72 protein-coding genes, 2 pseudogenes and 1 CRISPR repeat array are annotated in these 83,212 nt (G+C 46.3%); of the genes and pseudogenes, 32 read left to right on the plus strand and 42 right to left on the minus strand.

Annotated elements, in window-relative coordinates; all coding sequences use genetic code 11:
* Positions 1–240 precede the first annotated feature (240 nt).
* Complete coding sequence (locus AC5JR3_RS04155; RefSeq protein WP_495843327.1) at positions 241–1,827, plus strand: ArnT family glycosyltransferase; 1,587 nt, start codon at positions 241–243, stop codon at positions 1,825–1,827.
* A 175-nt stretch (positions 1,828–2,002) separates the two neighbouring features.
* Here the strand turns inward: AC5JR3_RS04155 and AC5JR3_RS04160 are convergent, their stop codons facing one another.
* Complete coding sequence (locus tag AC5JR3_RS04160; RefSeq protein ID WP_495843329.1) at positions 2,003–3,715, minus strand: putative glycosyltransferase family protein; 1,713 nt, start codon at positions 3,713–3,715, stop codon at positions 2,003–2,005.
* Positions 3,716–4,078: 363 nt separating this feature from the next.
* Between AC5JR3_RS04160 and AC5JR3_RS04165 the strand changes: the two genes are divergently transcribed.
* Complete coding sequence (locus tag AC5JR3_RS04165; protein WP_495843331.1) at positions 4,079–5,713, plus strand: sensor histidine kinase; 1,635 nt, start codon at positions 4,079–4,081, stop codon at positions 5,711–5,713.
* 86 nt (positions 5,714–5,799) lie between these two features.
* Positions 5,800–8,614: a CRISPR direct-repeat array (repeat unit 37 nt; unit sequence GTTTCAATCCCTAATAGGGATTAGTGAAAGTTGAAAC).
* A gap of 234 nt (positions 8,615–8,848) precedes the next feature.
* Here the strand turns inward: AC5JR3_RS04165 and AC5JR3_RS04170 are convergent.
* From AC5JR3_RS04170 to AC5JR3_RS04205, 8 genes are all read right to left on the minus strand, one after another.
* Positions 8,849–10,336, minus strand: a complete 1,488-nt coding sequence (locus tag AC5JR3_RS04170) for a DICT sensory domain-containing protein (RefSeq protein ID WP_495843332.1) — start codon at positions 10,334–10,336, stop codon at positions 8,849–8,851.
* Between the two features lie 283 nt (positions 10,337–10,619).
* On the minus strand, positions 10,620–11,774 hold the full coding sequence (locus AC5JR3_RS04175) for a RuBisCO large subunit C-terminal-like domain-containing protein (RefSeq protein WP_495843334.1): 1,155 nt from the start codon (positions 11,772–11,774) through the stop codon (positions 10,620–10,622).
* Positions 11,775–12,028: 254 nt separating this feature from the next.
* On the minus strand, positions 12,029–12,886 hold the full coding sequence (locus AC5JR3_RS04180) for a DUF4037 domain-containing protein (protein ID WP_495843336.1): 858 nt from the start codon (positions 12,884–12,886) through the stop codon (positions 12,029–12,031).
* 27 nt (positions 12,887–12,913) lie between these two features.
* Complete coding sequence (locus AC5JR3_RS04185; protein WP_495843338.1) at positions 12,914–13,468, minus strand: 1,2-dihydroxy-3-keto-5-methylthiopentene dioxygenase; 555 nt, start codon at positions 13,466–13,468, stop codon at positions 12,914–12,916.
* Positions 13,469–13,726: 258 nt separating this feature from the next.
* Positions 13,727–13,930: an NblD family protein gene (gene nblD, locus AC5JR3_RS04190; protein ID WP_495843339.1), complete on the minus strand. Its 204-nt coding sequence runs from the start codon at positions 13,928–13,930 to the stop codon at positions 13,727–13,729.
* 341 nt (positions 13,931–14,271) lie between these two features.
* The gene (locus tag AC5JR3_RS04195) at positions 14,272–16,770 is read right to left on the minus strand and encodes an ATP-binding protein (protein ID WP_495843342.1); all 2,499 of its coding nucleotides are present in this window, start codon (positions 16,768–16,770) and stop codon (positions 14,272–14,274) included.
* 1,017 nt (positions 16,771–17,787) lie between these two features.
* The gene (locus AC5JR3_RS04200) at positions 17,788–18,423 is read right to left on the minus strand and encodes a cytochrome b N-terminal domain-containing protein (RefSeq protein WP_495843343.1); all 636 of its coding nucleotides are present in this window, start codon (positions 18,421–18,423) and stop codon (positions 17,788–17,790) included.
* Positions 18,424–18,566: 143 nt separating this feature from the next.
* On the minus strand, positions 18,567–20,582 hold the full coding sequence (locus tag AC5JR3_RS04205) for an amylo-alpha-1,6-glucosidase (RefSeq protein ID WP_495843344.1): 2,016 nt from the start codon (positions 20,580–20,582) through the stop codon (positions 18,567–18,569).
* A 259-nt stretch (positions 20,583–20,841) separates the two neighbouring features.
* Between AC5JR3_RS04205 and AC5JR3_RS04210 the strand changes: the two genes are divergently transcribed.
* The 3 genes from AC5JR3_RS04210 to AC5JR3_RS04220 all read left to right on the plus strand — a co-directional run bounded on the left by AC5JR3_RS04210 (position 20,842) and on the right by AC5JR3_RS04220 (position 22,411).
* Positions 20,842–21,447, plus strand: a complete 606-nt coding sequence (locus AC5JR3_RS04210) for a peroxiredoxin (RefSeq protein ID WP_495843346.1) — start codon at positions 20,842–20,844, stop codon at positions 21,445–21,447.
* A gap of 118 nt (positions 21,448–21,565) precedes the next feature.
* Positions 21,566–22,108 (plus strand): peroxiredoxin family protein, encoded by a 543-nt coding sequence (locus tag AC5JR3_RS04215; protein ID WP_495843347.1) that lies wholly within the window; start codon positions 21,566–21,568, stop codon positions 22,106–22,108.
* Positions 22,109–22,177: 69 nt separating this feature from the next.
* On the plus strand, positions 22,178–22,411 hold the full coding sequence (locus AC5JR3_RS04220) for a hypothetical protein (protein ID WP_495843349.1): 234 nt from the start codon (positions 22,178–22,180) through the stop codon (positions 22,409–22,411).
* Between the two features lie 116 nt (positions 22,412–22,527).
* On the opposite strand, the gene AC5JR3_RS04225 is transcribed toward AC5JR3_RS04220, so the two are convergent.
* Entirely contained in the window at positions 22,528–23,556 is a 1,029-nt protein-coding gene (locus AC5JR3_RS04225) for a DnaJ C-terminal domain-containing protein (RefSeq protein ID WP_495843351.1), read from the minus strand.
* Between the two features lie 303 nt (positions 23,557–23,859).
* The gene (locus AC5JR3_RS04230; protein WP_495843352.1) at positions 23,860–24,342 is read right to left on the minus strand and encodes an AAA family ATPase; all 483 of its coding nucleotides are present in this window, start codon (positions 24,340–24,342) and stop codon (positions 23,860–23,862) included.
* Positions 24,343–24,507: 165 nt separating this feature from the next.
* Here AC5JR3_RS04230 and AC5JR3_RS04235 point away from each other — a divergent pair, with 165 nt between their 5' ends.
* On the plus strand, positions 24,508–25,083 hold the full coding sequence (locus AC5JR3_RS04235; RefSeq protein ID WP_495843354.1) for an Alr1449 family protein: 576 nt from the start codon (positions 24,508–24,510) through the stop codon (positions 25,081–25,083).
* Between the two features lie 201 nt (positions 25,084–25,284).
* Here the strand turns inward: AC5JR3_RS04235 and AC5JR3_RS04240 are convergent, their stop codons facing one another.
* Together AC5JR3_RS04240 and AC5JR3_RS04245 are read right to left on the minus strand one after the other, a co-directional pair.
* A complete protein-coding gene (locus tag AC5JR3_RS04240; protein ID WP_495843356.1) occupies positions 25,285–25,734 on the minus strand; it encodes a hypothetical protein in 450 nt (149 codons plus the stop codon).
* Positions 25,735–26,019: 285 nt separating this feature from the next.
* The gene (locus tag AC5JR3_RS04245; RefSeq protein ID WP_495843358.1) at positions 26,020–28,533 is read right to left on the minus strand and encodes a PAS domain S-box protein; all 2,514 of its coding nucleotides are present in this window, start codon (positions 28,531–28,533) and stop codon (positions 26,020–26,022) included.
* 534 nt (positions 28,534–29,067) lie between these two features.
* Between AC5JR3_RS04245 and AC5JR3_RS04250 the strand changes: the two genes are divergently transcribed.
* Positions 29,068–29,166, plus strand: coding sequence for a PIN domain-containing protein (locus AC5JR3_RS04250; protein ID WP_495843360.1), 99 nt, complete (start codon positions 29,068–29,070; stop codon positions 29,164–29,166).
* 586 nt (positions 29,167–29,752) lie between these two features.
* On the opposite strand, the gene AC5JR3_RS04255 is transcribed toward AC5JR3_RS04250, so the two are convergent.
* Together AC5JR3_RS04255 and AC5JR3_RS04260 are read right to left on the minus strand one after the other, a co-directional pair.
* Positions 29,753–31,459, minus strand: coding sequence for a tetratricopeptide repeat protein (locus AC5JR3_RS04255; RefSeq protein ID WP_495843362.1), 1,707 nt, complete (start codon positions 31,457–31,459; stop codon positions 29,753–29,755).
* A 332-nt stretch (positions 31,460–31,791) separates the two neighbouring features.
* Positions 31,792–32,363 (minus strand): annotated as a pseudogene (locus tag AC5JR3_RS04260) (transposase).
* Positions 32,364–32,494: 131 nt separating this feature from the next.
* Between AC5JR3_RS04260 and ilvA the strand changes: the two are divergent.
* The 3 genes from ilvA to AC5JR3_RS04275 all read left to right on the plus strand — a co-directional run bounded on the left by ilvA (position 32,495) and on the right by AC5JR3_RS04275 (position 35,820).
* A complete protein-coding gene (gene ilvA / locus AC5JR3_RS04265; RefSeq protein WP_495843364.1) occupies positions 32,495–34,006 on the plus strand; it encodes a threonine ammonia-lyase, biosynthetic in 1,512 nt (503 codons plus the stop codon).
* 210 nt (positions 34,007–34,216) lie between these two features.
* On the plus strand, positions 34,217–35,020 hold the full coding sequence (locus AC5JR3_RS04270; RefSeq protein WP_495843366.1) for an SDR family NAD(P)-dependent oxidoreductase: 804 nt from the start codon (positions 34,217–34,219) through the stop codon (positions 35,018–35,020).
* A gap of 32 nt (positions 35,021–35,052) precedes the next feature.
* Positions 35,053–35,820, plus strand: a complete 768-nt coding sequence (locus AC5JR3_RS04275; protein ID WP_495843368.1) for an alpha/beta fold hydrolase — start codon at positions 35,053–35,055, stop codon at positions 35,818–35,820.
* A 435-nt stretch (positions 35,821–36,255) separates the two neighbouring features.
* Here the strand turns inward: AC5JR3_RS04275 and AC5JR3_RS04280 are convergent, their stop codons facing one another.
* The 4 genes from AC5JR3_RS04280 to AC5JR3_RS04295 form a co-directional block, all read right to left on the minus strand.
* The gene (locus AC5JR3_RS04280) at positions 36,256–37,986 is read right to left on the minus strand and encodes a diflavin flavoprotein (RefSeq protein WP_495843370.1); all 1,731 of its coding nucleotides are present in this window, start codon (positions 37,984–37,986) and stop codon (positions 36,256–36,258) included.
* An 80-nt stretch (positions 37,987–38,066) separates the two neighbouring features.
* Complete coding sequence (locus AC5JR3_RS04285) at positions 38,067–38,654, minus strand: phosphate-starvation-inducible PsiE family protein (RefSeq protein WP_495843372.1); 588 nt, start codon at positions 38,652–38,654, stop codon at positions 38,067–38,069.
* A gap of 291 nt (positions 38,655–38,945) precedes the next feature.
* On the minus strand, positions 38,946–40,175 hold the full coding sequence (locus AC5JR3_RS04290) for an NACHT domain-containing protein (protein ID WP_495843374.1): 1,230 nt from the start codon (positions 40,173–40,175) through the stop codon (positions 38,946–38,948).
* A gap of 183 nt (positions 40,176–40,358) precedes the next feature.
* Entirely contained in the window at positions 40,359–41,294 is a 936-nt protein-coding gene (locus AC5JR3_RS04295) for an NACHT domain-containing protein (RefSeq protein WP_495843376.1), read from the minus strand.
* 236 nt (positions 41,295–41,530) lie between these two features.
* Here AC5JR3_RS04295 and AC5JR3_RS04300 point away from each other — a divergent pair, with 236 nt between their 5' ends.
* Complete coding sequence (locus AC5JR3_RS04300) at positions 41,531–41,767, plus strand: hypothetical protein (protein ID WP_495843378.1); 237 nt, start codon at positions 41,531–41,533, stop codon at positions 41,765–41,767.
* A gap of 129 nt (positions 41,768–41,896) precedes the next feature.
* On the opposite strand, the gene AC5JR3_RS04305 is transcribed toward AC5JR3_RS04300, so the two are convergent.
* Positions 41,897–43,624, minus strand: a complete 1,728-nt coding sequence (locus tag AC5JR3_RS04305; protein WP_495843380.1) for a diflavin flavoprotein — start codon at positions 43,622–43,624, stop codon at positions 41,897–41,899.
* A gap of 154 nt (positions 43,625–43,778) precedes the next feature.
* On the opposite strand from AC5JR3_RS04305, the gene AC5JR3_RS04310 reads away from it, so the two are divergent.
* A complete protein-coding gene (locus AC5JR3_RS04310) occupies positions 43,779–44,255 on the plus strand; it encodes a hypothetical protein (RefSeq protein WP_495843382.1) in 477 nt (158 codons plus the stop codon).
* A gap of 153 nt (positions 44,256–44,408) precedes the next feature.
* Here AC5JR3_RS04310 and AC5JR3_RS04315 read toward each other — a convergent pair whose 3' ends face one another.
* Together AC5JR3_RS04315 and AC5JR3_RS04320 are read right to left on the minus strand one after the other, a co-directional pair.
* Positions 44,409–45,065 (minus strand): DUF938 domain-containing protein, encoded by a 657-nt coding sequence (locus tag AC5JR3_RS04315; protein WP_495843384.1) that lies wholly within the window; start codon positions 45,063–45,065, stop codon positions 44,409–44,411.
* A 68-nt stretch (positions 45,066–45,133) separates the two neighbouring features.
* The gene (locus AC5JR3_RS04320; protein ID WP_495843386.1) at positions 45,134–46,009 is read right to left on the minus strand and encodes an SDR family oxidoreductase; all 876 of its coding nucleotides are present in this window, start codon (positions 46,007–46,009) and stop codon (positions 45,134–45,136) included.
* A gap of 209 nt (positions 46,010–46,218) precedes the next feature.
* Here AC5JR3_RS04320 and AC5JR3_RS04325 point away from each other — a divergent pair, with 209 nt between their 5' ends.
* The 3 genes from AC5JR3_RS04325 to AC5JR3_RS04335 all read left to right on the plus strand — a co-directional run bounded on the left by AC5JR3_RS04325 (position 46,219) and on the right by AC5JR3_RS04335 (position 48,714).
* The gene (locus AC5JR3_RS04325) at positions 46,219–47,826 is read left to right on the plus strand and encodes a cyclic peptide export ABC transporter (RefSeq protein WP_495843387.1); all 1,608 of its coding nucleotides are present in this window, start codon (positions 46,219–46,221) and stop codon (positions 47,824–47,826) included.
* A gap of 121 nt (positions 47,827–47,947) precedes the next feature.
* Positions 47,948–48,229 (plus strand): UPF0175 family protein, encoded by a 282-nt coding sequence (locus AC5JR3_RS04330; RefSeq protein WP_495843389.1) that lies wholly within the window; start codon positions 47,948–47,950, stop codon positions 48,227–48,229.
* On the plus strand, positions 48,229–48,714 hold the full coding sequence (locus AC5JR3_RS04335; protein WP_495843391.1) for a PIN domain-containing protein: 486 nt from the start codon (positions 48,229–48,231) through the stop codon (positions 48,712–48,714). Before AC5JR3_RS04330 ends, AC5JR3_RS04335 begins: the two co-directional genes overlap by 1 nt.
* A 93-nt stretch (positions 48,715–48,807) precedes the next feature.
* Here the strand turns inward: AC5JR3_RS04335 and xth are convergent, their stop codons facing one another.
* From xth to AC5JR3_RS04350, 3 genes are all read right to left on the minus strand, one after another.
* Entirely contained in the window at positions 48,808–49,599 is a 792-nt protein-coding gene (xth, locus tag AC5JR3_RS04340) for an exodeoxyribonuclease III (RefSeq protein WP_495843392.1), read from the minus strand.
* 61 nt (positions 49,600–49,660) lie between these two features.
* Positions 49,661–51,307, minus strand: a complete 1,647-nt coding sequence (locus AC5JR3_RS04345) for an acetolactate synthase large subunit (RefSeq protein WP_495843394.1) — start codon at positions 51,305–51,307, stop codon at positions 49,661–49,663.
* 70 nt (positions 51,308–51,377) lie between these two features.
* Positions 51,378–52,745 carry an NAD-dependent succinate-semialdehyde dehydrogenase gene (locus AC5JR3_RS04350; protein WP_495843395.1) on the minus strand — a complete coding sequence of 456 codons (1,368 nt, stop codon included), beginning with the start codon at positions 52,743–52,745 and terminating at the stop codon, positions 51,378–51,380.
* A 413-nt stretch (positions 52,746–53,158) separates the two neighbouring features.
* On the opposite strand from AC5JR3_RS04350, the gene AC5JR3_RS04355 reads away from it, so the two are divergent.
* Positions 53,159–53,617, plus strand: a complete 459-nt coding sequence (locus tag AC5JR3_RS04355; RefSeq protein ID WP_495843397.1) for a response regulator — start codon at positions 53,159–53,161, stop codon at positions 53,615–53,617.
* Here the strand turns inward: AC5JR3_RS04355 and AC5JR3_RS04360 are convergent.
* The gene (locus tag AC5JR3_RS04360) at positions 53,607–54,008 is read right to left on the minus strand and encodes a Na-translocating system protein MpsC family protein (protein WP_495843399.1); all 402 of its coding nucleotides are present in this window, start codon (positions 54,006–54,008) and stop codon (positions 53,607–53,609) included. The genes AC5JR3_RS04355 and AC5JR3_RS04360 overlap by 11 nt on opposite strands.
* Before the next feature lie 460 nt (positions 54,009–54,468).
* On the opposite strand from AC5JR3_RS04360, the gene AC5JR3_RS04365 reads away from it, so the two are divergent.
* On the plus strand, positions 54,469–54,879 hold the full coding sequence (locus AC5JR3_RS04365; protein ID WP_495843401.1) for a response regulator: 411 nt from the start codon (positions 54,469–54,471) through the stop codon (positions 54,877–54,879).
* 206 nt (positions 54,880–55,085) lie between these two features.
* On the opposite strand, the gene AC5JR3_RS04370 is transcribed toward AC5JR3_RS04365, so the two are convergent.
* From AC5JR3_RS04370 to AC5JR3_RS04390, 5 genes are all read right to left on the minus strand, one after another.
* Positions 55,086–56,156, minus strand: coding sequence for a zinc-dependent dehydrogenase (locus tag AC5JR3_RS04370; RefSeq protein ID WP_495843402.1), 1,071 nt, complete (start codon positions 56,154–56,156; stop codon positions 55,086–55,088).
* Positions 56,157–56,381: 225 nt separating this feature from the next.
* Positions 56,382–57,467 carry a C39 family peptidase gene (locus tag AC5JR3_RS04375; protein WP_495843404.1) on the minus strand — a complete coding sequence of 362 codons (1,086 nt, stop codon included), beginning with the start codon at positions 57,465–57,467 and terminating at the stop codon, positions 56,382–56,384.
* A gap of 58 nt (positions 57,468–57,525) precedes the next feature.
* A complete protein-coding gene (locus tag AC5JR3_RS04380) occupies positions 57,526–58,950 on the minus strand; it encodes an SPASM domain-containing protein (RefSeq protein ID WP_495843406.1) in 1,425 nt (474 codons plus the stop codon).
* A gap of 158 nt (positions 58,951–59,108) precedes the next feature.
* On the minus strand, positions 59,109–59,315 hold the full coding sequence (locus AC5JR3_RS04385; RefSeq protein WP_495843408.1) for a hypothetical protein: 207 nt from the start codon (positions 59,313–59,315) through the stop codon (positions 59,109–59,111).
* Between the two features lie 171 nt (positions 59,316–59,486).
* Positions 59,487–59,942: a helix-turn-helix domain-containing protein gene (locus AC5JR3_RS04390; RefSeq protein ID WP_495843409.1), complete on the minus strand. Its 456-nt coding sequence runs from the start codon at positions 59,940–59,942 to the stop codon at positions 59,487–59,489.
* Between the two features lie 267 nt (positions 59,943–60,209).
* On the opposite strand from AC5JR3_RS04390, the gene AC5JR3_RS04395 reads away from it, so the two are divergent.
* From AC5JR3_RS04395 to hetR, 3 genes are all read left to right on the plus strand, one after another.
* Positions 60,210–62,021 carry an FAD-dependent oxidoreductase gene (locus tag AC5JR3_RS04395; protein WP_495843412.1) on the plus strand — a complete coding sequence of 604 codons (1,812 nt, stop codon included), beginning with the start codon at positions 60,210–60,212 and terminating at the stop codon, positions 62,019–62,021.
* A gap of 114 nt (positions 62,022–62,135) precedes the next feature.
* Complete coding sequence (gene patX / locus AC5JR3_RS04400; RefSeq protein WP_495843413.1) at positions 62,136–62,402, plus strand: heterocyst-inhibiting protein PatX; 267 nt, start codon at positions 62,136–62,138, stop codon at positions 62,400–62,402.
* A 256-nt stretch (positions 62,403–62,658) separates the two neighbouring features.
* Entirely contained in the window at positions 62,659–63,558 is a 900-nt protein-coding gene (gene hetR / locus AC5JR3_RS04405) for a heterocyst differentiation master regulator HetR (RefSeq protein WP_495843415.1), read from the plus strand.
* A gap of 39 nt (positions 63,559–63,597) precedes the next feature.
* Here the strand turns inward: hetR and hisB are convergent, their stop codons facing one another.
* Together hisB and fabI are read right to left on the minus strand one after the other, a co-directional pair.
* On the minus strand, positions 63,598–64,257 hold the full coding sequence (gene hisB, locus AC5JR3_RS04410; protein WP_495843418.1) for an imidazoleglycerol-phosphate dehydratase HisB: 660 nt from the start codon (positions 64,255–64,257) through the stop codon (positions 63,598–63,600).
* 120 nt (positions 64,258–64,377) lie between these two features.
* Positions 64,378–65,154 (minus strand): enoyl-ACP reductase FabI, encoded by a 777-nt coding sequence (fabI, locus tag AC5JR3_RS04415; protein ID WP_495843421.1) that lies wholly within the window; start codon positions 65,152–65,154, stop codon positions 64,378–64,380.
* 285 nt (positions 65,155–65,439) lie between these two features.
* On the opposite strand from fabI, the gene ntcA reads away from it, so the two are divergent.
* From ntcA to AC5JR3_RS04430, 3 genes are all read left to right on the plus strand, one after another.
* The gene (gene ntcA, locus AC5JR3_RS04420; RefSeq protein WP_495843423.1) at positions 65,440–66,111 is read left to right on the plus strand and encodes a global nitrogen regulator NtcA; all 672 of its coding nucleotides are present in this window, start codon (positions 65,440–65,442) and stop codon (positions 66,109–66,111) included.
* Between the two features lie 156 nt (positions 66,112–66,267).
* Positions 66,268–67,809: a DUF3084 domain-containing protein gene (locus tag AC5JR3_RS04425; RefSeq protein ID WP_495843424.1), complete on the plus strand. Its 1,542-nt coding sequence runs from the start codon at positions 66,268–66,270 to the stop codon at positions 67,807–67,809.
* Between the two features lie 14 nt (positions 67,810–67,823).
* Positions 67,824–68,231, plus strand: coding sequence for a pre-16S rRNA-processing nuclease YqgF (locus AC5JR3_RS04430; protein WP_495843426.1), 408 nt, complete (start codon positions 67,824–67,826; stop codon positions 68,229–68,231).
* 273 nt (positions 68,232–68,504) lie between these two features.
* Here AC5JR3_RS04430 and AC5JR3_RS04435 read toward each other — a convergent pair whose 3' ends face one another.
* Positions 68,505–68,768, minus strand: coding sequence for a DUF3146 family protein (locus AC5JR3_RS04435; RefSeq protein WP_495843428.1), 264 nt, complete (start codon positions 68,766–68,768; stop codon positions 68,505–68,507).
* Positions 68,769–69,016: 248 nt separating this feature from the next.
* On the opposite strand from AC5JR3_RS04435, the gene AC5JR3_RS04440 reads away from it, so the two are divergent.
* Entirely contained in the window at positions 69,017–70,540 is a 1,524-nt protein-coding gene (locus AC5JR3_RS04440) for a GTP-binding protein (RefSeq protein WP_495843430.1), read from the plus strand.
* A 277-nt stretch (positions 70,541–70,817) separates the two neighbouring features.
* On the opposite strand, the gene AC5JR3_RS04445 is transcribed toward AC5JR3_RS04440, so the two are convergent.
* Positions 70,818–72,647 carry a mechanosensitive ion channel gene (locus AC5JR3_RS04445; RefSeq protein ID WP_495843432.1) on the minus strand — a complete coding sequence of 610 codons (1,830 nt, stop codon included), beginning with the start codon at positions 72,645–72,647 and terminating at the stop codon, positions 70,818–70,820.
* A gap of 322 nt (positions 72,648–72,969) precedes the next feature.
* Between AC5JR3_RS04445 and AC5JR3_RS04450 the strand changes: the two genes are divergently transcribed.
* The gene (locus AC5JR3_RS04450; protein WP_495843434.1) at positions 72,970–73,431 is read left to right on the plus strand and encodes an SRPBCC family protein; all 462 of its coding nucleotides are present in this window, start codon (positions 72,970–72,972) and stop codon (positions 73,429–73,431) included.
* A gap of 105 nt (positions 73,432–73,536) precedes the next feature.
* On the opposite strand, the gene AC5JR3_RS04455 is transcribed toward AC5JR3_RS04450, so the two are convergent.
* Together AC5JR3_RS04455 and AC5JR3_RS04460 are read right to left on the minus strand one after the other, a co-directional pair.
* Positions 73,537–74,364: a SirB1 family protein gene (locus tag AC5JR3_RS04455; RefSeq protein WP_495843436.1), complete on the minus strand. Its 828-nt coding sequence runs from the start codon at positions 74,362–74,364 to the stop codon at positions 73,537–73,539.
* A 100-nt stretch (positions 74,365–74,464) separates the two neighbouring features.
* Entirely contained in the window at positions 74,465–75,565 is a 1,101-nt protein-coding gene (locus AC5JR3_RS04460) for a PIN domain-containing protein (RefSeq protein ID WP_495843438.1), read from the minus strand.
* Positions 75,566–75,733: 168 nt separating this feature from the next.
* On the opposite strand from AC5JR3_RS04460, the gene AC5JR3_RS04465 reads away from it, so the two are divergent.
* From AC5JR3_RS04465 to AC5JR3_RS04490, 6 genes are all read left to right on the plus strand, one after another.
* Positions 75,734–76,195 (plus strand): C6orf136 family protein, encoded by a 462-nt coding sequence (locus tag AC5JR3_RS04465; protein WP_495843440.1) that lies wholly within the window; start codon positions 75,734–75,736, stop codon positions 76,193–76,195.
* A 130-nt stretch (positions 76,196–76,325) separates the two neighbouring features.
* Positions 76,326–76,901, plus strand: coding sequence for a sigma-70 family RNA polymerase sigma factor (locus tag AC5JR3_RS04470; RefSeq protein ID WP_495843456.1), 576 nt, complete (start codon positions 76,326–76,328; stop codon positions 76,899–76,901).
* The gene (locus AC5JR3_RS04475) at positions 76,898–77,251 is read left to right on the plus strand and encodes a hypothetical protein (RefSeq protein WP_495843442.1); all 354 of its coding nucleotides are present in this window, start codon (positions 76,898–76,900) and stop codon (positions 77,249–77,251) included. Before AC5JR3_RS04470 ends, AC5JR3_RS04475 begins: the two co-directional genes overlap by 4 nt.
* Positions 77,252–77,295: 44 nt before the next feature.
* Positions 77,296–77,781: a Spy/CpxP family protein refolding chaperone gene (locus AC5JR3_RS04480; protein WP_495843443.1), complete on the plus strand. Its 486-nt coding sequence runs from the start codon at positions 77,296–77,298 to the stop codon at positions 77,779–77,781.
* Positions 77,778–78,422, plus strand: coding sequence for a YqiA/YcfP family alpha/beta fold hydrolase (locus AC5JR3_RS04485; RefSeq protein WP_495843445.1), 645 nt, complete (start codon positions 77,778–77,780; stop codon positions 78,420–78,422). The genes AC5JR3_RS04480 and AC5JR3_RS04485 overlap by 4 nt, the downstream gene beginning before the upstream one ends.
* Before the next feature lie 144 nt (positions 78,423–78,566).
* Entirely contained in the window at positions 78,567–79,433 is an 867-nt protein-coding gene (locus tag AC5JR3_RS04490) for a branched-chain amino acid ABC transporter permease (protein WP_495843447.1), read from the plus strand.
* A 101-nt stretch (positions 79,434–79,534) separates the two neighbouring features.
* Here AC5JR3_RS04490 and AC5JR3_RS04495 read toward each other — a convergent pair whose 3' ends face one another.
* The 3 genes from AC5JR3_RS04495 to lipA all read right to left on the minus strand — a co-directional run bounded on the left by AC5JR3_RS04495 (position 79,535) and on the right by lipA (position 81,185).
* The gene (locus tag AC5JR3_RS04495) at positions 79,535–79,678 is read right to left on the minus strand and encodes a photosystem I protein PsaX (protein ID WP_495843449.1); all 144 of its coding nucleotides are present in this window, start codon (positions 79,676–79,678) and stop codon (positions 79,535–79,537) included.
* Between the two features lie 248 nt (positions 79,679–79,926).
* Entirely contained in the window at positions 79,927–80,118 is a 192-nt protein-coding gene (gene psaX, locus AC5JR3_RS04500) for a photosystem I protein PsaX (RefSeq protein ID WP_495843450.1), read from the minus strand.
* A 119-nt stretch (positions 80,119–80,237) separates the two neighbouring features.
* The gene (gene lipA / locus AC5JR3_RS04505) at positions 80,238–81,185 is read right to left on the minus strand and encodes a lipoyl synthase (protein WP_495843452.1); all 948 of its coding nucleotides are present in this window, start codon (positions 81,183–81,185) and stop codon (positions 80,238–80,240) included.
* A gap of 442 nt (positions 81,186–81,627) precedes the next feature.
* On the opposite strand from lipA, the gene AC5JR3_RS04510 reads away from it, so the two are divergent.
* Positions 81,628–82,182 carry a response regulator gene (locus AC5JR3_RS04510; protein WP_495843454.1) on the plus strand — a complete coding sequence of 185 codons (555 nt, stop codon included), beginning with the start codon at positions 81,628–81,630 and terminating at the stop codon, positions 82,180–82,182.
* A gap of 172 nt (positions 82,183–82,354) precedes the next feature.
* On the opposite strand, the gene recR is transcribed toward AC5JR3_RS04510, so the two are convergent.
* Together recR and AC5JR3_RS04520 are read right to left on the minus strand one after the other, a co-directional pair.
* On the minus strand, positions 82,355–82,948 hold the full coding sequence (recR, locus tag AC5JR3_RS04515) for a recombination mediator RecR (RefSeq protein ID WP_495843459.1): 594 nt from the start codon (positions 82,946–82,948) through the stop codon (positions 82,355–82,357).
* A 148-nt stretch (positions 82,949–83,096) separates the two neighbouring features.
* Positions 83,097–83,212: pseudogene (locus AC5JR3_RS04520) on the minus strand (photosystem II q(b) protein); the annotation flags it as partial.

The raw sequence follows: 83,212 nt of genomic DNA on the forward strand, positions 1-83,212 counted from the left end.
ACTACAACTGTGACTTTCTTCAACTCCGCTTGATTGTAAAAAACCTACACCTGTGGGGGATGAGTGCCTCCCCCAGACCCCCTGCACAAGGGTTGATTTGTTGTGTGTGATGAATTTTCTTAAATCAGTGCCATTCTACTTAAGTAAGGGCATGGCATGGCAATGCCCCTACGAGAGAATCAACAATTTACACCTAGTCTGCGTCAATCTTGAAATAATTGGTAGAACAATCCTGAGTAGATGCATAAACTCATTGCAACGGCAAGCCGAATCACAGAGACAAAGTGGCTACTGCTGTTACTGCTAGCCGCCGTTATTCTCTGGAGTGTGGGGTTAGGGCAATTGCCGTTGCGTGACTGGGATGAGGGGTATTACGCGATCCTTTCCAGGGACATGTATCGCACAGGTAACTGGCTTTATCTTACTTATTTGGGAAGACCTTTTCTAGAAAAACCACCATTGATGCAGTGGCTGGTTGCCTTCAGTTACCAAATCGGGGGCGTGAACGAATGGACAACTCGTTTACCTGTCGCCTTACTGAGCGCTTGTGGCGTACCTTTGCTTTATCTAGTCGGGCGAGAAGTTTTTTCCCAACGTTTACCTGCTCTATTTGCCGCGTTGGTTTATCTAACGCTATTGCCAGTCGTGCGTCACGGGCGTCTGGCGATGATGGATGGGATATCGATTACGTTTTTCTTGGTGGTGTTGTTGTGTCTCTTGAAGGCACGTCACAATCGACTGTGGGCGTTTGGGGCTGGCATTTTCCTGGGGCTGATTGCCCTGACGAAGGGTGTGCTGGTGCTGTTGCTGGGAGCGATCGCGGCGGTGTTTTTGCTCTGCAATCGGCAATTGGCGTTACTAAAAAGTCTGGCGTTTTGGGGAGGAATGCTACTAGGAGCGGGGATGGCGATCGCTTGGTATGCCGCCCAGTGGCATCATTACGGCGCAAACTTCTTGCAGGTGCATTTTCAGGTACATGGCTTTGAGCGGATTTCACAATCAGTACACGGTAATACAGGCCCTCCCTGGTACTATCTTTTGGAATTGCTGAAGTATAGTTTGCCCTGGCTGTTGTTTTTGCCGGGAGGGTTATATCTGGCGTGGCAAAAACGTCACACGGCTTGGGGGGCGTTGATACTGGTTGGCGCGATCGGTTACTTGGGTGCAGTCTCTCTGATGGGAACCAAGCTTCCCTGGTACATCATGCCCCTATATCCTTTTTTTGCCTTAGCGGTGGGGGCGAATCTTGCCCAAATTTGGCAGCATCGCCTGCGTTATCCCTTGTTTTTTGCGACGGTGTTAGGGCTTTTGGCGATCGCCTCTTTAGGTGGTGCAGTCTACTTTATCCTGGCAGAGCCGGAGATTGTTTTAATTGTCATGAGTATAGTTCTGGCACTCACCTTTGGTTTTGCCGCGTGGCAAATTAAACAGCGCGATCGCCAATTTATTCCCATTCTCTTTGTCGGGTTATACTGCGCCTTTGGATTACTGATGGTGTCAAACTCCTGGATTTGGGAGTTAAACGAAGCCTTCCCCGTCAAGCCTGTAGCTGCGTTAATCCAAACTCACACCGCACCGGGAGATGTCGTCTATACATCCTTTGGCTATGGGCGTCCAAGTTTAGATTTTTATAGCGATCGCCGAGTCATTCCTGCTGATACAGCACAAATGCAACAACTCTGGGCTAGCCAACCTTACCTACTTTTAGATCAATCCACATTGACGGCTTTGCAGTTACCCAATCCTGTCTCTCTGGGTACAGCAGGAGATTTTACACTGGTTACCCCTCAATCCAAAGCAAATTTGTCACCGTTATATCCCCCCTAGGGATTTTTTTCTTGCCCCGGAGATCCCCCCAGCCAGGGTTAAAAAGTAGGGAGAATTCAGTTAAAGCCCCGTCTTGATGCTTCCTGACGCGGAGGAACTGGAGTCAAAGTCCCCCTTTTTAAGGGGGATTTAGGGGGATCTAAACCTAACTACTTTCAAGAGAACTTCCAAACTTCTACTCGCGGCTGAAACGATCGGATTTATTCAATTGAAAATACAATAAAAACGTAATCAAGGCACAAATTCCACTAATAACTTGCCCCGCTCGTTCTACTCCCCCTGCTGCTAATTTTACGTTAACCTCCTGTTCGCCTTTAGGCACTGTAATATTTAACAATCCTGTAATTTCCGAAGGATTTGTTGGCAGAGTAACAGATTGCCCCTTTAGTTTAGCCGTCCATCCTGGATAGTAAAATTGACGCAAAGTTAAGACAGCATCAGTGTTAGTACTTGTTTGCACAATAATGGATCTAGGCGACCACTGCTTAACAGCTACGCTACCTTCTCCAGTGCTGATTTGTGCTGGCGGTAAATTTCTTCCTAATTGCCGAATTATGCTGGCATTATCGAACAGTCCGGCTGTCACCCATTTTGGCTTATATTCTGAGGCATCTCGACTCATCATTATCAATGTTTCAGAGTCGAATACTAGTGGTTTTGTGTAGGTATAAGTGACAACAAAACCGCTAGCTAGCAAGATTATTAACAGTGCAAATCCTACGGCTGACGACCTTTGAGAAAGTAGCTTTAAAGGATGTTTGACTGAATCAATTCCTAAAGCCAAGAGTGCTGTTATTGCTAGAGTCGTCGCTACGTTAAACCGCCAAGGAAACTGAATTTTTTGGATAATTAAGAGTTGCTGCCAGATCAGGTGGCTCAAAGGAGTGGTCATCAGAAAAGATACTCCTGCCACGGTTAGCCAAAATACAACCTCTCGTTTTACAGATAATTTAGGATTATTTTGAGAAGTGAGCAAAGCACAGACAGCTAAACCAATTTGCAATATTAAGGTAAAGGATAAGTAATTCCGTAAAGATACTGCACCAGTTTTATTGATTGTGAATAAGAAACTATTGGCAAAATAGAAGTAAGGTCTGCTAGCAATATCTTTGATGGCAACATAGTCTTGCATCAGTAGGGCGGGCAATAGATAAATGGCTGCCAAACCAATCCCTAACACCATTGCCAATCCCCCATAAATTACAGCGTCTTTAAGTCGCCGTCGCTTGGTGATTACTAAGATATAACAAGGAAAAATTGGAGAAAAAATCAGAGTTGTGGGCAGGTGGGTCATAATTAGCAAGGCGTAGCTAATCGCCAATCCGGGAATGGCTAATTTTTGACCTTTGCTGATTTTTTGACTGAAGTACAAAATCAAGGGCATCCAGACAAAAGCCCAGTATTCTGTGAAGGCAAAGCGGATGTACAAATCTATAACTAAATGGTATGGCAATGCCATATAAACCAAAGCAGCGAGCAATGCAGCTCTGTTGGTGGTGGTAATTGTTCCTAGCCAGAAATACGCGGCAATTCCAGAGGCGATGAGGGAGAGGGAGGCAGAGAAACAGAGGGGAAACCACACTTCTGGGGTGTTAAAAGCTAGGGGATGAAAAAAACTGGTGATGTAGTAAGGAATGGGGGCATAAAAGAAAAATGTGGGGCTTCCTAAGCCGGAATTCATGTCTTGCAGCCAGCGGGGGTAGAAGTCTCCTTGCCAAAATTGTTCGGCAAAATATTGTGCCCAGTTTAAGTGAAAGAGAATGTCATGGGCATCGAAGACATTATAAAAAAAGGTAGGGAGAGTTAAAATTAGACCGACAACAGCGATCGCTAAAATATGCAGCTGATTGATACCGCTTTCGGTTCGGATGAGTCTACTTATTTTCACGAGATATTACCCTGATTAACAGTGCAGAGAGTGTCAAGACTTTGCAGGCAATGTTTCTACAGGTTCTGAATCCTGAGAATTGAAGTAAAATACCCCAGGGCTGCGTACCCCTATAGGGGATGCTTTTTCTAATCCTGGGGAGTTTCGCCTACTATAAACTCGGTGGACAGTTTATGCACAAATTGTGTGCTCTGGGCTACCAGAAAGCTGTATCTATAGCAGCAATTAGTAATAGCAACGGGAATCGCGACTGATGAGTTCGGTTCTACGACCCCGAAAAGTGCAGCAGGAACGATAGGCTCATAATCAGACAAGGCAGATTGGAAAAGGACTGCATTTGCTGTTGAAGGGGTAGATTCAGTTGTGCAAGTAAAGTGGTTATTACCGACTCTGAGTGAAGTGTTAGCCCATCAGGAACAGGCGGCGGCGAACATTGGTGTGTCTTCAGAAAACGCGGTAATTGAAAAAAATGAGGCTGTAAGTTCCCAAAAACGGGAGTTAAAGGCGCGTGTCAAGGCGCAGAGAGAATGGTCGGGCGCGATCGCGGCGTTGGAACAGTTACTATTACAAGAATTAGCTATTGCGCCTCAGGGCAATCACGGATTAATTTTATCAGGGCCGGTGCCTGTATTTAGCCATCAGGCGGTGCTTTCTGGCTTCCAGACGGGAATTTTTACTAAGGAAACGTTTGAGACGCTGGCTTTGATGCCGTTTCAGCTTTCCCCTGCACCTGCTGGAAAAATGGAGCAAGTGAGGGAAGTTGCGGATGAATTGCCGTTATTGAAGGGAGATCCCCTAGCAGATGAGCAATTTTGTCTAGTTTTCACCCACAGCTTTAGTTTTGTGATGGCGGTGGGAGAAGATAGCCAGGGCGTGAGCGCGTTTCGGTTCTCTTTTGATCCGCAAGTGGTGGAACAGGCTTGGGTAGCTTTGCGCCTGCGGCTGGTGGTGACTCGCCCTCAACAGTTGTGTCAACTAGAAGCGATGGTGGCAAAGTCCGCACCGAGAATGCCGGATTACCGAACTGTGATGGAATTTAGCCGCCAGTTGCTGAAGCATTTGCCGGAACTACCGGAGGCTGAGGAGATTCCGGAGTCTTTTGATGGGGCGGTGGAATTGTCTAGTGGGGAGAATAAGCGATCGCCATCTGCTAATCCTTTCAATCATAGCGATCGCCAGTGGCAACCTTTAGCTAAAACTGATGAGTTGAGACTTAGCAAAGTTTCCGCATCTGGTAACTCTACTAGCTCGGATGTGGAGCTGCTGCAAGCCCTGACGCACGAAGTCCGCACGCCGTTGACGACGATTCAGACGTTGACGAAACTGCTGCTGAAGCGTCGTGATCTTGCTCCAGAGGTGATCCGGCGTCTGGAAATCATTGATCGCGAGTGTACTGAACAAATCAACCGCATGGAGTTGATTTTCCGGGCGGCGGAACTAGAAATGGCGGCGGCGAAGCCAGCTTCGATGAGCCTGACTTCTATGTCACTTTCCCAAATCCTCCACCACAGCATCCCCCACTGGCAAAAGCAAGCAGAACGCCGCAACCTGACGATTGATTTTGCTTTACCCCAAAAGATGCCGACGGTGGTGAGTAATCCTAGGATGTTGGAGCAGGTGCTGACGGGTTTGATGGAAAACTTTACCCGCAGTCTACCCGCCGGAAGTCATATCAAGATCGAAGTCTCTCCCGCCGGAGAACAGTTAAAGCTGCAACTCCAGTCTCAGCCTTGTGCTGAAAAGGCGGGTCATACTTCCTACACGGAAGGCGATCGCTCTCCTCTAAAATCTATTGGTCAGTTGTTGATGTTCCAGCCGGAAACTGGCTGTCTGAGCCTCAATCTGAATGTGACTAAAAATCTCTTTCAAGCATTGGGTGGCAAGTTAATCGTCAGACAGCGTCCGCAGCAAGGGGAGGTGATGACGATCTTCTTACCGTTGGAGGTGAGTCAGGATGATGTTTACGGTCAACAAGAAATATTTTTGCAGGAATGCTAATTCTTGATTTGGCTCTCTTGACGCTGGCAGATTTGTGGGGCTTTTAGTTGGGGCTAATTTTTACAGTGGCGGGTTGAGAGATCGCTGTTTCTATCCCTAATAGGGATTAGTGAAAGTTGAAACTTGGGAATTAGAACTCTGTTTCTACTTTCTCTTACACACGGTTTCAATCCCTAATAGGGATTAGTGAAAGTTGAAACTAGTAGCGCTCGGTTTGTCTCTGCCAACTCATCGTTTCAATCCCTAATAGGGATTAGTGAAAGTTGAAACTTTAAGATGTTTAAATTAGTTCGAGGTTGAAATGAGTTTCAATCCCTAATAGGGATTAGTGAAAGTTGAAACTAGGGTGGACTATCTACTTCGGTTCGCCTTCCTCAGTTTCAATCCCTAATAGGGATTAGTGAAAGTTGAAACTTGAGAGCGATTATTAAATCCGGTTGGTCAGCTAAGTTTCAATCCCTAATAGGGATTAGTGAAAGTTGAAACCGGTACAAGTACAAAGAGGCTGGAGGAGCAGATTTCGTTTCAATCCCTAATAGGGATTAGTGAAAGTTGAAACCGCACCACATCTGAGAAGATATCTAAGGGGTTCTTGTTTCAATCCCTAATAGGGATTAGTGAAAGTTGAAACCCTTGGGAATGGTGATCATGGTGTCATCCTGGGTGTTTCAATCCCTAATAGGGATTAGTGAAAGTTGAAACCCAACCCCTAGAGCCTATATGAATGATATCTGGAAGTTTCAATCCCTAATAGGGATTAGTGAAAGTTGAAACTTTGCTTAGTTTTTTTAGTACTAGGATATCGCTCTGTTTCAATCCCTAATAGGGATTAGTGAAAGTTGAAACGGAAAATCCATACGGCTAAGTCAATAGGCAAAGAGTTTCAATCCCTAATAGGGATTAGTGAAAGTTGAAACTCATCGCCGCCGCCCGTGACAGTTTCGATCCACGAGGCAGGTTTCAATCCCTAATAGGGATTAGTGAAAGTTGAAACTTGAAACTGGCACAGCCACCAAGGCTGAGGTGAAGTTGTTTCAATCCCTAATAGGGATTAGTGAAAGTTGAAACGGTAAATTCCGTTTTGTACTGAAATCTAGGGTACTGTTTCAATCCCTAATAGGGATTAGTGAAAGTTGAAACCCCAGACCCTTGGAAGATTCGACATCCTCCTTGACGGGTTTCAATCCCTAATAGGGATTAGTGAAAGTTGAAACGAGGGGCACAGTACCCGCTACGCTGGAACGCCGTAAGGTTTCAATCCCTAATAGGGATTAGTGAAAGTTGAAACAGAGACAAACACGCGCTTCTGACTAATGTGCAAGTTTCAATCCCTAATAGGGATTAGTGAAAGTTGAAACTCTTCCACAACGCGCCGCGCCGACTGCATCTAAAAGTTTCAATCCCTAATAGGGATTAGTGAAAGTTGAAACTCAAAAGGCGTCGGCGGCTCAAGCTGGAATTAGCGGGCTGTTTCAATCCCTAATAGGGATTAGTGAAAGTTGAAACTCGTTCTTCTAAGCGATCGCCTACGATGCCTTTTGTTTCAATCCCTAATAGGGATTAGTGAAAGTTGAAACTTTCAGGCTCAAACCAATACACTTAGATTAATTAAGTTTCAATCCCTAATAGGGATTAGTGAAAGTTGAAACAAGCCGCCATCTTGGAGGTGAGGTAATGGGAATTAGTTTCAATCCCTAATAGGGATTAGTGAAAGTTGAAACCCAATAGAGACGATAGAAGTAGGAGATCTACTTTTGTTTCAATCCCTAATAGGGATTAGTGAAAGTTGAAACTTGATACAAGGAGCATTCACCGAGCCGAAACAGATTGCAGTTTCAATCCCTAATAGGGATTAGTGAAAGTTGAAACGCTTCGGCGGCAAGTTTGCTAAACGCCGCTTAGTGTTTCAATCCCTATTAGGGATTAGTGAAAGTTGAAACAAATAATGCTCGGCAGCTGGGGCAACCAGGTAGCGATGTTTCAATCCCTAATAGGGATTAGTGAAAGTTGAAACCCACTCCAGGCTTACAAACAGAGGGCGTTCCGGGAGTCTTTTGTTTCAATCCCTAATAGGGATTAGTGAAAGTTGAAACGGCGATCAATGGGGGGTAGGTCTTCTTCCTGGCAGTTTCAATCCCTAATAGGGATTAGTGAAAGTTGAAACGGGAAAGCCAATCAGTTCACCTGCGGGCTGATCGGGTTTCAATCCCTAATAGGGATTAGTGAAAGTTGAAACATAGTTCCTTTGGGTGATCGCGTTCGATTTAAGGGATCGCGTTTCAATCCCTAATAGGGATTAGTGAAAGTTGAAACAAGCTAAGTATCAGATTTGGAAGAGCAAGCAATAAGGTTTCAATCCCTAATAGGGATTAGTGAAAGTTGAAACGTTATCTTGAGCAGGTTTATGAATCTGCCCGTGGCTTTCGTTTCAATCCCTAATAGGGATTAGTGAAAGTTGAAACTCTTTTTGAGGATTCTAATGTCTTCTTAGAATCGGTTTCAATCCCTAATAGGGATTAGTGAAAGTTGAAACGTTATCGGGCAACTCGTTCCCGGATTGAATCTATTGGGCGTGTTTCAATCCCTAATAGGGATTAGTGAAAGTTGAAACTTGAGCAGGGAAAGATTCCCTCTCCAAAAAGCCTGTTTCAATCCCTAATAGGGATTAGTGAAAGTTGAAACTTCCCTGCGGAGGGCTGGCGCGCCTTTGGTTGCCGTTTCAATCCCTAATAGGGATTAGTGAAAGTTGAAACATGACCGCACAACAACTCTTAGACGCTTACAACAAAGGAGGTTTCAATCCCTAATAGGGATTAGTGAAAGTTGAAACATACTTCTAGTACTTCCTCTGTTGAGGCTGTCATGTTTCAATCCCTAATAGGGATTAGTGAAAGTTGAAACTGCGGCAGCCTGAAAAGCTTACTGTATTCAATTTTCGAGGTGCGGTTGCGCGGAATAAAGGAATTATAGCATTAGAAATAAAGAACAGAGCAAAAATTGCAAATCGCTTTTGGCAAAAGTGCTTGCAGAATAATCTTTTCAGCCTTTGCGCGGATCGACTGCCCCGCTTCGTGCTGCCAAATCCTTGTAACAAAAGGGATGAAGCCATTTTAAAACGCGATCGCTCCCCAACACCTACCCATCCGCGCCCAGAGAAGACACAGCAACAGGCAACAGCACCTTAAAATTAGACCCCTCACCCAGACGACTCGTAACAGAAATCGAGCCGCCACAACGCAGCAGCAATTGCTGCACAATCGTCAAACCCAACCCCGCCCCAGCCTCTTCCCCAGTTACAGAACGTCCGCGATAAAAGCTGCTAAAAATTTTCGGCAAATCATTAGGCGCAATCCCAATCCCCGTATCAGTAAAAGCTAGCTGCACATAATCCCCCTGAACACTCGCTTTTACCCGCACCTGACCGCCAGGGGGAGTAAACTTCAGAGTATTGTTGAGCAGATTAATCACAATTTGCCGCAACCAAGTCTCCCGACAAGACACCATTGGCAACCCCGCCGGAATCGTGTAACCGAACTGGATGCCTTGTTCTTCCGCCAAGGGTTGATAAGTACTGACAATGCCAGGAACAATATCTGCTAGCTGCACAGGGGAAGACGCGGCTTCCTGGGATAATCGTTCTAAATAGACCAATTCCAAAAACCCGGCAATCAAAGAATTTTGGCGATCGCATTCGCTATGCAGCAACTGCATATAACGCTGACGCTGGGCGGGTTTCAAATTTGGCGAATCCAGCAGCCGCAGCGCCGTCTTCATGTGGGTTAGCGGCGTCCGCAATTCCTGAGCAACACTCTTCAAAAACTCATCCTTCAGCAAAGACTCATTCCCCTTCTCTGTGGCTGATGCCCTAAGCAGCATTCCCTCCTCAGAGGGGGAAGGGTCGCTACCCGATAGAGATCTGCCCTTGGGCCTACCGCCTGCGGCTCCATTCCCGATCTCCTCGCGGTGCTGCAACTGCTTCACTAGAAGCTGCGTCAGTAAAGTCGGGTCAGGAGACGGGGGCCAAGAAAATTGTAAGTCCCCATCTGCCAGCAACTCATCTGGGGTCGTATCCGTCACCACAATCGTCTCTTTTATCCCCTCCAACACCCGTTGAATGACAGGGCGGTTAAAGGCAAACACAGTCGGCTGAAGACTGGCTTCCTGGTGCGAACTCGTCTCAGCAGCAGGGAGTTTAGGAAGCTGCCGTTGAGTCAAAACCACACTGCACAACTGGTCTGACAACATCAAGATAAAATTTTCCCGCCGCAGTTGACTACCTGCTGCCAACTGCACCAGCGCCACCTCGCAGTTGTCACCATCAGCCCCCCCCTGACTCGTTGCAGCCAGTACCGCCTCTGGGTCATCCCCAAAGCAGTAACACAGGTAAATGGTTTGAGGAATACCAACTTGCTGTCGGTATCGATGGATTTCTTCCCACCAGGCATCCCCCGGCGGCAACTTCACCCACAGCTTCGCCGGGACTTGTTGCTCGATCAAGACATCAACCAATGAGCCTACTAAAGACTTAAGAGTAGCAGGACTGGCAGCAAGCGCCTGCGGCGGTGCGGGGGCGTCTAACGCCAATTGATAAAGAGATAGATCCGGAGTTGGTGGCGGATTCATGGCGATTAGCGAGTAGCAAGCACGCTATTAATAGGTTTTTCCTGTATTCTTTATGCCCACGCTCGGATCTAGATAGTTAGAGAAACGGGGCAACTAGTCCTGAGCCTCACTAAATTGTAAAGGGGAAACCCACTTTTTCTGCCCTAAGCCCATTAGACCTCTTGCAAAAATGTACCAGACCCCTCCCCAACCCTCCCCTTAGTAAGGGGAGGGGGCAAGATTTCAAGTCTCCCCCCTTACTAAGGGGGGATTAAGGGGGGTCTATTCGACTTATGCAAGAGGTCTATTTTTGCAGGGCTTGCCGCAATGGGCCATCAGGTAAAAATTCGGGGTTCAAAGGCTCGCCTTGTTTAACTCGTTCTAAGGCTTCAAAGAAGGCTCTCACACCCGCCGAGGGGCTATCAGGATGATCCATGATGCCCGTACCCGCATTTAGGATGACATCTTGCCCGTAGTCTGCGAGGGCTTGGGGAACCACGCCGGGGTGAATACCAGCCGAAGGAACGGGGAAAACGTTGCGCGATCGCAAACTATCCCGAATCCGCATCTCTTCAGTAGCATCAAAGGGCAAGCTGCCGTAATGAGCCGGATACAACACCGCATCTGCCCCGGCATGGGCCATCAAGCTTCCCAATACCACGGAGTACGCCAGCCCATGTTCCGGAGCCGCACACATCGCTCCAGCTAAAGCAGGATGGGCAAAAATCGGCACGTCAATTTCTGAGTCTGCCGCCAAGGCTTCCAGCACAGAGAAGCCGTAGGTCAGGACATTCAGCAGCAGCGCATTTGCCCCTTCCCGTACCAAAAGACGGGCTTTTTCAACTAATTGAGTTGCCGAACCTGTGACATTGACGGCATAAAGTACCGTGCGCCCAGTTTGTTGCTTTACCTCCTCCATTACCCGCCGACAAGCTTCTAGGCGTTTTAAGGTGGGGGCAACTTCTAAGTCACCCAGAATCTCATCGTCTTTAATGATGTCCAACCCTGCATGAGCCACCTGCTCAAAAATGTCAGCATGATCGGCAGCAGACAGTCCCAAAGCGGGTTTGAAAATTGCCATAATCAGGGGGCGATCGCTTACTCCCAGGCGTTGCCGAATCCCCGTCATTCCCACTTTTGCACGGGTGCCGTAGTTTTCCGGAAGGCGTAGGGCGATTACCTTTGCTGCCCCTGCCATTGAGTATTTACCGAAAATCATCGTCAGCAGACTAGGAATGTCATTTTCTACGTTGATTTCCGGGAAGCGCACCGTGGCGATGCTAGAGCCGTTTGATGTCGTGACTACCCCGACAACTTCAGCTAAATGCGATCGCAACACCTCCTCACGATCCGCAAAACGCGCATCCCAAGTCCCTGCTGTTTGCCCAATCGCAATTACTTTCGCTTGTTTTTCCCCATCAACACCCGGCGGGAAACGGTAGTCAACTTCAATCATCACGCTCAAGAATTAAAATCACTGAATAAAATTTAAGGCACTTTTAAAAACTGTTTTCACTAGACCTCTTGCAAAAATGTACCAGACCCCTCCCCAACCCTCCCCTTAGTAAGGGGAGGGGGCAAGATTTCAAGTCTCCCCCCTTACTAAGGGGGGATTAAGGGGGGTCTATTCGACTTATGCAAGAGGTCTACTGCTATCATTCAGAGGCGATCGCCTCTGAATTTCGACTTCATAAATCATTGAAGACCACTATACTATTCCACCAACTGCCCTGAGCTTGTAATTAAGCCTTCTGCAATTAATAACTCATTTAATTGCTCGATTAATGTATCGACGTGGTGGAGAATATCTTGATACCCCAAGGACATAGAATTAATTAATCCATGAATGTGTTGTTCCATGTCTTTAGGCAATTTCGGACAAAGCTGCTTGGTTTTTTTGAGTAAGCGTTTTTCTCCCGGATGAGGCACAGCATTGACAGCAAAAATGATATCAAAATAACTGGCTAATAATGCAGCCGTGCGATGATTGATACTCACTAAATCTTCTCGTCTGAGCGCCGATTCAATTTGATGAGTATAGGAAAAAATGTTGCCACGCAAAATAGGATAATTTTTGGCAATGATGGCTTTTTTTAATGGTTCTGGATAGGGATGATTGACCTTTCTTTGTAACTTTTGAAACCAGCCATCAGCATCATACAATGTTACGGAGGTGAGGACGTTCCACCAAAAGCAAGTGGAGTAGCCGACTGACGCTTGGTAGTCTACTAGTACCCGTTCTAGTTGTACTTCAATCCATTGGGGAGAGCGGTACATAATATCAACGCCGCACCCAGTATTAGTGTCAATCCACTCATCACTAGGTTCCCAGAATTGATTGTTGATTTCTACCTGTTGGGCAAAGTGTTTAGCGATCGCCCGACGTTCTTCTAGCAGTACCGCTTCGGTAGCATAAACATAAATATCGTAATCCGAGATATCATCGGCAGCTTGAGTAGTCTGGGAACCTGCTAACACCACGGCAACTACTTGGGGTAGAGCACTGTAGTGGGCGGCGATGGCTTGAGCCACGGGGGGAATCTCTGGAAGAGAACCGAAAGAAAAAGTCATGCGATCGCTTACTTGTTTACTCCGTACCTAAATAACCGCTGGGGAACGAAAGCGTTTTTCTGTCGCTGTGTATTCCGGTACCCAACCTTCCATAGTCGTAAAGTAGCGCACGGTTTTGATGCGTTTGGAGGCTGTCAGGTAAAACCAGTGTTCGGTGTTGGGGGGAACGTTGATGTATTCTTCCGGTTGAACGGTTAATTCCATCTGCTTGCCATCGGGACGCACAAAACCAAAAGTGCCCTCACCCGCAATGATATAGCGGACTTCGGCATCTGTGTGGTAGTGACAGGGGTCAAACTTTGACAGCAACGCATCCAAGTTAGGAAGTTCTGGATGCAGGACGATTAAGTCACGAGACTGATAACCTGCCGTTTGCTTCAACTCCTGGAAATACTCATCTAGGGCTTGCAATACCTGCTCTTTTTCATCGTCGCTCAAGCTATCTTTTGTCAGCAAGTGGCGGACTTCCGGGTTGTCGCCCACGGGCCAGTGCTTGAGGTGAATATTTAGCGGCGCAAGTTCCCGTGCAATCTCTTTTAATTCGGTGTAAGTAGTACCGTCTTCCAGTTGCAAAATTGCCATGATACCCTCTTTGCTCTCGAATTTAAACATTCGCCAGCCCTAAGTCCGGCGTTTCTCCAATGTCTGCAACCTACTAAGCGTCTATTATCTGCCCAGACAATTTGGTCAAACAGCTATTCTAGCGAATGAACTTGCCTAGGGTGGTGGTTTTATTTTGAAGACACAGAAGCGATCGCTCAACTAAATCTGATATTCTCCACCGTTGGTTGTGGAAGATTCTACAAAAGCGAGCCTATAGAAATTGGCGATCGCCTACAACTATATTTCCGTAATATAGTAATCATCTTGCTGAATCTCGCCCGATTGGTCTTGATTGATACAACCTGGTTTCTTGGCATACTGACAAACCCGCGCCCATAGTCTGGCTTTTGTACCTGGAGATCCGGAAGAAAATATCACCGTATCTTCTCCAACTATCTTGACTCCGCAGGCAGGACAAACTCTTGTTCCGGTTTCAGGCATGATTATTTAACAACTTCGCTTGTGGTGGTCAACGTCAGTTAAACGGTTTACCTCCTCTCGCCCCCGTGCCAACTCTGTCTTATACCAATTCTCTCAATGCTTGCTACAGATACTTTTCTGGCTCCCCTCTTTTAACTCTGTTGGGGGGAATCTAGGTGTAGCCTCTTAAAAAGGAAATGGTATCTAAGCGATCAGACGCAACCAATTGAGGCGAGTTTTACGGAATGTATCCGTGGTAACTGTTTGTTGATATTGTCTCTGATCGAGTACCTGAAGTTGAACTGAAAAGAACAATTATTAAACAATCCCATCAATCATCACACGACCTACCGTCACCCTACTTATCGCTGGCTCAACGGAATCTCGACCACAAACTCCGTTCCCTGACCTGGCGTTGAAGTGCAGGTAAGCTGACCCCGATGTTTTTCCACAATAATTTGATAACTGATAGTTAACCCAATACCCGTACCTTTCCCCACTGTTTTCGTTGTAAAAAAGGGATCGAATATGCGGTTTTGTAAATGTTTTGAGATGCCTAACCCATTGTCTGCAATGCTAATTACCGCCTTCGTTCCCTCAAGGAGGCTAGTCCGAATCCAAATCGTAGGAGTATAAGATTGCGGTCTATCTGCCGCCTGCTTTCCTTCCGTAGCCTGTTCGAGAGCGTCAATAGCATTCGCTAACAAATTCATCAACACCTGATTAAGCTGACCAGCGTAGCACTCAGCTAGGGGTAAGTTGCCGTACTCTTTGACAATTTGAATTCCCGCGTCATCTAATTTATTTTTCAGTCGATATTGCAAAATCATCAGGGTACTATTAATGCCCTCATGAATATCAACTAACTTCATTTCCGCTTCATCTAGCCGTGAAAAATTCCGCAAGGACTGGACAATTTCTCGGATGCGGTCAGCTCCCAGCTTCATAGAAGATAGTAATTTAGGCAAGTCTTCAACCAGAAAATCTAGATCCATTGCCTCCCTTTCTTCTACAATTTCTGCTCCGGGGGAAGGATAATGCTTCTGATAGAGATAAAGCAGATTAATTAAATCAGTAATATAGTCGTTGGCATGATTGATGTTGCCATAAATGAAGTTAATCGGGTTATTAATTTCGTGAGCAACTCCAGCTACCATTTGTCCCAGACTCGACATCTTCTCACTTTGAATAAGCTGAGTCTGAGTGCGCTTCAATTCATACACAATCTTTTCTAACTGACTAGTTTGCTGTCTAGAGTGCGATTCAGATTCCTGCAAAGCTATGTTTAATTTAGCCAGTTCTTCGGCTTTCCGCAGAACAATATTGATCAGGGCATTTCTTAGTTCTAGTGCCGCCTCAACTTCACACTTTTTCCAGGGTAACGATTTACAGCGAACTGTTTCTTGCCAAAGGTCAAAGGAGCCGCGAGGCGATAGGCGCACTCCTCCATCACCTGCTATTTCAGCAGATTTGTTAGGGTTTCCCGCCCAATTCAATGTTTGAATAACTTCCGGACGGAACCACAGAACGTAACTATTTTGAGTTTTAGAGATAGAAATGGCGAGGAGACCGCTAGCAATATCTTTGATGTTTGCGGCGTCGGGATAAACACTGGCTAAAGAATTTGTATAAAATACATCCTCCTGCCATTGAGCATTGAGCCATATCATCAAATTTTCTAAATCTTCGCCCTGAGGCACTGCACCAACAACCTGGTAATCCCCCTCAAAACAAAAAACAGCACCCCTAGCACCTACCAAATCTATGAGGTTTGGTTTGTGTTTCACTAATCCGTCAACAAATGATTTTTCTACAGACATGTATTCAAGAATTTTCGCTTGAATAACTTTTAACTCTAGTCTGTAGTCGTAGTCTTCATTTTGTTCTTTAGAAGCCAGTTCTAAAGACATCACTTGCCCAAGAAATTCACAAGCCTTTCGTACTTCATAGGAAACATACTTCGGCGAATGATGATGACAGGCAATTAATCCCCAAAGCTTCTCATCTTTGATTAAAGAAATCGACATTGATGCTCTCACCCCCATGTTTTGCAAGTACTCAACATGAATGGGAGAAACACTTCTTAAAACCGAGAAGCTTAAGTCAATTGGAGCGTTAGTTAGGGGATTATTAGCAGGAGTGATTTCTGCGGGTTGATAGTTGACATCTACAATTAATCTCAGCCAATTTAAACAGTAGAGCCTTCTAGCTTGTTTGGGAACATCGGAGGCAGGATAGTTTAATCCTAAAAAGGGAGTTAAACTTTCTTGCTTATCTTCTGCAATAACCGTGCCATGACCTTCTTCGTTAAAGCGATAGATCATGGTTCGATCGAAACCAGTAATTTTTCTGATTTCCTGAACCATGCTTTGACACAGGTCGTAGAGATTGCAACTACTTTGTAGTTTAGCGACTGACGCCCTCACTAAATCGTAGAAGTTTAAAAATGAAATACTTCCAGGAAAGCGCTCAGGTTCTAGTTCAAGAACTAAAGCACCATTAGAACGGTGGATAATACCATCAAATAGGTAATTTCTCTGGTCTGGAGATTTTAAAACCAGCTTAATTGGGTTCTTCGCTTGCAGATTTTCATCGAATAAACTCTCTTTGATAGAATTTATATGATAATCGTCAAGCAAAGTGTCTAAGTTTTTATTAATTAAATCACTAGTATTTATACCTAAAAAGTCGAAAGTATTGTTGCTGGCTTGGAGAATAGTCAGCTCTGGCTCTTTCAGCACAAGAAGTAACCCATGGGGCTGAATGGAGCCAGGGATATGAATCGGCTCCCGATCGCAATTAGTAAGATCGACTTCTTGGGCTTCCAAAATCCTGCTTTCAATCATTTTTAGGTTCCGCATCAAACCGACTTGACCTTAAATGAAATTATACTAAATTTGGCTAACACTACTTTATTAAGCTTTACAGAAAGAAGAAGTCAAGCTTCCCCTGACTTCCTGTAACTTCCTCTAGCTAATGGTTTTATTATTTTTTTTGACTAAATATTGTTTACGCTTTAGGAGTTAAGCCGAAATAATACTGAAACGTCGTTGAGAGCGCTTGCTTTAGATAATTTATGGATTAACTATGAGAGGAGTATTGCCTAGTATAGAGGTTATTTTTCTTCACTACCTCTGTATTTGTACGATGATTACCTGCTTCTGGGGCGGAGGAAGGTTTGATGAGGGTAATTGCACGGTTACGCTTGGCAGCAAAAAATAGTATTTCCTTTAGAAGACTGATTATTATTCCTTAGCAAATAAACAATTAGTTAAAGGGATAGCTGCGTAGAAAATTTTAAGTTTGTGGAGAAATGTCTCTAGGTTTAAAAAGTAAGTTAGCGGGCTGTATTCTGAGCCTTTTCTCTGGGGATGTCACAATTAGTAGTAATACACTGGTTTGAGCGATCGCCATCGGAACAGAACTTTAGCTATCCCTAGCAGAAAAAGTTACTAAAGGGCGATCGCGCCTGCTAATTTAGGTTTTATAAAAATCAAAAAGTTGTTTTTGATACAGCCCTGTTATAGTTTATAGCCAATCTGACGCAGCGATTCCTTAGGAATCGCTGACCTTACTATATTTATTCATGTCTACCTACTTAGTTTCAGGACTAAACAGCACTAAAATGTAGGCAGAGTTAGTTCTTGGCTCAGACACTATTAGCCTGATTGACTGACAAATCTTTTCGGGTAGGTTGGGTTGAGCAGTGGGGAACCCATGCAGATAACTATTGCTCAACGTCAACAAATCGGTAAATCAAGAGGTGTAGGATTTTTGTCAGTCAATCAGGCACCCTTACCATTCGCAGAAAGTTGAGTTCCTCTGCCTGACAATAAGTGTGTGACTAGCTTATGCCTAGTTACATCGAGTTGTTGAATTTAGTTACCCTCAGAAAAAGAGAGTTCAGCCTCTGATTCTATTGCTTGCTTCTTCTCTTCTTTTTCCTGGATTAACAATCCTCCTAAATGGATAATCGCCAGTATCAGCGCCCCAATTGAGAGAATATAACTGTGCAACGTGTACAGGTGTGCGACGGTGACGGTATTAACGGCTCCCCCACCTGTTAAAATGTCTCGCAGTTGAGAACCAATAAGCGGGATAGCTTCTAAAGTTCCTAACTCAATGGCGAAACGCCAGTATCCAAGTTGCGTCCAGTCGAGGAGCATTGCTGTCCAGCCTAAGGCGATCGCGGTTAAAGTTAATAGAATTCCGCTAATCCAAGCCGTGAGCCAGCTAGGGCGAAATTTCTCCCCAAGAAACATCACCACAATTTCTACTAAAGAGACAGCAATTAACCCATTACCTGCAATCTCATGGAGGCTCTGAATCAGCCAACCATTGGGAATTTCCGATTCGACAATCTTCAGGGAATTGTAAGCTCCACCTGCGGTGGGTTCGTAATAGAAAGAGAGCAGAATTCCTGTGACGGCTGCTATCAAGCTTAAGGAGAGGATCACTACAGACAAAATGGTAGCCAGTCGCCGAACTACAAAAGTGTAGGGTAGGTTTTTCATGGCTAGTTCAACCCTGTGAGGGTGAATGTGTATTTGTACTTAGTATAATTCGTCTGCTTCTAAGCAACCTTAAAAATCGTTGGAAAAAAACGCTTGCCGCAAATCTACTCAAAAACACGCTTTGTAGATTCACCGTGGGAAATTCATTTTGAATAATAACGAAGAATTTCTGCCACTGACCAAGCTTGTGCGATCGCTCCTTGGGGTAAATGGGGCCAATCGCCGTCGAAAATTTCGGAAATCGAACCCATACAGGCTTGTTGTTGTAGGTGAGCTAGCAGAGGTTGCCAGTCGAAGGCGATCGCATTTTCAGGAAAAAAGCGCTTTTCACTGGCGATAAAAGGGCCAATCAGCCAACTCCAGACGGTTCCTTGATGGTAGGCGCTGTCACGATGAACGCGATCGCCTGCGTAGTGACCAATATAGTCAGGGTGGGCTGGATCGAGACTCCGCAATCCATAGGGGGTGAGTAGGCGATCGCGTGCTACCGTCAGGACTCGACGCGCCTGTTCTGCCGGAAACCCGCAATGATGCAGCGACAGCGCTAATACGGCATTGGGACGCAGGCGGCTATCTAATTGATCATCCGGGGTAATCACATCAAAGAAATAACCTAAGTCTGCATTCCAAAACTTTTGCAACGAGGTTTTGACCTGCTGTGCTTGTTGCTTATAGCGTCGGGACTGATTCTGCATCCGTACCGCATCCGCACCTGCATCTTTCACTAAGTGTTCCGTCCACTGGATGAGCCAACATAATGCTGAATACCAGAGGGCATTAATTTCTATCGCTTTTCCCCGGCGTGGTGTCACAGGCTCCCCATCAATCACTACATCCATCCAGGTAATGGCAACATTGGGCGCATCCCAAGTCAGCAATCCATCTGAGACATCAACATGAATGTTGTACAACGTTCCCGCCGAAAACCCCTTGTAGATTTGCCGCACTACAGGATATTGCGCGGCTAAAAATTCCCAATCCTGGGTTGCTTCTAAATACAGTCCTAGGACTTCAATCCACCATAACGACGCATCAATACTGTTATAGATAGGTTGTGCCCCTGCGTCTGGAAATGTATTGGGAATCAAACCATTCTGGACAAAACTGCCAAAGGTTTCTAATAGTCCTTTTGCTAAAGGAAAGCGCCCCGTTGCTAACGCCAGTCCTGGTAGAGCAATCAAAGTATCTCGTCCCCAGTCGTTGAACCAGGGATACCCGGCGATTACGGTGGGGCCATTAATTGAGGCGCGGTGAGTAATGAATTGATCGCTGGCGCGTAACAATTGCTGTAAGGCGGGTTTTGGAGAGTGGGGGAACTGGGTAAATAATTGCTGCTGACGCTCCTGTTCGGCTTGTAGTGCTTGCTCAAACTCCCAGTTGTTTAGGTGGGGAAGCGTTGGATTTGGCCATCCTACTCTCGCTTCTAGGGTGAGTTTCTCTTCCGGTTGCAGACTCACGCTTAAATAGCCGGGGCTGTAGAGGTCTTCGCGATCGCCTAATCCGCGCTGATGTTCTTCCGGATAGTAGTAGTTCCCGTACCAAGCCGCTTCCGGTTGATAGTTACCGTTACTCCAGCGCAGTTGCCAAGGAGTTCCGGAAACGGGGGCGATCGTTTGCAGGCAAATTTGCTGCTCTCCGACTAGTTGGGAAAATTGTAACCCCGCTTCTATAGAGTGTTGGTGGTGAAAATTGCGATCGCCAATGATCGGTCGCAGCCGCAGCGTTGCTGTCTCAATACCTTGGTAGTGATACTGAATCAAAATACGATGACAAAATTCACCATGAGCATTGTTGCTTTTTTCTTTCACCCCTTGAGACTCGAATGCATGGGGCATGAGAAGTTGCCGCGTTAATTGCCAGCGATCGCTACCCCAAGTCCAACTCAAAACTGGCTCGATGGTAAAGGAACGCAGCAGTTGATAACCCCACAGGTCAACTTTGCCCCCCTGCCAAAAATTACTGGAAAGCGCCCACACCTCCCCGTTGACTTCTAAGCTGGCATCAAGATGAGAGAGCAATAACGTCCGCTCGACCGGAGGATTCAGCGCCGCTATCAACCAACCGTGATAGGTGCGAGTCCGGGCATCGCCCACCGTTCCGCTGGCAAAACTCCCCAGCCCATTCGTCAGCAGCCATTCCCGCGTGTCTAAATTATCCATATCACTTCATCTTTAACTGTGAATATTAAAAACCTATTTCCCAGATAATTAGCAGGGTGGTACAAGACGTCCATTCATCACCGACTCAGCACTCAGGACTCTCAAGATTATCACGCCTACTCAAAATCGTTATGAGTATGATATAGTGTTAACAGTTCGTAACTACTCAACTGTAACCAGCACAGGTCAGTGCGAGAGAGCAACTGTACCTGGGTGTATAGCAAACGTATACGCTGATAGCATTTAAGGAGAATTATTCATGACCAACCCGACAGAAGGATGTCTCCGGGTAGGCCAAACTGCCCCTGACTTTACTGCAACTGCTGTAGTCGATCAAGAATTCAAAACGATCAAACTGTCTGACTATCGTGGCAAATACGTCGTTTTGTTTTTCTACCCTCTAGACTTCACGTTTGTTTGCCCGACTGAAATTACAGCATTTAGCGATCGCGCTGAAGAATTCAAGGAAGTAGGAACCCAAATCCTAGGAATTTCGGTTGACAGCGAATTCTCACACCTCGCCTGGATTCAGTCCGACCGAAAGTCTGGTGGTGTTGGGGACTTGAACTATCCTTTGGTTTCTGACATCAAAAAAGAAATCAGTACCGCCTACAACGTTCTTGACCCTGAAGCTGGTGTTGCTCTGCGCGGTCTATTCATCATCGATAAAGACGGAATAATTCAGCACTCGACAATCAACAACCTCTCCTTCGGTCGTAACGTCGATGAAACCCTGCGTACCCTGCAAGCCATTCAGTACGTTCAGGCTCACCCCGACGAAGTTTGCCCCGCCGGTTGGCAACCCGGAGACAAAACCATGGTTCCTGACCCCGTTAAGTCCAAGGTTTTCTTCGCCGCTGTGTAATTAACAAGTTAGCTGCGTCGATAACGCCACAGTTGTATATTAACCCCAACACCAAGACTTAGGATTTGTCAAAAAGTGGTGTTGGGGTTAATTTTTATTGATTCAGGAGACTACAACAATGCTGACTTCCACTGACTTTCGGGGTTTACTCAACGAGCGCTTCCTGCGTAACTTCTTTCCCGTACCCGCCACTAACACCCTGAAGCTAGGACAAAAAACAGCGGATTTTGAATTGCCAGACATCACCAATAACCGTCAGGTCAAATTGTCTGACTATCGTGGCAAACAACCGCTGCTGCTTGCTTTTACTCGCATCTTCACAGAAAAGCAATATTGCCCCTTGTGCTACCCCCACATCAAGGCTGTAAATGAGAACTACGAGCGTTTTACAGAAAAAGGGGTGGAAGTGCTAATGATTACAAGTACTGACAAACAGCAAAGTCAACAAATTATCAAAGACCTCGGGCTAAAAATGCCCCTCTTGAGCGACCCAATTTGTAATAGCTTTCAAACCTACGAAGTCGGTCAGGCGTTAGGCGCACCTTTGCCAGCACAGTTTATTCTGGATCGAGAAGGACATCTACGGTTTAAACACCTGTTTTCTTTCCTTTCATCCAATGCAGAGATCGAGACACTGCTAAATGCTATCGATCAATTGTAAGATTTTTGGGATTTACTGATATAAACGTGGTAAATACAGTCAATTGACCCTTCTACAGGAGTTGCTTAGATGGAAGAAACGATCAAGATTCGTGCAGTGGATAGAAACGACTGGAGTACCACACTACAAGGGTTTGGGCCAGAGGAAATTCAACAACTGCTAGCTGTGTATTCTAGCGAACAGGTCGTTGGCACCATTTGTGAATCTGTAGATGGCAAATTTTATGTAAATGGTCTGCCAGAGATGGAGTACTTCTCGCTCCAAGCTGCCGCCGCTTCCCTGTTTAAAGACAAGGAGGGTTAGGGGAACTCTTGATGATGGGGTGATAGGGAGAACTAATTACCTACTTCCTAGTTCATCCTTCACCCTTTTCTTCCCCTATCCTGTATCTGTAGTTGACTCAAACGCGAATAAACCCCTTATAACGTCACTTGCTGTAAGTGGCTGCGAGGACTGAAACTGCGGTTATCGCGGATTTTCTCATAGTATTCTCGCTCAACCGAACTAATATCTTTGGGCGTTGCAATTATAATTCGCACCAATTGGTCACTCCGTTCCCCTTTGGGTCGAGGCCATCCTTTCCCCCGCAGCCGGAGCGACTGTCCAGAACGAATTCCGGCAGGAACATTGACCTTAACCTTACCATCCGGTGTCGGCACTTCAATCGTGGCACCTAGCACCGCTTCATCGGGTGCTACAGGCACTTCGCAAACCAGATTGTCTCCCTCAAACTGGAAGAACGAGTGCGGTTGGAGTTCAACGTTTAAATACAAATTTCCCCGCTGTTGGTTATAGGGATTGAGTTGTCCCTTACCTCGGATACGAATCCGGCTACCCGGTTTAGCACCGGGAGGAATCCGCACATCAATCGCTTCATTACCCAGGTTCAGACGTTTCTGAACACCATGAAAGGCGTCAGAAAAACTCAAGCTAATTGTGGCTTCTTGGTCAGCAGCGACTCCAGCCGCATGGTTGTCAAACCCAGCATAGTCATTGAAGCCACCAAAATCGTTGAATCCAGTCGATCCCTTTGTAGTAGTGCGGTAATTATAAGCCCGTGAGCCGCCTGTGCCAGCAGCGCCTGTGCTAAAGCGACCGAGCAGCTCATTAATGAATTCATCAAAGCTGCCGTACTGACTAAAGTCGAAGTCGCCCATATCGACACCGACACCTGCTCTACCTGCTCCTGCTCCTGACGGCCATCCTTCCCCTGCTTGCTTCCAGTACTGACCAAACTGGTCGTATTTTCGACGTTTGTCAGCATCGGATAAGACTTCATAGGCTTCACTAACTTCCTTGAAACGAGCCTCAGCCTGTTTATCGCCAGGGTTCATGTCAGGGTGGTACTTCCGCGCTAGCCGTCGAAAAGTTTTTTTAATGTCATCGGCACTAGCGCTTTTGTTTACTCCGAGAATAGCGTAGTAGTCTTTGAAGTCGGTTGCAGCCATGAAGCGTATCTCCTGTTGCTTTTAGTTATTAGTTGCTAGTTGTTAGAAAAAACTTAATGTATAGCAGCTAGGCTAACGTGAGGAAAGGAGCCTACTAGCATGAAGCGTTGCTAATTTATAAAACTAACAACCTAACAACCAAAACTTTACTCACATACCTCAACACCACTAAGCGTAACAAAGGAGTCAAGAAGGTTATGTTCGGTTCTTCCTCACAGGGCAAGGTCGCAATTCCCGTACTTAAGGAAGGATGAACGCTAAAGGAGGAATAGTTGGCTGAATATTTGCTAGTTCTCGTGGAGATTAACGCCGACAATTATCTGTGTAGTGAACTAAGTGATCTAGCCCGTCTTGCAAGCTTGGGGGTGTTGTTTGGAGGGAGGCGTGCATTTGCCGGATGATAGTTTCCGGGACAGTGCGCGATCGCTCTTTATTGCGTTCTAGGCAGGTATTGAGGGGAGTGTCTAGCCAGATGCCTGTAATTTTACTAAAGCCTGCGGCACGAGCTAAGGCGATCGCTTCTTGTCGATGAGCCTGAGTAGCATTAGTGGCGTCATAAATTACCCCATTAGTTGCCTGCTTCACCACTTGTCTAAATTGTTGCTGTAGGTGTTCCCTGACAATTTCCCACGCTCCCTGGATACTTTCATCCCCAAATAACTGAGCGCGGATGGTATCAGTAGAAACTAAATGACATCCCGGACGTTCTTCCATCAGTCGTTGCGCTAGAGAAGATTTGCCGCTACCGGGAACTCCAATCAGTAAAGTTAGCTGCCGTTTGCCCATTCTAGTTAGATTTGAATTGTTGATGCACTCTCTTCCATCTCAGCAGAACTCGATCGGCAAAACAACGAGCCTACAACAAAATTACCTGACGCGATGCGTCCGTTATAGTAATAGCCCAACCTACGGCAAAATAAGGAAAACGTCAATACATAAAGTGGAGTGGCTATGTCTAAGCGCAAGAAGCACAATCTCCAATGGATCAAGGAAACTCTAGAGTTAAAAGAAGACCACAACTGGAAATCAAAGCCAGGAACTCGGATCTTTGTGGCAGGGCGAGGAGCGTTGCGCTTTGATGTTCCCAGCAATTGGCATTTTGAACTAGATACAAAGTCGTTCCGGTTTTTAGACAAAGAGCCGCCGAACGATGATTGCCGCTTAGAAGCTTCGTTTAATTTACTACCCCCTGGCAATTGGGCAGATTTTCCGCTGGTTAGGCTATTAAAGCAGACAGTTCGAGATGAAAAGCGCAATGTAGTTGAGCGAGGGGAATTTATTCAATTCAAGCGCCAAACTGCTCGTATTGTTTGGACTCAAATCAAATTTATTGACCCTCAAGAAAACCGCGAAGCTTATTCCCGAATTTGTATTGGGTTAGGTTCTGGAGTTCAATGTCTCATTACTTTTGACTACTGGGTGGACGATGCGGAACGCTTAATCCCCGTCTGGGACACAGTTATGGAATCGTTAGTTTTGGGGCTTTATATCCGCGATCCTCGCACGGGACTTGCATTCCCCGACTAGCTTGTGGGGGATCTAAGCTAGTATCTGCAATTCTAGTCGGGGCGATCGCTCACCGCTCGCTTCATGAATACGTGCCGCTTTTGGCACCATCAAATCCAGAAGAATTGCAAAAGCCAATCAATGTACATCGTTCCTTCAGCCTCAACTAGAGGCGATGAATGAAATCCTGTACATTGACCTTTAATCGCTAGTATCTATTCTTTAATCGCTAAAAGCATCTTTGATGTTCTCAATAGCGCTTTCAACAAAATTCTGTGTGTTGTCTACTGCTTTCTCAGTCCGAGCCGCATCTTTATTTGCTTTTTTCTCGATCCGATCTCTATCTCTCTTGGCTTTGCCCTCAAGAATGCTACCATCGTCATCCGTTGATTGATCAACTCGAGCGGCATTTTTATTGGCAGTTTCTTTAACCTGATCTTTCGTATCTTCGATCAAATTTCTGGAGGAATCAAAAAAATCATCGGCTTTCTCTTGAACTGCACCGTCCGCGTTTGCTGCGGCGATCAAGTTTGCAGCAGGAGCCGCCATTGCTGCGGTGTTCGAGAAAAACGCACCTTGCCAAACGAAGGCGATCGCTGACAGACAAAACACAGTTGTAGCCATCCAGCGTACTACAGTCGAAAGTTGTTTCATAAAATAATTTCCGTTCATAGAATACAATCTCCATGAGATTTAGCCTTCTATTTCTACTTCATCTGGCTCATGGGTCAAATCGTTCCACAGATAGAGGTTTTTCCCTGAAAAATTTTTGAATGAATTCACTATTTTGACAGATTGAACCCGGTGGTTCCTGTATGCGTCAAGCTTGTCCTCCCACACCAATTCCATTTTTATCCGCTAAAAGTAGGGGTGGTTTGTGGGTTCCGTAGAGGCGGACTAGCTCATGAGGATTATTTCTGCTGGGGCGATCGCAAGCACGATTTTAGATGGAGCTACTTATTTTTGCTGTATTGGTAACTTAATGACAAACTCTGTTCCTTCCCCCGGTGTTGAGATGCAAGTTAGCTGACCCTCGTGTTTTTCAACAATAATTGAGTGGGAAATAGATAACCCTAAACCTGTGCCTATACCGATTGGTTTGGTAGTAAAGAAGGGGTCAAAGATGCGTTGCTTCACTTTCTCTGGAATGCCACAGCCATTGTCGGCAATCCGAATTACGACATGAGAAGGATGAATCCCTTCCCCTTCATGCTTGACTTCGGTACGAATCGCGATAAGTCTCGGACAAGAATGCGTTTCTAGTGCATCAATGGCATTACTCAGGAGACTCATAAAGACCTGATTTAACTGACTTGGGTAACACTCCACCAGAGGCAGTGAACCATACTCTTTTCTTAGCTGAATCTCACAATCAGAGGAATGCTTTTTCAATTGATGCTGTAAGAGTAGCAGAGTGCTATCAATGCCTTCATGAATATCAACTGCCTTCCTTTCCGCTTCATCTAGACAGGAAAAATTGCGTAATGAGAGGACAATTTCTTGGATGCGGTTTGCTCCTTCTTTCATCGATGCCAGCAGTTTGGGAAAGTCCGCGCATACAAAATCTAGTTCGATTGCCTCAAGCTCATCTTTGATTTCTGGCAAGGGTTCTGGATAGTGCTTGGAGTAAAGCTGCACTAGGTCTAGTAAACCAGAGGCATATTGACGAGCGTAGGCAACATTGCCGTAGATAAAGCTAATTGGATTATTAATTTCGTGTGCAATTCCTGCAACCATTTGACCCAGACTACTCATTTTTTCATTCTGAATGAGTTGGGCTTGAGTTTGTTTTAGCTGACGCAAGGTTTGCTGAAGTTGTTGGTTTTTAGCTCTCAACTCCCTCTCAGATTGCCGCAGTGCTTCCTCTGCTTGTTTGCGTTCGGAAATGTCGCGCCAGAATATAGAAAGCCCTTCTGCACAGGGATAAGCACGCACCTCAAACCAGCTATTCAAGTATGAATGAAAGATTTCAAAGATAACGGGAATTTGTTGAACGATCGCCTTCTTGTACTCTCGTTCAACTATCGTACCGACAGCTTCAGGAAACACTTCCCAAAAATTTTTCCCTTGCAGTTCTTCCCAAGTGCGCCCGAAAGTTTGTGCCGCTTCTGAGTTGATATAGGTGAACCGCCACTGATGATCCAGCGCAAAAAAGGCATCGGTAATCCGTTCTATGATATTGACAAATTCCTGGTGCGATGACTTCAGAGCCTCTTCAGCTTGCTTGCGAGGCGTAATGTCCGTAATCATTCTCAACACACCAACAAACTGCCCCCGTGCGTCTAAAATCGGCGTAGCCGAGACAATTGCCCACAAATCAGAACCATCTTTGCGGCGGAATTTGAAATCATGTCGTTCGTGAATGCCTCGGCGGCGTCGCTCCACATAGGTTTGTGCTAGCACTTGATTGTTTTCATCCATGAAGTCAAAGAGCGATCGCCCCAGCATTTCCTCCACGGTGTAGCCCAGCATCTCGGCAATCCAACTGTTAGCAAAGGTCGTCTTGCTATCGACATCAAACATCCAAATGCCCTCTGACGCCGTTTCTAAGATCTGGCGATAATGTCTCTCTGATTCCCGCAGTCCCTCCTCCGCTTTCTTACTGTCGGTGATGTCTTCACTAATTCCCAAAAGATACCGGGGTGTACCCGCTTCATCCAGCAAAGGCACTTTTTTTGTACGCATAAACCGTTCGCCACGATGGGGCGTGTTCAACGGCGCTTCTGGGATTTCTACTAACTGACCTCCAGTTAGCACTCGTCGGTCTTTAGCACGTAAGTATTTAGCCTGTTCTCTTGGGAAAAAGTCATAGTCGTTCTTACCCAACACGTCTTCCCTGGAGTAGCCAAACAGCTCTTCACTGGCTTTATTCCAGTACATGACTCGCAGGTCAACAGCATCTTTAATAAACACCCCAAGTGGTAAGTTTTCAACAACAGTATTAAGAAACGCTTGGGTAGACTGCAACTCGACTTCAGCTTGCTTACGTTCTGTAATGTCTAGGATCACCCCATCCATTTCTAAGGGTTGTATTTGTCGTTGCTGTGTCTCGTTCTCATTGTTCTCTCTGAAAATGCCTTGACCTTTGTCATAGACCCAAGCTATCCTGCCATCTGCTCGAACAATCCGATACTCAATGACATAAGGTTGCTTGACTCTAACGCTCTGCCACACAGCCTGCTCAACTCGCGCTCGATCTTGAGGATGAATAATACTGACGAAAGACCGGACGCGATTGTTGATAAAGTCACTCGGACAATAGCCAGAAATCTCTTGAATGGCTTCACTGAGAAACGCCATCGTGCGTAGGGGCGATTTTTGTGATTCTCCATCGTAAATACAGCGGTACACAGCACCCGGAATATTAGCAACTAACGTTCTAAATCGTTCTTCGCTATGTTTCAGCAATGCCTGTGCCTCTCGACATTTGGGGGACTGGGTCAAGCCTAGAAAGTTTGATTGAGTATACATAGTTTTATGAGTCCCCTAGGGCATGGCGAAGCTAATCCAATTCCTGGTCAAGCCCTGTAGTAACGGAAATTCTGAAATTCTAAAGATATTATTTCAGGTTATTGTTAAGTATTTGCAATTGTAAATGTCAGTACCATATAAATAATTTATAGTTTGCATCAACTCCTTACTAAGGAAAGAGCAATTTTTAATTACTTTAGAGAAGGAATAATTTCCGGAGATAGGCGATGCTAGGTGAGCGATCGCCAGCAGGAATGAAGAAAGCGATCGCTCCTGTTGGTTTGATTTGATTAAGAGAGCGATCTGCTGCTTACATCAGCGCTTGGCTATCGCATCTTCATTCCAACAGTGGTTTACCAAGAATTGACTGTCGATCCGCCTGTTCCTGGAACTATTGAAGTACAAACTCTTCAATGGATTGAGTGAGGTTCGATCTGTTACTAATCGCGCAATGGTTGAGCAATTGCAAAACACAGCGCCACTCATCCAGGCGAATCCGAAGCGATCGCTTTAGCGCTGGAAATCAATGCTGACTTGTTACTCATTGATAAGCGTCGTGGTAGAACAGAAGCAAACCGTCTGGGCATCCGGATTACTGGTTTGCTGGGGGTGCTGGTGGAAGCCAAACAGTGATCATTGATTCCTGCTGTTCGACCTTTAATGGATGACCTCATTGCTAAATCCCAGTTTAGAGTTTCTCAAGCTCTGTATAACCAAATTTTGGCAATGGTGGGAGAATCATAAGTCCTAAAAACCTGTTGCTGATGTGCGATCGCGTAACGTCCCAAAGGCGATCGCGCTTCTACATACAGCCAAAACTAATATGAGCGATCGCTCTGTTCACTCATGATTGCGATCGCGCTTTTTTTTATAGCTTCAAGATGAGCATTGTGCCTGTTACGCCTCAACCTTCGCTTCCAGTTTTCATTGCTATATGCGGGACGGCGCTTATACAAGAGATTGGTATGTGGATAGTGCAATTAAATTGGATAGTCGTGTTGGTAGCGAATGATGAGATGTTGGGTTTCCTGCGTCTACTCAACTTAAGGCGATGAGCGATCGTACTTGGGCATCGTAGTGAGCGAGCTATTTGGCAGCGTTGATGTAACCAACCTATGGCTGTTCGTGCAGCTAGTTAATCTCTTCTATATCGAGATTACCTCAGTACGCACACAAATCTGTTTACAGATTCACAGAGCTTATCCATAACACTCCAATGCTATTGATTTATATTTTTATTTATTTCCTCAATACTATTTACCAGCTTCTCTTCAAGAGTTCGATTTCCACGAACTCTAGCGCTCGTCAAAGCTTCTTGATAGCATTCTCGTGCCTCTGAGTATTGTTCTAGCTTAGTATAAACTTCTGCGATAAGCCTAAGAGTTCTCATTTCATCTGAATAATTTCCTAAAGCTTTGCGAATCTTTAGAGCTTGTTGATAGTATTCCATTGCCTTTGTATAGTCTTGATGACGGTCGTACATCTCACCCAGACCTGCGAGAGTGAAGCTTTCACCTCGTTTATCACCAATTTGCCGCTGAATTTTTAACGCCTGCTGATAGCAGTCTTGTGCTTTGGTAAAATTGTTTAAATTGCAATATACCTCGCCTAGATTGCTAAGAACAGTTCCTTGATTGGGTAGATTTTGAATGGATTGCTGCAACATCAAAGCCTGTTGATGATACTCTAAAGCTTTTGCAAACTCATTTTGACGAGAATAGATTAACCCGATATTGTCCAGAATAACACCCTCAGTATCACGAACTCCAGCTTTACTGGCAATAACTAAACCTTTTCGGTAGTATTTCAGTGCTTCTGAGTCATTGCCCAATAAGAAATATAAGTGTCCAATGTTGTTGAGAGTTGAAGCTTGATCGGAAACATGACCAATTTCTTCATAGATATCGAAAGCACAGTGGCAGTACTCCAATGCTTGCTGAAGCTGCCCAAGAAAGTGATGCACTGCTCCCAGATTATTGAGCGTTACTCCTTCACCATGTCGATCCCTCACTTCCCGATGAATTAATAGAGCTTGCTCATAACACTTCAATGCTTCGGAGTATTTACCCTGTTGGTCATACACTCCACCAATGTTATTAATAACTGTAGCTTCTTCTGCACGACAACCTGCTTTCCGAAAGAGCTTTAAAGCTTTTTGATAATATTCCTGTGCTTTTGGGTATTGACCAAGACTGCGATGAACAACACCAATGTTGTTCAGTGTAGAAGCAATGCTTGCTGAATTGCCAATCTTTTTTTCGATACCCAACGCTTCATGATGAAGTTCTAATGCTTTCGCATATTCCCCGATTCCACTGTAAACCTGTCCCATATTGCTTAAGATAGTAGCTCGTTGACTCTTGTCTTTAGTAACAAGAGACAAAACTTGCTGATAATTCGCTAGCGCCTCTCTAGGCTGCCCTAGAGCGTCGTAAACCATACTCATAGCATTAAGAGCGCCAGCTTCACCCTTTTGATTACCAACTTCCCTAGCAATGATGAGGGCGTGATGATAATGCTCTAGTGCAGTTGGATACTCTGCTAGGAAGTAATGTATTGAACCAATGCCACAGATTACATCTCCTTCCATAAGCCGATTCCCAACTTGTCGATAAATTACTAAGGCTTGTTGATAGCTCTCCAGAGCTTTGGAATATCGACCAAGACTACGGTGAGTGCGTCCGATATAGTTGAGAGTCCGCCCTTGGTATTCCAGTTCATTCGCTTGCTGCAAGTACCCCAAGGCTTGATTAAATTTGCTCAAGGCATCTAGATATCTTCCACGTTCATATTGCTCCATGCCTTCTCCTAACGAAACCAATCCCTCTGATCGCTGCATTGATGTTCTACACGATCGCACCAGCCGCCAAATCAACGCTAGTAGCGTTAAAATACCTGTCTTAACCCACTGTAAATGACGCAACATTAGAAATCTCCAGAGATCAGTCTTGGTTTGGTACCTGCTTACTCTGAGTATTCCCAATAAACTGTGTTGAATCTCAAATTAACTGGGATATTCTTTGCACTCCCTGTTGACTCTAATGCTTCTGTGACTACCTAGTAAAAATCCTGACGGTTCGTGTCTACGATGTCGTGCAATAAACCCCCTAGAATACGCCCCAAACCTCTCCGCACGACTCAATAACAAACTCCTGCTCAAACGGGAGGATATGCAATCCGTCTTTTCCTTCTGCGGGGTGCTTACGATGATTTAAGATCCCCGACTTCTCGAAGAAGTTGGGGATCTAATCTGCAAGGTTACTCATCCAGCAAGAGTTGTTTGAAACTAATGCTACTAGGCAATTGACAATCTGCTAAAAACTGCTGATAAGCCAATTCTCCCTCGATAAGCGCTCCAATTAATTCCCTTTTGGGTAGCGTTCCTTTCCGCAATCCAGCATATTCCAAATAACTGGAAAACTCCCATTCTCCAGCCTGCTGCACCAGTCCTGCTTTCACCGGGTTAGATGAATATAGCGTGAGACATTGACCAGATAATCACTTCGGTCAACATGGATACTTTGAAACCGCCCCTGAAATAATACCCCAACCCGATTGAACCGCAGATTAATTGCTTTTGTGTAGGAGAGTGAGAGAGATTTCATTGCATTAGACAGAGTTTCATCTCTCAGGTAAACCAAGAAATGGTAATGATTGGGCATGAGACAGTAAGCAACAACATCTACTCCGTTTGTTGTGAGATGCTGCCTCACTAATCGCAGAAAATAAAGATAGTTCTCACGCTCGAAAAAAATCGCTTGGTGATTGTTCCCCCGATTGTAGATATGGTAAAAGTTCCCGATTTGCAGTGGAATCCGTCTTTGGGGCATGAATACGAGTTGCACAACATCTTTAGTAGTGTTCCCCCAGATCCCCGACTTCTTAAAAAAGTCGGGGATCTCAACCCATCGATAAAGTAAAATTTTCTTTACATCCGCCCTCTGCTCACCCCCTTCACCCCATGCTCTGCGACTACCTGGTACAGATCCTGACGGCTCGTGTCTACGATGTCGCCCAAGAAACGCCCTTAGAATACGCCCCAAACCTATCCGCACGACTCAATAACAAACTCCTGCTCAAGCGGGAGGATATGCAATCCGTCTTTTCCTTCAAGCTGCGGGGTGCTTACAACAAGATGGCGCAACTGCCGCCGGATTTGCTCGCACAGGGCGTCATTGCGGCATCTGCTGGAAACCATGCCCAAGGAGTCGCCCTGGCTGCCCGTCATCTGGGGACGCGATCGCTTATCGTCATGCCAGTTACCACACCCCAGGTAAAGATAGATGCAGTCAAAGCCCGTGGGGGAGAGGTGCTGTTGCATGGGGATACCTACGACGACGCCTATACCTATGCCCGTCAGCTGGAAGCAGAGAAGGGATTAACCTTTATTCATCCCTTTGACGATCCGGATGTGATTGCTGGACAGGGAACGATTGGGATGGAAATTCTGCGGCAATACCAGCAACCGATCCATGCGATTTTTGTGGCGATTGGGGGGGGGGGATTGATTTCTGGGATTGGCGCGTATGTGAAGCGGTTGCGTCCGGAAATCAAGATTATTGGCGTTGAACCCGTCGATGCTGATGCCATGAGTCAATCCCTCAAAGCCGGGAAACGGGTGCGCTTACCGAATGTGGGTTTATTTGCTGATGGGGTGGCGGTGCGGGAAGTGGGGGAAGAAACCTTCCGCCTGTGTCAGGAATATGTGGATGAAATCATTCTGGTGGATACGGATGCCACTTGTGCGGCGATTAAGGATGTATTTGAGGATACGCGATCGATTTTGGAACCCGCTGGAGCATTAGCGATCGCCGCCGCCAAAGCCTACGCAGAACGAGAGCAAATTGAAGAACAAACGTTAATTGCCGTTGCCTGCGGTGCAAATATGAACTTCGGTCGCCTCCGCTTTGTCGCAGAACGAGCAGAGTTTGGGGAACGCCGCGAAGCCATCTTTGCCGTCACGATTCCGGAAGAACCGGGCAGTCTCCGCAAGTTTTGCGACTGTATGGGCAAACGCAACCTGACGGAGTTTAACTATCGCATTGCCGATGAAAAAGCAGCCCATATTTTTGTGGGGGTGCAAATTCAAAACCGTGCCGACGCCGCAAAGATGGTGGCAAAGTTTGAAGGGTGTGGGTTCAAAACCCTTGACTTAACGGATGACGAACTAACGAAGTTGCACCTGCGGCACATGGTTGGCGGACGTTCTCCCCTCGCCCACCATGAATTGCTCTATCGGTTTGAGTTTCCCGAACGTCCCGGCGCATTGATGAAGTTTGTCGGTTCCATGAGTCCTAACTGGAATATCAGCTTGTTTCACTACCGCAACAATGGTGCAGACTACGGGCGAATTGTTGTGGGAATGCAGGTTCCACCGCACGAGATGGAGGAGTGGCAGGCTTTTCTCGATACTCTTGGCTATCGCTATTGGGATGAGAATAAGAATCCCGCATATAAACTGTTTTTGGGATAGATTTTTTGGGAAAAGGCGATCGCCTCATGGAGTACAAATCGCCACTGCATCAGCTGTTTCTACCTTTGATAGAGTTCTAGCTCTAAAATTCTGTTTACAATTCTTAATGAATGAAATAGCTTAGATAGCTCGGCTTCAAAGCGTTGTCAATTGATCTGCCTGCTTAAAGCTTAAAGAGCATCAGCTAGAAGTTGAGTACACAAGGACATTATGGATTTAGGAATTAGAGGAAAAGTTGCGGTTATTACCGGAGGGGATTCTGGCATTGGTCTAGCAACAGCTAAACTGCTAGCTGCCGAAGGCGTCAAGATTGCCCTGCTCGACAAAACATCTAAAAAGTTGGAGCAAGCGGTTGCAGAAATTCAAAAGATTGGAGAAGCAATCTCAGTTCAAGCAAATCTTGCCGACCTAGAAGAAGTTAAAGCAGCTAAACAACAGATTCTCAACCAGTTTGGAAACGTTCATATTCTGGTAAATGCTGCCGGAATTACGGGAGCGCAGAAAGAATTTCTGGAGCTAACCGATGCTGACTGGTATGAGTCTCTTGATGTAGATTTTATGGCGGCAGTGCGCGTCTGTCGGGCTTTCATTCCGGCTATGCGTGAGGCAGGTTGGGGGCGCATTGTTTTGATTGGTTCAGAAGATGCGGTGCAGCCGTATGTGGAAGAAATGCCCTATTGTGCGGCAAAGGCTGCCATTCTTAATTTTGCCAAGAACCTGTCTAATGCTTATGCCCAGGATGGTATCTTAGTGAACTCTGTTTCCCCTGCCTTCATTGCAACGCCCATGACTGACGCAATGATGGAGCAGCGATCGCAAAAGTTAGGAGTTGATTTTGACAGTGCCATCGATAGCTTTTTAGATGAAAAGCGTCCTCATCTCGTGCTAGATAGACGCGGTAAAGCGCAGGAAGTCGCTTCTGTTATTGCGTTTTTGTGTTCTGAGCAATCTAGCTTTGTGGTTGGCTCCAACTACCGTGTTGATGGCGGCTCTGTGGCAACGGTGCATCAATAAAGCCGCTCTACAGCAGAACTATATCTATTACTATGATCAGTCAAACTTCATCCGCGATCGAGTGGGGTCGCCAAGACAAAGTCCTGGTGTTTCTGCACTACTTTGGGGGTGCAGCGATGAGTTGGCGCTGGGTTGCCGAGCAATTACCGGACTATCGCTGTATTGCCATCAATTTACCTGGATTTGGAAAAGCGCCAGCGATCGCTTCGCCTTCTTTACGCCAATATGCCGATGCTGTCTGTGCAGAACTGGCTGCGCTTAATGTGGAGTCTTATACGTTGATTGGGCATTCGATGGGCGGTAAAATTGCGTTGCAAGTTGCTGCCAAGAGCGAGCGCCCCCCTGAACAAGTTGTTTTGATTGCGCCCTCACCCCCAACCCAAGAACCGATGCCCGATGAGGAAAAACAGCGGTTGCTAAACAATCATCCTAGCCAGTCTAATGCTGAAACAACCCTTAGCAGTGCAACTCAGCGGGCTTTGAGCCAAGAACAGCAGGCTTTGGCGATCGAGACTCATTTGATTGTAGAAGAGACTGCTTGGCGATGGTGGCTACTGGAGGGGATGAACCATTCTATTGCCGATCAGATGCCACAGCTCCAGATGCCAGTGTCAGTGCTTGCCTCTAAAGATGATCCCGTCATCTCTTATAACACCATTGAGAGTGATGTGCTGGGCGTTATTTCTCATGCAAAGCTGATTACTACCCAGGGCGTGGGGCACCTGATACCCTTAGAAGACCCCAACTGGGTCGCTGAACAGTTGCGGCGGCTGTGTTGCAATACTGGGATGGAGCAATAAATAAAGGAATTGCACTGGCTTCTGGAGAAACAAATTTACCCATTAAAACATTTCCGCAAGATGCCCCTACTCAATAGATGACATTTTGAGCGGTCGCTTTTAGCCCGGTGAACCTGCGGCGGCTCATGGGATGGAATCATAGCGGTCGCTATTGGGATGAAAGTAATAGTCTGGCGCATAAATTATTTTTAGGATAATGCGATCGCACATTTGCAATGTTCTTCAACAAAGTAAGGATGTTCTCTTCCACCTCGTCCTAAACAGGAAGTTCTTAAAAACGGTCAAAACCTGAGAAACACTTGTCTATATCCGCTTAAATAACTCAGTTTTTGATTAATTTAAGCTTTTCCTTCCTAAAAATTTTGGCGAAGAAATTTCCTTTTGTCCAAAGTTTAAAAGGGAATCTTATGCAGATTTCGAGCGGTTTTGAAGACCTCAGTACTGGCAGCCCGATTTGCGGTGATGCACTGCCGTCATCCCCGTAGGCTGTATCACCTTGCCATTGTCAATAACCCCATAGACTAACCAATGATCGCCGCAATCCATCCGATTCTTAACCGTGCATTCCAAATAGGCAAGGGCATCATTAATAATCGGACAGCCGTTTGCAGCTTCCTGCGTATCTAAACCCGCAAAACGGTCTTCTCCCGGAGCAAAGGGTTTGAGGAAGTGCCGCCTTACGTTCATCCCTTCCTTCAAAATATTCAAGACAAATTTATCTCCCGTATGAGTCAGAGATTCTACCGCCCGATCCTTGGCTACTGCAATAGTCAAACCAGGGGGATTAAAACTTGCTTGCGTAACCCAAGACGCCAGCATGGCGCTACTCACCTCGCCGCGCTTGGCAGCTAATACGCAAAGCGAACCGACAACTTGCCCCACTGCTTGGGCAGTACGGTCAATTTGGGAGTTACTAACGGGTTGCGAGGGGGTGCGGAATTTCTTGGACTTTTTCAACGACTGAGCAAAATCCGTCCCCGCTTCTTTGCACTGTTGCAGGGTAACATCATCGGGTTTGAACTTGACCCGAATTGTTTCAAAGCCGAGACGATAACCGGCATCTTGGAGTTTGCTTTCAATCTCATCAACCGCTTCCCCACTCCAGCCGTATGAACCAAAAACACCCGCTAATTTGGTTTTAGCAGTCGTGGAGAGGACAATTCCCAAGGCAGTTTGTACTTGGGTCGGCATGTGTCCCCCTAGAGTCGGGGAACCGATGATAAAGCCATCGCATTTTTGCACGGCGGCTTCAATTTCTGCCGGGTCGGTGAATTCACAGTTAATCGTTTCTACGCCGATCCCTGCCTTGGTCATGCCTTTTGCGATCGCCTGCGCCAGCGTTGCCGTATTCCCGTAAGCTGACGCATAAATAAGCGCTACTGTCAAGTCTTGCTCTTTCTGCTGCTGGCTCCATGTCCGATAGTCATGGGTGAGTCGGCTGAGGCTGTAGCGTACAACTGACCCGTGACCGGGAGCATACATCTTGGCTGAGAAAGCCGCCAATTTATCAAGGGCTACTTCCACCTGCCGGGATTGAGCCGCATGGAGGCAATCATAGTAGAAGCGTCGGTCTTCGTCTAAGCGCTTCCAATTTTCATCAAAGACTTGATCAGCGCAGACATGGCAACCAAAGAGTTTATCGGTAAACAGGATACGAGTAGCGGGGTCGTAGGTGCAAAGTCCATCGGGCCAGCGCGGGGTGGGAACAAAGATAAATTGGAGTTGATGAGAGTTACCCAAGTCTAAGGTTTCTTCCGCTCTTGGTATCCAAATCTTTAATAAGTGCTGGTACTCTCTGAAGGCACTTTGCAATGCGATCGCACCCGGTTTAGAGCAAACAAATGTGACTTGTGGCGCTAACTCTAGCAAGGCTTTGAGCGTCACCATCCGGTTCGGGTTAACGTGACCCAAAATTACATAATCCAACTGCTGCAACTCTAAAGACTGTTGCAATTGGTGCAGGAAAGTCTCGGTAAACGACTCACCCGGCGGGTCGATCAGGGCAGTTTTATCAGCTTGAATCAGATAGGAATTGGCAGTGGTGCCGCGTTGCAGGGAGTATTCGACTTCAAATTTGAGTCTATCCCAAGTGCGCGATCGCAAAACGGTAGTATCGGCAGCAGCGATCGAGGCGACTTGAACATCGCGAGGTTTAATATCCAGCATAGTTTTAATTCTCTAGGTAATAGTTTGTCAGAGGTAAATGGTGGAGTTTGAGTAATTTTCCAAACCTTCGATCCACCGTTTCAATCGTGATGTCCTAAACCGTTCGTCCCATTTGTAACGATAGAACTAAGGGGTTGAGAATTTAGATTAGTTGCCGTTTCAGTTGCGTTTGATGAGTTATCTGTCGTCATGAGCTTATTCCTCATCGACAAGTGCTTTTCCGGGTCAACCCTATCAAAGGTTGGTGGAAGCCATACTCGAACAACTAATAGTGCAGCCATAACTAGCAAGAACGCACAGGCGGCTAAAATTTGAATCCAGGAGGTTTCTAGAACTCCCCGCACGATAACTTCTCGCAGAACGGAAACAATAGACACCTCCACCGCTACCCCAATGGAAACTCGTTGCTCTTGTAAGTAAATAATCAACAGTCGGAATAACTCGACTAAAATCAGCAAGAACAGAATATCTGAGGTAACACCTGGGAAATCAAGCGGAGGCAATAGCTCGAAAAACATCTCTCGTAGCTGGATTGCCATCAAGGCGAATAGAGCGATACACAGGGAAATGACAAATAAATCTTGGACGGTTTCCAGGACGCGCACAATACGATTGCGCTTCAACCCTTCGTAGCTGTTACTTGGCGGGTTCGTCAAAGCCTTCTGCATTTGAGATTCCTCTAACCTGTGTCACTAGAATCCAGACTACATTATTTTTACTTATAAGCTGCCTACTGATTAATTGAATTTCTTTATGGTTTTTATCAGCGTTACTCCCGGAGTTCCAACCCACCCTCCCTGAGTAAATGATTTGTGAAGGCGAGATTCCCGACTTCTCTAAGAAGTCGGGAATCTGAACCTCAGACGTTGTAGGGGGAGCATCCCGAATGTGTAAATTGCCCCTCAGACTGGAAGTCTAGGGCTATACAAACTTGCGTCCGCCTGCACTGACTAATACATCTAGTCTGCGGAGGCAGGCTTTGTTTGTGGCTGATACTTTCCCATCTCTGCAATAGGCAGCAACAACTTGCCCTCAATTTGCTCTTTTACCCCGTCTCTCACCGCGCAATTACTATTCAGACAATCAACTAATAAATTATTCACATCATAGTATTGCTGTAGCAAGTGCTTCTGCTGAGTGTCATTAAAATCAAAATCATGAAACTTGTCATGCTTAATCAACACCTCTCTTAATTTCTCAGTCCATGCTTGACCTTGCTTTTGCCACCACACCATAAATTTATTCTCTTTTAATGAGTCTCGTAGTGTTTTTTTAAGATCTTCAATAGCTTTATTTAATTCTGGCTCAAACTCCCGTACAAGAGCGCAGCAAAGGGCATCAGTATGTATAGATACAAAAAACTCAGCCATTTCTTCATCATGAAATTTATCTAAAGCTGTACGGCAACTTTGATCAATATCATGAGCTAACTTAAGAGTAAAGGCTAGAGCAAGGTCAGAGTCAATAATCTTGTCAAACTTATGCTCAAGGTTACGCATAGGAGGAGGTACAAGAGGAACCCAACCAAATTCATTTAAAAAACTAGTTGGGTAATGAATATCAAGACTAAGGGAAAGATAAAAAAAGCGAATGGCTACTCGTTTATAGGTTACATTGACTGAACTTGATTTATCATTTATCCATATCAAGAATCGCTGTAATATCTCATCCTCAGCTACAATTGCATCAGCCTGCCGCTTCATTAACTGCAACAGACAATACAGACAATCTGGTTTTGGCAACATTTCGACTGCCAGCAAAAATACTTCCCGCCAGTGTTTTTCTTTTATATGACTTACTAAACCAGCCCAATCAGCACGATCGCAAAACCATTTCGCTGTGAAATACTCTTGAAACGTCAGGTGAGAGAAAGACCAGAATCCCTGTGCCCGTTCAATCAATAAGCCATGCTGTGCTGCTACAGTATCCAGCACGGCTTCACTATCCTCGGTTGAAATCCCCAGATATTCCGCAATATATCCCTGAAGTTCGCCTTGCTCAAACAATACATATTGCTCTTGCTCGAACTTACGCACAGCCAGATAACTTAGGAGTTTCTTTTTTTCTCCAACCGACAAGTTTCTGTAGGCTTCACTCCCTAATTCCCGCCTGACTCCTCTTTTTTCATCCCACTTTTCCAACAGCAGATTGATTCCCTTTTCATATAAATCGGAACGCTTAGGGGGCAAGCTTTCTAGGTTGTTGAAAACCCAGCAGGTCAAACTCAGTAGAATGGGTGTAACAGCCAGTTCAGCAGTTTGCTTGTTTTTAGACCATCTCAGCTCGCCCAGAAACTTTACTGTAAGTTCTGCTCCCTGTTCAGGCGTTTCAGCTAATGCAGTAAACCAGTTTTTGGCAAAGATTTCGACTTGTTACGGTTTGAATTCAGCAACCTCAACGTAATCGAACGTCGATAAGGTGTACTCTGTCGTTTGAGTCCGGCAGGTGAGGATAAAACGATTTTTGTAATACTGCTGAGAAAACTCATAAATATGGTCTTGGATATCTCGCCGCGACTGACCCGGCACCTCATCCAAACCATCCAGCAAAATCAAGACCTTACCCTGATTTAGGATTTGTTCTGTCTGCGCTTGATTAGCCAATCCAAATTCTTTATGGATTTTGTTAACTAAGTTGAAACAACTGGCATCTTTGATGTCTCTAAGTTCAACAAAAATTGGGATGTGGTTAGTCTGAAACTCACCCTTGCAGCAAGCAACCGCTAGGTGTCGCAAGAATGTGCTTTTGCCTGATCCTGGTTTGCCTAACACCATTAATCTGGGGTGATGGGCTACTACTTCAAATCCGGACAATCGCTTCTCTCTCTTCCTCAAACTCAAGCGCTCAAAGCAATCCCGTAAGTCTGCACCTTTCAGCAGATCTGGAATAGTTGCATGAGACTCGCTGGAAAGCTTCTCCAGCACATAGACATCAACATAAAGCTGATCTACGTCAATCCGCTGGAGGTTCAACAATTGGATTTTGCTGTACTGGTCTTGAATTTTGTCACAACAGCGCGATCGCACCTCTCGCATCAGCTCATCAATATCAGTGCCATTGTCCTGCTTTCTCTTCCCTAGTGCAGGTTCAAAGTCTCCATCTTCCCAAGTCAAACCGAGGAGGAAGCCTATCTTGTCAGCAGTGGAACGTTCAACAGTTTTGCTCTGGAAAAAGTTGGAAAGCTGCTGACTGCCTAATATTTGGTTGCGTGACTTTGCCTCCTCTAGGAGTTTTGTCTGCTTCCAACCCTTCGGGATGAGAGCTTCCCTTGCTTTCCGAATGCCTTGTTCAGATGCCCGAACTTTCATATCCCGCTCTCAAGCCCAATCACACTGTAAATATTAAATCTTTATTAAGACAATTTTGAGTTCAGCTTTGATATGAATTCAAACGAACTCAAATCACATTCTACTGACTCAACAGTAAACTCAAATCAACTCAAATCACAACTCAAACACAACTCAAACCAGTTCAAATTCTTGCTCCAGAAGAGCTTCAGGCTTTGGGTGCCATGCTGTTGGAAGTTCACTAGGAGCAAAATTTCATGAAAACTTTCACCCCCAAACAGCCAGCTTCAGAACAGAATCAACAGCGATCGCAAGCGACTCAACTCAGTAACTCGAAACCTAAATCCAGCAAAGCTCGCAGGCGGCTAAAATTTATCGAGTTTGCCGTCGTCGGCTTTGCCACCTGGCTGAACCCTAACGTAGGGTTTCTCATTTTCCTCTTGAAACTCTGCTTTAAACTTTTGGGGCTGCTTCAAGAGGAACGAGAGCAGTAGTAATCGAAACCCGCCGAGTTCAGAGCTTTGTGATTGAGCTTCAAAAACTCGTGAGCAAGCAATGCTTAAGGGCACGATGATATCGTGCCCCTACAAAAACCTGCAAGAGAACTTGGCTGAAGAGGTGAGTTAATAATGATTCCCGACTTTACGATGGTGTACTGCCGTCAGAGCATCGGGTTTGGAAACGCGACCCACCGAAACAGTGGCGTAGATCGTCCAGTGGTCGCCACAATCCAAGCGGCTTTTGACTTCGCACTCCATATAGGCAAGAGCGTCTGCCAGAATGGGAGAACCATCGGTTGCTGGATAGGTCTTAACACCTGCAAAGCGATCGCTACCGGGAGGGAAGCGCTTGAGGAAGTGCTTCATCAGTCCTTGGTAATTGCCTTCTTCCAGCACGTTGAGGACGAAGCGATCGCCTACATGCAGCAACGACTCAATAGCGCGGTCTTTCGCTACAGCAACGCTTATCCCCAAGGGTTTGAAGCTAGCTTGCGCCACCCAAGAGGCAAACATGGCACTGCTGACATTGCCCTTCTTGGTCGTGAGAATGTACAGTCCGCTACTGAGTCTTCCCAAGGCTTTTTCTAGGTCGGAATCTAAGGCTTTGATTTGCTTGATAGTGCGATCGCGAGTCAACCACTGCCCCAAGTCTGTTCCTGCTTCTTCACACAAATGATAGGTTTCTTCGTGTGGTGTCTCCTTGACCAGAATTGGCGGAAAAGCAGGGTTCAGACCTAAATCTCGGAATTTGTTGACTAGCTGATAAGCTGATTCACTATCCTCAGCGCCAGACTCAAATACACCGAACGATTGCTTAGCATTGGTCGCCGCTAAGATAATGCCGATCGCTGTTTGAGTTGTAGTTGCTGCTTCTCCTGTAGTCGGTGGGGTAGCAATAACCAACCCAGAAGCCATGCTTACCAGCTCTTTCACTTCTTGGGGGTCAGCCGATCGCAAATCCATCATTTCCACCGCCACACCTGTTTTCGTGATGCCGTGTGCGATCGCTTGACTCATGCGATCACTAAATCCGTAATCGGACAGGTAAAATACGGCAACCGTCGTTTCTGCCTTGGCTTGCTCCTGACTCCACTGACGGTAGCAATTCACCAGTTCGGTCACATTGTGATGCAGTAGGGGGCCGTGACCCGTAGCAATGGTTTCAATCTCCGGCAACTCTTTCATCCGCTTCAAAGCAGACAGCACCGAGCGAGCATTTGGCCCCATCAAACAGTCGTAGTAATATTTGTAATCCTCTTCAATGAGTTCTAAATCTTCATCAAAGGTGTGGTCATCGCAATAATGCATCCCAAAGGCATCGCAGGTGTAGAGAATCTGCGTTTTGGTATCAAAGGTGAAGATGGTATCGGGCCAGTGCAGATTGGGCGCGATGACAAATTCCAGCATGTGTCCGTTACCCAAATCTAAGCGATCGCTATTTTTCACAATCCGTGATTGAAATGGCTGATGCAGCCAATTTTCAAGGAACTGAATGGCGACTTTTGAACCAACAACGGTAATTTGCGGGGCGAGTGCCAGGATATCTTTGACCAACCCACTGTGATCGGGTTCGGTATGGCTAACAATTAGGTAATTCAGTTGATTGGGGTCAATCAGTCCCGTCACGGTGTCGAGATACAGTTGGCGAAACTTCTCGTGAGAGGTGTCTACTAGGGCAGTTTGTTCGCCTTGAATCAAGAATGAGTTGTAGGTGGTGCCATTTTGTAGCCCGAATTCAATGTCGAAGCGATCGCGATCCCAATCCAGGGAGCGAATTGCCGTTGTCTCAGGTGCAATTTCGACAGTCTGCATCGTCAGTCGGCGTTGAACTTTTTCAGCAACGGTTACCATCGGTCGCCTCCTTTTATGCAATTCAATTACATGTCTTTACAGGTATTAAGTTTAACTATCGTTTTCTACTTTTAAGTTAGTATTATCTTATGATTAAATTCAGGATTTTATAGGGGGTTGGAGATGTTGCCGCGATTCTCCTAGCCCCTTCAGGGTGGCTTCGCCAACGGAGACACTTCGCGATCGTCTCCTCACAAAACGTCCAGAAGCTGGAAGCCGCAACCTTCCGCCTTGTTGCAAAACGGGCAGAGTTCGGCAAACGCCGCGAAGCCATCTTTGCCGTCAAACTCACAAGCGAGTCCGTGTTGAATATCCGATTACTGTCAATGACTGGCTCAAGGGTACATTGAATTATTATTTTCCAGATTTGCTGGTGATTGAAGCAAAGCGAGATAATCTTGAGAATGGCTTCACTCAACTCGCAGTTGAACTGATTGCCTTGGATCAATGGACAAACTCGGATACACCGATTCTTTATGGGTCTGTTACCACTGGGAATGATTGGCGGTTTGGTGAATTTCACCGACAACAACGACAAATTATTCAGGATTTCAAGCTGTATCGTGTTCCGGAAGAGTTAGAGATACTGATTGGTATTCTCATTGGTTTACTCAGTAAAGAATCCGGGTAGGGTGGGTATTGCACCCAAATTTTGGGATATGAGCGATGAAATAACGGCAATGCCTATCCGACAAGAGCGATCGCACCGCCTCCGAAAGGGGCAGAAAAAGCTTCACGTCTCTACAGAATATTGCTTCTAAGGTGGATAAGCTCGTGCGATACACTAAGCTTGAAAGATCAGGGAAAGATTATTCGCTGGCATCGTATAGGTTTTGATGAGTGAGAGGTGCTGCTCCTGTGCAACTGCAACCACCTCCTCCAAATCCCGCACACCCCACTCTGGATTTTGCATCTGAAGACTCTCATCAAAAGCCGCATTGCTGGATGCTGTGTGCCTGCCACCTTGTTTGAAAGGCCCGTATAGATACAAAATGCCACCCGGAGGAAGAATCCGCCCTGCCCCTGCCATCAATCCCAGACAGGCTGACCAAGGGGCAATGTGAATCATGTTAATGTTGACGATCGCCACAATTGGCTCCTGGTTAAAGTCTATACCCTGCAACGATTCTGGCAGTTCATCCTGCTCGATTGCCCAAACCGGATCGCAAACATCCAACGCGATTGGGGAATACAAATTATCCGCAGGGCAATATTCCCGCCATGCTGCAATGCTCGCTCGTGCTACGTTGTTGGGGTCAGATGGAATCCATTTACGCCGATGGAGTCGGGGTGCAAAAAAGACAGCATGTTCCCCAGTCCCACTGGAGACTTCCAACACGGTGCCAGTGAGTGGTAGAACTTGTAAAAGCACCTCCAGAATGGCTTCTCGATTGCGTTGTGTAGCGGGGGCATACTGTCGGGCATCTAGGAATTCATTCATCTGGGCTGTGTAGGATGGGTAGAAACTTCACCAAAGAATTGCAACACAAGCGCGATCGCCTCTATTTTTCAAAGCCCCAAATAACGCCGCAAAAAGCTTTCTAGCGATTCCATCTTGATGTTGTAAGTCATCTGCAAACGAGCAATCTCTTCGGCTGTACAGAAAAACTCATTCCCCAGCAACGTCCGCAGCGTACCGAGGCTGTTTTTGGCTTGAGGATTTAACAATCCCACCGTATTGCGTATCCCGTCAAACACAAATAACGGTGCATTGATCACAATCGGTTCTCGGTTAAAGATGCGTCCAAAAATGCGCGGGATATCTTCACGTTTGAGAATATCCGGCCCTCCTACGGCAAAGATTTGGTTTCTTGCCCCTTCAAGGGAAACAGAATCAACTGCAATCTGGGCTAAGTCATCGGTACTGACAATTGATGTGCGGTTTTTGGGATCGCCATTGAGCAGGTAAAGTCCCGTCTGCCGGAATTGTTCTGCTAACGGTAATAAGTTTGATGCCAACCCCGATGGACGCAGAATCGTATAGTTCAATCCGCTAGCTTGCAGGTATTTTTCCACCGCCTGCTTTGCCTTGAAGGTGGGAGCATCTTCGTAACCGCGAGCTGCACCCAGCACAGAAATGAAAACGAAGTGCTGAACACCATTCTCCTTGGCTTGGTCAATCAATTCTATATTGGCTCGATAATCTAGCGCCTGGGCATCGCCGTCAGAACCATGGGCGCTGATGATGTACTGTACTCCTCGACAAGCTTTTTGAATATCTTTGTCTTGCCGCAAATCGCCGATAAAAATTTCGGCACCTCTGGTTTCTAAATCACCATAGCGAGAGGTGAGGCGAACAAACGTCCGCACAGGCATAGATTGTTCTCGAAGAATTCGCACAACGCGGCGTCCAATCGATCCGGTGGCTCCAGTAACTAAAAACATAATTTCAATGTGTTGATTGCTCTCTACTAGAAAGGATGGAATATCAGCAAACGGTTCAGTTCCGTTGCTCCACCCTTAATTTAAGGCGATCGCTTCTCTTTCGCCAGAACCCGATCAAAAAGCGATCGCGCATCTAGGGGTTAAATAGTATAGTTCGGGTGTAATTTCAGGGCAGTCTGACAAGTCAATATCTTCCCACGGTAACAACAATGAACCTGATCACCTTTTTGTTGCGCTCCTCCTGGATTACAGTGGCGATCGCAATAGTCACCGGAGGACTCAGCGGTGCTGGCAGTGCGATGTTGATTGCCTCGATTAATGCTGCCATTAGCAATCCCAATCAAGCAACCAATCAACTACTAGCTAGCTTTGTTGGACTCGCGATTCTTACACTGATTTCCGGTATCGGTTCGCAAATTTTGCTGGCTCGGCTATCTCAGCAGGCGATTTACAAAATGCGGCTTCAACTTAGCCACCGGATTCTTGCCTGCCCGCTACGAAGTTTGGAGGAATTGGGAGCAAATCGCCTCCTAGCAACGCTGACGGACGATATTCAAGCAATTTCTAATACGGTGCTGAATATCCCGTTTATATGTGTCAATGGAGCGCTAGTCATTGGCTGTTTGGGCTATCTGGCATGGCTGTCGTGGGGTGTGTTTTTGACAACGCTGGTGGTGATTGGGATTGCGATCGTCATCATCCAACTGATGCTCAATCATGTTTATACACTGCTGCGATTGGCTCGCGATCAGCAAGACTTGCTGCTTAAGCACTTCCGCTCTATTACGGATGGGATTAAAGAGTTAAAGCTGCATACCTCTCGTCGTGCTGCCTTCCTGGATGAAGACTTTCAGGCGACCGCTGCTGCCTTTCGGGACTACGAAATTCGGGCAGAAAGCATTGCCGCCGTGACGCTAAATTTCAGTAGTCTGCTGTTTTTTGGCATTCTAGGAGTACTGGTATTTGGTCTGCCGCAATTTACTAGCGTTACAACTCCAGTTTTATCAGCCTATGCGTTGACCATCACCTATCTGGCAAGACCGATTGAAAGCATCATAGGGGTTCTGCCCGGTTTGAGTCGGGGCGGCGTGGCGCTCAAGAAGATTGAGGAGTTAGGACTGTCTCTCGCGACTCACGCTGAGTCATCGAATGCAACGGCTTTATCTCCACAGTCGTTCCAACATCAGATTGAGCTGATTGATGTCACCCACACTTATCATACGGAGCAGGAGGGACAGTTTACGCTTGGCCCTATTAATTTGTCATTTCAGCCCGGCGAATTGGTTTTTATTGTAGGGGGGAACGGGAGTGGTAAGTCTACGCTAGCAAAGCTAATTGTGGGGCTGTATGCGCCGGATTCGGGAGAGATTGGTTGGGATGGTCGAAGATTGACAGAGCGCGATCGCGACTCCTATCGTCAGCTTTTTTCTGCTGTGTTTTCAGACTTTTACCTATTTGAACGACTCCTCGGCATCCAGCTCAAAAATTTGGATGACCAAGCACAACAGTATCTGCAACGACTTCAACTTGAGCACAAAGTCCGTGTTAATGAAGGAATGCTCTCAACGATGGAGTTATCGCAAGGTCAACGCAAACGATTAGCGTTGCTCACCGCTTATTTAGAAGATCGCCCGATTTATCTATTTGATGAGTGGGCGTCCGATCAAGACCCCTTGTTTCGAGAAATCTTTTACAAGCAGATTTTGCTTGAGCTGAAACAGCGGGGCAAAACGGTGTTGGCGATTAGTCATGACGACCGCTACTTTCATCTTGCCGATCGGCTGATTAAGCTTGAGTATGGTCAACGTGTCGCTTGATGTACTACGCAGAAAAGAACGTCTCATAGGGGAAGCGATCGCCTGTAGCTCCGTGTCCGAGGCGATCGCACTTACAACAGGCTAGACTAAACTTGACCAGTTTTGACTAGAGGATATTACCTTGCAAATTACCATTGACTTACCAGACGAAATTGCGAGCACAATCAAGGCAAAGTGGGATAACTTCCCTCGAAAAGTATTGGAGTCTTTAGCAATAGAAGCTTACAGACAGGGAGTAATCACTTCTGCTGAGGTGGGGAGAATGCTAAACATATCTTCTCGCTACGAGGTCGATAGTTTTCTCAAGCAAGCACAAGCCTATTTGCACTATAACGAAGCTGATTTTGAGCAGGATTTGCTAACAATGCAAAAAATAGAGGCTCAAAGAAAAGCAGAAATGTAATGGCAATTGTCTCAGATACTTCACCTCTATGCTATCTGGTGCTAATTGATTTGATTGATTTGTTACCAGAGCTATATGGCAAGGTGATTATTCCTCAGGCTGTACTCAATGAATTATCTGTACCTCAATCACCTGAACGGGTTCAATCTTGGATAGGTAAAGAATTTCCTGATTGGCTTGAAGTTCAACCAATAGAAGATTTACCGGACGTAGAGCTAGGTCAACTGGATTTAGGAGAGCAAGAAGCAATCATTCTAGCTGAGCACATTAGAGCGGATTTTATTGTCTTAGATGATAGGCAAGCAAGACAGATAGCTTTGCAGCGTGGTTTAAACATTATTGGCTTACTTGGTATTTTGGGTGTTGCCACACAGCGAAATTTGATTAATTTCTCTGTTGCTATTGAGCGTTTACAACAGACTACTTTTCGCGCTTCACCTGTTCTAATTAAATCTTTGCTAGAGCGATATCAGGCTACTGAGTAGAAAACCAAGTCGGGATGAGCCTTAGCCAAAAACATTGCTAACAGTAGAGTTAATGTCACTTTTCCAGAACCCGCCCGACTCGATTGAGTTCACTTAAATCCACTCGACAATCACCGGGGTGTGATCGCTGGGTTTGGGTAGCTTCCTAGGGGCAATATCAATTCTGCAACTGGAGGCTTGCTCGTAAAGTTTGGGGGTGAGGTAGTGATGGTCAATTCGCCAACCCATGTTGCGGCTAAAGGCATTGGTGCGGTAGTCCCACCAGCTATAGTGTCCAGTTTCGGTGGTGAATTTGCGGAAGGCGTCAGCTAACCCGATCTCTAAGACGGATTGTAGGGCTTGGCGTTCAACGGGAGACGCCATGATGTGCTTCTCTTTACCTTTGGGATTATGAATATCCCGGTCTTCTAAAGCAATGTTGAAGTCTCCGCAAATGCACAACTCGTAGGGCTGCTTATCTAGTAAGGTTTGCAAGTATTCCCGCAAGACTTTGAGCCAGAGGAGTTTGTAGTCATATTTTTCGCTACCAACTGCCGAGCCATTGGGAACGTAGAGGTTAACGATGCGAACATCTCCGACGATGCCAGTAATTACCCGTTTTTGTTCGTCTAACTCGCCAACAGTCTCGGCATCAAGGAGGGGGGAAAAGCCTGTACTGACTTGTTCCAGGGGAGTGCGGCTGAAGATGGCGACACCGTTGTAGGATTTTTGCCCAGATATATAGAGGTGATAGCCTAATTCTTCAAAAGGCGATCGCGGAAACTGGACCTCCATCACTTTCGTTTCTTGCAAGCACAAAACGTCCACAGGATTATTTTGCAACCACTCCACCACTTGATCCTGGCGAGTCCGAATTGAATTGACATTCCACGTAGCGACTTTCATCTTCAAGGGTAAGTAGGCAACAGAAAGTATTCTAGCCCCTAGCCTCTACCCTATCGGCTGGTTACATCTTGCAACTCAAATCTCCAGCTTTTCGTGTAAAGCGGAGATTTTCACCGTAATCTACCGGACAGTCAATCACAGCCGGGACATCTTGTGCCAGGGCGGTTTTGAGCGTGGGAATCAAGTCTGCTGCCGATTCGATGCGATAGCCTTTCAACCCCATGCTTTCGGCAAGTTTCACAAAATCTGGATTGCTGAAATGGACAAAGGCGGACTCTCCAAACTGATTTTGTTGCTTCCACTCAATCAATCCATAGCCGCCATCATTGAAAATCAAAGTCACAAACGGCGTACCGACGCGCAATGCTGTTTCTAATTCCTGACAGTTCATCATAAAGCCGCCATCTCCCGTCACGGCTACCACCTTGCGATGGGGATGAACCAGCTTGGCAGCGATCGCTCCTGGTAGAGCAATTCCCATTGCCGCAAATCCATTAGAAATAATACAGGTACGGGGGCGATCGCCATGATAGTGTCGTGCCATCCACATTTTGTGCGCCCCAACATCACAGATAGCAATATCCTCCGGTTCCAGCACTTGCCGCAAATCGTAGATTAATTTTTGGGGCTTAATGGGAAAACCGTCATCGTTGGCGTATTCTTCATAATCTGCTCGGATATCTGACCGTAAGTCCTCAATATCAGAGACAGTCTTTCCTTCACGGTTGGCTCGCTGCAAGATTTCCGTCAGGGAATCAGAAATATCGCCCACGACTTCCACCGTCGGAATATAGCTGCTGTCAATCTCTGCGGGAGTCGCCCCAATGTGAATAATCGGAACTTCCCCAGTAGGATTCCATTTCTTCGGAGAATACTCAATTAAGTCGTACCCGATCGCAATCACTAAGTCAGCCCGATCAAAGGCGCAACTCACATAATCTCGCTGCTGGAGTCCCACCGTCCACAGAGCTAAAGGATGGGTATAAGGCATCACCCCTTTACCCATGAAGGTATTTGCCACAGGAATACTCAAGCGGGAAGCAAACTCTGTGAGCGCTTCACTAGCATCGGCACGAATTGCCCCGTTTCCGACTAAAATCAACGGATATTTGGCGGCAGAAATCGCTTTAGCGGCGTTATTGAGAGTCCGCAAAGATGAATAGGTTTTTTCTTGACTGTCCCTATTTAAGGGTTTGCCAGTCACAGACATCGCTGCAATATTTTCTGGCAAATCAATATGCACTGCCCCTGGTTTTTCACTTTGGGCAATTTTGAATGCCTTACGGACAATTTCTGGGGTATTACTAGGACGAACGATTTGAGTACTCCATTTCGTCACCGGATCAAACATTGCCACCAAGTCCAGATATTGATGGGATTCAATGTGCATCCGGTCTGTTCCTACCTGACCTGTAATTGCCACCAAGGGTGCGCCATCAAGATTGGCATCGGCAACGCCAGTCATCAAGTTAGTTGCCCCTGGCCCTAAAGTAGATAAGCACACTCCCGCTTTCCCAGTCAGTCGTCCGTATACATCTGCCATGAACGCTGCTCCTTGTTCATGGCGGGTAGTAATAAATTGAATTGAAGAATTCTTAAGGGCTTGGAGTACGTGCAAGTTTTCTTCGCCTGGTAGCCCAAATATATATTCAACGCCTTCATTTTCTAGACAACGTACTAGTAGCTCGGCGGTATTCATTGCGTCCATTCTTAGCTTCCCCTATAAAATCGCTTTTGGAGCAAAGCAACAGAGCGGTTTGCCCTGAAGTGTTGGTGTGTTACTTAACCCAGACAGTTTTGATATTGACGAATTCGTGAATACCTTGGCTGCCCAACTCGCGCCCGTAACCAGAACGCTTGATGCCGCCAAAGGGAAGACGGGGATCGGATTTAACTAAGCCATTGATAAAGACTGCACCCGCTTCCAATTCCTCAATTAAGCGATCGCGTTCTGCTTCATCCCCTGTCCAAGCACTGGCTCCTAAGCCAAACGGTGTCGCATTTGCTAACTTTATTGCAGCGTCAATATCTGGCACCCGGAAGAGTAACGCCACAGGGCCAAAAAATTCTTCCTCATCGGCAGGGGTTCCTGGGGGGAAGTCTTTCAAAATTGTCGGAGGATAGAAGTTTCCCGATCGGTCTGATAAGGGTTTGCCTCCCGTGAGAACTTTCGCTCCTTTTTCCAGACAGGCTTGTACCTGCTCGTCTAAATCTGCCAAAATCCCCGGCGTTGCCAAGGGGCCAACATCCGTATTTTCATCCATGGGATCGCCGATTTTCAGCGCCTGGAATTTCTGCACTAACTGTTCTTCAAAACGATCCGCCACACTTTGGGCGACAATAAAGCGTTTGGCAGCGATGCAGGATTGACCGTTGTTGAGCATCCGCGCGGTCACGGCAGTATTGACGGCAGCCTCTAAATCGGCACTTTCTAAAACAATAAAGGGATCGCTCCCGCCTAGTTCTAAAACGGTTTTCTTAATTTGCTTCCCGGCGGCTGCCGAAAGGCTAGCCCCTGCCAGTTCGCTACCTGTGAGAGTGGCGGCTTTGACGCGGGAATCGTTAATAACTGCTTCTACCTGCTCGGAACCAATCAGTAGGCTTTGGAACGCACCTGGGGGAAAACCAGCTTCGTTAAAGATGCTTTCAATTGCCACGGCGCATTGGGGCACGTTGGAGGAGTGCTTGAGTAAGCCCACGTTCCCTGCCATTAAGGCGGGGGCTGCAAACCGGAACACTTGCCAGAAGGGGAAGTTCCAGGGCATGACGGCAAGAACAGGGCCCAGGGGCTGATAGCGCACAAAGCTGCGGCTTGCATCGGTGGAGGCGGGAGCATCTGCCAGAAAGGATTCGGCTTTGTCGGCGTAGTAGCGACACCCTACTGCACATTTTTCTGCTTCTGCGATCGCGCTTTTGAGGGTTTTCCCCATTTCTATAGTCATAATCTCGCCAAATTTAGCGCGATCGCGTTCTAAAATCTCGGCGGCTTTATTGAGCCACTCAGCCCGTTGGGCAAATGTCGTTTTTCTATATTCCTCAAAGGTCTTGTGCGCCAGCTCTAGTTTTTCTTCTATCTGTTCGCTGGTTAGCGGCTCGAAAGTTTTTAGGGTTTTACCTGTTGCCGGGTTAGTTGTAGCGATACCCATTTTTTCGCTCTCCCTTCCCAAGTGATTGGGATAGCCTTTCCCCCCCCAGTCTACTGCGAAGCCAAATTTCCCCACCTGATATGTTGCAGAAGAAATACGTTCTCTGTTGAATTGCGATCGCCAACTGGTAAGACATTGCCAACTTTCTTAAATTTTTCTAAATTCAGTTAGTTAAACTCTCAGATTTTCTTTATAAATATTTTAGATTCCTGAACCTGCGTTAAAATAAAACTGTTGCTAATTTTGTCTCCTAGCTTGGATAGCCTTTTCCTTGAAAAAAGCAAAGGCTTGACAACCTGAGGTCAGACAAGAACTAGCACATAGCAAGCGCCTAGTCGCCGCTTAGGGGAGTGCCCTGTCCACTCTTCTTGTGAGGATAATTTGTAAAATCCACGACTTCCTCTAAAGAGAGCATGGGTTACTTAGAAGATTCTTTTTACGACCTTCGACAGTCTATTGTTGGCAGTGGGATTCAACTCTCCCAGAGTAGTCGGCCACTTGTTTTGGCAGTCGATGATGATGAAGATAACTTGTTGTTGATGGCTTATGCTTTAGAGCAACCAAACTGTACACTGCTTGCAGCTAAAGATGGTAAAAGCGCTCTTTCCCTGGCACAAACCTATCAACCTAACTTGATATTGCTCGATATTCTTTTGCCGGATTTGAGCGGGATCGAAGTCGTTTCTCAATTGCGACAAGACCCCAGAACTGCAAAAATTCCAGTGATTGCAGTGACGGCATTCGCAAAACCAGAAGACCGAGAGCGTCTGATCGTTGCGGGCTGTAATGACTATATCTGTAAGCCTTATCTCTTGGAAGATCTAGAAGCCTTAATCCAGCCTTATCTGAGTTCAGCATTGATTATCTCTTGACTTTTGAAATAGTCTCAGGATTGCTAACCTCTGGGGTTCCTCCCAAAATTACGATCATGCCGGAGCGACCCGTTATCAACGCCGCATTAATTAACAAGTCCAGAACTGGCACCCCTAGTACTGTTTCTATCAATGCCTTAAGTTGTGGCTCTATCGCTTTTTCCAAATCCGACCGCACTTGTTCCGCTAATGCCACTTGACCATTGCTTGCTAGAAGTTGCTCTGGTGCCGTAATTGCGCCCTCAAGAACTACTGCTAGCTTCTCATCAAAAAGCTGACAGGTGACCTTACTCGGTTGATGCCCCAACTGGTCACGGTAAAGCGATTGGAGACGCTGTGAGAGAAGGCGTTCTAACTGACCACGCGTCAACTTTCTTTTTTGCTGCTCCATAGTTGGGAAAGTATATAAATAAAAGTATCTTAAGGTATATTTGAATAAATATTTAGTAATTTATTAATCTCTACTGCTGCCACAGGTTAAGGAAGGTCAAGGGTTATAAGAATTTTTGTTAAGTCATTGTAAGGGATAAATCAGGAGGGATAGGTCTAAATAAACTCCCCGTAGGCTTTTTTTCACTATTTACTCGCTATGTAACTCAAAAAAGCCTCAATTTGGCAATATTTCACCACTTATGTCTAAATATCTGGTCTTTTTGGCTATTTATGATTATGATAAAGTCCAACCCTATACAGATGTTCTTCATCAAAATCTCATAAAGATCATCTGTTGATCAACTTGATCCTACGTGAGCCAGTCTGTGTCAAGCGCCTGCTAGCCGCTTGGGGAGTGCTCTGTCCACTCTGTTATGGAAGATTGCCTCAGGAACTAAATAATTTCCTTGGAGCTAATAGTGGATAAAGAACCTTCGCACCTGCCCAACAAGCAGTCTGCGGATTATAGACCGTTGGTTTTGGCAGTAGATGACAATGAAGACAATTTAGCGCTGATTGCGGTTGTACTGGAGTTATTTGGTTGTGCTTTCCTCACAGCTATGAATGCTCAAACGGCTCTCGATTTGGCTGCAAATAATGAGCTGAACTTGATTTTGATGGATATGATGCTCCCCGACATGAGCGGAATGGAGGTTGTTAGCCATCTCAAAGCTAATCCGCAAACGGCAGAAGTCCCTGTTATTGCAATCACAGCCTTAGCAAGAGCAGAAGATAAAGAGCAAATGATTGCTGCTGGTTGTGTAGACTACATCAGCAAGCCTTACGTTATTGAGGAGCTAGAAGAGCTTTTGGCAAAGTATCTACATTGAAGTCAGAGTGCTGAGTCCTAAGTCCTGAGTCCTGAGTCCTGAGTCCTGAGCGGGAAGAAAGTATAAAGGGTGAAGTATGAAGGATGAAATAGACGATTGGAGTAATGGCTAATCGTCATCAATTTTTCTCTCCCCTGCTCCCCTGCTCCCTCGCTCCCCTGCACCCCTGCACCCCTGCACCCCTGCTCCCCCGCTCCTCATCTCCCCTACTCCTCATCCCCTGCCCTCATAGTGGGATAGATTAAAATTTTGTAGGTGTCAGGACGCGGAGCGATCGCTTGTTCAACTGCCTCAGCTAAATGTTTAAGGGAATAGCGATCGCTAATTAAAGCATTGACATCAATCCGCTGATTGAAGACAATATCCGCCGCTAGAGACTGGAGGCGGTAAGAGGAACTGTAGCTACCCATCAAATCAATTTCCCGGCGGTACAGGATGTTGGGGTTGAGCGGAATTTCCACCTCATCGGGAAATTCAGCAAAGAAGAGAATTTTGCCGCCTTTGCGCGTGCAGTCTAGTGCTTGAAAAAATGCCTTCTGACTCGGAACGGCTAAGAGAGTTGTATCAACTCCCATCCCATTCGTTAACGCCTGAATCTTGGCAGGTAAATCCGAGTCTCGTGCATCAAATGCGGCTTCTGCACCGACGCTCAATGCTTTTTCTAGGCGGGAAGGAAGTAAATCAGTAGCGATCGCTCTCGCCCCAAAATACCTCACCAGCATAATAAACATCAGCCCAATTGGGCCTGCCCCAGTAATTAAAATCGTCTCCCCCGGCGCAACAGCGGCTTTCTTCACTGCCTTCAAGCAGCAGCTTGTCGGTTCCACAAAACTTGCTTGCTCAAAACTAACGCTCTCAGGGATGGGAATTAACCCCCCATTTTGTACAATATGCCCTGGCACCTTCACATACTCGGCAAAGCCGCCACCACTAGGCGTAAACCCTGCGGTTGTCGTGATGTTCTTGTAAACCTCACACATTGAGAAGTTGTCATTGAGGCAGTAGGTACAACGCATACAGGGGACGTGATGCATCACCACCACCCGTTGCCCAACCTCCCATCCCTGAACCGCCTCTCCCGCTGCCGCAATTACCCCTGCTGTCTCATGCCCAAAAATGCGCGGTGCTTCGTAGAGGGGATAGCGAATCTTTTTAATATCTGATTGGCACAAGCCGACAACTTGCACCTGCACCAGCACCTCATCCGGTTGCAGTTCCGGGACTGGTAGCTCTTCGTAACTAAGCTGATTAACGCCTCGAAATACTTGTGCTTTCATGCTGATTGCCCAACGCTCGACGTAACTAGGTTTAGCACCTTTGGGCAGCGTCAGCCATCAGCTTTGATGATTACCTTCTATTCTGCGTCGCCTATTGCCTGTCTAGTCAGAGTATCTTCAGGCTTGCTTCTAGTAGAGGAGGACTAAAGTCCTCCTTAAGTCCAGACTTTCAGTCTCTACCAAACCTCTGTACTTTCAGTGGAGAGTGGTTTAGTAGTTTAATTGCTAACCTCCCTTAATGGAGTCAGTTAGGGTATTAACCACAGATCCATCAGGTAATAAAATCATTTCCTGATCATCAAGCTTAAAGCGCCGTGCAACCGCTAATCTGCTTCTTAACTCAAAAGACGGCTTCCAAAAGTATCCAGGAATAATCTCAAACCTTCTTCCTGGAAAAACTTCTTCTAACCGCTCCTGTACTTCCTGATCACTAAATATTTGAAGAACATCAGGAAGACTAGAGACTTCAATTAGAGTATTTGTCTCGTATTCAATTGCAGCGTAGATAAAGTCTTGAAATTCTCTTGTTTTAGTAGCATCAAGTGGAACAATTGTGTAATTAGAAGCACCATCTAATCCCTCAACATGAACAGGGACAAGTATTGGTGCTCCACCCCCCTCAATTGTAATTTGTTCCACGTTTTCAAAACCTTGAAGTCGCAGGTTTTCAATAGCAATTTCCTCTGAGCTAGCTCCATCTGGAAAACCACCACCTGGAATCATAATTTCATTCGCATTAGTAACTAAAAGCTCTTGACTAGTAGGCTTAGTTAATACAACATACTGATCCTTCCATCGACTACCTACCATGTTAGGTAAAAACTTGGTTTTTTGAAACTCCGTGACACTTATATAACTAAAATCTGGAGATGTTTTCCAAGGATCGCGAATGAAAAGACCTACGACATCTTGCTTTCCGCTTGGTTCTCTATTAAAGCGAATGCCGTCAATAACAACCCAGTGTTTCCCTCCATCAACAAGAGCAATACATGGAATTTTCAGAAAATCAATTGTATAACTAATTATATCTAATGCTTTTTGAAAGTTGGTTGATGGAGTTGCAATATCATCTACATCTCTATTGAGCATATCAGGTAAAACGTTACTAATATACTTACCTAATCCCTCCGGATCTGAGTACCATTTGCCTGCCTCTACATTAAGTCTTTGAATTTCCTCAAAAGCAACTTGTTGTGGAGAGGAAATAGAAAAGCTAGGGAGGGATAAAAACATTTGAGCACAGGCAGGACCACAATAGTATGATCTTTGTTGAATAAACCTTGAGACTGATAACCGAGTATCCTTAAACATATTCTTCTTAGAAAGAGTCACTCAAAGTAAATATTCTAGCTGCTCGCCAAATAGCTGTTTATTGCTCCGGCGTAGTAGCTATTATCCTTCCTAATGTATCTACGCAAAACTGAACTTGATACTTAATTGATTCACATGGAGGCTTAGTTGTCTCCATAAACATACGTGGATGGGAACATCCTCCCATACATAAAGGCAGTACCTTACAGCCTCTGCAGGATGGGTATGCTAATGGAGAAAACTCATCCCAATCCCTAGATACTTTTGAGCTTATTGCAGCTTCTGCGAGATCGTGAACGTTTCCTATTGATTCAGCAGGTGAACCAGCACTATGCCAGCATCGACTCACGTATCCCTCTGGGTCGATAACAAACATACTGCCAAGAGTTGCTGAACAAAAATGTGATTTGGGTACTAATTTCTGCACAACTCTTTGTAATGCTTCAGGGTGATTCAGGAAGAAATTATGTTCAAAGCGGGCATAATCTGAGCGGCTAAGGGTAGCACAAGCTGGAACTTCTGAGCTTGTAGAACTACATGAGTTACAACCAGTGGCTCCACAGGTATTCTCTGTCTGTTTTGGTGAATCAATGCCTACTTGAAACTCATTTTGATGATTATGAATCCGTGCAATGTAGTAATTATCTTTAAAGCCGTTTTGGCTTAAAACTTCAACAATTTTGGAAACATCATTAGAGTTTTCAGTAGAGACGTTAACTCGGATTCTAATATCTAAATATTTTCGAGCTTCAATTAAATTTTTGAGAATTAAAGAGGGATGACCTGCCACATCAAGTACGCCTCGTTTTTTGCTATTTTTAAAAATTAACGCATCAAAAGAAACTTGCGCTTGCTTTACTCCAGCATTTGCGAGTTCTTTAGCTGTCTTTGGAGTAAGGAGAATCGCGTTTGTTACAATATCTATATAGATTTCTAGCCCACGCTCATCAGCCATAGATTTAATTTGATGGGACATATCAAGCACAGTTTTCTTTGCAATTAAAGGTTCACCTCCAAACCAAGTACAGGTAATTTTTTTATACGCTGCCATAGCTGATCGAATGAAAATAAGAGTAGATTGTTGAGTTTCCAAAGACATACTCTTACCGTCTTCATGGCCTCCTTGAAAACAGTAGTCACAGGAGAAGTTACATAGCATTGTTGGTAGTATTGTGAAATTTAAAGTCTCTTTCTTGTCCTTGACTTTGTTGAATTTAGACAATATCTGTTCAACTTCATTTCCGTTATGCAAGAAACCCATATTCGTGAGTTCACAAAGATTAGTCTCACCAATATCAGATGCTGTAATAGCTTTATCTTTATCTTCTTGCAGAATCCTTCCTGTTTCTTCTGAAAGAAGAGCAAGAACTCCAGTTCGAGCGTTATAACCTACTAGACCTTCTTCACGTTTAACAAAGTAGTTATAGTTTGATTTTTGAAAAAGATTAGAATTCATATTTTTCTCATAAGTAGTTTTTAGCATAGAAAGTAAGTCTCTCCTTACTACAACAGCAAACAATATTTACTAGAGAACCTTGTTAAGCTACTTTCTAGATAAGCCTATACTTGGTTCTAACAGCAAAGATTAATTAGTATGGAGAGACTAACTCTAAACAAGTAGGTTCTTGAAAACCACTTCTTCTAATTAAATTGAATGATACAAGAATTGCCACCGCCTCCAAGAGGGGATTCTGCAATAACCTCAATCCTTGTAATTTTTGTGCCATCAGGAAGGGGTTCTTCAAGCTTCGCTACTAGTACTGCATCTTCCCCAAGCGTGACAAGTTTTACTACATCACTAATGTTCTGAGAACTAGAGGATGAACCTTGTGGTGTTTCCGAAGTCATATTGTTACCTATGGCTCTGTTAAATTTATATTGCAATAGCGATTTTACTTACCTTAGGAGATAATTATGCGTATTATTACCTTTTGAATAAAAAAAGTAATATTTGTTTAGGGTTATTAATCAATTGAAATACTTCGATACTGCGGCTAGTAATGCGAAATGTAGGTTAAATTATTCATTCTCGTAAAATCCTGCTTCCTCGCTCAACTGTATTAACTCATCCAGTAGTTGACTACGCTTAGTATCCCGTTGCTGCTTGTATTCCATCACATCCTGAAAACGAACACGACGATGCGTGCCCACTTTGGTGTAGGGGATTTCTCCTTGCTTTAACAACTTAATCAAATAAGGTCGCGAGACATTCAGCAAGTCAGCCGCCTCCTGTGTCGTCATTTCCTGTTCATCAGGAACTATAGATATAGCCTGACCTAATGCCATAGCATGTACGACTTGACGCAGCACTTGATATATCGGTTCAGGAATACGAATGGCTTCTCCGTTAGCTGCTACTAGTTGTGCCTGCGGTTGTTCAAGTAGACGCTCCAGTTGCTTAATAGAGTGCGCTTCTTGTTTTTGAGCAATGACTGACTCTACAGGCATATTTTTCCTAAGTATTGTGGTTTTCATAAATGTATATGTTGCTTAGAGGAGTCTTTTGCGTAGTGTAGCTATGTGTTGATGTGGCTATATGTCTACAATAATAGACTACATGCCATTAAACGCAATATCCGAAACAAGGACAAAATACATCATCTTTACCTTATGTAGAGCCAGTTAAAAGTTTGTTCGTTGACTAATGTTTGATTCGCGACAACGGGCAAATAAGCTCAACTGTAGGACAAGCTTGTTAGATGCCCGTATGATGTCCTCAATCGCGTCAGGTTGAGTTGAGGCATGGTTCATCAAACACTTACAGCCGATGTTTTAGTTGTTGGGGGTGGCACAGGGGGAACGGCGGCAGCGATTCAAGCCGCGCGTCGAGGAGTTCAGACGGTTTTAGTGAGTGAGTTTTCTTGGTTGGGGGGAATGCTCACCTCGGCGGGGGTTTGCGCTCCCGATGGCAATGAACTCGCCGCCTTTCAGACGGGGTTGTGGGGAGCATTTTTGCAGGAGTTACGGTCTCGGCAACCGGAAGGCTTAAATCATAGCTGGGTCAGCATGTTTACCTATGACCCTCGCGTTGCGGCTCAACTCTTTACAGACTGGGTGCAAGCCCTACCTAATCTCAAATGGATTGCCAAACGAGTGCCAATAGAGGTTTTCAAAGCAGGGAACCGGATTACAGGGGTGCGCTTTAGCGACTTCACCGTCAATGCTCAGATTACTCTGGATGCAACAGAATTGGGAGATTTACTAGCCCTGGCAGAAGTCCCCTATCGTTGGGGCTGGGAGTTGCAATCGGAGTTTGGAGAACCTAGCGCCCCCGTGGCTCACAACGAGCTGACAAGGCAATATCCCGTGCAAGCCCCTACTTGGGTGGCGATGATGCAGGATTTTGGCGAGGGCGGCGAAGCACCAGAAATTCCTACTCCCCCCCAAGAGAACCCCAACCAGTTTATAGGGGCTTGGGAAAACTACATCGGGGACGGGGAGCGATTTGTTAATTATGGACGCTTGCCAGGGGGTTTATTGATGATCAACTGGCCGATTAAGGGCAATGATTATGGTGAAGATTTAGGGCGCTTAGTTGTGTCTGAGGCATCGCGCCAGGAGTTTCTCCAAGAAGCTCTTTGGCACACTCAAAGCTTTGTCCGTTTCATTCAAACTCATTTCGGTCGTCGCTACGGTTTAGCAGAAAACATCTTTCCTTCACCTTTGAGTCCGAACTCCCCAGGAGGAGGTGCTTATGCTCTACATCCTTACTACCGGGAAAGCCGACGCCTGCGCGGACTAACGACCCTCCGAGAACAGGATATTTTGCCAATGGCTGGAGGAAAAGTCGCCGCTTTGCCTCGGGATGCAGGGGGACAAGTTACAGCAGTAGCCCTCGGCAACTATGCTAATGACCATCACTATCCAGGTGTCGATTTCCTGCTAGCCCCAAAGTCAATTCGCTGGGGAGGACGCTGGACGGGAACACCATTTACTATTCCCTATGGGTGTTTGGTGCCAGAGTCAACTGAGGGACTTTTGGCATGCGATAAGAATATTTCTGTCTCTCATATTGCTAATGGTTCCACGCGGTTACAACCGGTGGTGATGAATATTGGTCAAGCAGCGGGAATGGCAGCAGCCCTGTGCGTTCAACTCGGCTGTCAACCCCAAGATTTACCCGTAGGACGCCTGCAGGAGTCGTTGCTAAAAGACAAAGTTGCCCCCAGTATTGCTCCTTTGTTCAACCTACCCTCCCAGCACCCAGACTGGCTGCACTGGCAACGTTACTACCTAGATAATCCAGACGCCTATCCTAGCAGTGGCAACTGCCCTGCGGCTTTTGTCTTTTCAAGCTTAAAACAGCCGCTGGCTGATGAGTTTAGCGGCGTTTTTCATTACCATGACACCCAAACCTACACCATTACCCTTTCTAAACCCACTTCCCACGCGGGTCAAATCTGGAAGCTCATTACTCTGCAACCTGAGGTAGACCAACAGCTACTGACTTACACGGAGGGGCAATCTCTTATTCTCTGGGGATATCTGAACAAACCGGGGGGTTGGTTAGTGGTGGAAAAGGTTATTTGTCATGTAGTAGAAACCGGGAATTAGCTATTAACAATTACTCATGAACAAACTTAAATTAACCTTCTGACAAAGTTTATCCTGACGCCATAGTAGGAACTCCGTATCAGGGAGTTAGAAGCCCTGACACGGAAATCTGCTATGCGTACTTACACTTCTATCTTCTTGTTGAGCATACTATCAATTTCGCTTTCTGTTGATGCTAAATTGATAAATTTTCGCTCAACTGGACGACAAACATCGACAATTGTTCCTCAGTTACTAAGCAAAATCATCGTACCCAGCAATCCTCAACCTTCTCCTCATCGGGGAAGCGATCGCCGAGAATTTCGTCAATCACAAGCAACTTCTGTAAGTAATCTGATTTGCCATCGTGGTAGTGGACGCCGGGAGTTCTGTGTCTCCTAAATCATTTTGCTTCCTAAATGTGAAGTTTGTTAAACATTTCAATTTCCTCTGTTTTTAACGGTAACAGGGGAAATTTTATGGTTTTCGATTTACCTTTTTTTTTCTATAATTAGAGAGAATTATTTAGTTCTTGCTTTAGGGTGCTACTCGTTGAGCGTGTGTGCTGCTTTGTGATTAAACTCACGGCTCAGGTAAAACAGTGAGTCTTTCATTAAGTAACAAAATTTCTGTACCATGCGATTTAACCGCCCCTAACATGAGCAACAATCTCGATCTGATCAAGCGCCTCAGTCCTAGTTCGATGGATCAGATCATGTTATATCTGGCTTTCAGTGCCATGCGTACTGGAGGACATCGACACGGAGCCTTTCTAGATGCAGCGGCAACAGCAGCAAAGTGTGCCATTTACATAACTTATCTAGAACAAGGTCAAAACACCCGCATGACCGGGCATTTGCATCATATTGAGCCTAAGCGGGTGAAAGTAATTGTCGAAGAAGTCCGGCAAGCATTGACAGAAGGAAAATTGCTCAAGATGCTGGGTTCTCAAGAACCTCGTTACTTGATTCAGTTCCCCTACGTGTGGCTGGAAAAATATCCCTGGCAACCGGGGCGATCGCGTATTGCCAGTATTAGCCTCACCTCCGAGGAAAAGCGCCAGATAGAAAAAAAACTGCCAGAGAATTTACCCGATGTCCAACTGGTAAATTCATTTCAGTTCATAGAGTTGATCGAATTTCTTCACGCTCGCTCTCAGGAAGACTTGCCAGAAGAGCGGCGAACGCCCTTGAGTGAGGCATTAGCCGAACACATTAAGCGGCGCTTGCTGTATTCAGGTACGGTAACGCGTATCGATCATCCTTGGGGCTTGCCATTCTACGCCCTTACCCGCGCCTCTTACTCTCCCGCCGCTGATGAAGAACGCACCTACATCATGATCGAGGATACCGCTCGGTACTTCCGACTAATGGGAAACTGGGCAGATCGACAGCCAAAAGTGATGCGGGTATTGGAGGAGTTGGATATTCCGTCAGAAAATATTGAGCAAGCCCTACAAGAACTCGATCATCTGATCCGTGATTGGGCAGACAAATATCATTGCTCTAATGGAGAGCCTGTAGTTCTACAAATGGTTTTTGGCCCCCAAGAGGTATAAGTGCGGGGGAGATGGGGCAAACCCATAACCTCCTTTACTTCATTCCAAAACTCCTTTAGAGCTGGGAATCATTCCAGCCCGACGGGGATCGATTTCCACCGCCATGCGGACGGCTCGTGCAAAGGCTTTGAAAGTTGCTTCGATGATGTGATGGGAGTTGATGCCATCTAGTTGACGGATATGCAGCGTCATGCGGCTATGATTGACCACGGCGACAAAGAATTCCCGCACAAGTTGGGTGTCGTAGGTACCAACACGCTGGGTGGGGATGTCTAAGCCGTAACTCAGGTGTGGGCGTCCGGAAAAGTCCAGAGTTACTTGCACGAGGGCTTCATCTAGAGGGGCAAAAAAGTGACCAAAACGGACAATCCCTTTGCGATCGCCTAAAGCTTCCCTGAAAGCTTCACCAAGAGCGATCGCCACATCTTCGTTCGTATGGTGGTCGTCAATTTCTAAATCTCCTTTTGCCCATACATCCAGATCGATCGATCCGTGGGAGGCGATTTGGTGGAGCATGTGATCGAGAAATGGCACACCCGTCGCAGCAGAGCAAGTGCCCGTCCCATCTAGGTTGATGCTCACCTTGACATCAGTTTCCTTAGTGGTGCGGTTAACAGAAGCGCTACGGGCTGATGGCAGGTCGCGATGGGGAAGGGAGCGATCCGTAGAAATCCCGTTAGGGTTATTGCTGGTTTGCATGGCAGACTCGGCTAACTAGGTATGAGAGGAATGAAGTGATTTTTTGATGAATTTGGCAGTAATGGTTCAATAGGAGAGATATTTTGCCAAAACATCTCTACCTTGTATTTTTCCCTTTCTTTACATCCCCATGATTTCGTAACCGGCATCAACGTAGAGAATTTGACCTGTGATCCCGCTTGCCAAGTCACTGCACAAGAATGTAGCCGCGTTGCCGACTTCGGTTTGAGTCACAGTCCGCCGCAGAGGGGCAACTTCTTCTACATGATGAATCATATCGAGGATGCCCCCTACCGCTGAGGAGGCGAGGGTGCGGATTGGCCCGGCGGAGATCGCATTAACGCGAATATTGTTTGGGCCCAATTCTGAGGCGAGGTAACGAACGCTCATTTCCAGTCCGGCTTTGGCAATTCCCATAACGTTATAATTGGGAGTAACTTTCACGCCACCGAGGTAGGTCATGGTGACGATACTGCCACCTTCGGTCATTAAAGGTTTGGCGGCACCTACCAATCGCGTCAGCGAGTACGTGCTGACATCCAATGTCAGGGCAAAGCCTTGCCGCGAAGTTTGACTAAATTCACCAGATAAGTCGTCTTTATTGGCAAAGGCAAGGCAATGAATCAGGATATCGAGCTTGCCCCATTCCTTGGCAACTGTGTCGAACGCCGCCTCGATGTCGGCATCCTCTTGAACATTGCAGGGGACAAAGATACTAGGTTGCAGTGGTTCTACCAGTTCTCTAACTTTCTTCTCGTAGCGACCTCTTTCATCAGGTAGATAGGTAATGCCGAGGTTTGCTCCTGCTTTATGGAGTTGTTGGGCAATCCCCCAGGCAATCGAACGATTGTTAGCAATACCAGTGACAAGTGCGTTTTTTCCAGTCAGATCGAGCATAGTATTTTAATTTTAGAGGTAATTTGGAGGGTGAGGTGAAAGGGGAAATTGCCCTTGTCGCCCGGTGTATTTTAACTCCCAAAGGCTCTGTCTCAATGTGAAGGATTAGACGAAGAGCTGGCGTTTTAAGTCATTATGTATCAATCTGTACAAAAAACTCTTCCAGACTCAGATTAAGTAGTCTTTGATACACTCAGTGTTTTGCAGGGCTGGTCGGTAAGTTTCACTTCTTGACCAGCCATGAATGATAACTAGTCGTGCTTGTCATTGGTGAGGGTTATAAGTATGGTGGTAACGCAAGATAGACCGCTGGCAGCCGTGTTTCGTCAACTGGGTGGGGGATCGTTTCCTCCAGTTGTTGAAACCTTTGAGCGAGGCAAAACCATATTTTTCCCCGGCGATCCAGCAGAACGGGTTTACTTTTTAATGAAAGGAGCGGTGAAGCTTTCCAGGGTTTATGAAGCTGGGGAAGAAATCACTGTGGCACTGCTGAGGGAAAATAGCGTTTTTGGAGTCTTGTCACTGATTACTGGGCATCGCTCCGATCGCTTTTACCATGCAGTGGCATTTACGCCTGTGGAGTTGCTGTCTGCTCCGATCGATCAAGTTGAGCAATCTCTGAAGGATAATCCTGACTTGTCGATGTTACTGTTGCGGGGGCTTTCGTCTCGCATTCTGCAAACGGAGATGATGATTGAAACTCTGGCGCACCGGGATATGGGTTCGCGCTTGGTCAGTTTTCTATTGATTCTCTGCCGGGACTTTGGGATACCGGGTTCGGAAGGAATTACGATCGATCTGAAGCTGTCTCACCAGGCGATCGCGGAAGCGATTGGCTCTACCCGTGTGACTGTAACGCGGTTGCTGGGAGATCTCCGCACCGAAAACATGATCTCCATTCACAAAAAGAAGATTACAGTGCATAATCCTGTTGCTCTCAGCCAACAATTTACCTAAAAATCCCGGCACTAGAAGAGAAATCCGCTCCATTTACGCCCTTCGCCAATTACAGTAAAAGAAGAATTTAGACAATTAAACCCCTTGACAGAGAAAAAGCACATAACGCCCGATTGCCATGAGATAGGCTGTATCTGGGTGAACTAGGCGCATGCGATGACCAGCGGTTACATCCTAATTGCGGCGATTTTGGTGTTGGGGGGCTTACTCGCAACGCTGGGCGATCGTTTGGGCACGCGAGTCGGTAAAGCGCGTCTGAGTTTATTTAATCTCCGTCCCCGCAATACAGCCGTTGTGGTAACGATTGTGACGGGTAGTTTAATTTCTGCTTCGACGTTGGGCATTTTATTTGCTACCAGCAAGTCCCTGCGACAAGGAATCTTTGAACTGGATGAAATTCAGAAAAGACTGAGAATTGCCCGTAGCGACTTGACAACAGTTAATACTCAAAAACAGCAGATTGAACAGGAACTTGCTGAAGCGCGAGCTGAGCAACTTGAGGCGCAACGTCGGCTGAATACCATTAATGAATCCTTAAAGGAGGCTCGTGCTGAACAAGCCCAAACAGCCGCACAACTTCAGAGGACGGAACGCCAACTGACCAATGTTTCTGAGCAACGGGCAGCCTTGAGGTCAGAAATTGAGGCGTTGTTAGAAGAACGGAAAGAACTGATTCGACAGCGGGATCAAGTTAGAGCGGAAATTGCCCAACTAAACGCAGAAAATCAGCAACTCAAAGGGCAAAACGAGCAACTTAAAGGGCAAAATGAGCAACTTAAAGACCTGGTAGCCCAGCGCGACCAAGAAATTGCCAAGCGTAATCAGACGATTACAGAACGCAATCAAGTTATAGCCCAACGGGAAGCTCGTCTGCGGGAACTTGAACAAGAATTTGAAGTGGCGATCGCTCAACGGGAAGCTCGCCTGCAAGAACTTGAAGAATTCCTGCTCCAACAAGAAACTCTACTGGCACAACAAAATAACCAACTTGATACTTTAAACAAACAGCAAACTTATTTACAACAGGAAGTAAAAGTTCTAGAGCAGTATTTTCAAAACTATCAAGTGCTGCGTCAGGGCAATGTGGCGATTGTTCGCGGTCGCGTGTTGGCATCAGGGGTAGTGAGGATTACCGATCCCGCTGCGGCTAGGTCTGCTGTCGATCAACTACTGCGAGAAGCTAATCGGACAACCGCTCAGATTACTCGCACTGGGACGGACACAGGTAATGATCAGATTGTGCAAATTACCCAAGCTCAAGTGGAGCAGCTTGTTGAACAAATTAACGACGGTCGAGACTATGTGGTGCGAATTATTTCCGCCGCCAACTATGTAGAGGGTGAAAGACCGATCCAAGTGTTTGCAGATGCAGCAGTCAATCAAGTCGTCTTCCAGCCCGGTGATGTCCTTGCTGCTATTTCTGCTGATTCTTCAACAATGAGTGATAGGGAAGTGCGGACACGGCTCGATCAGTTACTGGCAGCTTCCGAGTTCCGTGCCCGTCGCGCGGGTATACTAGGCGAAATCCAAATTGAAGATGGTCGAGTGGCAACCATGATCAACTTCATCGACCAGCTCAATCAGTACGACAAACCTGTAGATGTGAAAGCGGTAGCTGTAGAACCAACGGCTACCGCTGGGCCGTTGAAAGTGCGGCTGGTTGTTATACAAGATGGGCAAGTTATTTTTAGTACTTGAAAGTAGCGATCAACATGATTTTGGGATTTGATCCAGGGCGCGATAAATGTGGGGTGGCAGTCATGGAACGCAATCGACAGTTGCATTACCATCAGGTTGTTGTTTCCGAGCAGGCGATCGCAACCATTGGGTCTCTGTTGCAGCGCTTTACGATTGAGCGGCTAGTGATGGGGGATCAAACCACTGCCAAGCATTGGAAAAAGCAAATCGAAATGGCCGTCTCAACGTCACTTCCCATTGTCTTAGTTGATGAGCGCTACAGCAGTTTAGAGGCACGCGATCGCTATTGGCAAATGCACCCCCCCAAAGGTTTGGCACGCCTCATCCCCCAAGGAATGCGCCAACCCCCCCGCCCGATTGATGACATTGTCGCCATCCTCCTGATCGAGCGCTACTTAGTTTTAGGGAGTCCTGAGTGCTGAGTCCTGAGTCCTGAGTAGGAAGAAAGGGGGAAGTATAAAGGATGAAGGGTGAAGTATAAAGGGTGAAGGATGAAGGGTGAAGTATGAAGGGTGTGAAGGATGAATAGGGTTGGTTATTTTCTCCGCTGCTCCCCTGCTCCCCTGCTCCGCTGCTCCCCTGCTCCGCTGCTCCCCTGCTCCCCTGCGCCCCTGCTCCGCTGCTCCCCCGCTCCCCTGCGCCCCTGCACCCCCGCTCCCCTGCTCCTCTGCTCCCTGCACCTACTCAGCAACTCCTCAAAGCTCTGCTCGGATAGTGAAGGCGTAATCTCCACCGGGTTCTAGCTGATAATCGTAACGCTCTAAAAATCGACCGAGGGGTTCTTGAATCAATGCTCGTCCTAGGGAAGGTCTAACTGATAACTGACCTTGTCGAAAACACCAGTAAAACTGCCATTCATATTCCGCTGCTCGGACTTCTCCCTCAATTTTGCCCTGTTGCCAGGACTGATGAGTAATCCTGACATAAGCAGTAGTTTCCGGCAGATGTTTAGCACTCACAATTGAAAAATTATTATCTGATTTAAGGGTATAGAGTAACAAACGGATTGTGTTCTGTGTAGCTTACTAGAGATAGAGCAATGAAATCGGAAGGATGAACTTCTTGGGGATCTTTCTCTTCCTCATCCTGGATCAAGATGTCGATTGCCTTAGCAATGGCTAGGATCAGTGTAGTGTACCCATCATTAATGCTGTCTTCATCGGCAGTCGGTATCTATAGCGCCAGCAATCAATAGGAGGTGCATTTCTTGGCTAATTCGTCCCCTAACACTGACTTTTTAAATTCCAGTGAACCAGACCAGGATTTGGACAATGCGATCTGGAGTTTTGAAGAAATTCAGGGAGAACTGAATTTCAAACAGGCACAAAAGGCTTTACGAGAGTTGGTCACCAATCTTGACCTCACCCCCAGAGAGCGAGCGGGTTTGGAGTCGGAAATTGGCGACCTTACTACCATGCTGGACAAGCTAGAACGTACTTGCGTGCAAATTGCTGCCTTTGGCATGGTGGGACGTGGGAAATCATCAATCCTCAACGCCCTCTTAGGTCAGCAAGTCTTTGAGACAGGGGCACTACATGGGGTGACTCGCCACCGCAACGAAGCGAACTGGCAGGTGGAGACGAGCGATCGCCCTAAGGAAATGGCGGCGGAGCGCGTATCTATCGAGGAAACCGGAGCAGAGGGCGATCGCCAGGTTTTGAAAGTCGCCTTGCCGAGCATTGGCAATTCCCAAATTCAGCTAATCGATACACCGGGAATTGATGAAGTTAAAGGGGAGACGCGAGAAGCCTTGGCACGGCAAGTGGCAAAACAAGCCGACTTGATTTTGTTCATCATCGCGGGTGATATGACCAAAGTGGAGTACGAGGCGCTCTCCCAATTGCGAGAGGTTGGCAAACCGATGTTGCTGGTATTCAACAAAATTGACCAGTATCCGGAGGCTGACCGCACGGCAATTTATCACAAAATTCGTGATGACCGGGTGCGGCAGTTACTTAAACCCTCGGAAATTGTCATGGTTGCGGCTTCGCCTTTGGTGGCGGAGGCGGTGCGCCGTCCTGATGGCAGTATTGGAGTCCGACGTTATCTAGGACATCCGCAAGTTCAGGAACTGAAGCTAAAGATTTTGGAGATTTTGCACCGGGAAGGGAAGTCACTTGTTGCCTTAAATACGATGCTATATGCCGATGAGGTGAATGAGCAACTGGTGCAGCGAAAAATGACGATTCGGGAAGAAAGTGCCAACCAAATCATCTGGAAAGGGGTGATGACAAAGGCAGTCGCGATCGCTCTTAATCCTGTAACGGTGGCTGATATCCTGACAGGGGCAATCATTGATGTAGCCATGATTCTCACCTTATCGCGTCTCTACGGAATCCCGATGACCCAGCAAGGTGCGGTAGGGTTGTTGCAAAAAATCGCTATCAGTATGTGCGGTATTAGTGCCAGTGAGGTGTTAGCAACCCTAGGTTTAGGTTCTCTCAAAAGTCTTTTAGGTCTTTGGGCTCCAGCAACGGGTGGGATATCCCTTGCACCTTATCTATCGGTAGCCGCAACCCAGGCAGCCGTTACGGGCGTCTCTTCCTATGCCATTGGGCAAGTGACGAAGATTTATCTAGAAAATGGCGCATCCTGGGGGCCAGATGGGCCAAAAGCAGTGGTGACGAACATTCTTTCCTCCCTGGATGAAGCGTCGATTATTAGCCGTATCAAAACAGAACTCAATGCCAAGCTGGGAGAACCAGGGCGTCGCCGTCAAATAGTGGATTAAGCTGCCGTAGCTCTAACTTCATAGCCAGACCAGCTAGGTTATGGGTGCGACAGCTTAATTATTGCCAAAAAAAGAGATTGGCTTTTCAACCAATCTCACACCTGAAAATTGTCTTCGTTGGATTAATGAATTAAGGGTAGAGTGCTTTTTGTTTGGTGTTCCTGCTCGTAATCGGATGAGCAAAGCTTGCAGGAAGGAGGTTTTTGGAGTTGTCAATTGCAACGAACTACTGAACCCTAACAAAAAGCGATCGCTATATCCTCAACCTCCATCCGTCCTAGTATCGTGGCGGCGTTTGGTCTTCTTTTTTGAAAGAAGATAGCCATTCTCGGACTTGATTGGCGGCAATGTCGCGACCACCCAAACCAAAGGCGAGGGCGGTGGCTACAGCAATTGCTCCTAGTAGCAAGCCAAAGGCTAAATTCACAATGCTGCTGGCAATCCCCATCTGTTGCAGCGCCATTGCTGAAACTAGGGCAATAATTGCAATCCGTGCCGCTTGACCTAATATTTGCGACTGACGAGAGCCAGGACTGGTAATTAAGTTATAGGCAAGGTTTGCCAGGTACAGACCCACGGCAAAGACAATTAGACCCGCCAGGATTTGACCTAAGATGATCACAATCCCTGTAACGATTGCTGTCAAGGCGGCAAACTGCAAGACGTTGGTTGCTGCTACCGTTGCAAACAACATGATGCCAACCCAGGCAATGATTCCTACCAATTCTGACGGTGAGCGTTTGGGAATCGGTGGTGTCTGTGGCTGCTGTAGCCGGGTTTCTTGTCCAGGTTGGGGCGGTGGTGGTAGATCCGGTAGAGTGGTGGCGTCAGGATGGAGTGATGGCGGGGCGCGACGGCTAGGGCTTAGTGCTGGCAAACCTATCCAGTCGAAAACATTGTCAAAGCCAAGGCTTTTGAGAATATTCGTTACTAATTCAGCGACAAAGTGTCCGATGAAATAAGCAATACACAGAATCAATGCTGCTGTGAAAATCAACGGCAGAGCGTTGAGAATCTGGGTCAACATTAAAATCGCCGGCCCAGAAATTGCCTCAATTTGCAAGGCATTGAGGGCAGCGATCGCGGTAGGAATCAAAATCAGGACGTAGACAATCGTTCCAATAATCCAGGAAAGAGATTGACCACTGCTCCCTTGATTGAGTCCAAAGCGTCTTCCCATGCGGTCTGTTCCTGCTGCTACGAGCAGATTCGTAACGATCCGGCGCACGACTTGAGCAACTAGCCAACCCGCCGCCGCAATCACAATGGCTGCCAAGAGATTTGGCAAGACTGCCAAAATTCTATTGAGCAGTTCCTGGACTGGTAGTAGAGTTCCTTCCAACCCCAAGGTGCTTAAGATTGCCGGAAGAAATAGTAGGAAGATGAACCAGTACAGCGCGCTCCCAATCGTTTCGCTTAGAGAAAAGCTGTCTGTGCGGGGAGGAGTGCTCCGTGTGTCTGATGTATCGGTTGTTGGGGGAACTGTTCCCGGTGGTGTGGTCGTGCTGGCTCTTTCAGCCCGGTCATCACCCATGTGTTGACCTAAGCGCTCATCTAAATGAAACGCTTTGAGTGCTCGCGTCACCAGTAGTTTGACCACCGATGCTAGTAGCCAAGCGATCACTAAGAGAATGATTGCCCCCAATAAATTCGGCAAGAAGCCGATGACTCTTTCGAGAAAATTATTCAGGGGTCGAGAAACTGCTTCTAGCTGTAGTATCTGTAAAACAGCCACTACAGTGAAAACAATAATGATCCAGAAAACGGCACCAGAGATCCAATCCTCTACCTTAGGTGCCTGTCTGGGATCTCCTGTAACCCAACCAGCAATTTTGTTATCGATATTTGTGCGGTTTAAAATGCCCCTGACGATCGCCGCCGCAATTAGAGCAATAAGGACTCCAATTATCAAAATCGCGATCGCTGCTAGCAAACTCGGAACAAACTCGCCGAGATTTTGAGCAATTCCTTGCCAATATCCCGCGCTTGTTATGGGTGCTAGGGGTTGAGGTTCAGTTGGTCTTACCTGCGCGAGAGTCTGTTGCGCTCGCATTATTGGTACACCAAGACTTACAAATTCAGTCATTCCTTGCCAATTTCCATTCATGGTTTTTGTGAGTTGACCTCGAATCTAACGAGCAAACATAAGAAAATTGCTAGTTATAGCTTATAGAGGTATGCGTACTCAAGCCATCTTTGCCAGCTGTAGGTCATCTACTTGTGTCTGCATCCGTAAATGACCCATTTAGCAAAAAAACTACCACAAGGTTAGGTGTTGTTTCTGCTGGTTTCAATCTATCTTTAGATGAATCCAGCCCCAAAAGTCAAATATTTGCAGATTTTTAACTAAAATTTCCCTTACAGCTCACCTAGAGCATCTTTTCAGCCTTATGTCTTCACTCGTTTTAGATAAATTTTTGAAGTTTTAGATGTCAAACGCTCGAGTTTTTGAACAATCCATTTATATCAATGCCAGTGCCACTATCGTTGAGCGTTGCATTACTGATCAGACTTTAATGCATCGCTGGCTCAACCCGGCTTTACGTTGCGAACCCGTTGGGGAGTGGAGTACACAAATCGGTAGCCGCAGCCGCTTTATCATTCAAATCCCTGTGTTGCAGCCGACACTAAAAACTGTTGTTGTTGAACGGGAACCCGGTTTAATCGTCTGGGGCTTTAAGGGATTTTTTCGCGGACGCGATCGCTGGGAGTGTCAACCTAATCAGGAAGGAACCTATCTCCTCAATCGCTTTGAATTTGAAATTTCCAATCCCCTGATTAGCTGGGGCTTCAACACCTTTGCTCATCGCTGGACTCAAGAGGACATGAAAGCTCAACTACGCCGCCTCAAGCGCCTAGCCGAAGAGATGCATCAGAAGTTGGGGCAGTAGGGAGCAGGGGAGCAGGGGGGCAGGGGAGAGAAAAATCGACGACGATTAGCCATTACTCCAATCGCCTATTTCATACTTCATACTTCACACTTCATACTTCACACCTCACCCTCCCCTCATTCTCAACTGCTCTAGTAAACGGCGAATTGTGGTCACATCTTGAGCATTGGGGATCATTGCCAGGTAGCTTTCCAAATCTTCACGAGCTTGCCCCCAGTCGCCGAGTTGATAGTAGAACAACCCTCGATCCCGCAATTCCAAGGGCGCATCGGGAAACAACATCAGAATTCGTTCTACTGCTGCCAGCGCCTTTGGTAAATCCTGGCTATTGATGTATATCAATTTGAGATTAGTCAGCATTCGCGCCAGAAACTGTCTAGGAGTGACTGACTCTACAAAACCCGATTGTAGTTTTACCGGACGCCCATATATTTGAGCAAGGCGTGCCTCACAATCTTGCTCAAACAAAATTTCACCCCGATTAAAGGCATCGACAAAAATACCCACGTCTTCAAAATCTGGGCGAATGAGAAAATGCCCCGGCATTCCAATTCCCACCATGGAAAAGTCGAGGCGTTTAGCAATCTCCAAATAAAGCAACGAAAGCGTAATCGGAATACCCATACGCCGATCGATTACATCATTGAGGAAGCTATTGCGGGGATCGTAATAATTGCTACTATTGCCGCTAAAGCCCAAATCGTCATAGAGGTACTGGTTGAGGCTTTGGATCACCCGTAGTGGATAGCGTTCCGCTGGTAAACGCTCTACCACCTCAGCAGCCATCATATCCAGAGCGCTGAGATACTCGGCAGGATCGAGGCGGGGATACTCTTCTTGGGCAATATAAAGAGCTGCTACACCTAAGTCGATTTGGTCGTCAGGTTGATTAATCTCTTGATAAAAGTATTGACGCCCTTGATGAAAGTCCATTTTAAAAATATCTTTATTACTTTCTACCTTTCATCTTAGGGAATAAGTGACGAACCGATTCACCGAGGTAAGTTAAGTGGGCGAGAAAATAAATCGAAAATTAGTTTACCTTACGATAAGAATAGCTATCTTTGATATTGGCAACAAAGTAACGCCCATGGGAAGATGCATCCATTAATGCACTATAAACTTCGGGAGGAACATCCAGATACTGATAAACTTCCCCCCGATGGCGAAATTCAGCTTCAAGGATTTGAGTTGAGGGGTCGTAGCCAACGCTCCGTATGTAATTTGATTCGACTTGTATCCGCTTAGTAGCCGCATTTTGCAGCATCACATCTCTTGCTTCTTGTATGGCTTCTGGTTGATTAGGTAAATTAAAAAATTCTAGGGCGTAGTCCAAGAATTGGTCGCTGTGATACATGTAAAACTTAAATTCTTCCAAACCAACTTCAGACAAAATTTCCTGGACTAAATCCGGTCTGGGTTCGATGGTTTCTCCTTCATACTTCAGCCACCAATCTTCTTTATCATCGTCGGTAACAAAGATTAGAGGCTTTTGCATGTATTTAGCGTAGTCAATGAGTTGGAACCAAAGAACGACATCTCCATAATTTTTGGGCAGGGATTTTTTTGAATCTTTATATCCTGGTGGTTTCTTGTAGCTAAACCGTTTTTCTGCCTTTTGATAAATATTTTCTAATTCTTCATCGGAGTAGGGCTTACCAACTTTACCTTCTAATAAGTCAGTTAAGGTTTCTCGCAGGTCATCAGATTCTACGTAATTTGGATGTTGCTCATGGGAGCGCGTTAAATCAGATTTAATTTCTTCGAGAGCGGTTTCAATGGTTTTTATAATATTTCGAGTATTGATAAAAGGGTGACGCTTATAGTCTTTAAACAATTCCTGTTTGAGGCTATTTAAGTTGCGGTCTAAAATTACTGTAATGTCTTCATAGGCTTTGACCTGGTTGGCAATGACGTACAAACGATTTTTTTGATATTCATAGGCAACCTGATGAGGTATCCAAATTCTTTCTTTGAGTTGACCAAGAATTTCAAAAAACTTAGACCGGGTTTCAGGGGTGTAACTATAGATATGTAGTAAAACATTGGTATCAAAAGAAAAAATTCCCTCATGCCAAATTTGGGCAATTTCTTCTGGGGTCGGTTTATAATAGCCACGAAACAAATTTCGCATAGCTAGAGTCAAGTTCAGGACTATCTATATGGTATAGAGATTTCAGGCTTTTGAATAATAGGCGCGATCGCTAACCTAAAAGCGACCCTCCGCCCGGAGTCAGTACAGAGAATTTGCACGACTCATCCATCAGGGAATCAAGCGCAGAGTTATTAAACGGAGACAAGAATGAGTGTTTCTGAGAACCAATCATTGAGTGAGAGCGAGTATCAAGCGCAATTAGACCATGTCATAAAAACCCTTAAGGAAGAATTGCCGACACTTTTTGAGCGCGATATCTCCTACGAGATTTATACGCAAGATATCTATTTCCAAGACCTAGTTAATAATTTTAAAGGTAAATTCAACTATCGCATTGTCTTTTGGACGCTACGATTTCACGCGCAACTATTTTTTACAGACATCCATTTTGATCTCCATGACACCCAACAGGTCGCCAAGCATATTATCAAAGCGCACTGGACGGTTCGGGGTACTTTGCGGCTCCCCTGGAAACCCCAAGTGTTTTTCAATGGCGACTCCACCTATACACTCACCGAATCCGGCTTAATCTACAACCACCTTGATACATGGGATCGTAAGCCTAGTGAGGTTTTAAAGCAGTTTTTCAAAAGGGGAGGAAAAGGCTGATTGACTGACAAAAGTTTTACACTTGGCAAACGGTGAACGATGAACCTTTTTGTTGGGGATTTTGTCTAAAGAGCTGAGAAACAACCGGAGGGGGGAAAACTCATCAGTGTTCACTTTCCCAGTCAAGGTTTTGACTGATGATTTAGTTGCTACCCAGAAGCCAGAACCAGAGACTGAGGTAGATTGGGTACGGCGCTGTCAAAAAGGCGATCGCTCCTGTTTTCGTAAACTTTATCAACATTACTCCCCGCGCGTGCGCTCGACGCTTTACCAACTGTGTGGGTCTGAAGCCTTAGATGATTTGGTGCAAGAGGTATTTCTCCGTACCTGGAAAGGATTGCCTAAACTGCGTCAGGCGACGCAATTTTCTACCTGGCTTTACCGGATTAGCTGGAATGTAGCTACAGATAGGCGGCGACAGTTTGCCCAAGAGTACAGCCAGAGAGAGCGGCTTACCCAGGCACTCCCAGTTCGTCCCAATGCCCCGGATTTGATGCATCTACATTATCAGGAAGTTGTTCAGCAAGGGTTGCAACAGTTGAGTTTTGAGCATCGTGTGGTTCTGGTACTCCACGATTTAGAAGATATTCCCCAAAAGGAGATTGCTCAGATTTTGAGCATCCCCTTAGGAACAGTAAAGTCTCGCCTGTTCCATGGGCGGGCTTCCCTACGGCAATTCCTGGAGCAACAAGGAGAGTTACTTTGAGCAAGTTCCCCCCGGATGACGATCGCCTCGTTGAGTTTCTGCGTCAGCACAAGGGCACACCTCCCCCCGCCGCACCGAATTTAGAGGTGAAATTGCTACAATCCCTGAAAACAAATCCCCGCCAACCTGCTTGGTATCAGCGTTGGCAGATTGCGCCCCCTGCTATAGCGGCGGGTTTATTGGTAGCGTGGAGTAGCTATCACCTCTTGGTTGCAACCGTCGAACCGATTGATTCGGTTCCTTTAGAAGCGTTTATGGAAAGCAACTGGAATGGAGTTGTAGGGGAATCCCCGGCGACGGGACAGAGTACAGAGGTGGATTGGTTACTGTTAGCGAACCTGTCTTCCTAAGGAATCGAGTCTAGTAAACAAAACTTTTGCAGGAGATGATTGCAATGATGTTACGTCGTGTTTCTGTTTTAGGGTTAGCCCTATTATCCTTAGGTGGCGTAGTGGCGATCGTCAATCCCAACCCCTTAACGGCAGAGATTACCCAGAAATCAGGTCGAAATCCTCTGGGTGAGCGCAGCGATCGCCTAATGCAGCAACTCAACCTGACTTCAGAACAACAGCAACAGTTGCAGGCAATTCGCGAGCGAGATCAAGGTCAGATGCGCCAGCAGCGCCAGGCGTTGCACCAAGAAAAACAACAGTTAATGCAATTGATGGCAGGAAATGCCACAGAGGCTGAAATCCGCACTCAACACAATCAAGTCAAAGCGTTACAGCAGCAGTTGGGAGATGCACGTTTTGAAAGCATGTTGGCAATGCGAAATGTGTTGACGCCAGAACAGCGGAGTCGCTTTGCACAATTGATGCAACAACGACGAGAAAATCGTCAGACTCGGATGCCCAATGCTCAAGGACAGCGAAGAAGTTGAGGTTTATTTACCTCCACGGATTTGCCTCTAGCCCCCTTTCGAGTAAAGCGGTGTATTTGCGCGATCGCTTGGCGTCGTTACAAATCCCTTTACAAGTTCCTGACTTAAATCAAGGGGACTTTTCGCAGTTAACGATTTCGCGCCAAGCACGTCACGTGGAGGCAGAGTTTCTGGCAACGCCCTCTGTCCCCGTAACGCTAATAGGTTCGAGCTTGGGAGGATTGACCGCCGCTTGGTTGGGACAACAACACCCCCAAGTGCAGCAACTCGTCTTACTTGCTCCGGCGTTTGGTTTTCTCGACCACTGGTTATCCCGCTTGGGAGAAGAACAACGGCGTCAGTGGCAAGCTTCCGGATACTTATCGGTCTATCACTACGGTGAAAGGCGATCGCTCCCCCTGCACTACCAGTTTGTCGAAGATGCCAAAAAACTTAATGAATCGCAGTGGTTGCGCCCGATTCCGACGCTAATTTTGCATGGCATCCACGATCAGGTGATTCCGATTGCCGCTAGCCGTCACTATGCACGGGAACGTCCCTGGGTAAAACTGATCGAACTCAACAGCGATCATGCCTTAGGTGATGTCTTGCCCCAGATTTGGGACGTTGTACAGAAATTTTGTCAGTTAACAACACACTAATGACTGATGGCCACGATTAGGTGCTATCCTCCAACTCAAGCGTAACGTCATCTAAAGTCAGAAAAATCAAGAATGAAGTTGCGATTTTCATCCTTCATCCTTGACACTTCATACTTTTGATAACGTTCATACTCTTGAGAGGATATGGAACCCGAACAACTGCTTGTCAATGGAATTGCAGTCGGCAGCATTATTGCCCTAGCAGCAGTAGGACTAACGCTGACCTACGGAATTTTGCGGCTATCTAACTTTGCCCATGGTGACTTTATGACCTTGGGCGCTTATCTCACCTGGCTAGCGAATATCAGCGGGGTGAATATCTGGCTAGCGATGCTGCTCGGCGCAGCAGGTACAGTTATAGCGATGTTGTTGTCGGAACTGTTGCTGTGGAAGCCGATGCGCGATGCACGGGCATCTTCCACCAGCCTGATCATCATTTCAATTGGGCTGGCGTTGTTTCTCCGCAACGGCATCATTTTTATCTGGGGCGGTAGCAATCAGTCTTATGACTTGCCGATTACCCCTGCCATTGATGTTTTTGGCGTGAAAATTGCCTATTACCGCATCGTTGTTGTTATTTTGGCAATTGTGGCGATCGCGGCTTTGCATTTCCTTCTACAAAACACCCGCATCGGTAAGGCAATGCGGGCTGTCGCTGATGATATTGATCTAGCCCGCGTCTCCGGCATCAACGTTGAACGGGTTGTAATTTGGACGTGGGTGATCACAGGTACGTTGACAGCATTTGGGGGAGCCATGTACGGCTTAATTACCGCTGTGCGTCCCAACATGGGCTGGTTTTTAATTCTGCCGATGTTTGCCTCGGTGATTCTCGGCGGGATTGGGAACCCTTACGGTGCTATTTTGGGGGCACTGATTATCGGAATTTCCCAAGAGTTTAGCGTCCTTATACCTGGATTAGGCTCAGAATACAAAATTGGCGTTGCCTTGTTGATTATGGTGCTAGTTCTCCTATTTCGTCCCCAGGGCTTATTTAAGGGGACAATTTAGCAAGTATCTTCACACAAAACTAAAGACTGTTAAAGAAGCAACATTTTTTAGCTGCTTCTTTGACAGTCTTCAAATTTGTCTCAGATTGAATCTGACGAGATCTATGGGCTGACGACGTGGAAATAGATCGCGGCGATTAGGAAGTTACCTAATAGCAGAAAAATTGCCCAGGCGGTACGGTAAGGATAGGGCGGCTTGCCACTTTGAGGAACTGGTCGGTCACTTTTCTTGGCTTGAGCAGTCATATTTTGCTCCTAATTTAAATACTTTCTTGAAAAAGAGTAAAGTTAAACGAACCAAACAGCTAGCTTTTTGTACAAGACTTAACTATTTGCACACAAGTTTTTGTTGATTCTCCGCCTATCTGGGGAAGAGACGCTAATACAACAACGCAGTAATTTTGGCAATCACTACATCAGTAGAAAAAGTTTTTCTAAGCCATAAAAGCAGACAATTAAGCAGAGATTATCAATAATTTATCCAAGGTTTAACCCTAGGGATTGATGACTTTGAAGTAAATAGCTGCTACGAGCAAGTTGAGCAGTAGAAAGACCGCACCCAAGGTAAAACCAAAGCCATAGGAAGGGGTCTTTTCTTCAGTTAGCACATCAGAACCGAGTTTCTTTTCTCGCTCTTGTTGTACCTGTTCAGTTTCTTGTGTTTCTCTTTTTTCTGACGTTGGCATAGATAAAGATTGAAATCTGTACTTTCTTAATAAATAGCAAAGAAAGCCCTTTCTGGATAAAGCCCGTTGGATAGAGGTTTAGCAGCACTTCAGTCTGCTAGAAGTAGCAAATATTATCCTTAGACACTCTCCCCAGCGTGGTAGGAACTGCGTACCAAAGGACCAGAACGGACGTGGGAAAAGCCCATGGTTTTGGCGATCGCCCCCAACTCCTCAAACTCCTCCGGCGTCCAGTACTTCTGAACGGGTAAGTGTTGCAGGGAAGGGCGCATGTATTGCCCTAACGTGAGGCGATCGCACTCAACTGCCCGTAAATCCTCCATCGCCTCAATCAGTTCGGCTTTCGTTTCCCCATGCCCCAGCATCAAGCCAGATTTCGTGGGAATATTGGGATCGAGTTGTTTGACGATGCGGAGAACATCCAGGGAGCGATCGCACTGCGCCCCCCGCCGCACCTGCCCTTGCAAGCGGCGTACCGTCTCAATGTTGTGGTTGTAACACGCTGGGTGCGCTGCCACTACCGTTGCCACCCGTTGACGCTGCAAATCAGCGCCAGTTTTCCCCCACTCTTTCCCGCCCCAGAAATCCGGCGTCAGGACTTCAACTTGCGTCTGGGGATTCAACTGCCGGATTGCCTCCATCGTGGCGACAAACCACCCCGCCCCCCCATCAGGGAGATCGTCTCTGGCCACAGAAGTCAGCACCACATAACTTAAGTTCAACAGTTGCACCGACTCAGCCACCTTTTTAGGTTCTTCAAGATCTAGAGGCATCGGTGCATGACCCTTATCCACCTGACAGAAGGCACAGGAGCGGGTGCAGGTTGGGCCCATTAAAAGAAATGTCGCCGTTTTCTGGGCGTAGCACTCCCCCCGGTTCGGGCAACGTCCTTCTTCGCAGATCGTGTGGATTTGGCGCTGCTTAATAATTCGCTGCACCGTCGAGATTTCACTGGCTTTACCAATGGGGCGGCGTAGCCAACTGGGAAGGGCTTCTATCTGAGAACGCCACTCTGACGCATCTGGCTGGGTAGTCAAAGACCGATTCAGTTCAGTAGGCAAATCCATACATGTTTTGGTGGGCTACCAACAAAAGTGATAATCTCTACAGATACAAATGTTAAAGCATTCAACTGGAACTCTCCTTAAGGGCTGTTTTTACCGTTACTAGTCAGACCAGATTAATTTAGAATCATTTACACAGCTTACGTTTGAGCTTTAGGGCGAAATGGTAGTAGGTTACAAGAGTTGCGACAAACTGTATCGCTTTTAACAGCCTGGAGCAATGCCAACTAGCCTCAGCAAGTGCTGGTCTATTCTTAAAACAGGTATGTACTTACTGGTCAGACAAAAATTGGCATACTTACACCCGGTCTTGCTGATAATTATTCAGCCTTCTCGATCTCAGCTAGTGCTTTGGGTTGGAGATTTGTTCTTTTTCGGTCGTAGGCGGCAGTCGCTTTAATAAAACTGTAGTTCTTCATTCAATCACCCCCTTAAGGAGTCAGTCGTGGCAAGTCACAAAATCCTGGTTATTGACGACAGTAGAGTCATCAGGGTACGCGTGCGGGAAATGTTGCCTCCAGGAAATTTTGAAGTCCTGGAAGCTAAAGATGGTGTGGAGGGAATGAATCTCATCCATCAGGAACACCCCAACTTGATTATGTTGGATTTTCTTTTGCCTCGGATGAGCGGCTGGGAAGTCTTTCAAGAGATCCAAGGTAATCCAAACCTTCAACAGATTCCGCTGGTACTCATGTCAGGACGAAAGGAAGAAGTCACTGAGAAAATCAGTGAACCTTTTGAGTATTTTGCCTTTGTCGAAAAACCATTTGAAAAGAAGCAATTGGTTGAGGCGATTAAAGAGGCAATGAGTAAAGCGAAGAATCGCCCTGTCGTCGCCGCCCCAGCCCCCGCCACAACTGAAGTAACCTCCGGAGACACGGCTTCCAATGCCGAAATTCAAGCCTTGAATGCCAAGGTAGAAAAATTGCAAGCTGAGGTAGAGGGGTTGAAGAAGCAACTCACTCAGATTGTCGGCTTCATCAAGCAAAAATTGAAGTAGATGCAGGTGTAGGGGCGGATGTAGAGGTGGGTTTAGGCGATAATCTCACAACAAAACCCGCCCCATCAATTGGGGAGCAACCGATAATTCAGATACCCCAAGGGTTGGGCTGGTTTTGCTTAAACGTTGTGGGTGAGGGATAGCATTAACTGGCTACACCCTTGCCTAAAGGTTAATCCAACTCCCGTCGCCCTTCTAAGGCGCGTGCTAACGTCACCTCGTCGGCGTACTCCAAATCTCCACCCACAGGTAATCCAAAGGCGATGCGCGTTACCCGTGTAAAGGGTTTCAACAACTGCCCAACATACAAAGTTGTTGTTTCGCCCTCCACACTAGGACTAATTGCCAAAATTATTTCTTTAATGTCTTTCTGGCTGCCTCTTCGTACTAGCTGCTGGATGTGGAGCTGATCGGGCCCAATGCCCTCCATCGGGGAAATTACGCCCCCTAAGACGTGATAAAGTCCTCGATACTCGCGAGTTTTTTCCAAGGCGATCACATCACGGGAATCGGCAACGACACAGATTGTGCGTTGGTCGCGATTAGGGTTGCGGCAGATTTCACAAACAGGGTCGGCTGAAAGGTGAAAGCAAACCTGACATAAGCCCACTTGCTTTTTCGCTTCTACCAACGCCTGAGCGAGTGCCTGGACTTCTGCCTCTGAACGCTTCAGAATATGGAGGGCTAATCGTTGTGCGGTTTTAGGGCCAACTCCAGGCAGGCGTTGCAGTTGCTCAATTAAACGCGCTAAGGGTCGGGTGTAAATGGTTGTTGTCTCCGATAGCTGTAGGCTTCTATTTTTATCTTAAAGGGGCGATCGCCTACAATCTGACTTCTACTTCAATTATGTATACCCACAAAAAAGCGCCCCCCAAAGGAGAGCGCTTATTTATTTAAGAGCTAAGAGCTAAATCTTAACCCTGGATAGCGGGAGCCGTTAAAGCCACCGGAGTCGCCTCACCACTAGCCAAGTCCAGAGGGAAGTTGTGAGCATTACGCTCGTGCATCACTTCCATACCCAAGTTGGCGC

This window comes from Kastovskya adunca (assembly GCF_059505785.1).

Excerpts from the sequence above, each read along its gene's own strand:
- AC5JR3_RS04155 (WP_495843327.1), top strand. The coding sequence starts at position 241 with ATGCATAAACTCATTGCAACGGCAAGCCGAATCACAGAGACAAAGTGG.
- AC5JR3_RS04170 (WP_495843332.1), bottom strand. The coding sequence starts at position 10,336 with ATGAATCCGCCACCAACTCCGGATCTATCTCTTTATCAATTGGCGTTA.
- AC5JR3_RS04180 (WP_495843336.1), bottom strand. The coding sequence starts at position 12,886 with ATGACTTTTTCTTTCGGTTCTCTTCCAGAGATTCCCCCCGTGGCTCAA.
- AC5JR3_RS04185 (WP_495843338.1), bottom strand. The coding sequence starts at position 13,468 with ATGGCAATTTTGCAACTGGAAGACGGTACTACTTACACCGAATTAAAA.
- nblD (WP_495843339.1), bottom strand. The coding sequence starts at position 13,930 with ATGCCTGAAACCGGAACAAGAGTTTGTCCTGCCTGCGGAGTCAAGATA.
- AC5JR3_RS04195 (WP_495843342.1), bottom strand. The coding sequence starts at position 16,770 with ATGCGGAACCTAAAAATGATTGAAAGCAGGATTTTGGAAGCCCAAGAA.
- AC5JR3_RS04200 (WP_495843343.1), bottom strand. The coding sequence starts at position 18,423 with ATGAAAAACCTACCCTACACTTTTGTAGTTCGGCGACTGGCTACCATT.
- AC5JR3_RS04205 (WP_495843344.1), bottom strand. The coding sequence starts at position 20,582 with ATGGATAATTTAGACACGCGGGAATGGCTGCTGACGAATGGGCTGGGG.
- AC5JR3_RS04210 (WP_495843346.1), top strand. The coding sequence starts at position 20,842 with ATGACCAACCCGACAGAAGGATGTCTCCGGGTAGGCCAAACTGCCCCT.
- AC5JR3_RS04215 (WP_495843347.1), top strand. The coding sequence starts at position 21,566 with ATGCTGACTTCCACTGACTTTCGGGGTTTACTCAACGAGCGCTTCCTG.
- AC5JR3_RS04220 (WP_495843349.1), top strand. The coding sequence starts at position 22,178 with ATGGAAGAAACGATCAAGATTCGTGCAGTGGATAGAAACGACTGGAGT.
- AC5JR3_RS04225 (WP_495843351.1), bottom strand. The coding sequence starts at position 23,556 with ATGGCTGCAACCGACTTCAAAGACTACTACGCTATTCTCGGAGTAAAC.
- AC5JR3_RS04230 (WP_495843352.1), bottom strand. The coding sequence starts at position 24,342 with ATGGGCAAACGGCAGCTAACTTTACTGATTGGAGTTCCCGGTAGCGGC.
- AC5JR3_RS04235 (WP_495843354.1), top strand. The coding sequence starts at position 24,508 with ATGTCTAAGCGCAAGAAGCACAATCTCCAATGGATCAAGGAAACTCTA.
- AC5JR3_RS04240 (WP_495843356.1), bottom strand. The coding sequence starts at position 25,734 with ATGAACGGAAATTATTTTATGAAACAACTTTCGACTGTAGTACGCTGG.
- AC5JR3_RS04245 (WP_495843358.1), bottom strand. The coding sequence starts at position 28,533 with ATGTATACTCAATCAAACTTTCTAGGCTTGACCCAGTCCCCCAAATGT.
- AC5JR3_RS04255 (WP_495843362.1), bottom strand. The coding sequence starts at position 31,459 with ATGTTGCGTCATTTACAGTGGGTTAAGACAGGTATTTTAACGCTACTA.
- ilvA (WP_495843364.1), top strand. The coding sequence starts at position 32,495 with ATGCTCTGCGACTACCTGGTACAGATCCTGACGGCTCGTGTCTACGAT.
- AC5JR3_RS04270 (WP_495843366.1), top strand. The coding sequence starts at position 34,217 with ATGGATTTAGGAATTAGAGGAAAAGTTGCGGTTATTACCGGAGGGGAT.
- AC5JR3_RS04275 (WP_495843368.1), top strand. The coding sequence starts at position 35,053 with ATGATCAGTCAAACTTCATCCGCGATCGAGTGGGGTCGCCAAGACAAA.
- AC5JR3_RS04280 (WP_495843370.1), bottom strand. The coding sequence starts at position 37,986 with ATGCTGGATATTAAACCTCGCGATGTTCAAGTCGCCTCGATCGCTGCT.
- AC5JR3_RS04285 (WP_495843372.1), bottom strand. The coding sequence starts at position 38,654 with ATGCAGAAGGCTTTGACGAACCCGCCAAGTAACAGCTACGAAGGGTTG.
- AC5JR3_RS04295 (WP_495843376.1), bottom strand. The coding sequence starts at position 41,294 with ATGAAAGTTCGGGCATCTGAACAAGGCATTCGGAAAGCAAGGGAAGCT.
- AC5JR3_RS04300 (WP_495843378.1), top strand. The coding sequence starts at position 41,531 with ATGAAAACTTTCACCCCCAAACAGCCAGCTTCAGAACAGAATCAACAG.
- AC5JR3_RS04305 (WP_495843380.1), bottom strand. The coding sequence starts at position 43,624 with ATGGTAACCGTTGCTGAAAAAGTTCAACGCCGACTGACGATGCAGACT.
- AC5JR3_RS04315 (WP_495843384.1), bottom strand. The coding sequence starts at position 45,065 with ATGAATGAATTCCTAGATGCCCGACAGTATGCCCCCGCTACACAACGC.
- AC5JR3_RS04320 (WP_495843386.1), bottom strand. The coding sequence starts at position 46,009 with ATGTTTTTAGTTACTGGAGCCACCGGATCGATTGGACGCCGCGTTGTG.
- AC5JR3_RS04325 (WP_495843387.1), top strand. The coding sequence starts at position 46,219 with ATGAACCTGATCACCTTTTTGTTGCGCTCCTCCTGGATTACAGTGGCG.
- AC5JR3_RS04335 (WP_495843391.1), top strand. The coding sequence starts at position 48,229 with ATGGCAATTGTCTCAGATACTTCACCTCTATGCTATCTGGTGCTAATT.
- xth (WP_495843392.1), bottom strand. The coding sequence starts at position 49,599 with ATGAAAGTCGCTACGTGGAATGTCAATTCAATTCGGACTCGCCAGGAT.
- AC5JR3_RS04345 (WP_495843394.1), bottom strand. The coding sequence starts at position 51,307 with ATGGACGCAATGAATACCGCCGAGCTACTAGTACGTTGTCTAGAAAAT.
- AC5JR3_RS04350 (WP_495843395.1), bottom strand. The coding sequence starts at position 52,745 with ATGGGTATCGCTACAACTAACCCGGCAACAGGTAAAACCCTAAAAACT.
- AC5JR3_RS04355 (WP_495843397.1), top strand. The coding sequence starts at position 53,159 with ATGGGTTACTTAGAAGATTCTTTTTACGACCTTCGACAGTCTATTGTT.
- AC5JR3_RS04360 (WP_495843399.1), bottom strand. The coding sequence starts at position 54,008 with ATGGAGCAGCAAAAAAGAAAGTTGACGCGTGGTCAGTTAGAACGCCTT.
- AC5JR3_RS04370 (WP_495843402.1), bottom strand. The coding sequence starts at position 56,156 with ATGAAAGCACAAGTATTTCGAGGCGTTAATCAGCTTAGTTACGAAGAG.
- AC5JR3_RS04375 (WP_495843404.1), bottom strand. The coding sequence starts at position 57,467 with ATGTTTAAGGATACTCGGTTATCAGTCTCAAGGTTTATTCAACAAAGA.
- AC5JR3_RS04380 (WP_495843406.1), bottom strand. The coding sequence starts at position 58,950 with ATGCTAAAAACTACTTATGAGAAAAATATGAATTCTAATCTTTTTCAA.
- AC5JR3_RS04385 (WP_495843408.1), bottom strand. The coding sequence starts at position 59,315 with ATGACTTCGGAAACACCACAAGGTTCATCCTCTAGTTCTCAGAACATT.
- AC5JR3_RS04390 (WP_495843409.1), bottom strand. The coding sequence starts at position 59,942 with ATGAAAACCACAATACTTAGGAAAAATATGCCTGTAGAGTCAGTCATT.
- AC5JR3_RS04395 (WP_495843412.1), top strand. The coding sequence starts at position 60,210 with ATGGTTCATCAAACACTTACAGCCGATGTTTTAGTTGTTGGGGGTGGC.
- patX (WP_495843413.1), top strand. The coding sequence starts at position 62,136 with ATGCGTACTTACACTTCTATCTTCTTGTTGAGCATACTATCAATTTCG.
- hetR (WP_495843415.1), top strand. The coding sequence starts at position 62,659 with ATGAGCAACAATCTCGATCTGATCAAGCGCCTCAGTCCTAGTTCGATG.
- hisB (WP_495843418.1), bottom strand. The coding sequence starts at position 64,257 with ATGCAAACCAGCAATAACCCTAACGGGATTTCTACGGATCGCTCCCTT.
- fabI (WP_495843421.1), bottom strand. The coding sequence starts at position 65,154 with ATGCTCGATCTGACTGGAAAAAACGCACTTGTCACTGGTATTGCTAAC.
- ntcA (WP_495843423.1), top strand. The coding sequence starts at position 65,440 with ATGGTGGTAACGCAAGATAGACCGCTGGCAGCCGTGTTTCGTCAACTG.
- AC5JR3_RS04425 (WP_495843424.1), top strand. The coding sequence starts at position 66,268 with ATGACCAGCGGTTACATCCTAATTGCGGCGATTTTGGTGTTGGGGGGC.
- AC5JR3_RS04430 (WP_495843426.1), top strand. The coding sequence starts at position 67,824 with ATGATTTTGGGATTTGATCCAGGGCGCGATAAATGTGGGGTGGCAGTC.
- AC5JR3_RS04445 (WP_495843432.1), bottom strand. The coding sequence starts at position 72,647 with ATGAATGGAAATTGGCAAGGAATGACTGAATTTGTAAGTCTTGGTGTA.
- AC5JR3_RS04450 (WP_495843434.1), top strand. The coding sequence starts at position 72,970 with ATGTCAAACGCTCGAGTTTTTGAACAATCCATTTATATCAATGCCAGT.
- AC5JR3_RS04455 (WP_495843436.1), bottom strand. The coding sequence starts at position 74,364 with ATGGACTTTCATCAAGGGCGTCAATACTTTTATCAAGAGATTAATCAA.
- AC5JR3_RS04460 (WP_495843438.1), bottom strand. The coding sequence starts at position 75,565 with ATGCGAAATTTGTTTCGTGGCTATTATAAACCGACCCCAGAAGAAATT.
- AC5JR3_RS04465 (WP_495843440.1), top strand. The coding sequence starts at position 75,734 with ATGAGTGTTTCTGAGAACCAATCATTGAGTGAGAGCGAGTATCAAGCG.
- AC5JR3_RS04480 (WP_495843443.1), top strand. The coding sequence starts at position 77,296 with ATGATGTTACGTCGTGTTTCTGTTTTAGGGTTAGCCCTATTATCCTTA.
- AC5JR3_RS04490 (WP_495843447.1), top strand. The coding sequence starts at position 78,567 with ATGGAACCCGAACAACTGCTTGTCAATGGAATTGCAGTCGGCAGCATT.
- AC5JR3_RS04495 (WP_495843449.1), bottom strand. The coding sequence starts at position 79,678 with ATGACTGCTCAAGCCAAGAAAAGTGACCGACCAGTTCCTCAAAGTGGC.
- psaX (WP_495843450.1), bottom strand. The coding sequence starts at position 80,118 with ATGCCAACGTCAGAAAAAAGAGAAACACAAGAAACTGAACAGGTACAA.
- lipA (WP_495843452.1), bottom strand. The coding sequence starts at position 81,185 with ATGGATTTGCCTACTGAACTGAATCGGTCTTTGACTACCCAGCCAGAT.